Annotated in this window: 97 protein-coding genes and 3 pseudogenes (1 of these 100 only partly in view); 50 read left to right on the top strand and 50 right to left on the bottom strand. The window is 45.1% G+C overall.

The features are described 5' to 3' along the window. A protein-coding gene (locus AC3CKG_RS18290) for a helix-turn-helix transcriptional regulator (RefSeq protein ID WP_029223612.1) crosses the window boundary here: on the bottom strand, positions 1-727 show its 5' portion. The gene continues 113 nt to the left of window position 1, outside the view; 727 of the gene's 840 nt are visible here — the first part of the coding sequence; its start codon is at positions 725-727; its stop codon lies beyond the left edge, outside the window. Between the two features lie 378 nt (positions 728-1105). Between AC3CKG_RS18290 and AC3CKG_RS18295 the strand changes: the two genes are divergently transcribed. The 4 genes from AC3CKG_RS18295 to AC3CKG_RS18310 all read left to right on the top strand — a co-directional run bounded on the left by AC3CKG_RS18295 (position 1106) and on the right by AC3CKG_RS18310 (position 6484). Further along, positions 1106-3010, top strand: coding sequence for a fructose-specific PTS transporter subunit EIIC (locus tag AC3CKG_RS18295; RefSeq protein WP_372205001.1), 1905 nt, complete (start codon positions 1106-1108; stop codon positions 3008-3010). Positions 3011-3127: 117 nt separating this feature from the next. Then, positions 3128-4345, top strand: a complete 1218-nt coding sequence (manA, locus tag AC3CKG_RS18300; protein ID WP_488529731.1) for a mannose-6-phosphate isomerase, class I — start codon at positions 3128-3130, stop codon at positions 4343-4345. Between the two features lie 260 nt (positions 4346-4605). Next, positions 4606-5046 (top strand): PTS sugar transporter subunit IIA, encoded by a 441-nt coding sequence (locus AC3CKG_RS18305; RefSeq protein WP_488529732.1) that lies wholly within the window; start codon positions 4606-4608, stop codon positions 5044-5046. A 13-nt stretch (positions 5047-5059) separates the two neighbouring features. Then, entirely contained in the window at positions 5060-6484 is a 1425-nt protein-coding gene (locus AC3CKG_RS18310) for a PTS fructose transporter subunit IIBC (RefSeq protein WP_488529733.1), read from the top strand. 75 nt (positions 6485-6559) lie between these two features. Here the strand turns inward: AC3CKG_RS18310 and AC3CKG_RS18315 are convergent, their stop codons facing one another. Further along, positions 6560-7336, bottom strand: a complete 777-nt coding sequence (locus AC3CKG_RS18315; protein ID WP_017111487.1) for a transporter substrate-binding domain-containing protein — start codon at positions 7334-7336, stop codon at positions 6560-6562. 124 nt (positions 7337-7460) lie between these two features. Here AC3CKG_RS18315 and AC3CKG_RS18320 point away from each other — a divergent pair, with 124 nt between their 5' ends. Further along, the gene (locus AC3CKG_RS18320; protein ID WP_029223611.1) at positions 7461-8201 is read left to right on the top strand and encodes an amino acid ABC transporter permease; all 741 of its coding nucleotides are present in this window, start codon (positions 7461-7463) and stop codon (positions 8199-8201) included. Between the two features lie 145 nt (positions 8202-8346). Here the strand turns inward: AC3CKG_RS18320 and AC3CKG_RS18325 are convergent, their stop codons facing one another. From AC3CKG_RS18325 to AC3CKG_RS18365, 9 genes and pseudogenes are all read right to left on the bottom strand, one after another. After that, entirely contained in the window at positions 8347-9477 is a 1131-nt protein-coding gene (locus AC3CKG_RS18325; protein ID WP_488529734.1) for an ABC transporter ATP-binding protein, read from the bottom strand. Between the two features lie 57 nt (positions 9478-9534). Further along, positions 9535-10269, bottom strand: a complete 735-nt coding sequence (locus AC3CKG_RS18330) for an HAD family hydrolase (RefSeq protein ID WP_488529959.1) — start codon at positions 10267-10269, stop codon at positions 9535-9537. Then, positions 10259-11755: a CehA/McbA family metallohydrolase gene (locus AC3CKG_RS18335; protein WP_488529735.1), complete on the bottom strand. Its 1497-nt coding sequence runs from the start codon at positions 11753-11755 to the stop codon at positions 10259-10261. Before AC3CKG_RS18335 ends, AC3CKG_RS18330 begins: the two co-directional genes overlap by 11 nt. A gap of 103 nt (positions 11756-11858) precedes the next feature. Beyond that, entirely contained in the window at positions 11859-13139 is a 1281-nt protein-coding gene (locus AC3CKG_RS18340) for an extracellular solute-binding protein (protein WP_065105224.1), read from the bottom strand. A 7-nt stretch (positions 13140-13146) separates the two neighbouring features. Continuing rightward, positions 13147-14094 carry an ABC transporter permease subunit gene (locus tag AC3CKG_RS18345; RefSeq protein WP_372204987.1) on the bottom strand — a complete coding sequence of 316 codons (948 nt, stop codon included), beginning with the start codon at positions 14092-14094 and terminating at the stop codon, positions 13147-13149. Between the two features lie 23 nt (positions 14095-14117). After that, positions 14118-15002: a carbohydrate ABC transporter permease gene (locus AC3CKG_RS18350; protein ID WP_488529736.1), complete on the bottom strand. Its 885-nt coding sequence runs from the start codon at positions 15000-15002 to the stop codon at positions 14118-14120. Between the two features lie 102 nt (positions 15003-15104). Further along, positions 15105-15987: pseudogene (locus AC3CKG_RS18355) on the bottom strand (LysR substrate-binding domain-containing protein). 207 nt (positions 15988-16194) lie between these two features. Further along, positions 16195-16542, bottom strand: coding sequence for a hypothetical protein (locus AC3CKG_RS18360; RefSeq protein ID WP_215402861.1), 348 nt, complete (start codon positions 16540-16542; stop codon positions 16195-16197). Positions 16543-16869: 327 nt separating this feature from the next. Beyond that, positions 16870-18495, bottom strand: a complete 1626-nt coding sequence (locus AC3CKG_RS18365; RefSeq protein ID WP_488529737.1) for an ABC transporter substrate-binding protein — start codon at positions 18493-18495, stop codon at positions 16870-16872. Positions 18496-18644: 149 nt separating this feature from the next. Here AC3CKG_RS18365 and mpaA point away from each other — a divergent pair, with 149 nt between their 5' ends. Together mpaA and AC3CKG_RS18375 are read left to right on the top strand one after the other, a co-directional pair. Continuing rightward, a complete protein-coding gene (gene mpaA, locus AC3CKG_RS18370; RefSeq protein WP_488529738.1) occupies positions 18645-19346 on the top strand; it encodes a murein tripeptide amidase MpaA in 702 nt (233 codons plus the stop codon). A 172-nt stretch (positions 19347-19518) separates the two neighbouring features. After that, positions 19519-20838 carry an LAGLIDADG family homing endonuclease gene (locus AC3CKG_RS18375; RefSeq protein ID WP_488529739.1) on the top strand — a complete coding sequence of 440 codons (1320 nt, stop codon included), beginning with the start codon at positions 19519-19521 and terminating at the stop codon, positions 20836-20838. 142 nt (positions 20839-20980) lie between these two features. On the opposite strand, the gene AC3CKG_RS18380 is transcribed toward AC3CKG_RS18375, so the two are convergent. Together AC3CKG_RS18380 and AC3CKG_RS18385 are read right to left on the bottom strand one after the other, a co-directional pair. Then, positions 20981-21325, bottom strand: a complete 345-nt coding sequence (locus AC3CKG_RS18380; RefSeq protein WP_488529740.1) for a DMT family transporter — start codon at positions 21323-21325, stop codon at positions 20981-20983. A gap of 209 nt (positions 21326-21534) precedes the next feature. After that, a complete protein-coding gene (locus AC3CKG_RS18385; protein WP_488529741.1) occupies positions 21535-23706 on the bottom strand; it encodes a metallophosphoesterase in 2172 nt (723 codons plus the stop codon). A 510-nt stretch (positions 23707-24216) separates the two neighbouring features. On the opposite strand from AC3CKG_RS18385, the gene AC3CKG_RS18390 reads away from it, so the two are divergent. From AC3CKG_RS18390 to AC3CKG_RS18410, 5 genes are all read left to right on the top strand, one after another. Continuing rightward, a complete protein-coding gene (locus AC3CKG_RS18390; protein ID WP_017064961.1) occupies positions 24217-25365 on the top strand; it encodes an S-(hydroxymethyl)glutathione dehydrogenase/class III alcohol dehydrogenase in 1149 nt (382 codons plus the stop codon). A 157-nt stretch (positions 25366-25522) separates the two neighbouring features. Then, on the top strand, positions 25523-26362 hold the full coding sequence (fghA, locus tag AC3CKG_RS18395; RefSeq protein ID WP_102285554.1) for an S-formylglutathione hydrolase: 840 nt from the start codon (positions 25523-25525) through the stop codon (positions 26360-26362). Between the two features lie 161 nt (positions 26363-26523). Further along, the gene (locus AC3CKG_RS18400; protein WP_012601126.1) at positions 26524-26856 is read left to right on the top strand and encodes a DMT family transporter; all 333 of its coding nucleotides are present in this window, start codon (positions 26524-26526) and stop codon (positions 26854-26856) included. A 145-nt stretch (positions 26857-27001) separates the two neighbouring features. After that, positions 27002-27403, top strand: coding sequence for a hypothetical protein (locus AC3CKG_RS18405; RefSeq protein WP_102340444.1), 402 nt, complete (start codon positions 27002-27004; stop codon positions 27401-27403). A 235-nt stretch (positions 27404-27638) separates the two neighbouring features. Beyond that, on the top strand, positions 27639-28376 hold the full coding sequence (locus AC3CKG_RS18410) for an NUDIX hydrolase (RefSeq protein WP_488529742.1): 738 nt from the start codon (positions 27639-27641) through the stop codon (positions 28374-28376). A 142-nt stretch (positions 28377-28518) separates the two neighbouring features. Here the strand turns inward: AC3CKG_RS18410 and exaC are convergent, their stop codons facing one another. After that, a complete protein-coding gene (gene exaC, locus AC3CKG_RS18415) occupies positions 28519-30039 on the bottom strand; it encodes an acetaldehyde dehydrogenase ExaC (RefSeq protein WP_004732897.1) in 1521 nt (506 codons plus the stop codon). Between the two features lie 355 nt (positions 30040-30394). Here exaC and AC3CKG_RS18420 point away from each other — a divergent pair, with 355 nt between their 5' ends. Together AC3CKG_RS18420 and AC3CKG_RS18425 are read left to right on the top strand one after the other, a co-directional pair. Continuing rightward, positions 30395-32185, top strand: a complete 1791-nt coding sequence (locus tag AC3CKG_RS18420; RefSeq protein WP_488529743.1) for a sigma-54-dependent Fis family transcriptional regulator — start codon at positions 30395-30397, stop codon at positions 32183-32185. A gap of 402 nt (positions 32186-32587) precedes the next feature. Further along, on the top strand, positions 32588-34702 hold the full coding sequence (locus tag AC3CKG_RS18425; RefSeq protein ID WP_488529744.1) for a methyl-accepting chemotaxis protein: 2115 nt from the start codon (positions 32588-32590) through the stop codon (positions 34700-34702). A gap of 141 nt (positions 34703-34843) precedes the next feature. Here the strand turns inward: AC3CKG_RS18425 and AC3CKG_RS18430 are convergent, their stop codons facing one another. After that, the gene (locus tag AC3CKG_RS18430) at positions 34844-35695 is read right to left on the bottom strand and encodes a LysR family transcriptional regulator (RefSeq protein WP_488529745.1); all 852 of its coding nucleotides are present in this window, start codon (positions 35693-35695) and stop codon (positions 34844-34846) included. A 117-nt stretch (positions 35696-35812) separates the two neighbouring features. On the opposite strand from AC3CKG_RS18430, the gene AC3CKG_RS18435 reads away from it, so the two are divergent. Then, a complete protein-coding gene (locus AC3CKG_RS18435) occupies positions 35813-36460 on the top strand; it encodes a glutathione S-transferase family protein (protein WP_488529746.1) in 648 nt (215 codons plus the stop codon). Positions 36461-36537: 77 nt separating this feature from the next. On the opposite strand, the gene AC3CKG_RS18440 is transcribed toward AC3CKG_RS18435, so the two are convergent. Next, positions 36538-36771 carry a helix-turn-helix domain-containing protein gene (locus AC3CKG_RS18440; protein ID WP_488529747.1) on the bottom strand — a complete coding sequence of 78 codons (234 nt, stop codon included), beginning with the start codon at positions 36769-36771 and terminating at the stop codon, positions 36538-36540. A gap of 10 nt (positions 36772-36781) precedes the next feature. Further along, the gene (locus tag AC3CKG_RS18445) at positions 36782-37330 is read right to left on the bottom strand and encodes a DUF2975 domain-containing protein (RefSeq protein ID WP_017075204.1); all 549 of its coding nucleotides are present in this window, start codon (positions 37328-37330) and stop codon (positions 36782-36784) included. Between the two features lie 305 nt (positions 37331-37635). Between AC3CKG_RS18445 and AC3CKG_RS18450 the strand changes: the two genes are divergently transcribed. Then, positions 37636-39078 (top strand): AGE family epimerase/isomerase, encoded by a 1443-nt coding sequence (locus tag AC3CKG_RS18450; protein ID WP_488529748.1) that lies wholly within the window; start codon positions 37636-37638, stop codon positions 39076-39078. Between the two features lie 214 nt (positions 39079-39292). Here the strand turns inward: AC3CKG_RS18450 and AC3CKG_RS18455 are convergent, their stop codons facing one another. Then, the gene (locus AC3CKG_RS18455) at positions 39293-39700 is read right to left on the bottom strand and encodes a hypothetical protein (RefSeq protein ID WP_029223609.1); all 408 of its coding nucleotides are present in this window, start codon (positions 39698-39700) and stop codon (positions 39293-39295) included. Positions 39701-39893: 193 nt separating this feature from the next. Then, positions 39894-41225 (bottom strand): ferredoxin reductase family protein, encoded by a 1332-nt coding sequence (locus AC3CKG_RS18460; RefSeq protein WP_488529749.1) that lies wholly within the window; start codon positions 41223-41225, stop codon positions 39894-39896. Positions 41226-41401: 176 nt separating this feature from the next. Between AC3CKG_RS18460 and AC3CKG_RS18465 the strand changes: the two genes are divergently transcribed. From AC3CKG_RS18465 to AC3CKG_RS18475, 3 genes are all read left to right on the top strand, one after another. Then, positions 41402-42091 carry a flavin reductase family protein gene (locus AC3CKG_RS18465; RefSeq protein ID WP_065105280.1) on the top strand — a complete coding sequence of 230 codons (690 nt, stop codon included), beginning with the start codon at positions 41402-41404 and terminating at the stop codon, positions 42089-42091. A gap of 102 nt (positions 42092-42193) precedes the next feature. Further along, positions 42194-42985 carry a CLCA_X family protein gene (locus tag AC3CKG_RS18470; protein WP_108209380.1) on the top strand — a complete coding sequence of 264 codons (792 nt, stop codon included), beginning with the start codon at positions 42194-42196 and terminating at the stop codon, positions 42983-42985. A gap of 92 nt (positions 42986-43077) precedes the next feature. Continuing rightward, positions 43078-43401, top strand: a complete 324-nt coding sequence (locus tag AC3CKG_RS18475; RefSeq protein WP_281054096.1) for a DUF4144 domain-containing protein — start codon at positions 43078-43080, stop codon at positions 43399-43401. A gap of 110 nt (positions 43402-43511) precedes the next feature. On the opposite strand, the gene AC3CKG_RS18480 is transcribed toward AC3CKG_RS18475, so the two are convergent. After that, a complete protein-coding gene (locus AC3CKG_RS18480) occupies positions 43512-44840 on the bottom strand; it encodes an anaerobic C4-dicarboxylate transporter (RefSeq protein WP_004732879.1) in 1329 nt (442 codons plus the stop codon). A gap of 411 nt (positions 44841-45251) precedes the next feature. On the opposite strand from AC3CKG_RS18480, the gene AC3CKG_RS18485 reads away from it, so the two are divergent. The 10 genes from AC3CKG_RS18485 (at position 45252) to AC3CKG_RS18530 (ending at position 56775) form a co-directional block, all read left to right on the top strand. Next, complete coding sequence (locus AC3CKG_RS18485) at positions 45252-45911, top strand: HAD family hydrolase (RefSeq protein ID WP_281054095.1); 660 nt, start codon at positions 45252-45254, stop codon at positions 45909-45911. Positions 45912-46106: 195 nt separating this feature from the next. After that, positions 46107-46733 (top strand): HD domain-containing protein, encoded by a 627-nt coding sequence (locus AC3CKG_RS18490; RefSeq protein ID WP_428781105.1) that lies wholly within the window; start codon positions 46107-46109, stop codon positions 46731-46733. 42 nt (positions 46734-46775) lie between these two features. Then, complete coding sequence (locus tag AC3CKG_RS18495) at positions 46776-47273, top strand: GNAT family N-acetyltransferase (protein WP_488529750.1); 498 nt, start codon at positions 46776-46778, stop codon at positions 47271-47273. 88 nt (positions 47274-47361) lie between these two features. Beyond that, a complete protein-coding gene (locus AC3CKG_RS18500; protein WP_488529751.1) occupies positions 47362-48048 on the top strand; it encodes a DNA-3-methyladenine glycosylase I in 687 nt (228 codons plus the stop codon). Positions 48049-48243: 195 nt separating this feature from the next. Continuing rightward, on the top strand, positions 48244-48978 hold the full coding sequence (locus AC3CKG_RS18505) for a GntR family transcriptional regulator (RefSeq protein ID WP_065111848.1): 735 nt from the start codon (positions 48244-48246) through the stop codon (positions 48976-48978). Positions 48979-49432: 454 nt separating this feature from the next. Next, positions 49433-50878 (top strand): xanthine dehydrogenase small subunit, encoded by a 1446-nt coding sequence (xdhA, locus tag AC3CKG_RS18510; RefSeq protein ID WP_488529752.1) that lies wholly within the window; start codon positions 49433-49435, stop codon positions 50876-50878. Then, positions 50871-53276 (top strand): xanthine dehydrogenase molybdopterin binding subunit, encoded by a 2406-nt coding sequence (xdhB, locus tag AC3CKG_RS18515; protein WP_488529753.1) that lies wholly within the window; start codon positions 50871-50873, stop codon positions 53274-53276. Before xdhA ends, xdhB begins: the two co-directional genes overlap by 8 nt. Before the next feature lie 54 nt (positions 53277-53330). Beyond that, positions 53331-54212: a xanthine dehydrogenase accessory protein XdhC gene (xdhC, locus tag AC3CKG_RS18520; RefSeq protein ID WP_488529754.1), complete on the top strand. Its 882-nt coding sequence runs from the start codon at positions 53331-53333 to the stop codon at positions 54210-54212. A gap of 59 nt (positions 54213-54271) precedes the next feature. Beyond that, on the top strand, positions 54272-55606 hold the full coding sequence (gene guaD / locus AC3CKG_RS18525; protein WP_017111447.1) for a guanine deaminase: 1335 nt from the start codon (positions 54272-54274) through the stop codon (positions 55604-55606). A gap of 287 nt (positions 55607-55893) precedes the next feature. Then, positions 55894-56775 carry an AEC family transporter gene (locus AC3CKG_RS18530; protein ID WP_065111843.1) on the top strand — a complete coding sequence of 294 codons (882 nt, stop codon included), beginning with the start codon at positions 55894-55896 and terminating at the stop codon, positions 56773-56775. A gap of 111 nt (positions 56776-56886) precedes the next feature. On the opposite strand, the gene AC3CKG_RS18535 is transcribed toward AC3CKG_RS18530, so the two are convergent. The 9 genes from AC3CKG_RS18535 to AC3CKG_RS18575 all read right to left on the bottom strand — a co-directional run bounded on the left by AC3CKG_RS18535 (position 56887) and on the right by AC3CKG_RS18575 (position 63184). Next, positions 56887-57267 carry a carboxymuconolactone decarboxylase family protein gene (locus tag AC3CKG_RS18535; RefSeq protein ID WP_488529755.1) on the bottom strand — a complete coding sequence of 127 codons (381 nt, stop codon included), beginning with the start codon at positions 57265-57267 and terminating at the stop codon, positions 56887-56889. Between the two features lie 60 nt (positions 57268-57327). Further along, entirely contained in the window at positions 57328-57684 is a 357-nt protein-coding gene (locus AC3CKG_RS18540; protein ID WP_102383816.1) for a MerR family transcriptional regulator, read from the bottom strand. 36 nt (positions 57685-57720) lie between these two features. Next, positions 57721-58239, bottom strand: coding sequence for a hypothetical protein (locus tag AC3CKG_RS18545; protein WP_048669456.1), 519 nt, complete (start codon positions 58237-58239; stop codon positions 57721-57723). A 248-nt stretch (positions 58240-58487) separates the two neighbouring features. After that, on the bottom strand, positions 58488-58958 hold the full coding sequence (locus AC3CKG_RS18550) for a GNAT family N-acetyltransferase (RefSeq protein WP_102363765.1): 471 nt from the start codon (positions 58956-58958) through the stop codon (positions 58488-58490). Between the two features lie 50 nt (positions 58959-59008). Then, positions 59009-60244: an MFS transporter gene (locus AC3CKG_RS18555; RefSeq protein WP_488529756.1), complete on the bottom strand. Its 1236-nt coding sequence runs from the start codon at positions 60242-60244 to the stop codon at positions 59009-59011. A gap of 38 nt (positions 60245-60282) precedes the next feature. Further along, entirely contained in the window at positions 60283-61779 is a 1497-nt protein-coding gene (locus AC3CKG_RS18560) for an RDD family protein (RefSeq protein ID WP_488529757.1), read from the bottom strand. Positions 61780-61864: 85 nt separating this feature from the next. After that, a complete protein-coding gene (locus AC3CKG_RS18565; RefSeq protein ID WP_171330352.1) occupies positions 61865-62122 on the bottom strand; it encodes a hypothetical protein in 258 nt (85 codons plus the stop codon). A 332-nt stretch (positions 62123-62454) separates the two neighbouring features. Next, complete coding sequence (locus AC3CKG_RS18570) at positions 62455-62928, bottom strand: GrpB family protein (RefSeq protein WP_488529758.1); 474 nt, start codon at positions 62926-62928, stop codon at positions 62455-62457. Between the two features lie 16 nt (positions 62929-62944). Next, positions 62945-63184, bottom strand: a complete 240-nt coding sequence (locus tag AC3CKG_RS18575) for a hypothetical protein (protein WP_102463054.1) — start codon at positions 63182-63184, stop codon at positions 62945-62947. Positions 63185-63524: 340 nt separating this feature from the next. Between AC3CKG_RS18575 and AC3CKG_RS18580 the strand changes: the two genes are divergently transcribed. Further along, the gene (locus tag AC3CKG_RS18580; protein ID WP_488529759.1) at positions 63525-64589 is read left to right on the top strand and encodes an acyltransferase family protein; all 1065 of its coding nucleotides are present in this window, start codon (positions 63525-63527) and stop codon (positions 64587-64589) included. A gap of 179 nt (positions 64590-64768) precedes the next feature. Here the strand turns inward: AC3CKG_RS18580 and AC3CKG_RS18585 are convergent, their stop codons facing one another. From AC3CKG_RS18585 to puuE, 5 genes are all read right to left on the bottom strand, one after another. Beyond that, positions 64769-66088 carry a urate hydroxylase PuuD gene (locus tag AC3CKG_RS18585; RefSeq protein WP_488529760.1) on the bottom strand — a complete coding sequence of 440 codons (1320 nt, stop codon included), beginning with the start codon at positions 66086-66088 and terminating at the stop codon, positions 64769-64771. Positions 66089-66102: 14 nt separating this feature from the next. Beyond that, positions 66103-66663: an ureidoglycolate lyase gene (locus tag AC3CKG_RS18590; protein WP_076667206.1), complete on the bottom strand. Its 561-nt coding sequence runs from the start codon at positions 66661-66663 to the stop codon at positions 66103-66105. A gap of 14 nt (positions 66664-66677) precedes the next feature. Continuing rightward, positions 66678-67664: an allantoicase gene (gene alc, locus AC3CKG_RS18595; protein WP_076667208.1), complete on the bottom strand. Its 987-nt coding sequence runs from the start codon at positions 67662-67664 to the stop codon at positions 66678-66680. A 183-nt stretch (positions 67665-67847) separates the two neighbouring features. Beyond that, on the bottom strand, positions 67848-68363 hold the full coding sequence (gene uraD / locus AC3CKG_RS18600) for a 2-oxo-4-hydroxy-4-carboxy-5-ureidoimidazoline decarboxylase (RefSeq protein WP_017067791.1): 516 nt from the start codon (positions 68361-68363) through the stop codon (positions 67848-67850). Between the two features lie 22 nt (positions 68364-68385). Next, a complete protein-coding gene (gene puuE, locus AC3CKG_RS18605; RefSeq protein WP_061021342.1) occupies positions 68386-69324 on the bottom strand; it encodes an allantoinase PuuE in 939 nt (312 codons plus the stop codon). A gap of 398 nt (positions 69325-69722) precedes the next feature. Here puuE and uraH point away from each other — a divergent pair, with 398 nt between their 5' ends. The 6 genes from uraH to AC3CKG_RS18635 all read left to right on the top strand — a co-directional run bounded on the left by uraH (position 69723) and on the right by AC3CKG_RS18635 (position 79440). Beyond that, positions 69723-70076 (top strand): hydroxyisourate hydrolase, encoded by a 354-nt coding sequence (gene uraH / locus AC3CKG_RS18610; protein WP_004732855.1) that lies wholly within the window; start codon positions 69723-69725, stop codon positions 70074-70076. Between the two features lie 246 nt (positions 70077-70322). Beyond that, positions 70323-71666 carry an NCS2 family permease gene (locus tag AC3CKG_RS18615; RefSeq protein WP_017083062.1) on the top strand — a complete coding sequence of 448 codons (1344 nt, stop codon included), beginning with the start codon at positions 70323-70325 and terminating at the stop codon, positions 71664-71666. A gap of 219 nt (positions 71667-71885) precedes the next feature. Further along, a complete protein-coding gene (locus AC3CKG_RS18620) occupies positions 71886-73337 on the top strand; it encodes a nucleobase:cation symporter-2 family protein (RefSeq protein ID WP_488529761.1) in 1452 nt (483 codons plus the stop codon). A 159-nt stretch (positions 73338-73496) separates the two neighbouring features. Then, complete coding sequence (locus AC3CKG_RS18625; protein ID WP_065111832.1) at positions 73497-74861, top strand: 8-oxoguanine deaminase; 1365 nt, start codon at positions 73497-73499, stop codon at positions 74859-74861. Positions 74862-75605: 744 nt separating this feature from the next. Beyond that, the gene (locus AC3CKG_RS18630) at positions 75606-76844 is read left to right on the top strand and encodes an alpha-xenorhabdolysin family binary toxin subunit A (RefSeq protein ID WP_488529762.1); all 1239 of its coding nucleotides are present in this window, start codon (positions 75606-75608) and stop codon (positions 76842-76844) included. 199 nt (positions 76845-77043) lie between these two features. Then, positions 77044-79440 (top strand): hypothetical protein, encoded by a 2397-nt coding sequence (locus tag AC3CKG_RS18635; protein ID WP_065111830.1) that lies wholly within the window; start codon positions 77044-77046, stop codon positions 79438-79440. A 135-nt stretch (positions 79441-79575) separates the two neighbouring features. On the opposite strand, the gene AC3CKG_RS18640 is transcribed toward AC3CKG_RS18635, so the two are convergent. From AC3CKG_RS18640 to AC3CKG_RS18650, 3 genes are all read right to left on the bottom strand, one after another. Further along, positions 79576-81012 carry an amidohydrolase gene (locus AC3CKG_RS18640; RefSeq protein WP_488529763.1) on the bottom strand — a complete coding sequence of 479 codons (1437 nt, stop codon included), beginning with the start codon at positions 81010-81012 and terminating at the stop codon, positions 79576-79578. A gap of 194 nt (positions 81013-81206) precedes the next feature. Further along, positions 81207-84269, bottom strand: a complete 3063-nt coding sequence (locus AC3CKG_RS18645) for an efflux RND transporter permease subunit (protein ID WP_488529764.1) — start codon at positions 84267-84269, stop codon at positions 81207-81209. A gap of 2 nt (positions 84270-84271) precedes the next feature. Further along, a complete protein-coding gene (locus AC3CKG_RS18650; RefSeq protein ID WP_488529765.1) occupies positions 84272-85111 on the bottom strand; it encodes an efflux RND transporter periplasmic adaptor subunit in 840 nt (279 codons plus the stop codon). A gap of 193 nt (positions 85112-85304) precedes the next feature. On the opposite strand from AC3CKG_RS18650, the gene AC3CKG_RS18655 reads away from it, so the two are divergent. Further along, complete coding sequence (locus AC3CKG_RS18655; RefSeq protein WP_488529766.1) at positions 85305-86003, top strand: response regulator transcription factor; 699 nt, start codon at positions 85305-85307, stop codon at positions 86001-86003. Between the two features lie 56 nt (positions 86004-86059). Next, positions 86060-87310, top strand: coding sequence for a sensor histidine kinase (locus tag AC3CKG_RS18660; RefSeq protein WP_488529960.1), 1251 nt, complete (start codon positions 86060-86062; stop codon positions 87308-87310). A 96-nt stretch (positions 87311-87406) separates the two neighbouring features. Here AC3CKG_RS18660 and AC3CKG_RS18665 read toward each other — a convergent pair whose 3' ends face one another. The 5 genes from AC3CKG_RS18665 to gcl form a co-directional block, all read right to left on the bottom strand. After that, positions 87407-88024, bottom strand: a complete 618-nt coding sequence (locus AC3CKG_RS18665) for a TetR family transcriptional regulator C-terminal domain-containing protein (protein WP_372094623.1) — start codon at positions 88022-88024, stop codon at positions 87407-87409. 163 nt (positions 88025-88187) lie between these two features. Then, positions 88188-89498, bottom strand: a complete 1311-nt coding sequence (locus AC3CKG_RS18670) for a glycerate kinase type-2 family protein (RefSeq protein WP_488529767.1) — start codon at positions 89496-89498, stop codon at positions 88188-88190. A 187-nt stretch (positions 89499-89685) separates the two neighbouring features. Beyond that, a complete protein-coding gene (locus AC3CKG_RS18675) occupies positions 89686-90582 on the bottom strand; it encodes a 2-hydroxy-3-oxopropionate reductase (RefSeq protein ID WP_102556181.1) in 897 nt (298 codons plus the stop codon). A gap of 37 nt (positions 90583-90619) precedes the next feature. Continuing rightward, positions 90620-91396, bottom strand: a complete 777-nt coding sequence (gene hyi / locus AC3CKG_RS18680; RefSeq protein WP_488529768.1) for a hydroxypyruvate isomerase — start codon at positions 91394-91396, stop codon at positions 90620-90622. 116 nt (positions 91397-91512) lie between these two features. After that, positions 91513-93285, bottom strand: coding sequence for a glyoxylate carboligase (gene gcl, locus AC3CKG_RS18685; RefSeq protein ID WP_488529769.1), 1773 nt, complete (start codon positions 93283-93285; stop codon positions 91513-91515). Positions 93286-93598: 313 nt separating this feature from the next. Here gcl and aceB point away from each other — a divergent pair, with 313 nt between their 5' ends. Further along, positions 93599-95224, top strand: a complete 1626-nt coding sequence (gene aceB / locus AC3CKG_RS18690; protein ID WP_488529770.1) for a malate synthase A — start codon at positions 93599-93601, stop codon at positions 95222-95224. Between the two features lie 101 nt (positions 95225-95325). Further along, complete coding sequence (locus AC3CKG_RS18695; RefSeq protein WP_004732837.1) at positions 95326-95766, top strand: GlcG/HbpS family heme-binding protein; 441 nt, start codon at positions 95326-95328, stop codon at positions 95764-95766. 155 nt (positions 95767-95921) lie between these two features. Here the strand turns inward: AC3CKG_RS18695 and AC3CKG_RS18700 are convergent, their stop codons facing one another. Beyond that, positions 95922-96359, bottom strand: a complete 438-nt coding sequence (locus AC3CKG_RS18700) for a DoxX family protein (protein ID WP_076667234.1) — start codon at positions 96357-96359, stop codon at positions 95922-95924. 205 nt (positions 96360-96564) lie between these two features. Between AC3CKG_RS18700 and AC3CKG_RS18705 the strand changes: the two genes are divergently transcribed. Beyond that, entirely contained in the window at positions 96565-97470 is a 906-nt protein-coding gene (locus tag AC3CKG_RS18705) for a LysR family transcriptional regulator (protein WP_488529771.1), read from the top strand. A 28-nt stretch (positions 97471-97498) separates the two neighbouring features. Here the strand turns inward: AC3CKG_RS18705 and AC3CKG_RS18710 are convergent, their stop codons facing one another. Beyond that, a complete protein-coding gene (locus AC3CKG_RS18710; RefSeq protein ID WP_488529772.1) occupies positions 97499-97801 on the bottom strand; it encodes a hypothetical protein in 303 nt (100 codons plus the stop codon). A gap of 245 nt (positions 97802-98046) precedes the next feature. Beyond that, positions 98047-98529: a MarR family winged helix-turn-helix transcriptional regulator gene (locus tag AC3CKG_RS18715; protein WP_017054932.1), complete on the bottom strand. Its 483-nt coding sequence runs from the start codon at positions 98527-98529 to the stop codon at positions 98047-98049. A gap of 125 nt (positions 98530-98654) precedes the next feature. On the opposite strand from AC3CKG_RS18715, the gene AC3CKG_RS18720 reads away from it, so the two are divergent. After that, complete coding sequence (locus AC3CKG_RS18720) at positions 98655-99563, top strand: DMT family transporter (protein WP_099165882.1); 909 nt, start codon at positions 98655-98657, stop codon at positions 99561-99563. A gap of 208 nt (positions 99564-99771) precedes the next feature. Then, entirely contained in the window at positions 99772-101289 is a 1518-nt protein-coding gene (locus AC3CKG_RS18725) for a DUF1254 domain-containing protein (protein ID WP_102351843.1), read from the top strand. Between the two features lie 179 nt (positions 101290-101468). Here the strand turns inward: AC3CKG_RS18725 and AC3CKG_RS18730 are convergent, their stop codons facing one another. The 3 genes from AC3CKG_RS18730 to AC3CKG_RS18740 all read right to left on the bottom strand — a co-directional run bounded on the left by AC3CKG_RS18730 (position 101469) and on the right by AC3CKG_RS18740 (position 103332). Then, positions 101469-102377 carry a LysR substrate-binding domain-containing protein gene (locus tag AC3CKG_RS18730; protein ID WP_488529773.1) on the bottom strand — a complete coding sequence of 303 codons (909 nt, stop codon included), beginning with the start codon at positions 102375-102377 and terminating at the stop codon, positions 101469-101471. A 251-nt stretch (positions 102378-102628) separates the two neighbouring features. Beyond that, positions 102629-103024, bottom strand: coding sequence for a RidA family protein (locus AC3CKG_RS18735; RefSeq protein WP_081279881.1), 396 nt, complete (start codon positions 103022-103024; stop codon positions 102629-102631). Next, positions 103021-103332 (bottom strand): putative quinol monooxygenase, encoded by a 312-nt coding sequence (locus AC3CKG_RS18740; protein ID WP_102280308.1) that lies wholly within the window; start codon positions 103330-103332, stop codon positions 103021-103023. The genes AC3CKG_RS18735 and AC3CKG_RS18740 overlap by 4 nt, the downstream gene beginning before the upstream one ends. Positions 103333-103445: 113 nt before the next feature. On the opposite strand from AC3CKG_RS18740, the gene AC3CKG_RS18745 reads away from it, so the two are divergent. The 4 genes from AC3CKG_RS18745 (at position 103446) to AC3CKG_RS18760 (ending at position 108086) form a co-directional block, all read left to right on the top strand. Further along, entirely contained in the window at positions 103446-104348 is a 903-nt protein-coding gene (locus tag AC3CKG_RS18745; RefSeq protein ID WP_102351846.1) for a LysR family transcriptional regulator, read from the top strand. A gap of 265 nt (positions 104349-104613) precedes the next feature. Next, positions 104614-105531 (top strand): DMT family transporter, encoded by a 918-nt coding sequence (locus AC3CKG_RS18750; RefSeq protein WP_488529774.1) that lies wholly within the window; start codon positions 104614-104616, stop codon positions 105529-105531. Between the two features lie 246 nt (positions 105532-105777). Next, entirely contained in the window at positions 105778-106623 is an 846-nt protein-coding gene (locus AC3CKG_RS18755) for a helix-turn-helix domain-containing protein (protein ID WP_102351848.1), read from the top strand. An 86-nt stretch (positions 106624-106709) separates the two neighbouring features. After that, positions 106710-108086 (top strand): MATE family efflux transporter, encoded by a 1377-nt coding sequence (locus AC3CKG_RS18760; RefSeq protein ID WP_488529775.1) that lies wholly within the window; start codon positions 106710-106712, stop codon positions 108084-108086. A gap of 87 nt (positions 108087-108173) precedes the next feature. On the opposite strand, the pseudogene AC3CKG_RS18765 reads toward AC3CKG_RS18760, so the two are convergent. Both AC3CKG_RS18765 and AC3CKG_RS18770 read right to left on the bottom strand, forming a co-directional pair. After that, positions 108174-109013 (bottom strand): annotated as a pseudogene (locus tag AC3CKG_RS18765) (MFS transporter); the annotation flags it as partial. Between the two features lie 412 nt (positions 109014-109425). Next, positions 109426-109557, bottom strand: a pseudogene (locus AC3CKG_RS18770) (UvrD-helicase domain-containing protein); the annotation flags it as partial. Positions 109558-109911: 354 nt separating this feature from the next. On the opposite strand from AC3CKG_RS18770, the gene AC3CKG_RS18775 reads away from it, so the two are divergent. The 3 genes from AC3CKG_RS18775 (at position 109912) to AC3CKG_RS18785 (ending at position 115171) form a co-directional block, all read left to right on the top strand. Beyond that, positions 109912-111084 carry a hypothetical protein gene (locus AC3CKG_RS18775; RefSeq protein ID WP_372126850.1) on the top strand — a complete coding sequence of 391 codons (1173 nt, stop codon included), beginning with the start codon at positions 109912-109914 and terminating at the stop codon, positions 111082-111084. 128 nt (positions 111085-111212) lie between these two features. Beyond that, positions 111213-111809 (top strand): tyrosine-type recombinase/integrase, encoded by a 597-nt coding sequence (locus AC3CKG_RS18780; RefSeq protein ID WP_016800696.1) that lies wholly within the window; start codon positions 111213-111215, stop codon positions 111807-111809. Between the two features lie 1487 nt (positions 111810-113296). After that, entirely contained in the window at positions 113297-115171 is a 1875-nt protein-coding gene (locus tag AC3CKG_RS18785) for a PIN-like domain-containing protein (RefSeq protein WP_488529776.1), read from the top strand. Positions 115172-115343 lie beyond the last annotated feature (172 nt).

Raw genomic sequence — 115343 nt, forward strand, 5'->3', positions numbered from 1 at the left:
AGTTGTACTTCTTGAGCATGAACTTGGCTCGGTCGACACGAACTCGGGTAATGTATTCTGCTAGCGTCATGTGGCCTTGTTGACGGAACATTCGCGACAAGTGATTGGATGAAATGCTAAAGCGCGAGGCAATGCTGTCTCGGGTGATTTGGCGGTGGAAGTTCTCTTGAATGTAGATACAAATCCCCTGATACACATCCTGTACTCGGCTATGAGATTTTTCTACGGGCGCTTCCAGCATGGTTTTACTGTATTGCAGTAGAGCTTGCAGCAATAACTCATCCATCGGCTGCTTGTTACTCTCTCTCGCTAACGAACTTAGCGCCTCCAAAATGTTATCAATCGCAAACCCAGAACGAGTCTGAATACTGTGCTTTTGAATATCGTAAAAGCTCTCCTCGCCTTTGCGCTTACTCACCAAACTTAAACCCAACTGACGACGACCAAACAACATGCTCAGCACCGAACAGTCGGTGTCCCAATTAGGCTTATTCCAACAGTTCGGTGGGATGAAAATTGCGTCTCCGGCTTTGGCGATAACGTTGGTGATCTTGCGATCATGACTCTCCATTTCATTAATATACTCTCCGTCTAGTACCAACTCTAAACGGGGAAAGTTCACCTGATAACTACACGCTGAAGGTGTATGAAAATCTCCAGCAAACCAGATGTTATGAAACGGTTCTCGCTCATTTAATACAGACGAGATTAAGTCATGAAATATCATTATTCGAACTCTAGTGGGCAGCAATAAGGCTACGGGAATAGATATACCCCTTAGTGAAACATAGCGCTATTGAGCAAAATCACAATTTGAGATCTAGGTTACAAAAATCCAGTCACGGAAATAAATCTCCAGTACCGAAACTGACATAGCACGTTCCCACCATGATAAACAAATACGCTACACCCCTTATAAATAAAAGCCTCAACACATCTTAAACTCTGTCAACACCGCCCTAAAAACGACCACTCGACCGATCAAAATCACACTCCATTTATAACGCAACAATCATCCAGTAAATGCATTTTTTCTTCACTACAGAAGGTAAGCCGTAGATTCCAGAATACCCCTAACAAAATAAAAACAGAGTAGGGGTTCATTATGATCACGACATTGATCAATCAAGATTTGATTAAGCTTTCGCTTAGCGCTAATTCAAAAGAAGACGTATTTAAAGAGCTAATAGACGTGCTTTACGCACAAGGCAGAATCTCAGACAGAGCACAGTTTCTTGCCGACATTAAGGCTCGTGAAGAACAAGGTAATACCGGATTTGAAGAAGGTATTGCTCTGCCACATGCGAAAAGCGCTGCGGTGATCAAACCCGCGGTTGTTATCGGTGTCCATCAACAGGGTATCGAGTACGGCGCCGATGACGGTCAGCCATCAAAACTGTTCTTCATGATTGCCTCTCCTGATGGCGGTGATAATCACCATATCGAAGTACTAGCAGAGCTTTCTTCAAAACTGATTGAAGAAGGCTTTATCGAAAGCTTCATGAATGCTCAATCTGAACAAGAAGCATTAGATCTACTGCTTAGCAAACCTGAGCCTTCAGAAGCGGAAAACAACGTTGAGAAACAAGGCTTCATCATTGGTGTGACCGGCTGCCCAGCTGGCGTTGCACACACATATTTGGCCGCTGAAGCGCTAGAGAAAGGCGCGGCTGCTCTTGGCTACGACATCAAGGTCGAAACTAACGGTTCTATTGGTGTTAAAAACAGCCCGACTCAAGAAGAGATCGAACGTGCAGACGCGATTGTCGTGGCTTGTGACAAGCAAGTAGACATGGCTCGCTTTGCGGGAAAACGCGTCATCAGCACCAACGTAAAAGCACCAATCAAAGACGCGCAAGGCTTGATTAAGCAAGCGCTCAATGCACCGAGTTACCAAGCTGAACAAGCACCTACCAACCAATCTGTTGTAGAAAAAGCCTCACAAGCGCGTTCAGACCTTTATCGTTACTTGATGAATGGCGTATCACACATGATCCCATTCGTAGTCACTGGCGGCCTATTGATTGCCCTTGCACTGGCGATTGGCGGCGAGCCAAGTGAATCAGGCATGGCGATTCCTGCTGGCAGCATGTGGAACCAAATTCTAGAAGTCGGTGTGGTTGCGTTCACCCTGATGATCCCAATCTTGGCTGGCTACATTGCTTACGCGATTGCTGACCGCCCTGCCCTAACCCCTGGCCTTATCGGTGGTTGGATTGCTAACAACGGCTCTTTCTATGGCGCTGACGCGGGTACTGGCTTCATTGGCGCAATCATCGCAGGCCTATTAGTGGGTTACTTCGTTAAATGGATCACCTCGTTTAACTACCACAAATTCGTGCAACCGCTTGTGCCTATCATGATCGCTCCGATCACTGGCTCTTTGTTCATCGCAGGCCTGTTCATTTTTGTTATCGGCGCACCTATCGCTGGGCTGATGGATGCTCTTACTGCACTACTAACGAGCATGAGCACAGGCAACGTGGTTCTGCTTGGCATAGTCCTTGGTGGCATGGCCGGTTTCGATATGGGCGGCCCATTCAACAAGGTGGCGTTCCTATTCTCAGTCGGCATGATTGCCAGCGGTCAAACTCAATTCATGGGTGCAATGGCATGTGCAATTCCTGTCGCTCCACTGGGTATGGCTATCGCAACCAGACTTGGCCGTAAGTTCGACCTATTCGAATCTTCTGAAATTGAAGCGGGTAAAGCCGCTGGTGCGATGGGCTTGGTGGGCATCTCTGAAGGTGCGATTCCTTTCGCAGCTCAAGACCCTATGTCGGTTATCCCTGCCAACGTGCTTGGTTCAATGACTGCAGCGGTTATGGCGTTCTCATTTGGTATCACCAACAGCGTTGCGCACGGTGGTCCAGTTGTCGCTCTGCTTGGCGCAATGAACTACCCAATGCTGGCACTTCTGTGTATGGCATCTGGTGCGGGTGTGACGGCGGTTACATGTATCGCGCTTAAAAATCTACGCAAAGCCAAGCTAACGACAGCAGCGGCTTAAGCCATTTCAACTCCAATGGCTTGAGCCCTTCGACCCTACTGTTTTTAGTAACTAATACTTTTAGCAACGAGTAAGTCGATTACAGCTCAAGCCATGTTTCCCTTCATGGTGATTTCGATGTCTGATTTTTCTTTAGCGAACGACTCGTTCGTACAACGCTTTTTCTACCCTATGACCAACGTGATTCAAAACTACGCATGGGGTAGCCCTTCTTCGTTCAGCCAACTGTTTGGTATTGATAACCAATCTGGTGAGCCGCAAGCGGAGATCTGGATGGGGGCTCACCCTAATGGTTGTTCGATGGTGACTGATAACGGGCAACAGACCACATTATCGAGCTTGATTTCTAAGAACCTAAACCTATTTCTAAGTGAGAAAGTCGCGAGTCGCTTTGGCGAACTGCCGTATCTGTTCAAGGTGTTGGCGGCAGAGAAAGCACTGTCTGTTCAAGTTCACCCGAACAAGCAGCAAGCCGAGTCTGGCTATGCACTAGAAGAGCAACAAGGCATTCCGATGACCGCTGGCAACCGCAACTACAAGGATCCCAACCACAAGCCAGAACTGGTTTATGCCCTAACTGACTACACGGCGATGAACGGTTTTAGGTCAATCAGCGAGATCCTTGAGCACTTCCATTACCTTGATATTCCAGAGCTGCATTCGATGGTTAACGACCTCGCGGGCGATCAAACGCCTAATGGATTAGCGGTCTTCTTCGCGAGTTTATTGTCTTTGCAAGGTGAACAAAAAGGCATGGCGCTGACCATGTTGCTGGTAAAGGCGAAGCTTTCAGATACACCTGTATTTCAGTTGATTTCAGAACTGGAAGATCAATACCCGGGTGATGTCGGCTTGTTCGCTCCGCTGCTATTGAACGTGATCACCTTAAAGCCGGGGCAAGCCATGTATCTGGATGCCGAAACACCCCACGCTTACATAAAAGGGACAGGCTTAGAGATCATGGCGAACTCAGACAATGTGCTGCGTGCCGGGTTAACGCCTAAGTACATGGACGTGAACGAACTGGTTTCTTGTACTCGATTTAATGAAAAGCCTGCAGATAGGTTACTGCTCAGCCCGATTGAGCAAGGTGATGTGATGGAATACCAAATTCCAGTCGAGGATTTTAAATTCTCTATCGTGCAAAACTCACATCAAAGAAAGATCACAACCGAAGGTGCAGAAATCCTACTGCCACTCGATGAATCTATGGTGCTAACCCATCAATGTGGCGAAACCTGCGTGATAGAGAAAGGCCAGTCGGTATTCATTCCTGCTTATGCTGAGAGCTACAAACTGGACTGCGTTGGACGCGTAGCGCGTGCTTACAGCTAGCTCCCTTAGAACTCAGTACAAAGTCTTACTGCCCTGCTCATGCGGGGCATTTTTGTTTCTGAGGAGGTCAGCTCGGCGTGTCAAAAACCTAATCAAAAACGCCATCAAATATGACTCATCTCACACTGCATTAATGATGCAAATCACACTTAATTTTGCTGGATACAAATGTACAGTGAAGAGCTTTTATTTGCTATTTCGCGAATCGGGTTAATCCATTAATTTTAATTCAAGAACTTCAATAGTGAATGAGTTAATAAATGATCACACAGCTAACTAACGTCAACTTAATTAATAACAACCTTCAAGCGAATAATAAAAAAGAACTGTTTGAAGAATTGGCAGGAATGTTATTTGAGAACAACCGAATCAGTAATAAAGAAGCCTTCTTGGCAGACATCGAAATTCGTGAATCTCAAAGCATCACCTCAATGGACGGCATCGCTTACCCACACTCAAAAAGCAAGGCTGTCACTGAGCCGGCAATCGCTGTCGGTGTTAAGCGTGAAGGCATTGAGTATGGCGATGAAGACGGCATCAATCCAACCGTATTTTTTATGATCGCATCACCAGACAACGGTGCTGACCATCATATTTATGTACTACAAGAACTGTTTGGAAAATTCAGCGATGAATTTATTCAAGATATCCATAACGCAAAAGATAAACATCAAATCCTTAATATTTTAATTAATTCATAAGGCGTAGAAAATTATGAGCACCCTAGCAAACCAAGCTACGAATACCAGTAGCAATTCTAATAATAGAAATAGTAGTAGCGACTATAAAAAAATCCTAAGTACCATGAAAGGTCACCTGCTTTTTGGAACTTCACACATGCTACCTTTCATCGTAGCCGGTGGTGTTCTGTTGGCTTTAGCGGTCATGGCATCAGGCAAAGGTGCAGTTCCAGCCGACGGTTTGCTGGCAGACATCTCTAATATCGGTATCAAAGGCCTTGTTCTTTTCCCAATCATTCTTGGCGGCTTTATTGGTTACTCAATTGCAGACAAACCAGCACTTGCTCCTGCGATGATCTCTTCTGGCATCATGGCTGACATGGGCGGCGGCTTCCTTGGTTGTATCGTGGCAGGCTTTATCGCCGGTGGCGTGGTGTTCCAACTTAAGAAGATCCCGCTTTCTGCAAACATGACGGCGCTGGGTGCTTACTTCATCTACCCGCTTCTAGGTACGTTAATCTCTGCAGGTATCGTACTGTGGGGCATCGGTGAGCCAATCAAACTGTTCATGTCGTCTATGAACGAGTTCCTAGCTTCAATGGCTGGCGCATCTAAGATGGTTCTGGGCACAATCCTTGGTGGTATGACGGCGTTTGATATGGGCGGCCCTATCAACAAAGTAGCGACCCTATTTGCTCAAACTCAAGTAGACACGCAACCTTGGCTAATGGGCGGCGTAGGCATCGCGATTTGTACACCACCTCTAGGCATGGCACTGGCGACGTTCCTATTCAAAAACAAGTTCTCTAAACAAGAGCAAGAAGCAGGTAAAGCAGCGGCAATCATGGGTTCTATCGGTATCTCTGAAGGTGCTATCCCGTTCGCAGCAAACGACCCAATGCGCGTTCTTCCTTCAATCGTTGCTGGTGGTATCGTGGGTTGTGTATTCGGCTTTATGACAGACGTTCTACTACACGCACCGTGGGGCGGCCTAATCACTGCACCTGTATCAAGCAACATTCCAATGTACGTGGTCGGTATTGCGCTTGGCTCACTAACCACAGCGGTTATCGTTGGCTTCTGGAAACCAGTCGCAGTAGAAACGGAAGAAGACATGGTTGAAGCGCCAGTACAAGCTCAAACAGCACCTGTAGCAGGCGAAGGCGAGTACGACATCGTAGCCGTAACATGTTGCCCTTCAGGTGTTGCACACACCTTCATGGCAGCGAAAGCACTAGAGAAAGCAGGCTTAGCAGCAGGCCTTAAGATTAAGGTAGAAACTCAAGGTCAAAACGGTATTCAGAACCGCATCAGCGACCTAGATGTAGCGAACGCGAAGCTAGTTATCTTGGCTCACGATATTCAAGTGAAAGACGCTCACCGCTTTGCCAATGCGAATGTGATTGAGTGTTCAACCAAAGAAGCGATGAAGAAAGCCGCAACACTGGTCGTCGCATAACCCAACGTCAAGTTAGCTCCTAACTCTAGAGCCCTACCCCCTAAGGGCTCTATTTTTCTCTTCTCTATGAGCTCGTTACATGCTCTTCAATCCCCACTTCTCAGCGGTTTGCTTGAAGAAACCTTGCGTCTTTTTCAATTCAACCCAGTGGTTAATGTAGTTAATCCAAACCTGATCATCTTGTGGTAGTAGCATCGCAATTGGAGTTGGTTTACGTGGCTCTTTCACCGGAACTATCGCGAGTTGTTTAAACTTCTCTACTAAGGTTGCAGCCTCTACGTTTGAAGTCACGGAGACATCAGCGCGGCGAGCTAAAAGCTCTTGGAAATCCCGCGCCGGCGCTTCAATCACGATGTGTTGTGCCGATGGGAAGAAGTCCTTCACCATTTTTTCTTGTACTGTGCCGAGCGTGGCGGCAACTTTGATTTCTGCTTTGTCAAAGTCACTCCAATCAGAGAACTTCTCTATGTCTTTCTTTTGCACAACAGGGACAAAAGCCAGATAGAAATAGGGTTGGCTGTACCCAGCGACTTTGGCTCGAGACATGTTGAGCGATGCGCTGCCAGTCACGTCGTATTTGTTGGCTGTGATGCCATTCACCAAGGTTTTCCAGTCTGTTGCGACGTATTCCACTTTAACGCCTAGGTCCTTAGCCAACTCAGTCGTGACATCGATATCAAAGCCGCGGTAGCTATTGGTCGCTGGATCCTTCATTGTCATTGGGTTCCAATCCCCCGTTGTACCAACGCGAAGAACTCCGGCATCCAGTATCTCCTGCAAACGACTTTGTGCATGTGCAATTTGTGCAAAAGCAAGCAAGCACATTCCTAATGCAATTAAGCTTTTCTTCATTTTTTATTCCTTCAAAGAATGCTGATTTCTAAGTGATGAATGTAGATATTCTTCTTAATTATTAACCATTAAACAGATTTGGTTGTTAACATGGCAATAACAAATGGAGTTTTTGGGAGTAAATGTGAACTATCGTCACTTATCGCTAGTTTCTCTGCTGTTTCTGACAGGATGTTCAGACTACCAATGGGGATGGTATGTACTCGACCCGTCGACGGAGCAGGGGCGAACTAACATTCAGTTTTTGATAGCTGGTTTTAGCGAGACTATTCAGGTTTCGTTGCTAAGTATGTTTTTTGCTACGGCTCTGGGTCTATTGGTCGCCTTTCCAGCGCTTTCCAGTTCTCCAATACTCAAGGGGATTAATCGACTTTACGTAGAGGTGATGCGTTCTATCCCTGTATTGGTATTGCTATTGTGGGTGTATTACGGAATGCCGACATTACTCGATGTCTCTTTGAACCACTTCTGGGCAGGGGTAATCGCATTGACCATTGCCGAGAGCGCCTTTATGGCAGAAGTGTTCCGTGGGGGGATTCAAGCGATTAATCGTGGCCAACATGAAGCGGCCGAATCCTTGGGATTGACCTATTGGCAAAAAATGCGATTGGTTATCCTACCGCAGGCATTCCGTCAGATACTGCCGCCCTTGGGCAATCAGTTTGTTTATATCCTCAAAATGAGTTCGCTAGTGAGTGTGATTGGTTTGAGTGATTTAACAAGGCGAGCAAATGAGCTGGTGGTTAACGAATATTTACCTTTAGAGATCTATACGTTTCTGGTTTTGGAGTACCTTGTTCTTATTTTGGTCGTATCGCAAGCGGTTCGTTGGCTAGAAAAAAGGATTGCGATTCCGAGCCATTAAATGGTTCTAACCCTCAAGAGTGTTTAGCTATCTCCAACAAAAAAGCCTCGAGCACAAAACCGAGCTCCTGTTGATACTCCCCCTAAGAAAAATCCCCACTCATCTGAGCGGGGATTTCTTTATTTTGACTCTTCGACACATCGACTTATTCAGTCAATGCTTCTTCTGTCTCTAGGTCGAACAGATGGCACTGTGAGGTATTGAAATGAAGCATCGTCTCTTCGCCACTGTTTGCCGTGCGATCTGCATCAAAAGGCACGCGAGCCACCAGCTTATCAGCACCCAATTTGAAGTAGAGATACAGCTCGTTACCCATCGACTCAACCACATCAAGCCTGTGCGTTTGGGTATTCACTTCAGACAACGGCGCATCGTGATTAGCCAGTTGAATATGTTCTGGGCGAACACCAAACCACACCCACTCTCCCGATTTTTCACGAGCAATAGCCTGCTTATCTTGTGGCAGTGTCCAACGAGTACCACTTTCAGAGACCACGTTCATCACACCATCAACCTCATCCAGTCTCACCTTGAGAAGATTCATCGCTGGCGAACCAATAAAGCCCGCAACAAACTTGTTTGCTGGGTACTGATATAGATTCATCGGCGTGTCGACTTGCATGATCTCACCTTGATTCAACACACAGATACGGTCACCAAGAGTCATGGCTTCCACCTGATCGTGTGTCACGTAGATCATAGTGGCGTTCTGCCCTTCTTGCTTCAGGTTATTGTGCAGCTGCGCAATGCTGACTCGCGTTGAAACACGCAGTTTCGCATCCAAGTTAGACAAAGGCTCATCAAACAAGAACACATCTGGCTTACGAACCATCGCACGACCAAGAGCCACACGCTGCCTTTGACCACCAGACATTTCACCCGGCTTATTATTTAGCAGGTGTTCGATATCGAGAGTCTTGGCTGCATCTTCAATTCGCTCATTGATTTCATGCTTTGGCAGCTTCTGTTGCTTCAGACCAAAAGCCATGTTTTCGTACACCGACATGTGCGGATATAGCGCGTAGTTCTGAAACACCATCGAGATACCACGATCTTTAGGTGGCAATTCGTTTACACGCTTATCGCCAATGTAGACATCGCCTTCTGAGATATCTTCAAGGCCTGCGATCATGCGAAGTGTGGTGGATTTTGCGCAGCCAGACGGCCCAACAAACACCATAAACTCACCTTCGCGAATATTCAGATCGACACCATGCACGGCCTTAAAACCATTTGGGTAGGTTTTCTCTACCCCTCTCAGTGTGACTTCAGCCATAACCTGTCCTTAAATCAATTCGTTAAATACTATCTTTGCAATCTGTCGTGAAACGTTTTAGCCACGTTCTTGCAGTTGATTGAGCTCAAAATGAGCAACTGATGCGATAACCAGATCCGCCACTGGCTCTAACTCGCTGTGATGAGCTGTGCCCGTCAACACACCGACATTGCTTGCGCCTGCGTTACGGCCAAACTCCATATCCGAAACCGTGTCACCAAACATGATCACTTCATGTGGCTCAATACCGCACTTTTCACAGAACGCATTGAGTAGAGCTGGTGCGGGTTTAGGTTCGATATCGCCATCGGAGTAACCGACATAATCGAACATCTCGCTTAAACCCGATTGCTCTAGTGTGTAGATGGTTGAGTCTTTGGTATCCGCAGTCGCGATGCCTAAAATCATGCCCTGCTGTTTAAACACACCCAGCTTTTCAGCCACACCTGGTAGTGCTTCAATCCAGCTTGGGTTTTCTTCCACTTCGTCATTGAAAGCGGCTTTGGTCACCTTAGTGAACTCAGCGAGTGAGACATTAGGTCGCAGCATGTTGAACCACGCTGTCGCGGTATCTTCCACTGGGTTTGAGGCTAGTAGTCCATAGTTATCAACCACATCACCTTCAACACCGATGGCCAAGAGTAACTCAGCAGGTGTGACAGTTTGATTACCTTGGTGTTGGTCACTGTAAGATTTAACACGCTCACAAGCACCACGAGAAACGTTAAGCCACATCTTGTGGAACTCTAACAATGTGCCGTCTTTATCAAATAACATCGCCTTAAACTTCATCACGGCTCATTTGCTCCATTAGTTCTCCCCAAGTACGCACTAAGGGTTGGTTAAATTCTGGTTGTTTGCCGTCGAATACGGCGTTGATGCAGCCTTCAAACTCACGTTCGTCAGATACGGGTTCAGGGCTGTTGATTAGTACTGAAGAAAGCTCTCCGCGACGAATATCCACTCGGCACCAACGGTAGCCCTCATCAATATGGAGACTTTGCAGCTCATCATTCAGAGCGATTCGTTCGACAATCTCACCATCCACTACGCACTCAGCGTAGTAAGCGTTTTCTGCGTCAGAGACGGCAATTCGATATGTTAGTGGTTGGCCTTGAGAGTCGTTGCCCGGTAGCAAGTCACCTAAGTTGATATCAAACTTCAAGCCGCAACGTCGCTCTAAATACACTTGCCCATTACGCAAACCAGACAAGATCCCTTCGCCGTTCAAGCCATGGCTGTATACGAAAGTTGATGGGTCACCGTAGATAGAAGGCTCATCCGATTTAGGATTACGCTCATGAGGTTCAAGGTGTGAATCGCTGCCACCAATCGCGGTAATGCGCTGGCCACAATTCCACATTTCATTGAGAACCAATAACGCCTCTTCGGTCGCTTTCGGTGAAGTCGACCAAGTTGGGTCACAACACACTTCAAACGTAGACACTTGGCTGAGATCGACTTGATCGAAATGCCAGTGCCACGGCTTCATCATCGGGTGATTAATGCCAAGGGAACTGTGTCCACTTTTAGCTAAGTTCAATCCGGCTTCCATCGTCGCTTGGCTGCTATGTTCAACGTCTCTAAGGTCTAATGACTTAACCGGGCCATGCACATTGAAGTGCCCGAGATCGGTCGTGACCTCTAACGCTGGTAAAAACAAACATTGGTTTGATACAGGCAACTTAGGCTGACAGATGTTGTGCTCGGTAAAGAAGAAAAAATCGAGCCCTTGTGATTCAACAATCTCTTTAGCCGCGGCCAAGGTATTGTGACCATCAGAAAGCTGAGTATGGGCGTGTAAATCACCACGATACCAACGAGAATCAGAGCTCAGCATGTGGCTGTAATCAAACTCGATATCGTGATCCGTTGTGACTGTTGGGTTCAGTTCTAGCTCATTCTCAATTCCGTCAGTACCTAGCTCATTATAATGATTAACTAAGTCATCAGAGCAAAGCACATCGACTTGATACTGCATCGCACGCTCGGTGCGAAACTCACCTTCAAGGTTGTAAAGTTCCAAGAACCACTCGCCCGAAGGAATCGCGCCGTCAATCGCGCCTAGACCAGAGTTTTTCGGTTGAATAGTGAGTGACTTGTGCGCTTTTTCAAACAACACCTTGCCACGAAATTCTTGGTTGGCATCGTAGGCCGCTGCGTATAAGAATCCTTTTTTCACCGTCGTACCAGTAATGGTTACGCAGTGAGAACCTGCTGGCACATCAAAGGGGATACGTACTCTGCCAAACGGCAGCTCACCTTGAAATTGGGTCATTGTCTTCACCAAATTCGTCCTAATTGAAGGACTGGGTCAAAAGAGGCCCACCCGAATAGATGGGCCTTTATGTATGCAAAGATAGTTTTAACCACTTTACAGTTTAAGAACGATTCGCTCGGTCTAGTGCACGTTGTGCTTTCTTAGCTGCTTGTTTTAGCGCTTGGTCAGCTGGCACGTTTTGGATTTGAATCTGATCCGCTGCCACTTTCAGAGCGTCCATGATCTTACCGTTAGTAGGGTCTAGGAAGTCTTTGGTCGCCGTGTTCGCTTGCTTCAAAGGAATCAGAGCTTGCGGGTTATCTTTAGTGAACGCTTGGTATTCTGGTACTTCAGAAACGCTGTTACGCACTGGGATGTAACCCGTGAACATTGACCATGCCGCCGTGTTCTTCGCATTGGTGTAGAACTCAACGAACTCGAATGCACCTTTTGCTGCTGCTCCGTCTGTGCCTTTTGGCATCACGTAAACCAGCGCACCCGCTTGTGGCGCAGAAGGGTTTGCCCCCCAACCTGGCTGTGTGGTTGCCGAAAGCTTAGTGAAGTCCAAGTCACCTTGGTCACCCGATGAACCGGTGTAACCAAGCGCGTTGTCTTTCATCACATCATCAATGGTTTTGTACCAGTACTCCCAACCTTGACCACCGTAGTGAATACGCATAATTTGATCATCGTGGATCCACTTACGGAAGCTATCCCACACCTCAACCCATTCAGCCGAGTCGATGAGCACTGTTTTGCCGTCATCACTAATGATCTGCGCGCCGTTAGAGAAAGCAGCGTCAATCATGTTGTCTTGACCCCACATCGGCTCCCAGCCGTAAAAGGTCACGTTACCTTTCTCGTCACGCTGTGTAACTTTCTCTGCGACCTTAGCCACACCTTGCCATGTGTTTAGGTCTTGCTCTGTAAAGCCGTTATCTGCCAACACCTGCTTGTTGTAGTAGAACACTTGAGTTGTACCGTAAGCAGGTAGGCCGATGATGGTGCCATCGTCTGCGGTCACTTGGTCTTTAAACGCGCCAATGAAATCAGAGAAGTTGAACTCTTCATCCATGAACGGCGTTAAATCACGGCTCAAACCACGCCCGTGCATCGCTTCCGCACGCCCTGAATCTAACAGCACAAGTTCAGGTGCAGTTCTAGACGCTAGGCCTGCTTGCAGCTTCTGGTAGGTTTCCGTGTAGTTACCTTGCAACGCAGGCTTCACCACATACTCATCTTGGCTCGCGTTGAACTCTTCGATGAGCTTAGTCATCATTTGCTGTGGCTTAGTACCACCGGAATACCAAAAGTTAACTTCGGTTGCGGCAAGAACACTGCTAGAGAACATAGACGCGCTTGCTGCGCCAGCACACACTAGTGCGAGAGTTTTTAGTTTCATTTCCGTTTTACTCTTTTACGCCGTTATCGGCGATACCTGAAAGAATCGTCTTTTGACAAATGACGAATAGAATTAACAAAGGCAATACTGCAATGGTGCTCGCCGCCATGATTTGCGACCAGTTCAACCCATAGTTACCTTCGGCAATAAAGTAGTGACGAATCCCGGTCGCAATCAGGTTAAGATCCTGAGTGGTGATAACCAAGCTAGGCCACATGTAGCTGTTGTAATTGGTAATAAAAGTGATGAGGAACAGTGTTGCGACTGCTGCTCGGCATTGCGGTAAGATGATTGCCCATAAGATCTTGAGCTCACCTGCACCATCAATTCGTGCCGCTTCAATCAGCGACGGATGCACCTTGATAAACACTTGGCGTAGATAGAACACACCGAAAACCGACGCCGCGTTCGACGCCACCAATCCCATGTGTGAATCCAACAAACCCAGTTTTGCCAAGGTGATGTAAGACGGAATGTAAGTCACTGCACCCGGCAGCATGTAACAGCCCATCACGATGAAATAGAGCACCGTCTTCGAGCGAAATTTCAGCTGAGTCAGCGCATATGCAAACATCGCGGAATTCACAATCACCAACAAGGTAGTGAACAAAGCCACGCTAAAACTGTTGAAGATGTACAAGCCAAACGGCGCGCTGTGAAAGGTTTCGACAAAGGTTTCCCAACGAAATTGCTCTGGAATCAAGTCCAGCGGGTTAGCAAAGATCTCATCGTTGCTTTTCAGCGAACCAGACAGCATCCATAAGAACGGAAACACCATAATGGTTCCACAGGTCGCTAAGAAAAGGTGCTTCGCCAGTGCGATAAACGAACGGCGATCCACTGAGCTTTTCTTTGACGCAATCTCTGATTTGGTCGTTTTGGTTTGGGCTCTAACTTTAGCTTTCACTGCACTCTGATTTAATACTTGATTGGCATCCAATACTTGCGTGGTCATAATTCTGTCCTTTCAAAAATCGACTAGTAGTACACCCAGCGCTTGCCGATGTAGGTATTAATAAGTGCCAACAATCCAGTAATCAGGAATATCACTAACGATGTCGCGGCCGCGGGTCCCATTTCGTAACGTTCAAATGCTTGTTGGTAGAACAAGTACAACAAGGTACGTGTCTCACCGCCCGGCCCGCCCTGCGTTAAGATCTGGAACTGATCGAACGCCTGCATTGCCGTGATAATGTTGACCACCACCAAGAAAAATGTGGTGGGTGAAATCAGTGGTAGTGTTATCTTCAAAAAGCGCGTTAAGCTGCTGCAACCATCAATCAAAGAAGCTTCGTACAAAGACTCTGGAATCTTATTAAGCGCACTGATGTAAAACAGCATCGTCCAACCAATCGCCTGCCAAACCGTCACGATAATCACCGCAATCAAGGCTGTGTTTCCGTTCTCTAACCATGGAATCGCGCTAAACCCTGCCGACTCCAATAGATGATTAGCCAGGCCCGATTTGGTCTCGAATACCCAAGACCAAACAATCGACACCGCGACCGTTGGCGTGATCCAAGGGGAGAAGATCACCGCACGATAGAACTGGCTACCCTTGAAGTTTTTGTGCAGCAACATGGCAAACACAAGACCAAGAATGATGGTGGGAATCACCACACCAACCGAGAACCAAAACGTATTGAGCACCGCTTGAGTGAACTCGTAGTCCTCAACCATATACTCGTAATTTTCTAAACCGATAAACGAATAATCTGGCGAGATGTAATCCCAATCGGTGAAGCTGATGTAAATCGAATAACCAAATGGTACGAGCCAAAAAGTAAACAGTGGCACCAACAACGGTGCAGTAAATAGCAGTACCTTTAAGCGGTTTTTCATTGGTTCTGAGAAAGCACTCATGGTGACCTCGTCCTTATTTGTATGCGGTTAAACTAAGTGTTTTTTATGACAAGTTAGTAAGAGCGCCCTTCATTTTTTTTATGGCTACCCATAAGAAAATCTTTACTCCAGTTCACCGTCTTCCATCTGGTGATAGAGCCAATCGCAGAAGAAATTCACCTTGGCGCTGCGACTGTGTTTAGTAATCAGATAGTGGGCAGATTCGGCAGGCATCGAGGATTCGCTTGCTAGTACAAGATCTTCTTTCTTGAGTAATTCAGACACTGCGAGCGAACGCACTAGCAACATTCCAATGCCATGTTTAACCGCTTCTAAGGCATGCAGAGAGTTACTCACTTCGAGCAGAACCTTAGGTAATGTCATTTCGAATTGGTTGTGGCCAAGCCATTGCAGCCAGTTCTCGGTAACCTTTCACCTGAACCGTCGGCAGCGCAGCAAAGTCGGGCTTGCTGAGTAACTCTTGATGTTCGGATTTGAATTGAGGGCTGCAAACTAACTGCCAGTGTTCTTGAAACAGTCGCTCACAATGGGTGTCTTCGCTTTCGACTTTGCCGTTGGTCAGCTCGATATCGACATTCTGACAAGGGTTAGTTGATGGCCAGTCCACCAGCTGAATATCAAGCCTGATAAAAGGGTATTTTTTATAGAAGGCAGGCAGACGAGGTAACAGCCAGTTATGACAAAAGGTGTGGTTTACGCGCAGACTCAACACGTCGGTTTCTTTTTCCCCGAACAGGATTTGAGTCTGCAATTTTAGGTGAGCGAGTGAACCTGCCACAATTGGTTGGTAATGCTGAGCCGAAGAGGTCAACTTCACGCCTTTAGAGCTACGTTCAAACAGGGTGGTATCGAGAAAGGCTTCTAAACTTTTGAGCTGCTGACTCACCGCAGCTTGAGTGACACAAAGCTCTCGAGCAGCGGCGCCAATGGAACCAAGACGAGCAACAGCTTCGAACGCAACAAGGGCGCGTAGAGGGGGTAACATGGCTTCACCTGATTGAAATAAAAGTGAAAAATACTTCAATCAGGTTTCAGTTTTTTGCGGTTCCAGTTACAGATTAATGACGAAGGGACATTGATCAAATATTTATGATCAACGTCCCTTTTCTTCTATTTCATGTTTTTAGCGGTGTGTCGTCGCGTGAATCAAACGCAATTACTCAGTGATGTAGAGATCCTTAGAGTAGATTTACTATTTAACCTCAAGGGTATGATTATTTGTATGCCCTGCTGTACCTATAGCATCTACGGTACTAATGAAGCTTTCGAATCCAGATGGGGAATCCATATAGTCAAAATATTTCTGAGCTCCTAACTCAATAAACATCTTACAAGAGTCATTCTCCTCTATACCTCTAGCTTCTGCCTCTTCCATAATATGAGCTAAGGCTTCTGTATTTTTACTCGCATAAGCCACACCAAAAGCCTCACATAATTGACTATCTGTGATGCTCACAAGATCTTGAGGTATTTTAGGTTGAGGCACTGAAGAACAACCAAACAATGTTCCAAGCGTAACTAGCAATAAGGATTTTTTCACAACAACCTCAGTCAGTAGATATAGATTATATTGAATATTTTCGTGTAACTATGGGCTAGGAAGAATGCCATACAAAAACAAGCCAATCGGTTATACACAAAATAACCCTTAGTTATATACGATAATAATCAACCTCCTACTGTTAATTCATCTTCGTGCAACCTAAGGTTGTACATATTGAAATATTCACAGAGCTTAGTGTTACGTAATCAAACATTAATCCTATTAAAATAACGACGAAGGGACGTTGATCAGATATTTATGATCAACGTCCCTTTTCTCTATTTCATGTTTTTAGCGGTGTGTCGCTGCGTGAATCAAACGCAATTACTCTGTGATATAAAGATCCTTAGAATAGATGCGCCCTTCCACGTTGTTCTTCGCAAAGCCACCGACACTTGGTCGCACTAGGCGAGCCTGCATGTAGTAGTAGATTGGCGCGATAGGCATATCTTCAGCCAGTAACTGCTCGGCTTGGTCATAGAAGCCTTGGCGATCTTGTTCGCTGGTTGCGGCCAATGCACTGTCCATCGCAGAGTCGTACTTGTCGTTGTTGTAACGAGCAAAATTACCCGAAGACTCAGAGCGCAATAAGCTCAAGAAGGTAGATGCTTCATTGTAGTCACCACACCAAGACGCCCGCATCACATCAAAATCACCTTGGCGACGTGATACTAGGTAAGACTTCCATTCTTGATTTTCGAGTTCAACTTGCGCGCCTAGATTGCCTTTCAGCATTGACGCAATAGCCACTGCAATCGACTTGTTCGACTCACTGGTATTGTAGAGCAATTTGAAATCTAACGGGTTAGACTCATCGTAGCCCGCTTCTTTCAACAGCTCCTTCGCCTTTTGGTCACGCTCCTTTTGAGTCCATGAGCTGTATTCAGGCTGAGTGGCATCAAAGCCTGCCGTGTACTCATGAGCAAAAGTATAAGCCGGAAGGTTGCCCACCTGAGTGACACCATTGGTGATCACATCACGCATCATGGAATACGACACCGCTTTACGCACTCGCGCATCATCAAACGGAGGTCGCGTGGTATTAAACGCGTAGTAATAGGTACACAGCAAAGGCACCGCAGTAAACGCATCTTGGTATTTGATTTTAAGCTGCTGCGCCATGTGTGTCGGCACATCAGACGTGATATCGACCTCGCCCACCGCATAACGGTTAATCGAGGCATTCTGGTTCTCGAACGGAATGTAAGTCACTTCGGTTAAGTGCGTATCTGCGTTGTCCCAATATTTCGGGTTCTTCTTCAGTTCAATGCGCTCGTTAACCACCCACTCGTCCAGTACAAACGCGCCGTTACCGATAAATTGCTTAGGATCACTCCACGGCTTGTCGCTGTTTTCTAGCGTTGCCTTGTGAACTGGCATCATTGAGGTATGGCCCGTCATCGCCACAAAATAAGGCACTTTACTATCAAGCTCGAACTTCACCGTGTGTTTATCGACAGCAGAGATACCTAACTCTTCAACGGGCTTCTTGCCTTCGGCTACGTCTGCAATGTTGTTGATTTGAGTAAGTTTAAGATACCACACATTTGGCGAAGCGAGTTTCGGGTCAACCGCGCGTCTTATCGCATACACGAAATCATCGGCCGTCACCGGATCGCCATTCGACCATTTAGCATCTTTACGCAAATGGAATACAAACATCTGGTTGTCTTCGGTTTCCCAAGATTCCGCAACACCTGGAGTGATATTGCCATCGCGATCTTGAATCACTAAACCTTCAAATAGGTCGCGTAGAATGTGCATCTCAGGCAGGCCTTCTGCCTTCGCCGGATCGAGTGTCGCAGCTTCTGCATCATTAGCGCGCACCAAGTGTTGCTCTTTCGCCAGAGAAGTTCCGGCAGGCAATGTGTCAGCAACGGCAGTCACTGAGATAAAAGGGGTCAATAAAGATGAAATGATTAAAGCCGTTGAATGTTTCTTAAAATCCATGTTTTTTTGCTCTCCTAGCCTATCTTTGAAGCAAAGTAATAAAATTAACAATGCGACGGTTGACGAGTTTTGACGCTATGGTTTATTTAATAGAGGTCATCTAAATAGTAGTGACTATTTGATAGTACTTGATCAATCAGGAGATTAAGGTGAGTTTAATTCCAAGAACGGAAAGAGCTGCGTTTTCGATAAAGCCGCTGTCATATGGAAGGTCAGTATTGGCCGCACCTTTGCTCTATTTCCCCGCGCAAATAGAAAGCGAATCTCGCGGGCTGATTTTAGCCGGCACACACGGCGATGAAACCGCATCTATCGCAGGTTTGTCTTGCGCGCTAAGAAGCTTGCCTGCCGCCAACTTACGACACGATGTGATCTTATCGATGAACCCAGACGGCAACCAGTTAGGTACTCGTGCCAACGCCAATCAAGTTGATTTAAACCGCGCTTTTCCGACCCAAAACTGGAAAGAAAACGGCACCGTCTATCGCTGGAGTTCTCACACCCCAGTCAGAGATGTAAAAGTAAAAACGGGACAAGCCGACCAACTTGAACCTGAAGTGCAGTCACTCATCAACCTCATTGAGCAGCGCCAACCCAAATTCGTCATCTCGTTCCACGAACCTCTCGCTATGGTCGACGACCCAGCCCAATCGGAACTCGCTATTTGGCTAGGCAAACAGTTCAACCTACCACTCGTTGAAGATGTGGATTACGAAACCCCAGGTTCATTCGGCACTTGGTGCCAAGAAAGAAATCTACCGTGTATTACCGTGGAGCTACCACCTGTTTCTTCGGATCTGACTATCGAGAAATATTTGGATGCGTTTGTGGCGGTGTTGGGGTGTTTTTAAAATTCAATAACATAAGAATAAGTAAGCAAAGAACTAACAAGCCTGAAGAATAAGTTTTAATGCTTAATCAATTCGCTTAACTGCCTACTTAAACCATAATTTAATGGACTTTTTAAAGTTAAGCTGTTGAACTGACGACCAAAGAATCCTCTATCAGCTTTAAGTGAATACAATGGGTCGATTAACAGAAAAAGAAGAGCATGAATATCATAAAAAAACAGCTCTATTTATGTCCTCTTATCGAAAGTCTAGAGGTCAATATTCTTTTCGATCAAAAGAAATTTTGGAACTTGCTAGTATTAATGGCCTATCGAATAATAATACTGGAGGGAAAGTTTGTACCAAAGTATTATCAGCCTTATTAAAAAGACAGCACCCACGAGTCATTTCTGCCGAAGAATGGCGTCGAAAGCGTACCTTACGTTTTTATGACTATTTGTTAACTAAGAATATGACACCTAGGGACGCTAAAAAGTATCTTTCTGAGCGCTTCTCTACTCCTAATTGTCACGTAACAATATCTTCGATTACCAAGGTATTAAATAAGAATGGACGCGGAGTTTACTTTCCTAAGCTCAAAGCAATCGAAGCTACTTTAAATGCAAAAGAAGTATTTGATTCTGGTCAAACTATACACGAACTAATTAAAGCTACAGGTAGTACAGTTCAAGAGCTTAAAAAGCACATAAAAAGTGTTGATCCCAAACTTTTTAACAGAATGACAGATACTTGGTTTGATACTACTCGTACTGTGTATTTTCGCGACTTAGAAAAGCTCTCTATTGAAAACTGTCATCTATGGGGGCTAATTTGGGCTGATGGCTCAATTTCTGATAATTCCCACTGTGCTATCAGATTAATCATAAACGATAGAGAGTATTTAGAAGAAATTGCTAAATCGTTAGTTCTGAAAGGTAAGCCTCCAGGTGTCATCGAAATTGATCGCTCTAAGAGTCCAGGGTACTCAGAAACTAATCAAGTTGAAGTTAATATAACCAGCCAAAAGTTTTGTACTTTTTTACGTCGCATGGGCAAGTCAGCAAGTTCTTTAGTGACAGAGAACACTCTTCCTAAAGAGTTTGAAAACTGGCCGAAGCTTTGTCAATTTGCATTCTTACGGGGATTATTTGAAGGCGACGGTACTATTACTTTCAACAAAGGAAATAGTAATTACGAAATCGGTTATAGCGTTGATAGCATCATGGCGACTCAACTTAAAAGTTGGCTTGATAAAAACCTCAAGACCAATGTCCATATTCGTAATGATAAGTCTATAAAAAGAGCAACGGTCGCTACTACCCGATATGTCGTCGCTTTATCTTTATTGATGGAGCGAGCAACTAAAGTTAACTTAAAAAGAAAAACAGCTCGCATGAGGAATGCATACCATCATATATGTGGCAAATATAATTTACCTTATGATGGATTTGACCAAATACAAGAAGTTTCAGAGACTCAGTTCAACGAAATGATCTATGTATTAACAAACTAACTTAATCACATAAGTCGTGTTCCCATTGATTAGATTGAATACAACTGTGGTAAACCTTATTGCGATCCGACAATAAGAACATCGGCAAATAAATGGTCTGAGTTAGATAGGCAGTCAACCCAACACTGTAGATAAAAACAACTTAATGACTCACCGACGTCGAAAACAAGTTAATAATCACCACGCTAGATAGAATCAAAGCGATGCCAATTATCGAGAAAATATCGAGTTTTTGCCCGTAGACCAACCAAGACAGAGCTGCGACTAGCACTATCCCTGCCCCACACCAAATCGCATACGCCACACCTAAAGACATAGTTTGAACCGTGAGAGACAACAGATAGAAAGCAAAGCCATAACCAACTAGCACTGCGGCAGTCGCGGGCAAAGAAGTAAATTGCTGCGTTTTAGGCAATAGAGAAGTCGCGACAACTTCAAGCACAATGGCAAGTGACAGCATCACAGGAGGCGGGAGAGATAAAAGCATGTTTAAGTCCACAACAATAAAATACGGCGCTCAGAATATTGTAGTTTTATTTCCGATTCATGCTATTTTCAGCAAGTAATTATTATGATGCACCTTAAAAATTCTTAGGTGTAATTCTCGATTAAACCTACGCTTAGACAAAAAAAGAGCCCACTAATTCGTGGCTAGCAGACCCTTCATCAATCTAATCATCTAATCGGCAAAAGCGCTTAATTTTCAGACGTTGAGCCTCTTAGGATATCGCGCTTCACTTCACCTTTAAGATCGGTCAGGGTTTGCTGGTCGATATCAATCAAGAAGTGGTCACTTGCTTGGCCTGTTGCGAATTTTTCAAGAATCACGAACAAGCTACCGAAACGAGAGCGGAATACCTCTCCCACTGTATATTGGCCAAGATCACCTAGCTCTGAATCTACCGTGCCATCAAACTCGGCAAGCTCGCGGCTTAGCAGTTCGTATTGGCGCAGTTGTGTTTCACCGATGTCACGGAACGCCAGTTCGTCTGCATTACGTAGTCTGTAGAAATCCGTCGCTAATAGCTCACCGCTCCACTCTGCAAAGTCAGCTAAGCTTAACCCCTCAGTAGATGCCAAAACCTCAGCTTCTACTTTGGCAGCCTGCCAATCTTGTTGGAATTGCTCGTAGTCATCAACACCATTTTCAACGCAAGTTCCTACGTCATAGCCCAGTTCATTTGCTAGCTGGCAAACCGTAAAATTGGTTTCTAGCTGAGACATGATCATCATCTCTTCACCGTTCATGTGCATGATCATTTCACGCATTTCGATTGGCCAATCACTAGGAAGGAAACGCAGACGCGTTAATTCACGGATATGCCAGTCAGTCAGTTCGTAGTAGCTCTCTGAATCCAGAATATCTTTGTTCCAGATCTTAGCTTCTGCATCAGGATCTCCATTCGCAGCTTGAGTAAGGTATGCATGCTCTTCTTCGTAGTGACTAAACAGTTCGTTGTAACGTTCAACTTGATCGATAACCACAGTCTCGACCTCAATTTGGTTATCAGGGCGAATGTTCAGCAGCTTGTAAGCTGGGATGTAACCCGCTAACGATGGCGCTTGGATATTAAAGAGCGTGTGCTGAACACCATCGATATTGAAGCTTTTCTTACCAGTATCGTTAAAGTGCATGTGACCGCCAACGTGGATATTTAAGCCCGTTGCAGCCAATGCACGGCTGGTATTGTCATCCGGTTCACGAGCCAATTGATGGCTTCCTTCACCAAACAGATCTTCAATCTCTTCAGAAGCGCCGTTGTAGAAGTCAGTCATAGGGAAGTGCGAGAAAGAGACAAGCGTTTTATTCTGCTCTTTCGCTGCTTTTACAACATCAGAGATCCAATCGATCACGTGTTCTTTGTGAGTCAGCATCATGTTATAGCCTGCGCTGCTTGAACCATCAAACGTGTCGCCATCGACAGAGTTATCAGACGAGTTTTCTTTAGGGCGATAGACATTCGCGTCAATGGCCAATAACCACAGCCCTTTAACTGGCTCAACTAAGTAGCTAGTATCAGGCACTTCAGAACAACTTGTGTAGCCATTCTCTTTATAACTACCACCTGTGCCTTCATAACAGATCTCGTACATACGTTGGTCAAAAGCCGCTTCTTCTTTGGCTAAATCATAGCTGTAGTTAGCACGAGCTTGGTCACTACTGTAAGGCGTTTCAAAGTAGAGATAATCTCGCTGAGGATAGAAACCGTGAGTGCCTAAGATACCCATGATCTCTTCATAGCCCCATTCGCGAACTTCTTCAGTACAAATGGTTGCTAGGTTATCGCCGTCACCGGGAATGGTTGTCCACTCATCCTCATAGCCAACACACTCTTCCTTACCCCGACTATAAATACGTTGGTTCTTACCCCCTTCTCCCAAAAAGTCCGACTTACCCGCAGGGATAGTAAAAGGACGAACGGGATCGTGGTTGCCAGGCGCCGCAAAAAACTCAAGGCCGTACGTGTCACGATAGTGGTCAAAAATGCTCACTAATCCACGCATATGTACTGGCTGACCGTCGTCACTGAAGTCCCCCGGCAGTGCTACGTACTTCACACCGCGCTCAACCACATCATCAAGCGCTGCGATCATCGCAAAATAGTTTTCGTTGAATAGACGGGTAGAGTTCATCTGAGACTCCATCGTTCTGATCGTTGCATTCTTACCACTGATTGCATTCGGCAACCCTGCGAACGAGCCGTCCTGAAAATCACCGTAAACATCATGGAAATGGATATCAGGCATGAACGCCACTTGCACTGCGCTATCCATATTGCCGCTGTCATCACTTGGCGAACTTGAATTGCAACCGACCAAAGCTGTTGCTATCAAACCTGACAGTATGGTCAATGTACTCTTTTTCATTTTCTCTTCCCAAAAAGTTAGAACTCAAAATTTGGCGAGGAGATTAGGTGAGAAAAATGACACTATTGTTTCTGATATCTTACAAAACGTCGCATACAGAGTGCTTATGCGACATTGCTTCAATCCTTACAATTCAATTGGTTAGTAACGATCATGAGTATTGATGACTCTACCGTACGAATCAGTTATTAATATATAAGCCGCCATAAGACAACCACCCAAACATCAATGGTAGCTATGCATTCAGACTATTTGGATAAGTAGCCCTCCATCCAAAACCGACTCGATCCGAATAAAGTAATCACTGGGAAAACAGATCAGCTTTCTATACCAATTATTACACATACGTAATAATAATTTTCTATTTAAGGGGATTATCAAAACACGCACTCACACCTATACTAGCTCCAACAAAACGAGAGAGCGGAAACAATTAAGCTCAACTACGCTTAACGGGTTGAATTTAATTGCACGGTTATCCGCTGTACTGACATATATAGGAAACATCCAATGACAATCGAAATTAAACCTGGTCAAACTCATATCAAATCAAAAGCAATGGTTGCATGGGCAGCTGGCGAGCCACTAAAAATGGAAGAAGTTGATGTACAACTTCCTAAAGCTGGTGAGGTTCTAGTTCGCATCGTTGCTACTGGTGTTTGTCACACTGACGCATTCACATTATCAGGTGACGATCCAGAAGGTATCTTCCCTTCAATCCTTGGTCACGAAGGTGGCGGTATCGTTGAGATGATCGGTGAAGGCGTTACAAGTGTTGAGATTGGCGACCACGTTATCCCACTTTACACAGCTGAATGTGGCGAATGTAAATTCTGTAAATCTGGTAAAACTAACCTATGCCAAGCCGTTCGTGAAACGCAAGGTAAAGGCCTAATGCCAGACGGTACAAGCCGCTTCTCTATCAATGGCGAAACAATTTTCCATTACATGGGTTGCTCTACTTTCTCTGAGTACACAGTACTTCCAGAAATCTCTCTAGCGAAAGTAAGCAAAGAAGCCCCTCTTGAAGAAGTTTGTCTTCTAGGTTGTGGTGTAACTACGGGTATGGGCGCGGTACTTAACACAGCTAAAGTTGAAAAAGGCGACAACGTTGCTGTATTCGGCCTAGGCGGTATCGGTCTATCTGCAATCATTGGTGCTCGCATGGCTGGTGCTGACCGCATCATCGGTGTTGATATCAACGAGAGCAAATTCGAGCTAGCAAAACAGCTTGGCGCGACTGACTGCATCAACCCAACTAAATTCGACAAGCCAATCCAAGACGTTATCGTTGAGATGACAGACGGCGGTGTTGAGTACTCTTTCGAGTGTATCGGCAACGTAAACGTGATGCGTCAAGCACTTGAGTGCTGCCACAAAGGTTGGGGCGAATCGGTAATCATTGGTGTTGCGGGTGCAGGCCAAGAGATCGCAACTCGTCCATTCCAACTAGTGACTGGTCGTGTATGGCGTGGTTCTGCTTTCGGTGGTGTTAAAGGCCGCTCTGAGCTTCCAGAAATCGTTAATCGCTACATGGCGGGTGAGTTTGGTCTTCAAGAGTTCATCACTCACACTATGGGTCTGCAAGACGTAAACGAAGCATTCGACCTAATGCACAAAGGTGAATCTATCCGTACTGTTCTACACATGGATAAATAATTATCCTTGGTCTCGATACCTCGGTATCGAGACCACAGTTCTGACTTAAACATCAGAGCGAAACTGTCTTCACCACCTCCTGCCCGGTGGGTGGTGAAACTTTAAGTGATATAGACAAATTTACTCCCAAAACCATCAACCTAACGGAGCACAATAGATGACAATCGAAAACATTAGCCAAGCAAAGGTTGCTGGTGGTTGGCACAAACAATACACCCACTTTTCTGCAACGCTTGACTGCAACATGCGTTTTGCGATTTTCTTGCCACCTAACGCAAGCAAAGAAAACCCAGTTCCTGTTTTGTATTGGTTATCAGGCTTAACCTGTACCGATGAAAACTTCATGCAAAAAGCCGGCGCGTTCAAAGCTGCGGCTGAGCAAGGCATCGCTATTGTTGCCCCAGATACAAGCCCGCGTGGCGAAGGCGTTGCCGACAATGAAAGCTACGATCTCGGCCAAGGTGCAGGCTTCTATCTGAATGCCACTCAAGCACCATGGGACAGCCATTACCACATGTACGATTACGTGGTAACAGAGCTCCCAGCTTTGATTGAATCTTTCTTCCCAGTAACGTCTGTGAAATCCATTTCAGGTCACAGCATGGGCGGGCACGGTGCCCTAACGATTGGTATCAAAAACGAAGATAGCTACCGTTCTATCTCCGCATTCAGCCCAATCACCAACCCAATGCAATGCCCTTGGGGACAAAAAGCATTCAACCAATATCTAGGCTTAGATATTGAAGAGTGGAAGCACTACGATGCCTCTGAGCTTCTAAAAACCAAAGGCACCAAGCTGCCAATGTTGGTTGACCAAGGTGAAGCCGATAACTTCTTGATTGAGCAGCTTAAGCCTGAGCAATTAGTCGAAGCGGCTAAGGTAACCAATGCCGATTTAGAGCTACGTATGCAGCCAGGTTACGACCATAGCTACTTCTTCATCTCTAGCTTTATTGATGAGCACATTGAGTTCCACGCAGCTTACCTAAACAAGTAGTCACACCGATTTAGCCCACACCTTGCAAAAGCGTGAGGTGTGGGCTTTTTTGTGCCTGCTGTTTGGGCAAATACGCTGTGACTAAAGAGCTGCAACAACGATTAACACTTTCAAATACCCCGCTATACCAACAAAAAACAATACAACTAAAAGGTACGACTATGAGCTGGTTTTTCTTAATGATGGGCGTGATGGCGGAAGCACTTTCTCACGTAGCACTTAAAGCAACCGACGGTTTCAGTTTGTCTAAACCCATCCCTGCTCTATTAGTGATTTCAGGACATTTGGCGGCATTTCTATTTTTGAGCCAAGCCATGAAAGGGATGCCTGTAGGTGTGGTTCACTCTTTATGGGCGGGCTTGGCTATCGTAACCGTGAGCTTGATTTCTACGTTTGTTTACCGCCAGCACCTCGATACTATGGTGTGGGTTGGTATGTTATTTGTGGCAGCAGGTGTTGTGATGATCAACCTATCTCAAGGCCACTCGCACTAGTGTAGATGGTGACTTATTAACAGTGTGTCAATTCATTCAAACTTCCTAACAGACAGGTGTCGCCTTCACTTATTCATACTCTTACAATCAGCAAATCAAACCTGTTACCATAGCGCCTTCAACATCACCTATTTTGAAGGTTGCTATGAAAGCAATTAAGACTCTTTTCTTCCTGATGGTTTTACTGAGCGGTCTGTTTACCGCTTGGCTGTTTATCCCAATTCCCGCGACCATGGACAAGCAAACGCTCGATGTTCCATTAACGGAACCGTTCAAGCTTGTAGCGTACCGCAGCAACCCGAATGATGCGAGCAAGCCGCTGACTTACCACTACTATGTGATTTCAGATGTGGTTGGCGTGGACGACATGGACCCGTTTCTGATTACCACAGACCAATTCGTGAAACTTGGCGAATTCGACGAGAACACGTTCAATTTAACGGTTAACGGCAAAATCGAGAGCTACACCAACGATTTGTGGATCAAAAAATCTGACGGCAAGCTTCAGCACTGGTACGTGAGTATTGATGCAAACTATGTTCGTTAGCGTCGAACCCAAATAGACCCGATTTAAAACTGCGCTTTGGCTTCCAAGCGCAGTTTTTGTTTCTAGCGCAATTTTTGTTTCAAGCCGCCCGCCTTAAACTCTCCCTCACTTTTTACCCACCACTGCCGTGCTCTTAAAAACGCTACAAGCAGAGCAGGTTTTATAAGCCCTTAAGATGTTATAAGCTCCACCTATGCTCGACTCCCTATAAATCAAAAATAATAAAGGAACACCCGTGGAATTTACGCTCGACAAATTTAACGGCATCATCATCGACCCAGCAACAACCCCTCACGATGCTGACTCTTTCAATGCCGAACTCAGCGAGATCACCGAATTTTCAAAGCAGAATAACAAAGGCATCATTTGGGTTAGCTTGCCTATTTCACTCTCGCACCTTATTCCGGTGGCGACTGAACTTGGCTTTGTGTTTCACAACTGTCTAGAAGACGAAATTACGCTGATCCACAAATCCGAGATGGTAGAGTTTGTGCCTTTCATCCCGACCCACACCTTGGGTGCTGGCGCGTTGATCACCAACGAACACAACCAAGTGCTGATGATCAAAGAGCATGGTATGACTGGCTACAAATTACCGGGCGGCCATATTGAGTTGGGTGAAGGCATTGAAGAATCGGTAGTTCGAGAAACCTTGGAAGAGACAGGTATCGAGGCAACGTTCGTTTCTGTGGTTGGCATGGCGACGAGACACCCGTATCAGTTTGGCAAATCGAATCTCTACTTTATTTGTCACCTTATCGCTAAAACTCAAGAGATCGCGATTCAAGACACTGATGAAATTGCAGAAGCCAAATGGATTGATGTTGAAGAGTATATTAACAACCCCGACAGCTACCCGTTTAACCGCCAATTGGTCGGTTCTCTGATAGGAAAGCAAGGTTTGGAACTCACTCAGTTAGAAGGCAACTATGGCCCTGTCCACAAGCCAGAGATCTTCTTTTCGAAAAGCTAGAGCGATTCAGATATAAAAACGCCCAATTCGAATGAATCGGGCGTTTTGGTTTTACTTTTTGTTTTTCTTAATTAAGCCAACTGCGTTGTTAGTTATTCTTTGTACCCATGATTCATTCTCATACTTTTAGAACGAACCTGTATTAGAAGAAGCCCAACGGATTAGTATCGTAGCTGATCAACAGGTTCTTCGTATTTTGGTAGTGATCGAGCATCATCTTGTGTGTCTCACGGCCAATGCCCGATTTCTTGTAACCACCAAACGCGGCATGAGCTGGGTAAGCGTGGTAACAGTTCACCCAAATACGCCCCGCTTCGATGTTACGACCCATGCGATACGCTAGGTTTGCATCACGCGTCCACACGCCAGCACCTAAGCCATACTCGGTGTCATTGGCGATCTCTAACGCTTCCGCTTCATCTTTAAACGTCGTTACTGCGATAACAGGGCCAAAGATCTCTTCTTGGAATACACGCATCTTGTTGTGTCCTTCCAGCATGGTTGGCTGAATGTAGTAACCGTTGCCGAGATCATCTGGTTGCTGCGCGATTTCACCACCGGTTAGCACTTTCGCCCCTTCTTGACGACCGATTTCTAGGTAGCTCAAGATCTTATCGAACTGTTCTTTAGAAGCTTGTGCGCCCACCTGAGTATCGGTATCTAGCGGGTTACCTTGTTTAATAGTTTGAGCACGCTCGACCACCTTGGCGATGAACTTGTCATACACCGATTCATGGATCAACACACGTGATGGACAGGTACACACTTCACCTTGGTTGAAGAACGCAAGCAGCATGCCTTCGACACACTTATCAAGGTATTCGTCTTCATGGTTAAAGATATCTGGGAAGTAGATGTTTGGAGACTTACCGCCAAGCTCAACCGTTGATGGAATCAAACTTTCAGCCGCACATTTCAGGATATGATGGCCGACCTCTGTTGAACCAGTAAACGCCAGCTTCGCCAAACGATCGCTGGTTGCTAACGCTTGACCCGCTTCGCTACCAAAACCATTCACGATGTTGACCACGCCTGCAGGTAGAAGATCAGCGATCTTCTCCATCATCACCAAAATCGATGTCGGTGTTTGCTCGGCGGGTTTCATCACCACACAACAGCCCGCAGCCAGTGCGGGTGCCAATTTCCAAGCCGCCATTAAAATCGGGAAGTTCCAAGGAATGATCTGCCCCACCACACCAATAGGTTCTGGGAAATGATAACTTGCGGTGTTTGAATCTAGCTCTGCTGCGCTGCCTTCTTGCGCTCGAATACAACCCGCAAAGTAGCGGAAGTGATCGACAACCAAAGGAATGTCTGCTGCCAAAGTTTCACGCACAGGCTTGCCGTTTTCCCACGTCTCAGCGACTGCGATTTCTTCTAGGTTCGCTTCAATGCGGTCGGCAATTTTAAGCAGGATGTTCGAGCGCTCAGTCACGCTAGTCGCCGCCCAACTTGCACGAGCAGCATGCGCGGCATCGAGTGCCAAGCTGATATCCGCCTCGGTTGAGCGTGCCACTTGGCAATACACCTGACCATTCACTGGGGAAGTGTTATCAAAATACTCGCCGCTGACAGGCTTCACCCACTCGCCACCGATAAAGTTATCGTATTGCGCTTTAAAGTTAACCACTGCGTTATCACTACCCGGCTGTGCGTAAATCATAGTTAGATCCTTCTTAGATTTTTAGTCGTTGTTCATTCGTTATTGAGCTTATGTTGTCGAGCTAGCATGGCGGCTTCTCTTGAGAAGAGGTCTCGTGAGAAGAAAGCTCGTAAGAAGAGAGCCACCATGTTTATGCTTTCTGTTTAAAACACTGATACTTCGTGTTTTCTTCACAACAGTAACAACGCAAATCACACGCCAGAACTTCAAAACTTGTTGTTAATAAATTGTAAAACTATGATTACCAAACGTTTACAACCCAAAGTGAGTTGGCATTGAACGGACGTATGGAAACCACTCCAGTGTTCAACTGTTCCAAATTGGTACACCCTCACTGTTACGACATGGAACAGTCATGCACCTTCAACAAGCAAACACCTCAGATTGGCTTTCATCCTCTTGGCACCGCAGCACAGAAGCGGGTCTAAAACAGAGACGACTTCCCGAAGACATTCGCCTGCCACAATCGATTCTTAAACAGCGACGTCACCAATCTTCGAGCTTAATTCAAATAGTCGAACGTAATGCTCTACCTCTGTTTAATCAGATGTTTGCACGCACTGACAGTCGTTTGATTTTGACCGATATTGAAGGCGTCATTCTGGCGAGTTGGGGACAGGAGCGGTTTAAGGAGAAGCTGACGTCAATTGCACTCAGCTCTGGTGCGTGTTGGCAGGAACAACTTAAGGGCACCAACGCGATTGGCACAGCGATTGTTGAAGCGAAACCAGTATCCATCATTGGCGAACAACACTTCATCCACCAGCATCGATTTATCAGCTGTTCAGCAAGCCCAGTGTTCGATCATCAAGGGCAGATGGTTGGTGTGTTAGACATCACCAGTGAGCAGCAACAACACGACAGTTCCGTCCAATTACTGGTTCAAAATATGGTTCAGCTTGTTGAGAACCAGCTACTGAGTCACATCCCGCAAGGCACCACTCGTATTGACCTCGCGTGTGAGAAATCACTACTGCACAGTGGTTGGCAAGGGATAGTAATAGCCAATGAGGCTGGCGAGGTAGTAGCGCACAACCAGGTCGCCTCTCAACTGCTGGATCAAACCTCGATCGTTGGCGAATGCATAGATACCCTCTTCAATCGAACTTCATTAGATACACCTTTTGTGTTTGAGAAACAGCATCTCAAACAAACAACCACCAAACGCACGCGCTCCATTTCAGAATCGTGTGATCTGCACCATGGCGAACAACAAATTGAACACGCTTGGCAGCAAGCCAACAAGGTTATCGACAAAGGGATCAGTTTGTTGATCTTAGGAGAAACAGGGGTTGGTAAGGGCGAATTTGTTAAAGCATTACACAAACAGAGCCAGCGTAAATCGTCACCGTTAGTTGCGGTGAATTGTGGCGCGCTACCGAAAGATCTTATCGAATCAGAGCTGTTTGGTTACGCGCCGGGGGCTTTTACTGGCGCAAGCCATAAAGGTTTCCAAGGTAAGATCCGCCAAGCAGACAAGGGAATTCTGTTTCTCGATGAAATTGCCGACATGCCATTGGAGGCTCAATGTCGATTGCTGCATGTTCTGCAAGACAAATCCGTAGTGCCTGTTGGCTCAAATCAGAGCTACCAAGTCGATTGTCAGATCATCGCCGCGACGCATAAAAACCTAGAACAGTTAGTTGCAACCGGAGAGTTTCGACAAGATCTCTTTTACCGCCTAAACGGCTTGGCCTTTACTCTGCCAAGCTTGCAACACCGACAAGACAAGCACGCCTTAATCGAGCACATTCATCGTAAATACGCAGAAGACGAACAGACAATCTGCCCGCACTTAATGAGCTTACTGTGCGCCTATTCTTGGCCAGGCAATATTCGTGAGTTAGATAATTTACTTAAGGTCGCCGCCCTACTCGCGAGTGATGAAGCACAGCTCACCTTAGAGCACGTGCCTAGCCACCTTGCTCAACATCTCACGTCATTAGCGCAAGATGATCATCATAAGTTCATCACAACCAATGCCACCAAAGGTACAGCGAATTCCGATTTAAGAAGTACCGTTGAAGAAACCTTGTTGCAAACCTATCAAGCTAACCAAGGCAATATCAGTAAGACATCTCGAATACTGGGCATCAGCCGTAATACCATTTATCGAAAACTGAAAAGCTTAGGCATTCTTCAATAAAACATGAACCATGATTTGGCTGCTCTAATTGAGCATCCAAAGTAGAAACACACACTTTATAAGTGGACATACTGTGCTTCGGACTAAATTAAAGTGTGAGTAAAGTCACGTAATAAGTAATCCATATTCAGGGCACCCTCAAACTACAACCTCTTGATTTACCGACAAATAAATATCATTAATAAATTTAAAAGATCAATGAATACAAATAGCTAATGAAATACTAACGGCCATTTCCCTACCTTATAGAACCCACCTACAAGATATAAATCTGAGCACTATGCAATCCTATTTATAATTTTGATCACCCTATTCTTTTTGTGTTCATTATTTTGAATTTTCCATTCACTTATCTTGTTTAAAATCTCTGGGAAATTACCAATATTTGGCTATAGGGATCATATGTTTAACAGTATACGAACGCGAATTGCGGTGAGTGCAGGTGGAGCAATGGCTTTCACTCTGTTGATCGCAATGGGCATGACCACCAGCGCATTTACCGATGTGAACAAACAAGTCACTGAAAAAGTAAAGACGCAGCTGACAGACGCCACAACGACAGATTTGCAAAACACAGCCATTCAACAAGGTTTGAACATTGCTAACCAACTTGATCCTGTCCTAGCAAACCTTAAGCAAGCACGATCCATTATTGAGTTAAGTTCAGAAACCAACGCAAGCGCAGACCTTATCGTTAAACAGTTTACTGCCGCCTTGGAAGCACAAAACAAAGCTGTATTTGCTGGCTACATGGTGTGGGAGAACAAGACTTGGCCACAACAAACCGATCTGAATAACGAGATCAGCTTGGACACCGAATTAGGTTTTAACAGTCAGGGCTACCTTGCGCCTTTCTTCTCTCCAAATGATCAGAACAGCTTTGATGCCGTCGCAATGGAGAGCTTTAGCAATACCGAGCTAAACAGCAACGGTGAGCGCAAAGACGACTGGCACTTAATGCCATACCAAACCGGTAAGACATTTGTGATGGAACCCTATTTCTATCCAGTTCGCGGTAAGCAAGAGCTCATTACTACCATCAGCCAACCAATCAAACAAGACGGGAAAATCATTGGCTCAATTGGTTTTGATTTGTCTTTGTTTGAGCTTCAAAGCCAAAGCGAATTGCTTGCACGTAACTTGTTTGATGGCGAAGGAAAAATCCTTATCACATCATGGAAAGGCATAACGCTGGCTAACAGTCGTACTGGAAACATGGTGGGTAAAAGAGTCTCTTCTGAATTGGAATCAGAATGGTCGACAATTCAATCTATCGCTAAACGAGAAGGGGCTGGTCTTGTTAATTTCGGCGGCGATGAGTACGCAATTACCGCAATTAACACCAGTGATGCTCCTTGGGTAGTCATGGTATCCGTTCCCAGTAGTCACCTTACAAAAAGCGTCGACGATTACACGCAATGGAGTGATGCACAGAATTCAAAAGCACTTGAAAAAGGTGTGTGGGCGGGGATCATCGCAGCTCTTCTAGGCATAGCTTCAATGGCATTCATTGCCAATTCTCTGGGCAAAGTGCTGAACAATTTAGTGGATCGCTTTAAAGATGCAGCACAAGGCGAAGGTGACTTAACTTACCGTATTGAAGTGAAAGGAAAAGATGAAACTGCTCAGCTTGCACACTGGTTCAATACCTTCCTATCTCGTATGCAAGAGATGCTACTTACCGTGATGGTAACAGCCGACCAAGTAGATAAAAACGCAACAGAAGGTCAAGCTCGTGCTGAAGTTTCACGTGACCAGTTGAACTCTCAGGTTAACGAGGTGAACTCACTTGCGACCGCGATCAATGAAATGAGTGCAACTGCGCAAGAAGTGGCAAGTTCAGCGGTTCAAGCAGCCGCAGCCGCAAGCCAAGTACAAAGTAATAGTCTCAATGGCATGACACGCATGGACAATGCCGCCAGCGCTGTAGACAGCTTGGCTGTGCAGGTTAACGATGCGCAGCAACAAACACAGAACCTAGTCGATTCGAGCACCGCTATTCAAGGTATCTTGAGCGAGATTGGTGGTATTGCAGAACAAACAAACCTACTAGCGCTTAACGCTGCGATTGAGGCTGCACGTGCGGGTGAAGCAGGACGAGGCTTTGCTGTCGTGGCAGATGAAGTACGTAACCTCGCAAATCGCACTCAAGGCTCGACAGAAGAGATTCGCTCGATGCTGGCTCGCCTAGAGCAAGAGACCCAATCTATCGTGATATTGATGGAGCAAAGCCAGAAGCAAGCGAACGATACCAAAGGCGAAACTCAAGCTGCACACCTCGCCTTGTCTGAAATCAACCAAGCAATTGAAGTGATTAACGACATGAACAATCAGATTGCTTCGGCTGCTGAAGAGCAAAGCTCAGTGTCAGAAGAGATTAACCGCAATGTAGTGATCATCAATGACACCGCTGTGGAAGTGATGGACACCATGACATCATCAGTAGCAATCAGTAACGAACTGACCGTAAAAGCTGGAGATTTACACGGAGAATTGAGTAAGTTTAAGCTCTCTTAACGCACGTTCAGTCTTCCATAAAAATAAGGCCGAGAAACGCAATGTTCTCGGCCTCTTCATTTCTTAATTCCCGCTCAGCTTCAAACTCATCGATTACAGTTCATCTATTAGATTTTACGGAACCAAGCTCGCCTAACAAAGCTACTCAGAATCCAACTCCACAAGTTGATTAAGCACTTCTTTATCTAACACTGGGTGATGTTTGCTCGCTAGGATCAGCACAATATCCACCGAAGGCAGTGGCGGCATATCCTCAAGAATTTTCAAATCCGGAGTCACGCTGAGCTTACCCATTGCACCAATCGCTAAACCCGCTTTGACGATGGCTCGCTGCGCCGAAGCCGTATTACTGCACGCTAACAACTGATAAGGCGTAACTTGCTTAGTTAAACCATTCACTGCTGCAGCATGATATTTGCAGTCCGTTTGAAACAAGGCCAATGGAACAGGCTTGGAACCATCAAACGCATAATCAGGGCTACTAATCCAAACCCCAGTATCACTGGTGAGCCAATGTCCCTCTTCGCTGTCGGGCGCTCGAGTGACAATTGCGGCATCGAGTCGACCATCATCCAACCACTCTCTCAGCGTAATGCTGGGCAGGCTAAATATTTGGATTGAGCACGTAGGCTCTGCTTGCTGTAACAGGCGAATCACTTTCGGCAGAATGGTGTCGTTATAGTCTTCCGGACACCCTAACCTAAGTGGCTTTTTGTCTTCATAACGCTTTACTTGCTTTAGCGCGGTATTGTGGAGGGCGACCAACTGTTCGGCATGAGAACGTAGCGCTAAGCCCGCTTCAGTCAGTATTAAATTACGTCCTTCTTTCTGGAAAAGAGTCACGTTGAGTTCTTCTTCCAATTTGCGCATCTGCGCACTGAATGCCGATTGGGTGCGGTTGATCTGTTTCGCGGCACGCGTAAAGCTACTGGTTTCTACAAACGCGAGAAAGCCTCGCAACGCATCAATGTCCATATTAAAATCACCACCCATCGTTTTTATTAATGTATTGCATCAAAATTATCCGTTAGTGCCTCGCAATACAATCCCCTAAGCTCAAATGCATGCCCCTAGGCTCAATACATACCCACTAAACGCAAGGAAGCAACTATGCAGCTTTATATTGGAAACCAGAACTACTCAACTTGGTCACTGCGCGCATGGCTGATATTCGACAACTACAACCTCAACGCAGAAGTCATTAAGCTCAAGCTTTTCACCTCTGATTTCTATGACACTCTGGAGAAAGTGACACCAACGGCAAAGGTTCCAACCCTAGTTGATGGTAACGTTGCGGTGTGGGATTCATTGGCCATTCTCGAATACGTTAACGACGCCCACTTGAACGGTGCAGCGTGGCCCAACTCAGTGAACGAACGCGCCCATGCCCGAGCAATTTCCGCCGAGATGCACTCTGGATTTTTTGCCGTCAGAAATGAAATGCCGATGAACTGCCGCGCACAACGAAAGCTCACACTCAGTCAAGAAACACTAAAAGACATCGCTCGTATCGATGCAATTTGGTCAGCGCAAATGGAGCAACATCCAGAAGGCTGGTTGTTTGGTGATTGGTCGATTGCCGATGCGATGTTTGCACCTGTGGCATTACGCGTAGAAACCTATGGTATCCAACTGTCAGAGAAGGCATCACAGTATCAACAACGTGTGCTTAACAGCCCATCGATACAAAAATGGTTGGCAGAGGCAAGCTTAGAAACCGATGTGGTTGAAGAGGACGAGGCAGGCGAGTCTATATAAATAGTTAGCAATGAGTCTCGATAAGGGCATCGAGACTCGTTCAATATTAGATGATTAGAAAGCGATTTCCTTACCGGCTATTCTTCAGCAACGCTGCCTTGATGATCATTCGGTTCAAACTCCAAAATATCACCAGGTTGGCACTCTAAAACTTCACACAGCTTATCGAGTGTCGATAGCCTTACCGCTTTGGCTTTACCATTTTTTAATACTGATAAGTTGGCTTCAGTAATCCCAACTTCTTTTGCCAATGTCTTCAATCGCATTTTTCGTTTGGCCATCATAATGTCTAAATTAATGCGGATAGTCATGACAAGTCCTTTAAATGGTTTGGCTATGTTCGTCAGCCAGAATATAACCTTCTTTCATCACCCATGAGATGATCAAAATAATTATACCCAATATCAGTGTTAAAAAGTCCATACCAACAAAACTAATCTCAAAGATACGTTCACCTGGTGGATTATTGAACGACAGAATCACTGACATCAATGAACCATAGATAACTGAACCTAATACCCAATAAAACAGGCTATATCCGAGCTTCTGGTAAGACATTGCGTTTTCTAAAGAGAAGATTTCACCTCGCTCATAGTTACGGAATAAACGTATCAGAACCATCAGTGCGTACATAAGGATGCTCGACATCAATAAGCTTGTGAACGCAGCAACGATTCTTGTTGTCATAGTAAGCGGTAACATCGTGAAATACCCGATGTCGTAGGTAAGATAAAAAATGCCCGTCGCACTAATAAAGTCATAGGGAGTCTCAACTGTTAGCCAGAAGTAGCACACCATTATAGGGGTAAGTACAAAAAGGGATTGCAATAGCATACGTACACGTCGGCTTTGTTTTTGGATGTTGGACATACTTAGATTCCTGTTGAATTGACGAAGGGGATATTAAGATCAAAACAAATGATGATCAACAAAAAATTATCGATAAACGATAATTTTATATCGATTTAAGTTTAGTGACATAAGGCTAATCTAGTGCGTATTCTGTCAATAAATTGAGATAACAACCGCCGGGTTCTAAAGCTTCAACCCAATAATCCATTTTCATCAGACTTCCATTTACTTCCTAATAATTTGATCGATTGTGATCACCGAATCACAATGTGCAGATGTGATTGTTTATATTCAACGAAACTCAAATCATTAAGATAAACATCATGTTACGAGCAACGATCGCATTACTCAGCGTGGCCAGTTTCACTGTATCTGCCAATGTCACCCTTCCCTCCGGAGAAGACTGGATCAATCATGCCTCTGAAGGACTGGCACCTTACTGGCTAATGCCTAGTGCTCAGGGAGAACCGATAGGCAACTTCCCGACATTTCGTTGTGATGATGGCACCTTGCTCGATGTGTCTGATGTGTGTCCTGAATTAGACAGAGGCTGGATCATTCCCCACTTCGGCAAAGAATTTACGCGCATGAAATCACGTCAAACTTATGCCTATGGCGTGCTCTACCATCTTACCGGAGACAAACAGGCTTTAGCGCTTGCCAAACAAGGCGCCTACTACCTCATTGATCAACTAGAAGATAAGAAAAATGGTGGCTTTATTGGCTACACAAAAGAGGGCAAAGCTGGTCAGAATTGGCAGCAACGTACCTCTCAAGATCAAGCGTATGCACTAGTAGGCCTCGCAATGTATTACTACCTGACGCAAGACAAAAAGGTGGAAGAAGCTCTCATCGCCCAACAAGCGTTTATCTTTGATAAGTATCGACTTAGCGACAACAGTGGTCTTGCTTGGGTACTTACTGACGGTGAAGATGGAAAAGCCACACGACGTGAATTAGTCGCGCAACTTGATCAAATTAACGGTTACATGCTGTTAGTCGCCCCTTTGCTGAAAGAGCCCACCAAATCAAAATGGCTTGATGACCTAAATTGGCTAACACAAGCTATGATCGACCACTATCACTCTGAAGATGAACAACGCTACTACGGGGCTATTCACGATAAATCTGCGATGATGCCCAATGCCAATCACAATGATTTTGGACACACCATTAAAGCGTATTGGATGACTTATCTGACAGGCCAAACATTGGATAACTCTGAATGGAAAGAGTTTGGCATCAAAGGGATGAAGCACACCTTAGAGCAAGCTCAATACCAGAAAGAGTTCGTGAGCGTGTCCCAATATTTTGGCGAGGAACTTCAGAATGCGTGGAAAGGACAAGAGATTACAGGTTGGCAAAGCAGGCCAAACACGAATTGGGCATCATCATGGGAATGGGCAGAGCTCGATCAAGCAGCCATGACGGTATCGCTTGTCGATGGTTCAATGAAAGACGTCCTGCAATACACGCTACCGACCTTTCATGATGTGTGGGTAGATCATAAGTACGGTGGCGTAGGGCTTGAACCTAAACGCACTAAGGCTTTCCATTGGGGTAATGGCTATCATCAATTTGAACATGCGTTAATTGGTTATTTGTATGCTCAGCAAGTTGACGCTAAACCCGCGGTCTTGCATTACGCAAGGCCAACCAACAGCAAGATGCCAATGGAACCTTACTATTATCAAGGTGATGTGGTTAAGCTGGAGAGTCAAGTTGATGGAACGCAGAAGGTCAGCTTCAATAACATTCGACCTTAGCGTCTGATACTCACTCGTCGATACTTTTAGCAGAGGTTAACCGTTAAGACGGAAGATATGAGTGACTAGCCGTTAGCAAAGCCTGAGAAGAAAATATGCTTTTCAGGCTTTTGAAATACAGTCGAACGCATTTATTGGTAGGGTTTAAAATTGATATTTGAGCAATGGAACCCTATTGGGTCTCAGTTCAGAAAGCATAAGGCCTTGCGAAAAATCACTTCTTCTTGTTCTGCTCAACCAGCTTTTCATTCCACGCTACGTTGCCGTCTCGCTTGCTAACATCATACTCAGAACAAAACTGCGATATGGTCATGTTGTTGTCACCAGTTGCTAGCTTTAGCGCTAACTGCACTTGCTGGAGCTTGCTTTGCAGACGAAGGTTTTGGCCTGCCTTTGGGCTTTTTTCTTTGGCGAACTTTAAGGCGGCATGTTTACGCTCGGCAGCCCCCGCTCGGCGATCGGCTTCTGATAATAGATATTTTAGCTGCGCGACACTTTTCCCTTTTTTGAAAGCAGGTTCAAGCAGTTCGACACACTCATCAAATGATGGATTTATAACATACGGATCAATTTTGTGCGCTTGTTGGCGCATCCACTCTAACGCGAGCTTTTCATCTGACATTTTGCAATCTTTACCAATAAAACAGCCGTACATGGTATCGCTCAATAGCAAACCGCTGCAATAAAAAGTTGAGCAAGTTTTGCCTTTTTAACGAGTACTTGTAGTCAGGTATCAATAACGACAAATCGGACAGCGACTCCAGCCCCGCTACAAAGAGCCAAACTTGACGCTATTGATACCTCTTTCGGCCTTTTTAACGCATCACAAACAGCTCTTCGTGATAGTTCTGCTCAACATTAAACTTGCACGTATCCAGTTCTTTTTTAAGCGATATTGAGAACCGCTCTGGCCCGCAGAAATACAGCTCATAATCGTTTAAATCACCACACTGGTGAGCAATGCGTTCAGCGTTTAATCGAGGTGAGTGCAAGGTGTCTATCACGGTTAACTTCACACCAACCTCGTGTGCCAGGTGCCACAACTCATCGATTAATTGCTTATCAACACCACGAGTACAGTAAAACAGTTCGATACGGGGGTGATCTTGCTCTGTTTTGAGCGCTTCAAGCATAGCAAAGAAAGAAGCAATCCCGACACCACCCGCAATCCAAATTTGTGGCTTACTTAGGTCAAACTCAAGTCGCCCATAAGGCCCTTCCACCGTAACCGCATCGCCCGCATTTACTCGTTCATAAAGACCATTCGTAAAGTCACCCAATTCTTTAATCAAGAAGCGCAGTTCTGAGTCTTCGCTACCTGACACAATGGTAAACGGGTGTGGGTCTTCATTACCAAAACGCAAGTACGCAAACTGCCCTGCTTTATGGCCTCGCCAAGATGTACTTGGCTTTAACACTAACTCCATCACTTCAGCTTTTGGAAAATAGCGAGTGGAAGAAACAGCAGCAGAGTGACGATTACGACGCCCAACCAAACCCAACAAACTGTAAATCGCCGCGATAGATCCAATCAAAGCGAAGGCCACCGTTAGGTAATAAATAGGTTCGCCCCAATAGGCATGTTTGAGCAGTAATACCGAGTGAAAGGCGATCAACAGATACGCGACCGACATCAAGCGATGCGACAATTTAAACGGTTTGTATTTCACTGCCGCCCACAACGACGCCACCAGTAAAACGAGTAATAAGTAAAAACCCCATTCTCCAATGTTTTCAGCAAAACCATGTAGTCCATTGACCCACGCTTCCCAACCAGACAAAGTTCTTGCAGGGCCGGAACCGTCATGACGAACAGGTTTCGCCAACACACCTGACATCACTAGCCACTTAGGGATCTGGTACCACAACCAGTGCGTCACACCCAATGCAACGCCACCGATACCCAACCATTTGTGGACTCGATACGCTTTATCCATACCTTTGAGCCAATTCTCAACCATAGGTAAACGCATCGCCAAGATCATGGTGATGGACATTAACATCAGAGACAAAATACCCGAGTACTGAATCATGGCCGAGCGCCATTCAAATACGTTGCTTGAAGCGAAGAGTTGCGGTTCCATCGCAAACCAAAAGGCTGACATTGTGGCAATCATTGCCCAGATGATATTGCGGACTGTTTTCATTTTTTAACACTCATAAAGACGACATCATTACTTTAGCGTGCGTGATGTAAAGCGACGTCAACATGCGTAAATCTATGCAAAGGCACATACTCAATTGATCGATAGCGGATGCTTCTGCGTAAATATGGTTTGGCTAATGAACACGTTTGTCGATAACAATGGGAAGCAAAAAAGACATGAAGGACATGAACCTTTCAAGACAAGATATTCAAACAATGGATCAGCGAGAACGCGCTCGCTTAATCAACTCCTTATCAGGATTCAAAAGCGCCAACCTAATTGGTACGTGTGATAAACAAGGACTAGAAAACCTTGCTGTGGTGAGCTCTGTGGTTCATTTAGGGTCGAATCCACCTTTATTTGGCTTCATAGTTCGACCAGCAGAAAGTCGTCGCCATACATTAGAGAATATCCTAGAAACTCGACACTTCACCATCAACAGCATCGGTGCTGATTTTGTTCAGAAAGCGCATCAAACCTCGGCTCGTTATCCAAAGACGGCATCCGAATTCAAAGCCGTCGGCCTCACGGCTTACTATGACGACATGTTCCCCGCGCCATTTGTTTTAGAAAGCAGTCTCAAAATAGGGTTAGTTTTGAAAGAACAGATATCGATTGAGAGCAATCAAACGCAAATGTTGATTGGAGAGGTCATTACGATTCAAGCACCCAAACGTGCCGTGATGCCGGATGGCTACCTTGATTTAGAAGCGCTAGATTTAGTCACGATTTCAGGGTTAGACAGCTACCATGTCACTCAAAGGCTTCACCGCTTAAGTTATGCCAAGCCAGACAAATCTCTGTTTCCGCTGACTCGTGAAGGAAACCCAACATCATGGGAAGCTCGTGAGCTCAATTTAAGCTAATTTTGTTCGGTAATTTAGTCACAAAGGTGTTAACTTTCTCAGCTTAACTCAGTGCGCACACAACGATCTGAGCTACATCTACCGCCATTTCCAAGGACTCTTTTGAAGTTAACTCACTTTAAGTACAAGACTCGCAAAGGCCCAGATTATCGGCATGGCGATCAGGTGTCATTCATGGACATCAAACAGACCTTCGGTATGGGCAGCATTCGTGTGGGTGCTTGGGTGACGAAAGAAGAAAAAGAACTCGCTGCGAATCTGATATTCGACTCGTTAGCAGACTTGGCTTACATCCTGGCTTTGCCACCAGAAGCAATTGGCTTGCGTGGCACATTAGGCTTAGCGTTCGGCAGTGGCGGCAGAAAGGGTGTACAAGCACACTACGCGCCAAACCAAAGAGAATTAGCCCTCGCTAAAAACGCAGGGGCAGGTGCGTTAGCGCATGAGTTCTGGCATGCATTTGACCACTACATTGCCGAAAAAGCGTTTGAGATTGGTGATACCTCAGGCCCTCGCAAGCAAATCTTGTTCGCCAGTGACTGTTGGCTACACGATAGAAAGGTGCGACCTCATCCATTAAACGAGAGTTTGATGTCTGTATTCGATGCCACACTACTCAGTGACAACAACCTAGATAAACACGACTACGTTGCACGCAGTGTCATTGCAGACAAGGCAACGTCAGCTCGTTACTTCTCACTACCAACAGAAATGATGGCGCGAGCCTTTGAAGCTACGATTGAGTCCTGCTCAGATATCGAGAATTCTTACTTAGTCGATGGCACGACCAAACCGGATATGTTCCCTCTCTATCCAGACCTCAAGCACCGCAAAGAGATTTATCAAGCGCTTCAAGGTTATTTCGCGCCGTTGGGTCGATCTCTAAGTAAGTAACCTTCGAGTCGTTAGAGGTAAGAGATGATCCATCAGCGAAAAGTGTTTATAGTCCAGACATACACTTCAACATCCATGATTTAGAGGCAGTAATGATCAGTTGGCCATCTTTGGTAAAACTCGACGGTGATGATGAGCTTATTTACGTCGCATCCGAACCCGAATTTCAAGCAGAATGCTCAGATATGATCTTGGGCGAAGATGATTACCTCATCGATTCTGAAGGCGACAGCTATTCGCTTCAATCGAGTTCAAATCAACTGTCTCTAGCTAAACGAGCTGAGCAGTATTCAGTTGAAAACGTGACTAAGCTGATTCGAAATCACGAGTTCCAGAAAGCCGAAGTGTGCCTAATGAAAATCCACTTCCTGACTATCGAAGAAGCGATTCAGTCTTTGGCTTTTGAGCCACGTTAATATTGGTTTAGATTCGAAACCCAACTTCGAAACACAGTAGTGAATTAATACAGTACAAACAAAAACAGCGCCCAAATAGGCGCTGTTTTTCGTTTTACTTAGTTAACAGGTTAAGCGATAAAAATCTGAGCCAGTGCGTAGCCTAAACAACATGCACCGACCACACCGATTAAACCAACCGACATGAATGAGTGGTTGAAATACCACTTACCAATCTTGGTGGTACCAGAGACATCGAAGTTAACCGTAGCGATGTCTGATGGGTAGTTCGGGATGAAGAAGTAACCGTATACAGCTGGCATCAAGCCGATAAGCAGTGCTGGGTCTAATCCTAAGCCAAGGCCAACCGGTAGCATCATACGTGCAGTGGCGGCTTGAGAGTTCACGACAACCGATACAATGAATAGCGCTAGTGCAAACGTCCATGGGTAGTTAGTCACCATTTCCACGATGCCAGACTTGAACTGAGGCATTGCGTATTGGAAATAGGTATCCGACATCCAAGCGATACCGAAGATAGCAATCGCTGCCACCATACCTGATTTAAATACCACGCCATTTGGCACGTCACGTGGGTCGGTTTTGGTTGCAAGCAAGATGATACCGCCGAAACAGAGCATCATCATTTGGATGATCACCGACATCTTGATTGGCTTGTCGCCGTCTACGATGGTTCTGATCTCTGGCACCATCGCTACGATAACAATCACCACAATCGACAATAGGAAAATCAATACCGCATTACGAGCCGAAGTTGGCAGCACTTCATCCAAAGAGGTCGCTGTGGTGCTTTCGATGCGCTTTTTCCACTCAGGATCTTTTAGACGCGCTTGGTATTCAGGATCGTCGTTCAGTTCTTTACCACGTTTCAAGCTATACAGAGAAAGTAAAAGTGTGCCGAAAAGCGTTGCAGGAACCGTCACCATCAAAATCGAAAGCAGAGTAATAGAGTGTTGGATATCAGAAAGTTGTGCGAGGTAATAAACCACTGCTGCCGAGATTGGAGATGCAGTAATCGCCAGTTGAGAGGCAACAGACGCAGCCGCCATTGGGCGCTCAGGACGAATACCATTCTTCAACGCAACATCGCCGATGATTGGCATAATTGAGTAAACCGCGTGGCCAGTACCCAATAGGAATGTCATCGAGTAAGTCACGAACGGTGCTATCAAGGTGACGCGTTTCGGGTTCTTTCTCAGCACCCTTTCCGCAACTTGCAGCATGTATTTCAAGCCACCCGCCGCTTCGAGGATCGAGGCACAAGTAACAACAGCGAGGATGATCAGCATTACGGTGACAGGTGGAGACGTTGGTGGCATCTTGAAAACAAACACCTCGATAACCAAGCCAATCCCAGAAACAACACCTAAGCCGATACCGCCATACCGAGACCCGATATAAAGTACGACTAATAAAAATAGAAACTCAAAATACAACATAAGCAACCTTGCTAAAAATGTGGACTAATTCTATTTTGTCCGTAAGTTCCACCATTTACTTTTTGCTTGGTCACACTATGATTGCAGGCTTCCGCAAATTGTTTTTTATAAGATTATGGTCACGTTAACACGCCTGTAAGTTTATGAATTGTAATAATAAGCCAGACCCGAAACCTAGATTTGTTATGTATGATAACCATTCTTGTGTCTGTTAGAACGGTATGGCCTATAAAATATCAAGCTCATAACTGAACGATATCATTCCAAACTGAATCAATTAGATTACAGCTCATCCATAGGCATATTACTGAGCCAGTTCTGCATATTCTTACGCAACACTGACTCGCCTATCTCCAGACACTATGTCAAAATACTCGCCCTCACCACGACAACACAGAAAGAACCACGGATATGAATTTCCAAGCTGCTATTTTTGATATGGATGGACTGTTGCTCGACACCGAGCGACTTTGTATGCAGGTTTTTGAAGAAGCATGTCACGCGCAAGGTGTTCCGTTTTTGCAGGATGTTTACCTAGGCATCATTGGCTGTAACGCAAAAACCATCGAACAGATCTTTAGAAATGGCTACGGCGAAGGGTTAGATTACCCAGCATTGAACCATGAATGGCGCACTCGCTACAGTGCGATTGTTAAGCACCAGGCTATCCCAGTTAAAGATGGCGTGATTGAACTTCTTGAATGGCTGAAATCAAACGACATTCCAATCGCGGTTGCGACCTCAACTCAGCTTGATATCGCTAAAAAGAAGCTTGAGCTGGCTGGCCTAGATTCTTACTTCACCTCACTAAGCACAGGCTGCGAAGTGACCAATGGTAAACCTCACCCAGAGATCTACTTACTAGCGGCAGAACGCCTAGGTGTTGCCCCTGAAACCTGCCTAGCGTTTGAAGACTCAAACAACGGTATTCGCGCATCAATGGCAGCCAACATGATCAGCTTCCAAATCCCTGATTTAGTAGAGCCATGTGACGAAATAAAAGCGCTTGGTCACACGATTAGCCCTTCCCTGCATGATGTGTTAGCACAGCTTCAACAAGCTGCAGCTTAGGCTCTGATTACCGTTGATAACGCTTTAATCAACACAGAATAACCTTTCTATTAAGCCGACTCACAGAGTCGGTTTTTTTGTGGGTATTCCTTTTATAAAAGATAAAAACTCGCGCTTGAAACTGTTAAAGTCGATATGAAACGACACTGATCGATAAGCAACATTGATAACGTCTAAAAATGGAGAAAGGGACGCGTGATAGAAAAATTAGAAAGCCAACTGCTTGATTTTGCACAACAAGAAATGACACAAGATGCAGCGCACGACATCAGCCACATCAAACGCGTAGTCAAAACCGCCAAGGTTTTGTGTGCTCAAGAACAAGCTAAGCTTGAAGTCGTGCTGCCCGCCGCTTACCTTCATGATTGCTTCACCTTTCCGAAGAACCACCCAGACAGAGCCCAAAGCTCTCAAATGGCAGCAGACAAGGCGATCTCTTTCCTCAAATCTATCGAGTATCCTGCGCCCTACCTTGATGAGATCCATCATGCCATTGTTACTCACAGCTACAGCGCAAACATCACACCAGAAACCTTAGAAGCTCAGATCGTCCAAGATGCGGATCGCCTTGATTCGCTCGGAGCAATTGGCATCGCTCGCTGCTTGTATGTGGGTCAGAGCTTTAACGCCGAGCTGTATAACCACGAAGACCCGTTCGCTGAACATCGTGACTTAGATGACAAGCATTACAGCGTCGACCACTTCTACGTGAAGCTGTTTAAGCTAGCAGAAACCATGAATACAGAATCAGCCAAGTTAGAAGCCAACAAGCGCACCGATTACATGCGTGGCTTTCTTGAGCAGTTGGGCACGGAAGTTTAGCGGTTTAGAAAAAGAGACACGCGATAAGGAAGAGACAAGGATATGGAAATAAACCGCTTTAAAGCATCCGACGCCAACGAGATCGTCACTTGGTTCACATCACTCGAAGACTACGTACTATGGGGCGGACGAACCTTTGGTTGGCCGTTAGAAGCCGCCTCCATCATTGAACGTTCTCAAGAGCCCCATGTCGAGCTTTACACATTCTCCACATCTAGCACTAACTCGAATGCTAATGACTTGCTCGGTTTTATGGAGTTTCAGCGTATGTCAGACAGTGAGCTTCGCTTTTGCCGAGTCGCGATTCGCCCAAGCCAACGTGGTAAAGGGCTTGGGCAATCCATGATAGAAAGTGCATTAGAAGCGGCGAAAGAAATACCAGATGTCACCACCATCACCTTAGCGGTATTTAAGCAAAACCACGGCGCAAAACGCTGCTACGACAAAGCCGGCTTTCAAGTGGTAGACAAAGAGCCGAGCGTAAAAGAGTTCAATGGTAAAACATGGCCCTTGTATCAGATGGAATTAAAGCTCGGCTAGTTTGTTTTGATCAACAAACTGGTTTTAATTGCTAGATTCAACCCCATATCATTAAGCATTGGCTATACAGATGTAATTTGGAACCTTCATGACCCAAGAAAAATTCGACACCATTTATCAACGTGCCGCTCACCGCAAAGGCGGCTCAGCAGAGCTCGAAAAAATTGTTCGTGCGCCTCTTTCACAAGCCGAGTTATCACAAATCACCGACGACCGTTGGCTTGCAGCCTTTACCGAGAAGGTATTCCAGTGTGGTATTTCGTGGAATGTGGTGAGGAAGAAATGGCCGCAATTTGAAGAAGTGTTCTTTGAATTCAATATCGAAAAAATGCTGATGCTGCCGAATGAAATGTGGGAACAGAAAGCGCAAGACCCGCGCATTATTCGTCACCTTACTAAGGTGATGACCATCCCTGCCAATGCTACCATGATCCACAACGCCAAGCGTGAAGCCGATTCATTCTCGCAAATGGTTGCCGATTGGCCATCAGAACGCGTCACCGAACTTTGGGATTACCTGAAAAAACACGGCAAGCGATTAGGTGGTAATACTGGTGCCTACACTCTGCGCCAAATGGGTAAAGACACGTTCATCTTGTCATCAGATGTTGAAGCACACCTACGCAGCACAGACGTGGTTGATAGCGGTCGTAACACCAAGCGAGCACAACTGGCAGCGGGTAAAGCCTTCAACGAATGGCAGCAACAGTCAGGTCGCAGCTTGAGCGAAATCAGCCAAATTATTGCCTACAGCTGCGGTGATAATCGAGTTTAGTTGGATTAAAAATGGCTTAATGCTAAAGATTGCACACAGTTCCCTGCAAACAAAATGTTATAAGTCATTAACAAATAAGCGTGCATCGCACTTTCATCCGGTGGCATTGTATAGATAAGTGTATACAATATAGAGTAATACTCATGAATTATTCTCGACCAACCCAACTCGACTAAACAAAGGGTCCTTATCTCTATGACAGTTCTCAAAAACTCTGTCTCCAAAGGTGTAAAAACGAAAGTAACAGGCCAGACTCAAGACGATGTTGTTTACTGCCATATCTTCGACGCGATACTAGAACAAAGGCTGCCACCAGCCACCAAATTAAGCGAAGAAGCGTTAGCAGAAATCTTTAGCGTTAGCCGCACCATTATCCGCCGTGCCTTACTGCGTCTCTCTTTAGAACAAGTTGTGGTGATCCGTCCTAACCGAGGAGCCGTGATTGCTGCGCCAACGGTTGACGAAGCCAAACAGATCTTTAAAGCACGTGAAGTGATGGAAATTGCTATCACTGAGCTGGCGGTGAAAAACGCAACCAAAGCTCAAATAGAAGAATGCAGAAAATTAGTCGCGAAAGAGAACTGTGCTTTCGACCAAGGTGATTACGGCTCTGGCCTACGTTTGTCTGGTGAGTTCCACATCAAATTGGCTGAAATGGCAGAGAACACGCCACTGCTGGCTTTCCAACGCAGCTTGGTATCGCAAACTTCACTGCTGATCGCTCAGTACGAAACGGGCAACCACTCGAACTGTTCTCTAGACGAACACTCAGGCTTACTGGATGCGATAGAGTCAGGCAATGAACAACAAGCCGTAGAGTTGATGCAAGAACACCTAAGCCATATTCGTTCGAAGCTCAACCTAGACAGCAGCACAGCTTCTAGTGATCTGCATGTCGTGTTCTCAGATCTGCTCAAGAGTAAGTCATAGAAGATTCGACAAGCGATTAATAACCATCCGTTAATAACTTTTTGTTAACAAAACAGGAGAGAAGTAAGCCTCTGCGTTTACTTCTCTTTTTTATGCCCTCTCCCCTAAAAATAAAGACGACGATCGGCTCACATCCATCTAAAAATACTGTCTACTCTTGCCTCAACAGCGATCTTAGCCTCTACAGAATCACTTCTAACAGTGCCATGAATCTTGTCTTTATCTTGTATACATAGCTATCCATTCATTCACACCATAAAACTGTTCACACTCAATCCAAACCCTTATAAAACAGACGACTACGACCAAAATTAAATTGTATACAATTCACAGCAAGCCCTCCTTGTTGCATTTTTGTAAATAAATAGTTGACCACAGGGTCAGGATGGATAATTATTGACCTAGAAGTCAAAAAGAATACACATGGAAATATGTCGATTTACAAGGAGGTCTCTTGATTACTTTTTTGCTCAATCAGGAAATAAGACGTGAAGATAATCTGTCGCCAAATATGACAGTGCTCAACTACCTTCGTGCCAAAGTTAATAAAACGGGTACAAAAGAAGGTTGTGGGTCGGGTGACTGTGGTGCATGTACGGTAGTTCTGGGTGAAGTGGTTGATGGACAGCTGCAATACCGCTCGGTGAACTCTTGCCTGACGTTCGTTTCAGCGCTGCATGGCAAGCAACTGATCACAGTAGAAGATCTACAAAACCGAGATCGCTCTTTGCACCCCGTCCAGAAAGCGGTGGTGGATTTTCACGGTTCACAGTGTGGTTACTGCACGCCGGGCTTCATCATGTCGATGTTTGCCCTAGGCAAGAACAAACCCGATGCGAGCAAAGAAGACGTCATGGAATCACTGGCGGGTAACCTATGTCGCTGTACTGGTTACCGACCAATCGTTGATGCTGCGATGTCACTTTCAACAGACCAACCTTTGATCGACCAATTCGCTGAGCTTGAACGCATCACGATTAAGAAGCTAGAAGGTATTCAAGACACCGAAGCCAATTTACGCCTTGGTCACCTCACCGCTTTTTCCCCGAAAAGCACTGATGAGCTGGCCAAGCTTTTTCAAGCACATCCGAACGCTAAGCTGGTTGCTGGCGGCACGGATTTAGCACTGGAAGTCACACAATTCCATCGCGAGATTGAAACACTGATCAGCGTAAACCTTGTGGAAGACATGAAGGTATGCGAAGAAACCGACACCGATTTAATCATTGGTGCCAACCTGCCTATCAGTGACTCTTACGCACTACTGAAAAAACACTACCCAGATTTTGGTGAACTGCTACACCGCTTTGCATCACTGCAAGTGCGTAACCAAGGCACCATCGGCGGCAATGTAGCCAATGCCTCACCTATCGGTGATACCCCTCCTCTGCTGATTGCTTTGGACGCGAAAATCAAACTTCGTTGTGGCGACGAATCTCGCACCATGCCGATTCAAGATTACTTCATCAGCTACAAAGTGACGGCGCAGAAAGAGAGTGAATTCATTGAACAGATCATCATTCCTAAGCCAAGCAACGACAGTTTCCGAGCTTACAAACTATCTAAACGTTTAGACGATGACATCTCCGCGGTGTGTGGTGCGTTTGATATTCAAATCGAAGATGGCAAGGTTTCTTACGCTCGTATCGCTTTCGGCGGTATGGCTGCAACACCTAAGCGCGCGGCGCGTTGTGAAAATACGTTATTAGGCAAACCGTGGACAGACGCTAATATTAAGTTAGCGATGCAGGAACTGTATAACGACTTTGAGCCGCTATCTGATTTCCGTGCAAGCCAAGAATACCGTTCATTGTCGGCGGCCAACATGCTGCGTCGCTACTTCATTGAACGACAGAACAAAAACAACCAAATCGAAACAAGGGTAACGTCTTATGTCTAAATCAAATTCCTCTGTTCACAAGAGCAATGCGATGACCCACGAAGAGATGGTTACCATTGCAAAACAAGACCTTAAAACTGGCGTAGGTAAAAGCGTTAAACACGACAGTGCAGCCAAGCAAGTAACGGGCGAAGCGGTATACATTGACGACCGTCTAGAGTTCCCAAATCAGCTGCACGTATACGCACGCCTGAGCACTCAAGCACACGCGAACATCACCAAGATAGATTTATCACCGTGTTACGAATTCGAAGGCGTGGCGATTGCCATTCAAGCGAAAGACGTACCGGGTGAGCTAGATATCGGCGCCATCCTACCGGGTGACCCACTGCTTGCAGACGGAAAAGTGGAATACTACGGCCAACCTGTGATTGCCGTGGCTGCCAACGATTTAGAAACCGCACGTAAAGCCGCACAAGCTGCAATCATTGAATACGAAGAACTCCCTGCGATTCTTGATGTAAAAGAAGCACTAGAGAAAGAACACTTCGTGACAGAGAGCCACACTCAACAACGTGGTGACTCAAAAGCAGCACTGGCAAAAGCAAAACACGTGATCTCTGGCGATCTAGAGATCGGCGGCCAAGAGCACTTCTACCTAGAAACCCAAATCAGTAGCGTTATGCCAACCGAAGATGGCGGCATGATCGTTTACACCTCGACCCAAAACCCGACCGAAGTTCAAAAACTGGTTGCGGAAGTGATTGGCGTACCGATGCACAAAGTCGTGATTGATATGCGTCGTATGGGCGGTGGTTTCGGTGGTAAAGAGACTCAAGCGGCCTCTCCAGCATGTATGGCTGCGGTGATTGCCCACCTTACAGGCCGACCTACAAAAATGCGTTTGCTACGCAGTGAAGACATGCAGCAAACCGGTAAACGCCACCCGTTCTACAATCAATACACAGTCGGTTTTGACGACAATGGTGTGATTCAAGGTGCCGACATTACCGTTGCAGGTAACTGTGGTTACTCGCCAGACTTATCAAGTTCTATCGTCGACCGAGCGATGTTCCACTCAGACAACGCCTATTATCTAGGTGATGCAACTGTGGTTGGTCATCGATGCAAAACCAACACCGCATCGAACACCGCTTACCGTGGCTTTGGTGGCCCGCAAGGCATGATGACCATTGAACACATCATGGACGAGATTGCGCGTTACCTGAAAAAAGATCCTTTGGAAGTACGTAAAGCGAACTACTACGGCGAAGAAGGCCGTAACGTGACCCATTACTACCAAACCGTTGAAGACAACTTTTTACCTGAGATAACCGAACAGCTTGAACGCAGCAGTGACTACCACGCACGTCGTAAAGAAATCGCTGAGTTCAACAAGCAAAGCCCTATCTTGAAGAAAGGCCTTGCGATCACACCCGTGAAATTCGGCATCTCGTTTACTGCGACTTTCTTGAACCAAGCAGGTGCGCTCATCCATATCTACACCGATGGCAGTATTCATTTGAATCACGGTGGTACGGAAATGGGGCAAGGCTTGAACATCAAAGTGGCACAAATCGTTGCACAGGAGTTCCAAGTCGATGTCGAACGTATCCAGATCACCGCTACAAACACAGACAAAGTTCCGAACACATCACCAACCGCAGCCTCATCGGGCACCGACCTCAACGGTAAGGCCGCGCAAAACGCCGCAATGACCATTAAGCAGCGCCTGATCGACTTCGCTTCTTCGCACTTCAAAGTGTGGCCTGAAGAGGTGGTATTTAAGAACGGCATGGTGCAGATCCGCGATGAGATCATGACCTTCAACTCATTTGTTGAACTGGCTTGGTTTAACCAAATCTCGCTATCGAGCACTGGCTTCTACCGCACTCCGAAGATCTATTACGATCACGAGAAAGCGCGCGGTCGCCCATTCTACTACTACGCATACGGAGCATCTTGTTCAGAGGTTATCGTCGATACCTTAACCGGCGAGAACAAGATTCTGCGTGTCGATATTCTGCATGACGTGGGCGCTTCATTGAACCCAGCGATTGATATCGGCCAAGTTGAAGGTGGCTTTGTGCAAGGTGTCGGTTGGTTAACCACGGAAGAGTTGGTTTGGAACCAGCAAGGCCGCTTGATGACCAATGGCCCTGCAAGTTACAAAATTCCAGCGATAGCTGATATGCCAATTGATTTCAGAACGCACCTTTTAGAAAACCGCAACAACCCAGAAGACACCGTATTCAACTCGAAAGCCGTGGGTGAACCGCCTTTCATGTTGGGTATGTCGGTATGGAGCGCACTGAAAGACGCCATTAGCTATGTAGCCGTCGATGGCGCGATTCCTAAGCTCAACACACCTGCAACGCCAGAACGTATTCTGATGGCGATTCAGGAAGTCACTGAAACCGCTCCGACTTCGGTCGATGCTCAATCAGAAACGGCTTAGGACTCATATCGATCGATTAGCTTGGGAAGCATAAAAAGGGATTTAGGAGGACATATGTTTAAGGATAATTGGATTCACGAACTGGCAAAACTGGAAGAGAACTACGAGCCATGTGTAATGGTGACGGTGCTCGAAGACAGAGGTTCCGTTCCACGCGATGCGGGCACCAAAATGCTTATCACTCGTGACCGAATCATCGCTACGATTGGTGGTGGTCACCTTGAACATGTGGCCACTAAAATGGCTCGCGAAATGCTGATTGCCAGTGAAAAGTCACTCAAGGTGGAACGCTTCAACCTCGGTGCTCGCTTAGGCCAATGCTGTGGCGGAATGGCAACGTTAAGCTTTGAGCCGATTGGCACTCAGCAGAACCACCTCGTGTTGTTTGGCGCTGGCCACGTTGCCAAAGCGCTGCTGCACATTGTCGCAACCCTACCCTTCCGCGTGACTTGGATTGATGAGCGTGAAGAAGTATTCCCTGAAACATTGCCACACGGTGTGAAAAAGCTTGTCTCAGATGATCCGGTTGGCGAAGTGAAACACATGCCACCGAACAGCTATTACCTTGTGATGACCCACAACCACCAGCTTGATTTCGATTTAACCAAAGCCATCATCGACCGTGAAGACAGCCGTTACTTCGGCATGATTGGATCACTCACTAAGCGCAAGAAGTTCGACTTCCGCTTAGAGCAACGCGGCTATAGCCAAGAGCAAATCGAAACTATGCTTTGCCCGATTGGCATTAGTGCAGTGAATGGCAAACACCCTGCCGAAATTGCGGTGTCGGTTGCGGGTGAACTGATCGCACACTATCAAGGCCAAGCGCTTGAACAAAAGCGCCCAACCAAACAATATCGAAATCAGGATTTGACCGATCAACACAGTCAACCAAGCGACGTAGGCGAACCACCATTGGAAGAGAAGATCGCCTAATAAAAGTCGCAAAGCTTCAGTGGCCATAACGTCTCTGAAGTCATTAAAAGGAAGTAAACATGACAACGCAACGCAAAGCTTATCGCGCCAGTATTTTACACAGCGTAGCCGACCCAAAAGACGTCGGTATCGATGAGTCTTACGACTATTTTGAAGACGGTGTTTTAGTGGTTGAGAACGGCCATGTCGTCGACTTAGGCCATGCCGACGAAATATTGGCTCGCCAACCTAAAACACTCGAAGTAAAACAATACAAAGACAAGCTGATCACCTCTGGCTTTATTGATACGCACATCCACTACCCTCAGACAGGGATGATCGCGTCTTACGGTGAGCAGCTTCTTGATTGGTTAGAGAACTACACCTTCCCAGAAGAAAAGCGCTTCAAAAACCCAGTTTACGCACACAAAGTGGCGAAGCTATTCCTAGACGAATTGGCAAGCAACGGCACCACCACTGCACTCGTATTTGGCACGGTACACAAAGAGTCGGTTAACGTATTCTTTGAAGAAGCCGAGAAGCGTAACTTACGTATGATCGCGGGTAAGGTTCTGATGGATCGCAACGCGCCTGATTACCTCACCGACACACCAGAATCTGGCTATGCAGACTCAAAAGAGTTAATCGAAAAGTGGCACAAGCGTGGTCGTTTGCACTATGCCGTAACGCCTCGCTTCGCGCCAACCAGTACACCAGAACAACTTGCTACTGTAGGTAAACTGCTAGAAGAATACCCAGACGTGTACATGCACACTCACCTTTCAGAAAATGAAAAAGAGATCGAGTGGGTGAAATCGCTGTTCCCAGAGCGCGACAGTTACCTAGATGTATATGACCACTATGGTCTGCTGCACAAGCGCTCGGTATTCGCGCACGGCATTCACTTATCAGACTGCGAGTGTAAGCGCCTCGCGGATACCGATTCTGCCATCGCCTTCTGCCCAACTTCAAACCTATTTCTGGGTTCTGGCTTGTTCAAGTTACCGAAAATGGAAGAGCACGGTATTCGTGTCGGCATGGGTACCGATGTAGGCGCAGGCACCAGCTTTTCAATTCTGCAAACCATGAGCGAAGCCTACAAAATCATGCAGCTTCAACAAGAGAAACTGCACCCAGCCAAATCACTGTTCTTGGCAACTCTAGGCGGCGCACGCTCGCTGCATTTAGAAGACAAGATCGGTAACCTAGAAGTCGGTAAAGAAGCGGATTTCGTGGTGTTGGATCTACACGCTACACAGCTGATGCGCTTTAGAATGGAACAAGCTACCAAGCTTGAAGAGAAGCTGTTTGTATTAATGAGCTTGGGTGACGACAGAACCGTTAGCGAGACTTACATCTATGGCGAAAAAGCTTACGATGTGAACTTCAAAGATTACAAAAAGCTCGTTAGTTAGGCTTAAAACCGAGTAACAATCGCTAGACAACGACAGCCGTCGTTAATTAAAAATCCGTCCAGATTTATCTAGCCTTTAAAGACCAGTTGCTGATGCCACTGGTCTTTTTTGTGCTTCATTCAAAGAAATATAAATTAACCGCTCACAGACAACGATCTTCGGTGACGCCAAGTCATTATATTGATAGGTTAATGTTTATACATCTCGACTTCATACTTCACTTTAGCGTCTCTCTAAGACATTCGTTTCTCAGCTAAATGGAAGCACCCAATCTAGAAAGGAATTCTATGTTCGAACAGGTCGTCAGCATTCTGTTTCCCGTTTTTGCTTTAGCCAGTGCTGGCTTTGCGGTCGGTCGTTGGCTCAAGCCCGATTTCAAACCGATCAATCGCATCAACATGGATGTGTGTATCCCTGCGCTGGTGTTTGCATCGCTGACCACCATGCCTCTCGACACAGAACAACTGCCACTCATCACAGCTTCTTTGGTCGCGGTGTTGGTACCTGCTTTATTGATGATTCCAATCTGTAAAATCTTTAAGCTCAACTTCAAAGCTTGGGCTCCGCCACACATGTTTCGCAACAGTGGCAACCTCGCGATTCCTCTGTTCACGTATACCTTTGGCGAGAGCGCATTAGCCCCTGCTGTACTGCTGTTTGTGGTGTCGGCTTGCGTGCACATTAGTGTTGGCTTGGCGCTATTGAGCGACGGTAATCCGATTAAACAGATCCTCAAGATGCCGATATTCTTGGCCGCTGCATTGGCGATGACGTTGAACTTATCTGGCATTGCAGTGTGGAATCCAATCTATGAAGCGACATCGCTACTCGGCCAAGCTGCCGTGCCTATCATGCTGTTGTCGTTGGGCTCGCAAATGGTCAACTTGAGACTGAGCGGATTAAAAGTCGGCTTGTTGTGTACCGCTCAATCGCTGTTTACCGGAGCCATAGCCTTTACCATCATCTACTTCTTTATCCCACTGCCAACGCTGCATTTACAAATGATGGTGCTGTTCACCATGCTGCCACCCGCCGTGATGAACTACCTGTTTGCAGAACGCTTCAATGTCGAGCCGCCTAAAGTCGCGTCCATGGTGTTGTTCGGCAACTTCCTGAGTGTGGTCACCTTGCCTATTTTGTTGTCGTTCGCGCTGTCTATGTCGTCTTAAAGAACCGCGAACCTTCAGGTTTACGAGCTTTAAAACTCAGACAATCAATAAAAAAGGAGCGCAACTTAGTAAAGTTGACGCTCCCTTTTCAGACTATATTTTCTATTTACCTTAGGCTGTGTTTCTCTCCGCAAGCACCTCTTTAAATGCGAACATGCCATTTAGTGCCGAAGGGAATCCCGCATACACCGACATCTGCAGTATCACTTCTTTGATCTCCTCTTCGCTGCATCCTACATTGAGTGCCGCATTCAAATGCACCTTAAGCTGAGGGGCACAATTTCCGAGTGCGGTAAGGGCAGCGACGGTCGCGATCTCTCGTGATTTCAAATCCAAACCGGGACGCGAATAGATGTCACCAAAGGGATACTCGATAGTATATTTGGCAAGATCAGGGCAAATGTCTTGCAGGCTTTCGATAGTCTGTTTCCCTGCTTCTCCATCGATATAATTCAGTCTTTCTAAGCCAGTTTCAAAACGTGATTGATTCATGAGTCTGTTCCTGTATTTATAGTTCACAGGAACACCTTACAAGTTAGAGTCGACTCTAAGTCAACGGACTTTTCCATCTCGATACAAACTAATTTTTCGCTCTAGAGCCGCCAGATGCTTTTGTTGCTCTTCGATATGGGCTCGCAAATTCTGTTGATGTTGTTCGAGTAACACTTGGCGCTGCGAAACAGATTCTGGCCCTAACTCCCTTAGCTTTGCGTATTCTAAAATCTCATCCAGTGGCATTGCGGTGTCTTTCAGCCGCTTCACAAACTCAATCCAGGTAACGTCCTTCGATGTATAGACTCGATGGCCGCTACTGTTCCGCTGAACATTTTTCAACAAGCCGATTTTTTCATAGTAGCGAAGCGTATGGGCGGACAAACCCACCAACCGAGAGAACTCACTCACATTCATTACTTCACCTTTTCTGCTAGTTACTAGGAACTCAAGTTATGCGCACTTATCTAATTTGAGCTCTGCGGTCACTTTCGTCAAACGCAAAGCAATAGCGAAGCAAACTAAGTAAGGACTCACATACCAGAAGATGCTTTCTAATGGCTGCTTCACCTGCGCTTCTCTGGTTTTAATGTATTGGTTTTTCTGCTTCTCATACTGACTCAACATACCATCCACCCACACGGCATCACTTTCCACCAGCGACACGCTCGGCGCAGGAACCGTAAAATCCGATGCGTTGGGTAACAAGGTGAAATCAACATCTTTGAACGTAATCGCCGTATTCAAATACCACAAACACGCTTCATGGTGCTGAGCGTGATTATCCAAAGATGGTTGACCGGTGCAGGTATCACTTCTCAGCTTATCCAAAGAAAACTGCTGAACCGATTCTAAAATCGCCACCGCTCTGGTTTGTTCTGTTTCAACCCAATCACCCGCTACTTTCGCACGAATCTCAGACACTGCACCCAGCATCCCGATACCCGCCAGAAACGGCCATAAATAATCCATAAGTTTCCACTTGCGTCGGCTCAAGTTGAACCCACACCAAATCGGAAGATGAAAAAGGAGCGTTAGCCCAAGCGATAGAAAAACGAAATTCAAGGAGCTAGAGAGCATGAGTTCGCTATCAAAGAAGTTCTTCATAATGAGAGACTTGCCTGTATAACAAAGAGAAATTTGATACTAGGTTCGATGTTAGAAAAGAGTGTAAGGGGAAAGTAAAAACAGCACCAACAATTGGAGTTAGTGCTGTTTATTTAAGCAACCACCGGCTTTTCCATAGGGATGCAATCGAGGCTAATACCTCTAGGCGAGTGATAAGTGGAAAGTTCATCGCCAATAAAGCCACACGAACGATAAAACGTAGCGGCATTCAGGGTCGATTCTAACTTCATTAAGGGCAAGTTGTGTTGAATCGCGAGCTCCTCTAAGAACTGCAACATCTGCTTCGCTGCGCCTTTTCCCGCAAAGTCAGGGTCAACAAAAATAGCATCAACCATACCGGTTTCGATGTTGATCTTACCGCTGCCAATCACTCGACCATCAACTTCTGAAACGTGGAAGGTTTCAACTACATCACTGATGAATCCATCAGACATTCCACCCTGCGTCCATATTGACAGCTGTTCTTCTGAGTAATAAGCCGAGCACTTCTCGACAATGGCACGGCTTCGAATATCGAAAATATCCTGAGCATCAGACTCTGCCGCTTTTCTAATTGTAATCATAAGCCTACCTCTGGTGACTAAAAGATACTACTTGCTAGTAAATCGAATAACTACTCGGTGACTAACGCTGGAGATTGCTTCCCCTTAGCTGACATAAGATAAAAACCAACGGCACCAACCACTGAAATTAATATCACACTAAACCAAGTGAAAGTGTACCCATAATCATCGATAAAGTAGCCAATCACGATAAAACTAGGCATGACGAAAACCGTTCGCAAGGTAATGAGCACGCCTTGAATGCGTCCACGATGACTCGACGGGGAGTTGTTTGCTAAATATATGCCCTCTTTTGTCAAAAGAAGAACCTCGCCCGCAGATAGAAATAGCCAAGCAAAGAAATGAACAGGAATGTTGGGAAACAACATGACGAGCATATAACCAAAGGCAAACACAAAGCCTGCATAAGCAAGGCTTACGGTTTCAGCCTTACCTGACGTGAATTTCATTAAGATTGGCGTAATCAGCACCACTACAACACAAGCGTAAGTCATAAGTTGCCCGAAAATAATTGGACCTTGCTCTCCAAACACATGGCTCAAATACAGTGGGCTCGCCATTGTCATTTGATTTAGCGAATACCACAGTAATCCACATAGAAAAGTGAATAACAAAAGCCGTGGCCTTGATTTTAAAACTGACCAAACCGAACCAGAAACGGGCTGTTCCAGCCCACTCTCGCTGGTCGATCCCATACCAGGTTGCAACTTCACAAACGCAGCCACAATAAAAACACAAAAAAGAGCAGCAAAACCGTTACCGAAAAATATCCAGTCAGTGTGATTCCAGAACAAGTACCCGGCCATAACAGGACCAAGAGCTGAACCAAAGTTATAGGCTAGATAACTCAGTGAGATGACTGCATCACGATTCTGAGGGGTAGAAAGGTCGGCAACTAAAGCATTACTCGCGGGCAACGCTAAACCGCCAAAGAAATAGGCACAAAACAAAAACACAGGTACGACGACCGGAGCATCGGCAAAGAAACCACAAATAATCAATAATACAGCACACATAAACTCGCCAAACACCATGACCCGTTTATGTCCCAACCTATCCGCTAATCTCCCACCTAAAAAGCTCCCTAAAAGGTAAGAGCCCGTCACACCCATGGCAAGGGAACCTGCGACTGTTGCGGAATAACCCAACTTACCGGTTAACAGTAAGACTAAAAATGGAACAATAAAGTTACCCATCCCCAGAATCATTCTAGCCAGTGCTAAATAATAGATATTATTCGGTAAATACCTGTAAATAGAAATGGCTGAGAAAAGCTTATGAATCATGAAATGCCTAAAGTATGTAAGTGCTTAATTATGAATCTCTATTCGATAGTGCTGAAATCTAGGTTTCTAGGTACCGCAACACTAACAACCTGACTTCCCGCGATTAAGTCATGCAAGCAGCGTCTGTTTTTTCGTAAAGCAAATAGATAGTTTAGCAACGCAATAAATTGACCAATAACAGGAATATAAACAAAGATGTTCATAGGTAAAATTCGTTTGATCATTATGTCGAATAACCCTAGTTGCTTGCCATCCATATCGACAATCGCGATTTCCATTATATTTTTGCCTATAGTCTGCCCTTTCTTATGCAGCAAATAGCCATTCAACAAAAGGAACACGAACCAACCGTAAGCAGTGACTGCGATTAGCTCTGTTGTATCAGCTGTCCCTGTTTCAAATGTTTTGTGGAAATAATCGGTATAAAGATAAATTGGCATGACAATAGCCACAGCAATTAAGACGTCAATAAAAACGGCCCAAAAGCGTAGCCATCTAGACGCGAGTTTTACTTCAGGTATATTTTCAACTGTTGGGTTTTCTAATGATTCGTGCTCATTTTTTTCTAAATTGTTGGCCGACACACTAACAACTTGAGTGCCTGCGATTAAGTCATGCAAGCAACGTCTGTTTTTTCGGAAAATGAAAAGAGAGTCCAACATGGATATTAAATGGCCAGTGATAGGTATAATAGTAAAGGTAATCATAGGTATCATTCGTTTACCTACTATTTTATATAACCCTATAGGTTTACCTTCCATATCGACAATCGCAATTTCCATTAGATGTTTGCCAATCGTCTGTCCTTTCTTATTCAGTAAGTATCCGTGTACCAACAAAAACATCAGCCCTAAATAGGCATAGACAGCAGCGACTTCTCTAAAGTCTATCACCCCTGTATCGAGTGTTTTTTGGAAACAATCTGTATACATAAAGATTGGCGCAATGATGACAGCAGTAATTACACCATCAATAAAAAACGCTAAAAAACGAGGCCATCGAGATGCAGGGATAACTTCGGTTGTATTTACACCAATTTCAGGGTTGTCGCTATCTGAACTTTTCTTTGAAACAATGACAACTTGAGTGCCAGCGATTAAGTCATGTAAGCAGCGTTTGTCTTTGCGAAAAACAAACAGATAATCAAACGTTGATATAAATGGACCAATAAAAGGTATGTAAGCTACAGCCACCATAGGAATGATTCGTTTGCCCACTATGTTTGGCAAACCTATTTGTTTACCTTCCATATCGACAATCGCAAGATCCATTAGATTTTTACCAATTGTCTGCCCCTTCTTGTGAAGTAAGTACCCTTGGCACAAAAAGTAAAACACCCAACCGTAAACAGTCAGAGCAACTTGTTCTGTTAGCTCAATGGTTTCATTGGAAAGCAATTTATCGTACAAACCGCCATATAGGAAAACAGGAACAATAAAAATCGCATACACGAAAGCATCAATGATAGATGCCCATAAGCGAGACCATCGAGACGCGAGTACAATTGTAGGGGTGTTTACTATTACTTCAGACATGTCCTTTCCTAACGTCAAAGTACCTATAAATTAAAAAACGTCAGAAACTCGAAGCTCTGACGTCATCTTGAATTAGATTGAATCACTATATAGAAGGGCAGTTACCACTTTCAGCCATTGCGACTTTGCGTACTTCAGCTTTCCCTACTTCTTCATCGACTAACTCAACACCTGCACCACCGACAAAAGTATCTTCACGATAGATATAGATGCCTGTATTACCTTCTTTAGGAGCAGGGAACGTTTTCGCTTGATCAGAAACTGAAGAATCAACTGTTGGCACAGAAGCACAACCAGATAATGCGAGAAGAAGAGCAGAGCAAAGAAATACCTTATTTTTCATGTAATAACCTAGACTTTATAAAAATGCGAGAAACATAACATATGCAAATGGTTTGATTTTAAACTTACATGCAGATGTGTGAGCCAAGTTGCATAACGGGTGGTTAAAATTCAGAAAATTAGTTAAATAGAACTAAACCATTGTTCTGTATAAACTTAATCGCTTACATGCAACTTTAATCAAATGGTTAGAGGATCTATTTTTTGTAATCACCTCTAATGAACAGGAGACGTTACGAGGTGAAAGCCTTTAGATAGTGAGAACTAGAAAACGTACGTCTAGTGGTTTAACTAGGGTTTATAGATTGGAGACAAAGGGGGTAGGACTGCTGACTATTTCAGAGCCAACACATGCTCGATAAAAGTCGACTTCTTTTCGCGGTATTCATCTTGTGGCCAACCTTCACAAGACATTTTGAGGGTGTTGTATTGCTCCACTAATACCGGATTCGCACGTAGCTTGTCACGAAACCTTAGAAAGCATTCGAACTCAGAACCGTTAGCGACCACTTGCAACGCCACATCATCAGAAGATGTAGATTCCAACATACACAGTTCAGGCGTCCTTAACGTATCGAGTTTCTCTGTAAAGGCGAGTGTTGTGAGTCTCTCTATTACATCCTCAAGTTTGCCAAGATCAACACCTACGAAGATATCCAAATCGCCCTTAGACACAGCAAAAGGAATAGAAGATGCGCCTACATGCTCAACTCTCGCATTAGGGGTTAGCTTTTTGATCTCACGTTCGTATCGGCCAAACAGCTCGTTGCAAACCGCTTGATATTGCTCCGCGGGGTAAAATTTCATATATCCTCACTCCGAATCACAAACTATTGAACACACCAATTGCTAACAGAAGCAACACGATGCTAATAGCTCCGATATAAGAGATTCTGGTTCGCTCTTTTTCAGTTGGAATCAATGGGGGGAAGCGCCCTAATGTGAATACTTTACAAACTATCCAGCCAGCTCCGTAACCAATGAACTCAATCAAGAACGACTGAAACAGATACCTAAAGAATGAGCTCAATGCCCTAAAATACGCGACTATTAAGTCTTCCATTTTTTGTCCTAATAAAGTCAATTTAGAACAGAACGTGCCATGGGTAGAGATTCAGATCAAGTGACTTATACGGAACTATCTACGAAATAAGGACTGAAGTAAGACTTCATTCGACCCTCGATTGCGAGAGAAAGGAAAGAGACTCAATCGGAAATAAAACCTACGGTATGTCATCTATTTAAATTGATTCGCAATTTGAAAGTGAAAAATTGATTTAAAATATAAGATCGATATAACAACAAGATAGGTTCAATAAACAAATGGCACTCCCCTTGCTACCTATACAATGAAGGCCGAAACATTCGGAGGAAGACAACGAGCAACAAGGGGATATAATCACATGGAGAACAGAATTCCATCTCTAGACGGATTGCGTGCTGCATCTATATTGCTAGTCTGTTTGGGGCACTTGTGCGGTACCGTTAACTTTCCCCAGATCTTTATGCCACTCAATAGCTTGGGTAACTTCGGCGTAAAAGTATTTTTTGTGATTTCTGGATTCCTAATAACCACGCTATTGCTCAGTGAACTCAAGCTGACCAATAAGATCAACCTGCCTCAATTCTTCATCCGACGCATGTTCCGTTTATTCCCTGCTTTTTATTTCTACATTCTTTGTATCGCTATCGCAGAATACGCAGGCATCATCTCTTTACTACCGGGCGACCTATTCCACGCGGTCACCTACACGATGAATTATCACCACGAGCGCGAATGGTGGCTCAACCATACTTGGTCACTTGCGGTCGAAGAACAATTCTACCTACTGTGGCCGCTTTTACTCACCACATTGGGACGACAACACGCTAAGTCGTTGCTCCTATTAGCGGTTTTATTTGTCCCCTGTATTCGCTATTGGATGTGGTTTGAAGCTGGCAGCTCACCCTCTGCGATGACCCGAGAGTTTCAGGCAATTGCAGACGCACTAGCAATGGGCTGTGTTATTGCCTACATGAAAGAGGCAGGGTTCACACTCCCCAGTTACTTTGGTTCTAGGTGGTTCATAGTCGTGCCTGTGGCGATGATTTTAGTTCCCAGCGCACTCTATAAGCTCAGCCCCGCTTGGTTCTACGTGCTTGGTCAAACGTTAATCAATGTTTGTGCTGCACTTATGATTCTTCGCTATAGCCAGTTTAATCACGGTCTAAGCTTCACCATTTTAAATAGTAAACTTGCAGTGTGGTTAGGTGTATTAAGTTACTCGCTGTATCTGTGGCAAGAACCCTTCTTAAATTCTTGGACTCGCGAGTGGTATGCCACCTGGCCTATTAATATTGTTCTAGTATTGATATTTGCGCTCATTTCATATTTCTTAATTGAGCGGCCAGGGCTTAAATTAAGGAAGAAACTCGCAGCAAGACGTAAGAAGGCAAAACCGGTAAACGGACGTAAATCCAAGGTGTAATATCTAATCCTCTTTACTTTAACTATAGTTTCTCGAAGTACATATAAGATATCTAAAACAAAAAGCCCCGGTTATAGGAACCGGGGAAACAGGGTGGGATGAGTTTGGCGCGTGCCCGAAACCAAACTCTCCCCAAGCCTCACCTAAGACTCATGCTCTTAGGTAAAGGATTCACATCATTATTGAAGCGTAGCGCCTTGCTCTACCCAAGTGCCGATGAGTGCGCGTTCTTCATCAGTCATTTGAGTCATGTTACCAAGCGGCATCACCTTGGTTGTTACCGTTTGAGCAACAATCCTTGGGACGTTGGCTTTAATTTCTTCTGGGGTATCAAACATCACACCGGCTGGCGCAGCAGCAAAAGCAGCGTGGCTCGGGGTTGATGAATGACACACAGAACAGCGCTCTTGAATGACTTTGTTGATGGTTTCAAAGCTTACGCCTGCGCTAGCCGTTTGCATTGCGTGGTCTGCTGGTACAGCTTGAGAACTAGCCGTAGTTGAAGCTGTGCCGTTTTCAGCAAGCTCTTCTGTCGCCGATTCCGTCGCGCTGACTTGCACTTCTTGAACCACTGGCGCTTGTACAACCGGAGTCATCTGCTTTTTCGCATAAGGTGAGGTCACAAACGCAAGCGTGATCATACCCAATGCCGCTACAGGTACTGTCCATGCAAACTTCTGACTTCCGTGACGCGTGTTGAAGTAGTGACGCACCAAGATACTGAAGATCGCTAGCCCAGCAAGGATCAGCCAGTTGTATTCCGAGCCATAAGTGCTTGGGAAGTGGTTACTGATCATGATGAACAGCACTGGCAGTGTCATGTAGTTGTTGTGACGAGAACGCAGTAGACCTTTCGCTGGCAATGCAGGATCCGGTTCGCGCTTCTCTTCAATCGCTTTCACCAAGTTGCGCTGTGCAGGCATGATAACGCGGAATACGTTACCCACCATAATGGTACCAATAATCGCCCCTACGTGGATGTAAGCACCACGGCCACTGAACACTTGAGTTAGGCCATATGTTGCAGCGACTAGTAGTACAAACAGCACAACGCCAAGCAACATGGGGGTTTTACCTAATGGCGAGTCACACAGTAAGTCGTAGATAAACCAACCGGCAACGAATGAACCAATACCAATCGCGATTGCCGTTGTTGAATCAAGGCCAGAGCCCGGTGCAATCAGGTAGATTTCAGCGTTGAGGTAGTAAACCACACCCAGTAAACACACACCGGTGATCCACGTGAAATAAGCTTCCCATTTGAACCAGTGCAGGTGCTCTGGCATCTCTGGTGGCGCAAGTTTGTACTTCTCTAGGTGATAAATACCACCACCGTGAATCGCCCATAAGTCGCCTGAAAGGCCCGTTTTTGGGTTTACTCGGTTAAGGTTGTTCTCTAACCAAACAAAGTAAAATGATGCGCCTATCCACGCAACACCAACAATCATGTGAGCCCAGCGTATTGCTAAATTCAACCATTCTGTAATATGCGGATCCATAATAAACTCCTGTATCACAACGCTTTAGCTAAGCGTTGTTCTTCCTTATTGTCGTCCGTTGGCAAGTCGTCCAAATGCAATGCCACTCGGTCGCTGTCGAAATAAACTTCATCACAGTTATGCCCTTCGCCGCCTCTATCGACGATCAAGAACTGGTCTTGATCGGAGAGGGCGAGAACTGGGTGATGCCACACCCCTTTGTGATAGTTCACTCCTTGACGGCCGTTGCTCAAGAAAGCTCGGCTATTGGCTAATGTTGGATCGTCGCCTTTTGGCGCAACAACAATTAAATAGGGTTGACCAAGTAATGGAATGAATGCCTGAGAGCCAAGTGGATGACGCTCTAACATTTTGATGGTCAGTGGGTAGCTCAACGGTGTGGCTTGGAAGATGCTGATGATCGCTTCTCCGTCTTGGTCTTGCACATCCGTTGTCGCTAGCTTGTGGTAGCGACGTGTTGATCCACTGTTGATCATGAAGAAATCACTATTATCGGACTCGATAACATCGCCAAACTCTGCAAAAGCCTGCTTGGTTAACGGTTCGATGGATAAACGACGTATTCCATTACTCATACTCATTTCCTTACCTATTTCGCCTTCGTACCAAATAGACGCAAACGGCTGATACCACCATCTGGGAATATGTTTGCACGTACGTGGGTAATCGCACCAAGGTCGTTTACCTCAGAAATGAATTCGTGAATCTCGTGCGCTTGCAGCTTTTGTGCAGGCAACAGTTCACGCCAGAATAGGCTTTGTGTTTCTACTTGGTCGTCGGTACCGCCTTTCACGTAAGCCGCTTGAATTGAGCAGCTGTCTGGGTAGTTACCTTTGAAGTGGGCCGTATCCACTACGATACGTTCGATGTTGCCTGGGTGGCCTAGTGCCACGATAACCCAGTCGTTACCCGGTGTACGACGACGCGCGGTTTCCCAACCGTCACCCATGTTTTCACCGCGGCCAGGGCCTAAAATATTGGCTTTGTTGCCGTAGTGCTCGTCGCTACATGCTAGCGCTCGGCCACCGTGTTCAACCGATGCTAGGTCAACTTGTTGCTGAGAATCTATTGCTTCCCAATCCACACTTGGTCGGCCATAAACACGTAAGCGCGCGACACCGCCGTCTGGGTAGATGTTCAAACGTAGGTGCGTAAATACTTGGTCACTTTCGATTGCTTCAAGATGATGATGATCACCTTGTAGTGCCATTGAAGGCAGAATTTCTTGCCACTCTGTTGAATCAGTTGGCTCGCCTTGTGGTGAATAACACGCGTCAATTGATGCCGAAGGTGGGAAGTTACCTGTGAAGAATGAGGTATCAATATCAACGCCAGCAATGGTGCCAGCTAGGCCAAGGCGAACGACACAGTAGTCGTAACCTTCACCGCGTTTACGTCTGCTTTCCCAACCGTCCATCCACTTGCCGTTATCGTCGTATAAGTCGTCTTTCCACTCTGGCGCTGCGTGGCTGAGTAGACGGCTTTTATCGGCGAAAAAATCGTCTGTTGCGAAGATAGCTTCTGCGCCGAGTTTTTCGTCTGCAAGGTTTATGAATTGTTCAAATGTTTGGGTCATGTCCGTGTAATCCTATCCAATTAATCAAGTAATAATAAAATGAGAACTTAGTGGCTTATGCTTTATTCAATAAGGCTTTGATAAATAAGCCTTCGATAAATCAAGCTCTAATAAGCAGCGCTCTGATAAACAAAGCTCTTGGCTCACTAAGACTGGGCTGAGATAGCTGTTAACTCCGTTAACTTACATATCCCAGAGACGAAACATCGCGATCTTGTTGATCTCTTGAATCGCCGTAGCAAACTCAGTTTCACTATCATTTCCTAATCGCATCTCGAACGACTCAAGAATTTGGTAACGATTGGCTCCCTTCACCGCCATGATAAAAGGGAAATTGAAGCGACTTTTGTAGCTGTTGTTGTAAGAAGTGAATTTTTCAAATTCTTCGGCGTTGCACTGGTCGATGCCCGCCCCCGCTTGTTCTTTGGTCGACGACTCGGTGAGTTCGCCGTTTACTGCTGCTCGACCGGCTAAATCTGGGTGAGCATTGATCAAAGCCAACTGTTTGCCTTGGTCTGCACTTAACAAGGTCGATGCCATTTTCAGATGAAGATTCTCGATATGGTCGTCTTCGGCATTCAAACCTTGGTCATACACCACTTCTGCAACCCACGGGCTGTGCTCGTAAACATCAGCAAAGTGAGCGACAAAGGTATCGCGGTCCATGGTTGTTGGTTGGCATGATCGAAATTCAGTCACGTTAAGCCTCCTTGCTTCACTGCTACTTTTGCTGTTGATGAATAGCGTTATTTGGTTGATATGGATGATGTTGGTGCCAGTGGTTAGCGATATCGATTCGACGACATAACCACACGCTGTCGTGCTGTTTTACGTAGTCTAAGAAACGTCTTAATGCAGCAATACGACCGGGGCGACCAATCAGACGACAATGCAGCCCAACCGACATCATTTTCGGTGCGGTTTCGCCTTCCATATAAAGGGTGTCAAACGTGTCTTTTAGGTATTGGAAGAACTGTTCACCAGAGTTGAAGCCTTGCGCGGTTGAAAAACGCATGTCGTTCACATCGAGTGTGTAAGGGATCACCAGTTGTGGATGACCGGTTTCGGTATGCCAATAAGGCAGGTCATCGTCATAGGCATCCGAGTCGTAAAGAAAACCGCCCTCTTCTGCAACCAAGCGACGCGTATTTGGACCCGTTCGACCTGTGTACCAACCTTGTGGGCGTTGACCCGTCACTTGTTGGATGATCTCAATCGCTTTGGTCATGTGGTCGCGCTCTTCTGACTCATCAATGTATTGATAGTCGATCCAACGATAACCGTGGCTACAGATTTCGTGGCCCGCTTCGACCATAGCTTTAGCAACGTCTGGGTGACGCTCAATCGCCATTGCGACAGCAAATACGGTCAGTGGGATTTCATATTCATCGAACAAGCGAAGAACACGCCACACACCTACACGGCTACCATATTCATAAATGGATTCCATGCTGATGTGACGTTCGCCTTTGATCGGTTGTGCTGACGGGATCTCTGAGAGAAAGGCTTCAGACTCGTCGTCTCCATGTAACAAACAACGCTCACCGCCCTCTTCATAGTTCAATACAAAAGAAACCGCGACGCGCGCATTACCTGGCCATTGAGGGTTTGGAGGGTTAGCTCCGTAACCGATCAAATTTCTTGAATAATCCTTATTCATCCAAGTACTCCTAACATAAGTGGTTGGCTTAGCCGCTCTTTAAGTGAGTCACCAAATGGATTCTCGATAAACAAAGCAACCTTACCCCTGTACATTTATTGTATACAATTATTTATCTCAATGTAAAGATTTTGTTATTCAAGTTAAATTTACGCACACCATTCATTTAAAAACAACAACTTAACAAAACACAAGTTCACCAAAAAACGATAATCAAGATCTATAAAGTCAGAAAAAACGACACGATGGTTAACATTTTTCCAACAATTCGCTTTACTAATTGTGTACAGTTCGTACATAGTTAGTGATAACAAAGTGACCAGTTGCATTCTTTGCAAGGTCGAAGCAGACAGATAAACCACGGAACAGAGGAGCGCCAAAAGCGCTATTAAAGGACTATGGGAAGACTAACAACACACGTATTAGACACGACTCACGGCTTACCGGGTGCAGAGATCAAGGTAGAGCTTTATAAGGTCAATGAAGACTCAACAGAAAAGTTGGCGACGGTAATCACGAACTCCGATGGCCGAACCGATGCGCCTATTCTGGCAGGGAATGATTTCCGACCAGGGAAATATCAATTGGTGTTCTACGTTGCGGATTACTACAAAAGCAAAGGTGTGGAATTGGATGGTGTGCCTTTCCTAGACGATGTGGTTATTCGTTTCGGCTTAGATGATCCAGAAGCGCATTATCACGTTCCTCTTCTCGTCTCGCCTTACAGTTTCTCAACCTATCGGGGCAGTTAGTCCCGTGTCCTAGAACTTCGAACTAGGCTCAATCACCAAATCATAAACAAATTCACGTGTACACCCCAAAAGGTGTGCACTCACTAAACACGCTCATATAAAAATACTAACAACGTTAATAGTTAGAGAGTTGATGACTAAACAACAGATAACTAAAGAAATAGCGGCTAGGAAAAACCTTAAAACTTAATATTGAAATCTCGCTGTATTCAATAAATGGATCACAACATAAAAGGACTTGCTGACATGAGTGAGAGTAAAACAGAAATACTCAACCAAGATGCGAATAACGGATTTTTAGAGAAACTCTTTAAAATTAAGGCCCACGGAAGCAGCGTAAAAAATGAGTTAGTCGGTGGTGTCACCACCTTCGCTACCATGGCTTACATTATCTTCGTTAACCCACAAATAATGGCTGCTTCTGGCATGGATGCAGGCGCGGTATTCGTCGCAACCTGTATTGGTGCTGCGATCGGTTGTTTGTTAATGGGACTATTTGCGAACTGGCCTGTCGGCCTTGCACCGGGCATGGGCTTGAACGCCTTCTTCTCGTTCACGGTAGTAAGCGAAATGGGTTATAGCTGGGAGGTCGCACTGGGTGCAGTGTTTATCTCCGGTATCTTGTTCGTTGGGATGAGTTTCTACAAAGTCCGCCAATGGATCATTGAAAGTATCCCAGTGAGTCTGCGTTACTCCATGACTGCGGGTGTTGGTTTGTTCTTAGGCCTAATTGGTCTTAAAACAGCGGGCATCGTCGTCGAAAACCCAGCGACTTTGGTTTCTCTAGGTGACTTCACCAAACCAGAAGCGCTACTGGCCGCTATCGCTTTCCTTATCATCGCTGTTCTGAGTGAGCGCAAGGTTTTTGGTGCGGTTCTGATCGGCATTTTGAGTGTGACTCTTGTCGGTATGATGCTGGGTTTAGTGCATTACAACGGCTTCTTCGCGGCTCCACCAAGCTTAGCGCCTACGTTCCTAAAAATGGACATTATGGGCGCGCTTGATGTTTCAATGATCAGCGTTATCTTGGCTTTCCTTTTTGTAAACATGTTCGATACCGCGGGTACTTTGATGGGTGTGGCTGAGCGTGCAAACCTGACTAACCCTGAAACAGGCAAGATCGAAGGCCTAAGCAAAGCGCTTAAAGCCGACAGTATTTCAAGTGTGGCGGGTGCGTGTGTGGGTTGTCCGCCAGTAACCAGTTATGTAGAAAGTGCAGCGGGCGTTGCAGCAGGCGCACGAACTGGCCTATCAGCGATTGTGGTTGGTGTGTTGTTCTTAGCGGCAATTTTCCTATCTCCACTTGCAGGCATGATCCCCGCTTACGCAACCTCTGGCGCGTTGATTTATGTGGCGTTCGTGATGATGAGCAGCATGCAACACGTTGATTGGAAAGACTTCACCAACGGCGCACCCGCAGCTATTACTGCGTTAATGATGCCCCTGACATTCTCTATCGCGAATGGTATCGCACTGGGTTTCATTACCTACACCGTGTTGAAACTGGCGACAGGTAAAACAAAAGATGTATCAATTTCGATGTACTTCTTAGCCGCGATTTTTGTCGCGAAGCTAGTGTTCATCGGTTAATCACCAAACGTAACTATCGCTTGGCTTGTTCGCAGGCCAAGCAATCAATACACATGCTACCGACAACATTTTTAAGAAAAAGCTAATTGTGCTAATCAGCGGAGCGCAGACGCATTCCGCTCGGTTAGTGCACCTTTTTTATGACCCTACGCAGTTTGTAGAAGTCATTATTTGACCGCCAATCGTCTGTAAACGGAAACGCAGGCAGAGGAATATCAAATGAAACTTCTGTACACCCTAAATGAAAGACCGCCTCACGGCTTAACCCTTCTACTCGCATTGCAACACATGCTCGCCTCAATTGGTGGCATCGTTGCTGTTCCCCTTATTGTTGGTGCTTCAATTGGCCTGCCTAACACAGAGATCGTCTCGCTGATCAATGCGGCGCTATTGGCGTCAGGTATTGTGACTGTCGCTCAATGTCTTGGCTTTGGTCCTATTGGTATTCGACTGCCCGTTGTGATGGGGTCGAGCTTTGCCTTTTTGGGCGTCGCCATTTCAATCGGCAATGAAGGCGGTGTCGCCGCGATCATGGGCTCAGCGCTGATCGGCTCATTTGTAGTAATTGGTGCCAGCTTCTATATGGACAAGGTTCGGAAGCTGTTCCCAACCGTGGTAAGTGGTGTAGTGGTTACCCTAATAGGATTAACCATTTTACCGGTTGCCATGAATTGGGTCGGAGACTCCCCTGCCAACACGGAACAATTCGCCACACTACCAAAGCTGTTTCTAGCACTGATCTCTTTGGGGATTGTGGTTGGCGTATCGGTTTATTGTAAAGGCGCTGTTGCCGCTTCAGCCATCGTGATTGGTTTAGCGGGCGGCTACATTGTGGCGCTATCACTCGGCATGGTCGACCTTGAGCAAATCAGCTCTGCAGCTTGGATCGGTGGACCTGAGCCCTTCAAATATGGCTTTACCTTTTCTGCGAGTGCCATCATCAGTATGAGCTTGGTGTACATCGTAGTTATCGCTGAAGCAACAGGTGACTTCATGGCACTAGGCAACAACTGCCAAACCCAAGTCAGCGGTAAAGACTTAAAACGTGGTCTATTGGGCGATGGACTTGGTAGTACCTTATCTTCGATTTTAACGGCAATGCCATTAGCGTCGTTCAGCCAAAACGTCGGCATTGTAGGTATCACAGGTGTAGCAAGTCGCTATGTAGTGGCTGCAACCGGTGGTTTACTAATTTTAGGTGGTTTATTCCCGAAATTAGCCGCTATTGCCGTCACAATTCCGAAACCTGTTTTGGGTGGTGTGGGTTTCGTGATGTTCGGTATGATCGCTTACGCAGGTATCCGCATGTTGATCAAAGCCGCAGACACTAAGCGAAATGCCTTGGTAATCTGTGTCGGTTTGGCGTCTGGTTTGGCCGTCACTTTCGAACCAAGATTGCTGCAACACTTGCCACATGATTTGGCGAATTTCCTTCACTCTGGCATTACAACAGGCACCATCATGACGGTTCTGCTAAACCTTGTGTTGCCGAAATCTTCACGAGCAGAAGAGCAAGAAGCGTTGGCCGAGAGCCAAGCGCAAGTTGAGCTAGAAATGAAAGAACAGGCTGAAGAAGAACGACACTCAGACGAGCAATTAGAGATTCAACAAGCAAATACAGAAGCAGACGTTCAATCGGCTTCAGAAAACCCTGAGCCCAAAGCGAACTAACTGGTTCACTGACTAACGTAAAACCGATTTTCACAGAATCAGGGAATGATTAGAACATTGAACGTTTTAACGCCCCTGATTCGAATTTATCTATCAACAGCAAATACCAACAAAGACCCTCTTCCCTGAAAAGGCTGAGATGGCTAAGGACTACTATGAATGGAAACCATCTGGATTAAGAATCCTCTCGCAATCTACACTGGCTCACTAGCTGATGCAGAAGGCGGTATTGTCATTAAAGGTAATAAAATCATTGAGTTGGTTGGCAAACACAAAGAGCCAACCTTACCCGTAGATTACAGCGTCGACGCCTCTCGTCATGTTGTGACCCCGGGGCTTATCAATGCGCACCACCACTTCTATCAAACCCTAACGCGTGCCTACCCCGGCGCACTGAATAAAGAACTCTTCCATTGGCTACAAAGCCTCTACCCTGTTTGGGCCAATCTCGACTCGGAGATGATGAGCCTTGCTACAGAGTTAGCTCTGGTCGAGTTAATGATGTCGGGTTGTACCACAGCGTCAGACCATCATTACTTGCTGCCAAACGGACTAGAACACGCCATTGATTTACAAGTCGAGGCCGCAGAGAAATTAGGCGTAAGGGCGATATTCACTCGCGGTTCCATGAGCCTTGGGGAAGATGAAGGTGGGCTGCCTCCACGACACACCATTCAAACCGAACAGACCATCATTGATGACAGCCAACGCTTGATTCGTGACTACCACCAGCGTGATGAAGGCGCGATGATCCAAATCGCACTCGCGCCTTGTTCGCCGTTCTCGGTCACTACCGACCTGATGAAAGAGACCGCCAAGATCAGTGAGCGTGAAAACGTAATGATGCACACGCACTTATGTGAAACGCTCGATGAGGAGGACTTCTGTATCGAGAAGTTTGGCCTGCGCCCAGTTGATTACCTAGAAGATGTGGGTTGGCTGAATGAACGAACTTGGCTCGCTCATGGTATTCACTTCAATCCAGAAGAGATCAAGCGCTTGGGTAAAGCGGGAATTGGTATCAGCCACTGTCCGACGTCCAATATGATGCTGGCTTCTGGTATTTGTAAGAACAACGACCTCGAAGCCGCTGGCGTGAAAGTCGGCCTAGGTGTCGATGGTTCCGCTTCGAATGACGGCTCCAATATGATTGCTGAAGTGCGCATGGCGATGTATCTACAGCGCCTGCAATATGGCTCGGCAAACGTATCTCACTTCGACGCACTGCGCTGGGCAACATCAGGCTCCGCACGAGCGATGGGCAGAACCGACATTGGAACGCTAGAGGTCGGTAAACAAGCCGACATCGCGATGTTCAAACTCGATGATATTCGTTTCTCTGGTAGCCACGATCCACTGGCTGCATTACTACTTTGTGGTGCTCAACAAGCGGATAAGGTGATGGTAGCCGGAAAATGGCGAGTTAATGATGGTGCCGTTATTGGCGTAGACATGGAACAGTTGATGCACCGTCACCATGCTGCCGCGATGAAGCTCGGTAAGCTGGCGATGAATAACAACTAACTAAGATATTTGCCCGTCAAACACTGCAAGCCAAAGCGCGTGGCTTTGATGGGCAAACATCTCTAAGTATCCGAAACATTCGAAAACACGCGCAAACATGATTGCCTCTCAGTCTATGTATCAATCTATTTCCTAAAATAGTTCCAGCCTTAATAAACCAACAACATAATCCGCCAATAATTAAAGATAAACTAATTTAACGCCATCTAATATAAAGTTACCTAATAAAACATTCGCTAATAAAACCTTCAATTAATATAAATTCGCCCATACATTATTTGGCACAGATCAAATTTAAAACGTTCGTTCTATTTATATATTCATCAAATTAATCAACAGATTTAGTAATAATAGAAATAATGACAGTAATTATACTTCTATCACTTATCACCTTTATGAATAGAATAAAAACCTCTCGAGACCTTTTCGTGTCTAGCCTGACAAAAGAAACAAAACTAATGATTCAAATATCATTAGATTCAATAGATCAACAAACGATCAATATGAATCCAAATATGTGATCTAAATAGAACTTTTCATTATAAATCTGCTATAGATTGGCCAAATCTTATAAAAACAAAAAACACATTAAAGGGGTCGATTTTAAAAACCATAAGATAACTACAAGAATAACAATATAAAACTATTCAATAACCCTTCATAAATATTTAAAAATTACATCTAAATGGTAGGGGGATTATTGTCTTTGCAAAAAGCTAATAACAAATCTAACAGGGCTAAACAATGAAAAAAATAACTAAAACACTCGTACTATCTTCGATTTCAATTGGGCTACTTTCTTCTTTTGCTTTCACTTCTCAAGCAGCGCCAGTTCAAGTTAACCAAGCGTCAGCTGAACAAAACATACCTCAAGTCACCTACGATACGATAATCGGTGAGAATGGCGTCTTTATTGATTTAGATACCGACAACTTTATTCTCAAACAGCAAGAGTGGTATCAGATCCAAGCCTATGTAGAAGGTGCCTTGGCTCTACCCGTGACAGAAGCCAGTATGAAGTCGACTTTAAGTATTCCTAACGACATTCCTTTCTCTAATTTCCAAGCACTGGTCGAGCAATACTCAAATATTCACGATACTGCCTTTTATTGGAAAAAAGACCTTTACCCGAGCATTGTTGGCCTTTCATTGAGCTTGGCCAATTACGCACAAATCAAAGACTACATGCTCAACCCTTTGAGTGACGCCTTAAATGAAATGTTGGCCAAAGCTTTCTCGCCACTACCGGAAGATATTGAAGCGGTAGAACGCAACAGAAAAATGGCGATTGCTTACCTAAAAAGCTTGCAGAACTTTTCCATGAGATACCAACAAGAAGTGTCTGACGTTGGCGGCAATCTATTGGAATTCTCAGCCACACTGGACACGCAAAAATTACAGCTAGATGTGTTGGAAGGCACACACAACGGCTATTTAAGCGATGATGGTAGTGCACTTCAGCAACGAGTGAACGACATTAATGCGCGTATTACTCAACTCAACAAAGATTACACTCACTACGTTACGGTCGCCTCTACTGCAGTGACTTATGCATGGTTCCCTCTGGTTGCAGGACCAATCATGGGCGTCTATGGCGACAAAGCTGAAAAAGCACGTAAACTTCGTAACGAATTACAAAGCGAAGTAAAAGAACTTCAAGAACAGTTAACTTACACGCAAAAGATATATAACTCTTATCATCGCTCTTCAGAGAGTATCGAGATAATTTCTCAGCAAATTGAAAATGCGATTCCACATATTGATAAGCTGAAACTGAATTGGCAGAAAATGAATGCTGACTTCACTTCGTTACTCGTTGCACTAGAACAAGCTCAGGATAATGCAGATATCATGAAAGACGATGCCATGCTTGGTGCGATAGGCGCTCTTGCGAATACAACAGTTGCGGAAAGTAACTGGAGCAATATTAGTGAGAAAGCAAAAGCGTTCGCAAACAATGCATATATTCAAAAAATGGATTAGTCCTATATCTCTCGAAAAATAGCGCGACAGATAAATACGACGCTATATACAGAAACGCTATACACAGCAACGAAACTGCTAAAAATATAACAAGATAGCCAAATTACCTTCCGAATAAGAAGCCGCACCTTAAGCAAATTAAGGTGGCGGCTTCTGCTACCCAAAATTTGGTGACTACTAATTTCGACAGGACATAAATATGAGACTTCTACCTATTATTATTTCTCTTTCATTTTCTCCACAGGCTTTTTCTAGCGACTGGCTTGAACTGAACAATTTACCCAATTCAACCGAATACCCAACCTGGGTTCAATCTGCCTATTCCGATGTTGGCGTCTTATCGCGTTCAACATCCGATTTACACATCAACCTAAGTGACTGGATTGCTGAGCAGAACCTTTATGTTACTAAGCCTTCAAAAATCGTCGTTTTTGCAGATACGATTGAGGTTCCAGAGAACTTCAACTTGCTCGTAAATAATCAAAATATCCTGATTTTTGCACGTAAAATTGTTGGCCAAGGCACGCCGACATTTGTGCTCGGACAACAAGGCTCTGCTGCCTCAATTTCTGTGATTGCGGGCGAGATAGAAACACCGATTAATGTGCTCGCTTTCCAAAGCGATGGCAGCATTACGCGAGACGCTCTAACAGGGAAAATCGGTGATGGTGAATCCGTTGTCTTAGCAGGAGAGCACTACCGAAGAACCACCATCGACTCAAACATTACCGGACAAATGAAACTGGCTACCGAACCTTTTACAGACATTATTAATCGCTCTTTTGATATGGCAGCGAGCTTATACGACACGAACCCAGAGCTTAGCCTCGACCTCATCAACTGGATTGAGCAGAGCTTACGCTATTCAGGTTCAGTGGTGGAAGATGACCCTATTCTTTCGGATCTTTACCTGCAAACGGTCGCGTTCAAGCAGTTTATTAGCTTCAGTACCAAAGAGAGCCACTACGTCCCTTACCTCGACAAAGTGCTGTATCAAGATAAGTACGAGGCGTATCTGAAGGCGATGATCGCCTACCAAGCTCAATGGGACATTATTCAAGACAGAAACACCGTCATTGAAGACAAAATCGAAGCCGCTAAGTTAGCACTCGCTAACATCGAAGACGTTCTTCGCGCTCAGAGTTCGATCATCACACAAACTCAATCCAACATAGATAAGATAGGGGACAGCCTTACTGAGGTAGATAGCCAATACAAAGCACAAGAGTTAGTGACCCTTGATGCGAGAACGACTTATTTAGTTGGCGTAGAGAATTGGAAAACCCAACAACAACTCAATGCTGCGCTTGCGATATTCAAAGCAATCGCTGAGATTGGAAGTGCAGTGAGTGGCGTGTTCACAGGTAACCTTTCAGGCGTCAACGATCTAACCGAGCAATTAGCTAAAACCCCAGAAGCATTAGAGAAAGCGAAAAACCTCGTCACCAATATCAAGTCGGTCACGGGCATTATTGATAGCGTGACCAAAACGATTTCTGGTATTTCTCAGTTAACCGCAGATATTAAATCAACCATCAAGCTCCAGAAGATATCTGAAGCGATGGATGGTTTTAACTTCAACATCCCAACCATCAATGAAAGTAACCTGGCGTGGGATCTGATGATCACCGAGATCCGCAGCAACTTAAGATATGCTGATAGCTTAGGTATCAAAGGATCAAGACAATACTTACTCGAACTTGAAAAGCAGGTTCTGCTCGGTAAGGCAATTAACATCACGCAGCTTAACTTTGCTCAGGAGCAAGCAAAGCTGGTCGACTTGCTGTTAACCAATAACGTAACCATCAACCAACAGCAAAGGCTGAATGATGCTATTGAAGGTTATCAAGTAGATACCGACAGCTTCGATTCGATTGAACGTGAACTATCAAGAGTGTTGATGCACTTCAAACGCCCGATGTTCGTTGCTTTGTCTAACTATGTTCAGGCATACGAATACTGGGCATTGAAGCCAAGCGAAATCACACCTTCTCTGAATAAAAGTTACTTGGACTACCAGTTTGATTTAGCGTCCATCGAAAGTGAGTATGTGAATGCCCTGTCTTCTTTCCAACCCGCACCACAAGATTTCACCATCGATAACTACACCATTTCTAGCCCAGAGCAACTAGAGAGCTTTGCAACGACAGGACAACTCAACTTCTCTATTCCATTAGAGCAAGTCCAACTCTGTTCATTTGACCGCGTTAGGCTGTCCACGGTACGAGTATTCTTAGAAGGTGAAAACTTACCTTATGGCAAGCAACTCAACCTGCGAGTCTCCAGTTCAGGCAACTATGCCGATCGATATGAAAATCAAGATTACCAGTTCAGCTCAAACCCCGTGTCACGCGCGTTCTACTATCGCCTGGATGATCCAACCACCAACGACGTTAGCATCATCACCGATGGCGCTGTAGCGAATAAATTCGAATACGCCTACTTCCAACCCACTCCATTTACCTCATGGAATGTCACGCTCAACAACTTTGATAAAACCGAGCAAGCGAACAACCAGTACCTAAAAGATATCGAACAGATTCGCGTCGAATTCTTAGGCAGCGGTATTCCTAACGGCAACAGTTGCTCTAATTAGCTAAGTGCTATTTAGTTAACCGAAGCGTTGCTTTAATCAAAAGAACCGAGGTTAAGGGGATAAGCCAGCAACAAAAAGGCCGACATTACGTCGGCCTTGTTCATTCTTTTCGATTTTAAGAACTAGGTTTGCGTCCTAATCCATCAAGCTCTTCGACTTGATCGCCTTCTTAGAAAGTTCTTTGGCAAAGGTTTTAATATCAGCTTCAAATTCATCGACGCTTTGGCGGATTTCATCCAGTTGAACCGTCTGCATCACACGGTTTTCCATTATGATTTGACCATTAACAATGGTGGTGTCGATGTTGCTTGGGTTCGCTTGATAAACCAATGTCGCGTATGGGTCGTAGTTTGGCATCATGTTCGCCGATTGTGTCTCTACAATCACGATATCCGCTTTTTTACCGGCTTCAAGAGAACCGATTTGGTCTTCCATGTGTAGAGCTTTTGCGCCACCTAATGTCGCCATCTCAATCACTTGCTCAGGAATCATGATGGTACGGTCAGAATGCTTTAAACGTTGCATGTTTGCGGCGTAACTTAGGGTACGCATGATATCGACTTGGTTCGAGCTCATAGGGCCATCTGTGCCTAAACCAATTCGCATATCAGCACGGTACATATCCCACGCAGGTGCAATTCCCGTCGCGCCTTTAGCATTGGCCATTGGGTTATATGATATACCTGCATCGGCTTGTTTCAGTAACTTTTGGTCATTCTCTGACAGGTGGATACCGTGAGCAATCACTACGCGCTCGTCCAGCACACCAATTTCATCCATGTATTCAACTGGCGATGTCGCTTTGGTTTCATCTTTGATGCGCTTTTCTTCATTCGGGAATTCAGCAACGTGAATCAACACGGGTACATCGTATTGAGCCGACAGTTTATTGATTTCTTGTAGCTTATCTTTGCTCACGGTGTACACCGCGTGTGGTGCATAAGCGGGAGTGATTAACTCATCGTTTTTGTACTGCTCGATAAAACCTTTGGCATATTCAATTCCGCCATAAGGTTCTTTGGCATCGACCACAGGGAACTTAATCACCGTCTCGCCAAGCACTGCACGCAGGCCAACTTCTTTGGTCGCCTTGGCCATTTCATCCATGTGGTAATACATGTCGGCATAAGTAGTTACACCGCTTTGTGCCAATTCGATAGAGCCAAGCTTAGTCGCGTTGTAAATCAGTTCACGGCTTAGCTTTTCGGCTTCGAGTGGAAAGAAGTAAGCGAACAAGCGGTTCGAAATGCCCTCTTCGCCTAAGCCACGAAACGCAATCATAGGTAGGTGGTTGTGCGCGTTCACCATGCCCGGCATGACAATTCCATCTTGAGCATCAACCACCTTTTCAGCACGGTACTGAGTCATCAAGTCCTCATTGCCCACTGCGATGATCTGGTCGTCTTTTACCACTACCACACCATCTTCAATCACATCCATTTCAGAGTTGATTGTTAGAACCTGTCCATTGGTGATGATCAGATCGGCGTTGTATGTTTGCGTCGCGACCGTCGAACCACAGCCTGCCAGTAGAACTGCGCTGATGGTGCATGCCAAGCTTTTAAGCGTCATTGCTAAACCTATATGTTGTGCGTGTAATATTGTTAGAAGCTTCACTTTAGTGTTCTGAGCTATTCACCTCTAAGAACAATAAGTGCCGCTAATTTTTGCGACACTATAACCTGTTATTTAAATGAAATGGCATACCTAATCGAACCGATTTCAAGTTAAATGAGTTATTGCACAACGGGTCACAAAACCACGCTTCAGGAGTCCTTAGCGTTTAACGTGTTCTCGACATGCAAACCGTCCTTAGTTCTCGAAACCGAGCCTTTAGAAAAGAACAACGCATACATTGCAGGGATCACCAACAGTACGACTGGCAACGAGAACAGCAGACCATAGCCCAGCGTAAGCGACATTGGCCCCATAAACACGTCCGTTCCGCCTAACCCATAAGCAAGAGGAAGCAAACCAGCCACCGTGGTCAGTGATGTCATCACAATCGGACGCAGACGACTGACCGCAGCTTGAGTCACGGCATCAATCGCATTCAAACCTTCGATTCTTAACTCGTTGATTCGATTAATCAGCACCAAGGAATTATTGACCACAACCCCCGTCATCCCAAGTACGCCAATCAATCCAAACAAAGACATCGGCTGCATGTGAACCACAAGCGCCATTAGTGAAGCCATAATCGCGAACGGGATAACCGCCATAATGAGCAGTGGTTGCAATAATGAATTGAACATCACCGCCAATACAAAGTAGATCGCTACCATTGCAGCAGGGAACACAACCATAAAGCCACTCATGGTTTCGTTAGTGCTTTCCGCTTCGCCGCCAACGCTAATGGTCACGCTTGATGGGTATTGACCGGTAAGCGCTGTGATTAGCTCATCAGATAATGCGACAGGGCTAATGCTCTCGTCAGACAAAGCGGCAGACACCGTCACTTCTCGCTCACCGTTGTAATGCTTAATAAGGCGAGGGATTTCTATCTGTTCAACCGTTGCTAATCGACTCAGTGGTACTTGCTGTCCGTCTGTCGTGTAGATTTTGGTGGTTTTCAGTTTCTCTATATCGCGGAACTGCTCGTCCAATACCACACGGATATCGACTTCTTGATCACCAAGCCAAGTAGAGGTCACGCTATTACCATCAAACCCGACACGCAGCGCATTCGATAAATCACTCACGGTTAGGTTGTATTTCGCCAACCAGTGATACTGAGGCACAATGTTCAACTGAGGATCTTTTAATGCCTCACTGTGATTAATACTGGTCACGCCTTGGTAGTCTTCTAACCAAGCCATCACCAAATCAACGGTTTGATTACGTTCACTCTCTGTTCCACCCAGCACACGGACTTCGACTGGGTCACCTGGAGGCGGACCACCAGCATCAATCGAGAACTTAATGAACATGTCATCAGACAGCGCTGCCAACTCTTCATTGAGCGCCGTGATAATCTGTTCGGCTGAACGGGTGCGTTGGTCAAAGTTCGTTAGGTTGATGATGCCTTGCGATACCGGTGACGAGTAAATCAACTCATAACTAACTAGCTCCGTTTCTGGCAAAGATTCTATCGCTTGTTCGATAGACTGATGGGCGTCTCGCACTTTAGATAATGGAGTCCCCGCCTTTACTTCGGTGTAAACCTCAATGTATTTACCCGCTTCTGTTGGGAAGATATCCACTTTCAACGAAGACACTAAATAGCCAGATACCGCGAACCCAACGATGGCTAATGCGATCACCGATTTTTTGTAGTTCAGAGCCAGATTCAGCAGAGAGCAGTAACGGTTTGAGATCCATTCAAATCGATCCTTTTCTTGTGTCTTTGAGTTGCTCTCTTTCGCCGATGACAAATGCGCTGGCAGCGTCAAGGTACATTCAATGAATGAGAACACGAGCGCAGCAATAACGGTAATTGGAATCACCGCAACCGCCTTACCCATGGTGCCTGGGATAAACATCATCGGGATAAACACCAAAGCCGTTGTCACTAGGCTAGCCATCAATGGCTTGATCACCTTTAAAGTACCCGACACCGCAGCATCGACGCCTTTTTTACCCGCTTCCTTCTCTTGAAAAATACTCTCGGCAATGATCACTGAATCATCAACGATAATACCGATCACCAACAGCAATGCTGCCAATGTGATGCTGTCTAAGTTCAGCCCCATGATTGGCAGAACCATCATCACACCGAAAACACAAAACGGAATCGAAACCGATACCCAGAAAGCGACACGACGTTGCAGGATCATGCTCAGAATCAGTAAAACTAGCACCAAACCGATCGCACCATTGGTTGCCACAATTGAGAATTTCTCCCCCATGTCTTTGCCAAGATCGAGGCTGGTCTGAAAAATAAACTGGTCGCCAATACGCTCACTTTCTCTGTCTAACAAAGCTTTAATACTGTCGATGGTGGTAATGACATCCGCGCTACCGCTATTTGTGATTGAGAAAACCACCGCTGGTTTCCCGCTCAGAACGGGGTCTTCGGTTGCTCGTGCGAAGGTATCAATCACCGTTGCTACATCTGACACGCGAACGACTTGGCCAGAATCCAGCGCCTTAATCACAATGTTAGACACATCACTGGTCGACGCCACTTTAGTCATGGTGACGATCTTCTGCTCTTGGCTCCATGACTCTACAAAACCACCCGATTGCGATAGGTTGTGTTGCTCTATTGCAGTGCTGACATCATTGAACGCAACTTGATAGCGGCGTGCTTTTTCAGGATCAACTTCAACCCAAAACTCACGTTCGTTAAAACCAGAAAGCTTGATAGAACCTACGCCTCCAAGGTTGTTGATTCTCTTTTCTAGCTGATACGCGTAGTGCTGTAATGAAGCGGGATCGGGGTTGCTGTCTGATAAACTCACGCCAAAATGGTACACATCCAACGAAGAGGTTTTTTGTTGAGTCACAACCGGTGGCGAGTCTATATCTTTCGGCAGGTTACCGACTCGGTCGACGGCTTGCTGAATATCTCGTAAGATCACCGCAGCGTCTTCACCAGGTAGATATTCGACCTCAATAAAAGAACGTCCTTCTGAAGATTCTGACGAAAAATAGGCAATACCATCCACAGAACGAAGCTCTTTCTCTATAGGGTTGGTTATGTTGAGTTCAATGTCTTGGGCTGTTGCGCCGGGATAACTGGTTTCGATTTCCGCGGTGTCCATCGCAACATCTGGGTACTCTTGCAAGTTGAGTTGCATTAACGACATAGCGCCCGTTAGCAACACCATGACCGTGATGATACGAGCCAAAAACTGACGATTGGCGAAGTATGCTAAAAAGTTCATCTCTACTGCCCTTTACCTTGGTTCGAGTTCGATATTGCTTGATTCGATGCTGTTTGAGCGGGTGTCATATTTTTCACCGCAAGATCTGTCGAGGCGTACACCGACATACCCGGCTTAAATTGATGCCCTTGGTTAGTAATCTCGACCAATACTGGGTAGGTTAAATTTTGCATCTCGACACCAATGCGCTGTACGCTCGCTTCCATTTTTATCTCTGGGTTGGTTTCAGACCACACCACCACGTCTTGGCCAACAGTAAAGTGCTTTAAGTCATACTCACTCGCCATGAATGACAAGGTGACTTTATCGATGTTGACCACTTCATAGAGCAAATCGCCTTCACTCACCCAAGCACCCGATTGCGCCGGTTTGTTAGAGATGTAGCCCGAGATAAGAGATTCAATTTGCGTGTTTTCGAGATCGACTTGAGATTGTTGATAGTCAATTTGAGCGACAGAAACCGCCGCTTTGGCACTGAGAAACTCGGCACGTGCTGTATCTAACTCTCCCATTGAGAGGCTGTTTTTTTTGATGAGTGCTTTATAGCGGTTATAGGTTGCTTTTCGTAGCGCAAGATCAGCCTCTGCAAGCGCAAGATTTGCCTTGGCTTTATTAACACTAAACTTAAAATCATCGGCTTTAATCTGAGCAAGGATTTGCTTTCGGTTTACAGCATCCCCCACTTCAAGATTATTCATCTCAACAACACCGGGCACCTCTGCCACAACACTGTGTTTGTTTAAGCCTTGAACGTGGCCGATTAGCTCGGTTGCTTGAGCTAGTGATACTTGAGTCGTTGAGACACCGAGAAGTGCTGCCAGCGCGATAATTTTAGTTTTCATAATTCAACCCTCACCTATTGATGTGAACTATTGTTGAACTGGCTTTGTCGAATTAAAGTCGAAGTCGATTCGATATTAAAAAAGAATTTGATGAAGTTTCATTTTTTTGATCAACGCTATCCATTAGACATAAATTCGACATAATTTTAGGTAGGCTACATTTTTGATTGGAGCAGATCTTTAGGTGGAACAGATGCTTGAACGCAGTCGTATTTTGGTTGTTGAAGACAATATCGAACTACAAGGCATTATTGCCGACTTCTTAGAGGTTAAAGAGGCAATCGCAGACTTCGCTTCCGATGGCGAGCAAGGCTTTGAACTCGCCATGCACAATGATTTCGATGCGATTGTCCTAGATGTCATGCTGCCCAAGCTCGACGGTATGCAAGTGGCGACCAAATTACGACGCAATGGCGTAACGACACCGATATTGATGCTAACAGCTTTAAATGGCCAAGAAGATCTACTGAACAGCTTCGATTCCGGCGCGGATGACTTTGTCACTAAGCCGTTTAAGTTTCCAGAACTGGAAGCTCGTCTTTACGCGCTTATCAAACGCCATAAAGGCTTGGTTGCTCAAAAGATTTTAAGCTATGGCAAGGTCACGATTGATGAGAAATCGCACACAGCGTCAAGAGACAAACAAACCCTAACCCTGACACCTATCTTGTTTCAGATTCTAAGAGAATTAGTGAAAGCCCAAGGCGGCGTCGTATCTCGTGAAAGCTTGATATACATGCTGTGGGGCGATGATATTCCAGACAAAGATGTACTCCGCTGCCATATCTACCTGCTGCGAAACGTACTCGATAAACCATTCGACTTTCCAATGTTGAAGACAATTCCTAAGCATGGGTTTCAGTTGATATTGTCTGCTAGTGAGCCTCAATAAGTATGAAAATTCGAACCAAACTAGGCAACTCAATCGAAGATGTCAGAATCCGTACCATGCGCACCTTTTCTGTCATCGCTCTGGTCTCTTCATGCGTTGTGTTTTTTGTATTCTCACTTCGTCTAGTTTGGCAGGAAGAAGCTCAAATAGAGAATCACCTGAAATCATTCAAAGGGGTAGCAGAGCAATTCTACAAACGTCTTTCTCCCGATGGCAGCCTAAAGCTATCGGAGAACGTAACGGTTTACTATGGTGAAGAGGACTTTTCCGACCAACTCAAAAAGATTCCACCCATGGCATTGGATACCGTGGTTCGCCAACGTTTTGAAATAAGGCTCTCTGAAGAACACATTCTTATACCCGGTGTAGTCGTCTATCACTTTGCCTTCGAAGACCAGAACAAAACTATCCCTGCTTACATCGCCATCAGCTCTTTTGATATGGATCTGTGGGACGACAGTTGGGGCGTATTGATGGCAATCTCGACCCTACTGATGCTCGGGTTGATCATTGTGCTACGGATTACCCTCAAGCGAGTGTTTGACCAGCTTATGGCACCCATTGGAGAACTCAGTACGCAGCTCAGCAAGCATGAGTCTGATAACTTCCATGTTCCGACTCACACTGTTGATGAGTTGCAGATGCTTACTTCACACCTAAACAGCTACTCCAAGATGAAAGACCGACTTGCCAAGCAAGAAATGATGTTTGCGAAATATGCCAGTCACGAATTAAAAACACCGATAGCGATTGTTCTTGGCGCTGCCGAATTGCAAGCTATGAAGCCTAACGACCCAGCATTCCAAACCAAGCAACGCGAGCGCATTCTTAGGGCGGCCAATGGCATGAGTTCCACCGTCGAGGTGTTATTGAACATTGTGAAACAAGAGAACTCTTCAACTGAGAAAACTCTCACCGTTATCGACAATGCCACTCTCGATTTATCGAAGTACAACAAGATGTTAGCTTCTGGCGTTACGTTAGAGCTAAACGTTGAACCAAACACCACGCTCAACATGCCGTTGCCACTGGTGAATATGGTGTTGAAGAACTACATTGAAAACGCAATCCGATTTACCACGCAAGGTGAGATAACGGTGACCATCAACTCCAACACGATTTCGGTTACTGATACTGGCACAGGGTTAAGTGATGATACTAAAACTGAACACGGCCTTGGCCTAATCATCGTAAAACGCATCGGAGACAGTTATGGCTGGACATCAACTCTAACTGATAACGCGCATTCAGACTCGACAACAAAAACTTGTGGCTGCACTGCGACCTTTGCTCGAAACGATGTATAAAAACGGCGTCTATTCAAAAGCGACTCTTACAATAAACAGCGTATACAAAAAAAGGACATCGAGTGATGTCCTTTTTTAATGAATCTAGGGAATGAACTATTCCACCTTTCCTTTTACACCACACCCTTTAATCACTAGCTGGGTGATGAACTCAGCGGCATCTTCATAGTCTCTGTCATCGAGCTGATCTTTCTGCATTACGCTGCAAATCTGCCAGCCAAAATCGGCGTAGGTTTGGGTGGCTGCCCAGATGGTAAACATTAGGTGGTGTGCGGGAACGTCATCCATTAAGCCTTGTGCTGACCACGTTGAGAACTTATCAAGAATCATCTGGGATTGCTTATACAGCTCATCACCGATCTCTTTCGGCAGCACTTTCGCGCCCGACATCACTTCATTGGCAAATACTTTAGAGGCATGTGGATGGTCGCGAGAAATAATCAGTTTGGTTTGAATATATTGAGACAAGGCTTCAACAGGATCGCTCAGCTCTTCAATCGGACGAGATGCTTCTAGCAAGGGCTGAGTGACGGTTTCAAGCACAGCGTTGTAGAGCTTATCTTTAGAGCTGAAATAATAGAATACGTTAGGTTTGGGAATGTCGGCCGCTTTTGCGATGTCAGCCATTTTTGTTGCGGCATAACCATGAGTGGCGAATTGTTCACACGCGACTTCGATGATTAAATCTTGATTCTTTTGTCTGATCCTAGACATATTGCATCCTTTACAGCTCGTTACTAAAATCATAGTAATCAACGTGCTTCATTAGTCCAGAAGATAATCTCAGAACTCAAGGTCACCGCATTGATAACAATAAAATGGCCGCTCTATTTGTTAAGAAGCGACCATTCCATACCGTGTTTTTGAACTGTTCAAGTTAAAGAATCAATATTGCGCGAAAGTCATTCACATTGGTCAGCGTCGGCCCCGTGGTAAGAAGCACATCGACTTGCTTGAAGAAATCGTAGCTGTTGTTGGCATCGAGGTAGTCTTGCGCTTTAAGCGACAAGCTCGAACCTTGTTGCCATGTTTGTGGGGTAATCCACGCGCCCGCATTGTCTTCCACCCCATCAATCCCGTCGGTATCAGCAGCCAATGCAAATATGTTGTCTTGGCCTTTAAGCTCATTATACAAGCTCAATAAGAACTCACAGTTACGCCCACCACGACCATTGCCTTTAACGGTTACTGTGGTTTCGCCACCAGAAAGTATCACGCAAGGCGTCGCAAATGGGTGCTTGTGATTGGCCACTTGCTTAGCCAGCGCAGCGTGAACCTTGGCGACATCTCGCGCTTCTCCCTCTATACAATCACTCAACACATAAGCCGGAATGCCCAAACCTTCAGCTTCTGCAGCAGCGGATTCCAATGCCGACATCGGGGTGGCGATAATATGGTGCTCTGCATTTTTCCAACAGACGTCATCTGGCTTAACGGTTTCTGACTCTGGATTATTTAACCATTCAAATGCCGAACGTGGTGTTTCTATTTGGTAACGTTCTAAAATTGCCATCGCATCAAAACGCGTGGTGGTGTCGGATACGGTTGGGCCAGAGGCAATCACACTAATGTCATCGCCCGGCACATCTGAAATCGCCAGTGACACTACCCTTGCAGGATACGCCGCTTTAGCGAGTCGACCGCCTTTTATCGAAGATAGATGTTTGCGAACACAATTCATCTCATCAATGGCGGCGCCTGATTTAAGCAACGCCTTATTGATTTGTTGCTTCTCTGCCAAGCTGATGTCGCCACCGGGCAGACTTAACAAAGCGGAACCACCACCCGACAGTAGGCAAATCACCGTGTCGTCGGCACTCAAGCCACTCACCAATTGCAGCATACGTTGGCTCACTTCTAAGCCCATCGCATCTGGCACGGGGTGCGCCGCTTCAATCACTTCGATATGTTCGCAAGGGGCGGTGTGTTCATAACGAGTCACCACCAAGCCTTCAAGGTCACGCAACGCAAGGTCTTGTTGTTTCTTTACCTGCCAAACCGCTTCAAGCTCTGCTGCCATTGATGCGGCCGCTTTTCCTGCCCCTATCACCACAGTACGCCCGGCTTGATTAGCAGAGCGATAAAAAATGTCTTGAGGAAGAAAAGGTTCGATGTGATTTTTGGGTAGCGCCTGATTAACAGCACTTGAGAAAAGGGTTTGCAGAAACTGTTTAGCATCAATGTCCATCAGCCACTCCTTAGTTGACGGAGAAAAAAAGAACCCCAATACAAGGCCAAAGGGTGCCTGCTAAGATCAAGTTGGAAAGGAACAACTTCAACCTCTGCCTCGTATCAGGAACGCGTATAAAAGGAGACGAAACTACGCGATTTATAAACAAACTGTTGGGCTACGAATCGATAGCAGCCCTAATTAATTAACGAATCGAGTGGTCAGAACGTTTCTCAATCGCTTGGATAAGCGCAGAGTGGTCCCAACCTTCACCGCCCATTTCGGCACACTCGCCAAACAGCTCTTGTGCATTTGCCGTGTTCGGTAGTGCGACACCTAATTCTTGTGCGCCCGTTAGCGCTAAGTTCAGGTCTTTCTGGTGAAGCGAGATTCTAAAGCCAGGATCAAATGTGCCTTCAACCATGCGCTCGCCGTGTACTTCCAATATCTTAGAGTTGGCAAAGCCACCTAATAGCGCCTGACGTACGCGTGCTGGATCAGCGCCTGCTTTCGAAGCAAATACTAACGCCTCAGACACGGCTTCGATATTCAGCGCCACAATGATTTGGTTTGCGACCTTACAAGTTTGACCTGCGCCGTTATCACCCACTAGCGTGATGTTCTTACCCATGATTTCGAATAGAGGACGGGCTTTATCAAAGGCGTCTTGCTCACCGCCCACCATGATAGTCAGCGCTGCATTGATTGCGCCCACTTCACCACCTGAAACCGGAGCATCAAGGTATGACGCCCCGCCTTCGTTGATTCGCGCTGCGATTGCTTTGGTCGCGATTGGCGAGATCGAACTCATGTCGATAACCAGTTTCCCCGTTGCGCCACCCGCCGTTAGGCCTTTCTCGACGCCGTTGTCACCAAACAGGACATCTTCAACTTGTGGTGTATTCGGCACCATTAAGATAACGATATCTGCTGCTTCAGCCGCTTCCGCTGGTGAATGACAGACCGTTGCGCCCGCTGCCACAAGGTCGGCAGGTGCTGCATTAAAGTGATCCGACAGAATCAAATCGTGACCTGCTTTTTGAAGGTTACTCGCCATAGGTTTACCCATGATGCCAGTTCCGATAAATGCAATTTTAGACATGTTGTTCTCCTTAACGTTTGAGAGTTACCAGACGCAATTAACGGTACTGGTGTAGCCAACCAAGGCCTTCTGTCGTCGTTGTTTTTGGCTTATATTCGCAGCCAACCCAGCCTTGATAGCCAAGCTCATCAAGATAATTGAGCACAAATGGGTAATTGATTTCTCCGGTACCCGGTTCGTGTCGGCCTGGATTATCCGCCAGTTGCACGTGTGCGATTTGGCCAATGTTTTGTTGCATGGTCGGCGTAAGATCGCCTTCCATAATTTGCATGTGATAAATATCGTATTGGATAGAAAGGTTATCGCTCCCTACCTCTTTGATGATCGCTTTGGCTTGCTCAGTCGTGTTCAAGAAGAAGCCCGGAATATCACGGGTATTGATTGCTTCTATCACTAAGCTAATGCCTTCTGCTGCTAGCGCGTTCGCCGCGTAATGCAGGTTAATCACAAACGCCGATTGCGCATCTTGTTGGGTCACACCTTGCGGAACAATCCCGGCCAAGCAATTCACTTGAGTACAACCGAGCGCTTTTGCGTAAGCGATGGCTTTAGGTACACCCGCTTGAAACTCTTCAACTCTTGCTGGGTCTACCGCGATACCACGGTCGCCAGCCTCCCAATCACCCGCGGGCAAATTAAATAGCACTTGCTTTAGGTTATTAGCGTCGAGCTTTGCTTTGATCGCCTGAGCATCAAAGGCGTAAGGGAAAAGGTATTCCACACCTTGAAAGCCCGCTTCTGCGGCGGCCTCAAAGCGATCCATAAAATCAACTTCCGTGAATAACATTGACAAGTTTGCTGCAAATTTTGCCATGACTCTGTCCTTATTCTTTATCTGTAAAAATCTGGTTGTTTGTAGTAAAGCCTCGCTCTATTGGAGACTTTCCGTAGAGCTAAACCTCAGCTCTACGGATACACATTACTTAATGATTACTTGTACGCCAGCGCCGTTGGAGCATCGCCGCGGCTTTCGGCAAGTGGCTCAAATTCGTTGATGGCGTTGATCTCTACGCCCATCGCAATATTAGTCACTCGCTCAAGAATTAGCTCAACAACAACCAGCACTTTATGCTTATTCATCAACTCTTTGGCTTGTTCAAACGCAGCGGCAATTTGCTCTGGTTCACGAACTCGAATCGCTTTACAGCCTAAACCCTCAACAACCGCTACATGGTCAACACCGTAGCCTTCAAGCTCTGGCGCATTCTGGTTATCAAATGCCAGTTGTACACAATAATCGATATCAAATTGGCGCTGAGCTTGGCGAATCAAGCCTAGATACGAGTTGTTCACCAACACATGAATGTATGGCAGATTGAATTGAGCACCTACTGCCAGCTCTTCGATCATAAATTGGAAATCGTAATCACCAGAGATAGCAACGATATCGCGATTTGGATCAGCCGCTCGTACGCCTAATGCGGCTGGTGTTGTCCAACCTAGTGGGCCAGCTTGACCACAGTTGATCCAGTTACGCGGCTTATAAACATGCAGGAACTGAGCGGCAGCGATTTGCGACAAACCAATGGTGCTCACATAACAAGTGTCACGACCAAATGCCTTGTTCATCTCTTCATAAACACGCATAGGCTTCATTGGCGCTTCATCGAAATTGGTTTTACGCAGCATGGTCGATTTGCGTTCCTGACACTCACTTGCCCAAGCATTTCGGTTTGGTAGCTTGCCAGCGTCACGCCACTCTTGCGCCACTTCAACCATTAGCTCTAGCGCAGCTTTCGCATCAGAGACTATGCCTAAATCTGGGCAGAACACGCGGCCGATTTGAGTTGGTTCAATGTCCACATGTACAAACTTACGACCTTCGGTGTAAACATCCACGGACCCGGTATGACGGTTGGCCCAACGGTTACCGACACCAAACACGAAGTCAGAGTTGAGCATGGTTTCGTTACCGTAACGGTGAGAAGTCTGTAGCCCCACCATACCCGCCATTAAATCATGATCATCTGGGATAGAGCCCCAGCCCATCAAGGTTGGGATCACTGGCACACCGGTGATTTCGGCGAACTGTTGTAGCAATTCAGATGCGCCAGCGTTAATCACGCCACCACCAGATACAATCAGCGGTTTTTCCGATTGAGACATCATAGTTAATGCTTTCTCAACCTGCGCGCGAGTTGCTTGCGGTTTGTAAGGCTCTAGTGGTTCATAGGTATCGATATCAAACTCAATCTCAGCCAGTTGAACATCAATCGGTAGATCAATCAGAATTGGCCCCGGGCGACCCGAACGCATCAAATGAAAGGCTTTTTGGAATGCGCGTGGCACTTGTGCAGGTTCCAGCACCGTGGTTGCCCACTTAGTGACTGGCTTAGCGATAGATTCAATGTCGACCGCTTGAAAATCTTCTTTATGAAGACGAGCACGGGGCGCTTGGCCTGTGATGCATAGAATTGGGATCGAATCTGCAGACGCCGAATAAAGCCCCGTGATCATGTCCGTTCCCGCAGGGCCAGAGGTACCAATACACACACCGATATTGTCTTGATTGGTACGTGTGTACCCTTCAGCCATATGAGATGCACCCTCTACGTGGCGAGCTAAGACGTGGTCGATTCCTCCGAGCTTTTTCATAGCCGCATACATAGGGTTTATTGCTGCGCCGGGAACACCAAATGCGATGTCTACACCTTCACGTTTAAGCACTTCTACCGCTGCTTCAATCGCTTTCATAATTGCCATTCGAACCTCCAGTTCAGATTGTATACAATTAAACTAACTTTTGTGTACTATGAACCATCCTCGCTATTTATCAACCCAAGAATGAAACAATTTTGTTACATAACCCCGTCCCATTAAGTACGCACTCACCCTGAAAAGCTTACAATTCATTGCTTTACATAAAATATCTTTACGTAAAAATAAATTACAAAAAGATCAAATGATAAATAAATGTTAAATACCGTTTGCTTGTTTACAATTTCTACAATATAAATATCCTTAAAAAGAGCATTTTGTATACAAAATGACATCGTATTGTTTAAAGGAGACAACAATGATGAATGACGTAAAAGAGAGAGAAGAAGTACAATGTATGCAGGTACTTGGGAAGATGGACAACTCCGAGTACAAAGAGATCTTGTCTAAAGATGCATTAAAATTCTTAGAAGCTCTCGTCAATAAGTTTGGAGATCGCCGTCATGCCCTGCTAAGTGACCGCGACGTAAAACAAGCTCAATATGACGAGGGTGAGTTACCCAACTTTAGAAAAGACACCATTTCCATTCGCCAGAATAAAGAGTGGAAAGTGGCGACACCGCCACCAGAGCTACTGGATCGCCGAGTAGAGATCACCGGACCTATCGAAAGAAAGATGGTGATCAACGCGCTAAACTCAGGCGCGAAAGTCTTCATGTGCTGCTTTGAAGATGCGTCTTCTCCTACTTGGGCAAATATGGTCGAAGGGCAAATCAACCTTAGAGACGCCAACCTTGGCACCATTAGCTATTTCGATGAGAAGAAGCAGAAGCGTTACCAATTAAACGACGATTCTGCACTGCTGATCGCACGCCCACGAGGGATCCACCTTCCTGAGCAATCTATCCAATTCAACAATCAGCCTATCGGCGGTTGCTTGATGGACTTCGCCTTGTACTTTTTCCACAACTATCAATCACGTGCACAACAAGGCTTAGGCGTTTACTACTACATTCCAAAGCTAGAAAGCATGGAAGAAGCACAATGGTGGGACGATATTTTCAGCTTCACCGAAAACTATTTCCATGTACCCAAAGGCACCATTCGCGCGACAGTATTGATCGAAACGCTACCAGCCGTATTCCAAATGGAAGAGATCTTGTACGCCATGCGTGATCACATCGTTGCGATGAACTGTGGCCGTTGGGATTACATCTTCAGCTATATCAAAACGCTGAAGAACCATAAAGACCGCATCCTGCCAGATCGTCATGGAATCGGCATGGATCAAGAATTCCTTAACGCCTACAGCCAACTGTTGGTACGCACTTGTCACGCTCGCGGCGCACTGGCGATGGGTGGTATGTCTGCCTTTATTCCAGCAAAAGATCCGCAAGAAATGGCGCGTGTAACCGCCAAGGTTATCGAAGACAAACAGAGAGAATCTCAAAATGGACACGATGGCACATGGGTCGCGCACCCGGCACTGGTTGATTTGGCAATGTCGATCTTTGATAAGCACCTCGATGGCAAAGTAAACCAAATGGATTTCCAAAGCCCAGAGCATGTGATCAATGCAGACTCGTTGCTAAAACCTTGTGAGGGCTGTCGCGACGAAGCAGGAGTACGTAAGAATATACGCATCGCGCTGTATTACATCGAAGCTTGGATTCAAGGCTACGGCTGTGTGCCTATTTACGGCCTTATGGAAGATGCCGCCACCGCTGAGATCTCGAGAGCTAATATTTGGCAGTGGATCCACCACGGTGTCACGCTTGATGACGGCCAAACCTTTACCAAATCACTATTCCACTCTTGGCTTTACCAAGAGCTAGACACGATAAAACATGAAGTCGGAGACTCGCGCTATACAGCAGGTCGATTTGAAGAGACAGCCGATCTTTTCTATCAACTTTCTACAGCCGATGAGTTCGCTGCCTTCCTAACTTTACCCAGCTATGGGCTATTACAAGAGTCCAGTTAGGACTCTTGTACCGAGCTGAATCAGTCGATGATATTCACAACAAGAGTAATGATTGGCTGACTTAGCTTGGTACACGGCCCCTTGAAAAACTAGGAGATAACATGGGAAGTTTGACTCTACAACAAGCGTTAACCATCATTGATGGCACCTTACAAGCGGGAAACAAGATCCACACAGAACCTTTGACGGTCGCCGTCTTAGACAGCGGTGGCAAGCTGATTTCTCTGCAACGTCAAGACGGCTCTAGCATGATGCGACCAGACATCGCGATTGCTAAAGCGTGGGGGGCACTCGCACTGGGTTGTTCCTCTAGAAAACTCGCCCAAGATGCTGACAACCGACCAGCATTCATCTCCGCCGTAAACGTGCTGGCACACGGAAACATGGTGCCAGTTCCAGGGGGGCTACTGATTCGAGACAAGGATAAAACGGTATTGGGTGCAATTGGGGTCAGCGGTGACATCTCAGACATCGACGAGAGCTGCGCCATTAATGGTATTGGCTGCGCAGAGCTGTTCAGTGATGAGATGCTGCAAGCTTAATCCGTCACTTAGCACCGTATTCAAAACAAACCATACTGAAACATTACTTTAAATTCTGATTCAGAAACAAAAAACCGAAGCCTTAAGCTTCGGTTTTTTTATTCATAAGTTGCACCAACAACACTAACGAATAAGGTGTGGTTAGACAAAGAACGCTAACGTACAAGAACCATTAAGCGCGTCCATTTAGTCCCTTGCTTAAACTTATTAGACAGCCAGTAATCAACACTAAACGATCCCGCACCAAGTACCGCTAACGCCAGATATCCACCAGCAACTGAGACATTTTTGTAGAAATGAATCATTTGACCCGACGAACTTGGGTCGAAGTGAAACATAACACCGGAAACCAAAGAGAAAAACGCAATCGACAACGCAGTAAAGCGAGTCATAAATCCAGCTAGAATCGCAAGTCCGCCACCGAGTTCAAGCAAGATAACCAAAGGCAACAAGTGAGCGCTGACTCCTTGAGAAGCCATGTACCCCGCCGTTCCTTCATAGCTAAATAGCTTCCCCCAACCCGCTTGAATAAACAAGTAAGCCAATAAAATACGCGCGAAAAAAGTCAGTGTGTCGTTCAATCGGGTGTTCATAATTCTAAGCCTTAATAAGTTTCATTGCCGATAGGTTATTCGACTTAGCATTAAGATGATAACGAGAAAAATAGAACAACTTGTTTGAAATTTTAGTAGACATACTCGCATACAAATTACTGACTAATTCCGAAGATTGAACAGCCTCAATGCTGTTACCATTGCCTGAAATTCATTGAACACTTGCCCCACTTTTATTGATTTTATGAAGACTCTGAAGAAAACACTGCCGCTCGACACCTTACAAATATTGGATGTTCTACAACGTGAAGGGACTTACTCATCAGCCTCTGTGCATCTCAATCGATCCGTTTCTGCATTGAGTTATCAGATTCAAAAGTTGGAAGACGAACTCGGCATCTTGATCTTAGATCGATCAGGACACAGAGCCGTGTTTACTCAGGTAGGAGAAATGTTGGTGGAAAATGGTCGCCAGTTGCTAGCGGGATCCGATGAACTGATAAACCAGATACAACGTTTCTCCAGTGGTTGGGAAAGCGAACTGTTTGTTTCCTATGATGGCATTATCGGACAAGACATTGCGTTGTCATTAATCGCTGATATGGCAACAGAATGCGGCACGCAACTGTATGTTCAAGAGGATATTTTGTCGGGAGGCTGGGAGGCATTAATCTCAGGAAAAGCAGATATTCTGATCTCATCGATGCCCAATATCGAGCTACCAAATACCGTGAACAGTAAAACTATCGGCAGTGTAGAAATGATCTGGGTGGCTGCGAAAAATGCCTCCATCTTAAACGAGCCAAATCCGCTCAGTGAATCCACACGACGTGAACACACGATCATCGCAGTGGCCGATACCGCTAAGTCTGCGCCTAAAATTACCAAAAACATCTTACTGAACCAAAAAACCAGTACGGTCAGTTCAATGAGCAGTAAGTTGGCGGCAATTCAACGTAACCTCGGTATCGGTACTCTACCCAAGCAATTAATCACATCCGAGTTAGAAGTTGGAAGTCTAGTGGAAATTGGCCACGCAAGAACCGTTGATATCGTACTGGCGTGGCAAATCGGCAACATGGAAAAAGCCAAAACACTCGCTTTGAAAAAGTTAGAAAAGTGCTGGAGAGCATCGGCTCAAACTCACTAGTTCGATTCTATTCATGCACTCCTAAAATCTATTTATCTCGTCCAATGAATCGACTTTGTTGGACACTCTCGCCTTGAGGTGTGGTTGCTTCAAACCGGTATACCCTCGGGATATTTCCCTTATAGAAAAAGGCTTGCCCTCTGTCTGATGTTTCTGTCACTTGTTGCCCGCGAATATTGGTGGTGACCTGCGCATTAGGGAAGCGTTCTCCATCTTGATAAACGGTGACGACGACGCCATTGGTTTGTTCGTTGATCGACATTTTCAACTCTGCATGGGATGCAAATGACGTTGCAAGTAGTGCTGCGCTAAGGGCTATTTTAAGTTTCATTTTAGTGATCTCTGTATCGTGGGAATACGAGAAATATACGGATGGGAACTCTCTATTGATAACGGGAAGTCTTAAATAGGATGTCCTAAAATATTGAATTACATCAATGGAACTTGTTCGGTTTTCTGGCTCAGTTCTGGTCCCAAATTAACCGAGACTAAGTCGCGCGACACCAAATAGAAGACACAAAAAAACCGAAGCTCATCACTTCGGTTTTCAAATCAGTTTGAGTTAACTCACGTCGATTACTCGTACGCACTCAACCATGTTTTCAGAAGTTGGTTGGTGTTTTTCTTCTGGCTCGCAGACAGAGATTTAACCAGCTTTTTCTGCATTTCAACATGCTCAGTCATCATTTGGTCAATCAGAATAAGACCATCTTTGGTTAACTGAACACTCACGCTGCGTCTGTCTTCTTTGCTGTGCTCACGACTGATCAGCCCTTTAGCTTCCAATTTATCAAGGCGATTGGTCATCGCGCCTGATGTTAGCATCATCGACCCAATCAATTCTGATGGCGTGAGTCGGTAAGGCTTTCCAGAACGTCGCAACGTAGCCAGCACATCAAACTCACCGAGTTTCATGTCGTATTTTTTATGAAGCTCGGCAACTTGAGTCTCCATATACTTGGCAATACGCATAATCCGGCCCATCATTGCCATAGGCTCAGTTTCTAGCTCAGGCTTTTCCTTTGCCCATTGCTCTACTACGCGGTCGATAGCATCCATTTGCAATCTCGCTCCGTTATTAGTCTTGATTACTTCAAACTAGTTTAACATAAAGATACTTTACAACCACATGATCTAAGTATACAGTTCACACAATTAGTTATCTTAACGTAAAGATATTTCATATGAACATATTACTCGCGATGATCCCCGCGTTCTTTTGGGGAACAACTTATGCAGTGACGCAGTTTACTCTTCAGGAATGGCCTCCTCTGCTACTTGGTGCTTTACGCGCCTTGCCTGCTGGCTTATTGCTGCTTGCAGTAAAACCTAGCCTGCCAAAAAAAGGCGAGTGGCAGATCATTTTCACCTTAGGTCTGATTAACATCGCAACCTTCTTTGGCCTGATCTTTGTGATGGCACTAACGCTGCCTTCGGCGATTTCAGGTGTGGGTATGATCTCCGTACCTGTGTTCGCGATGATCTTCCACTGGGTGGTTAAGAAACAGCGTCCGCACTTGATTCAAGCCTTGTCTGGTATTGGCTTAATCACCTTAGCGTGGATACTGTTCGACCCAAGTCAGATCGCCTTGAGCCCAATCGGTTTAGGTGCAATGTTTGCTGCAATCATGTGTATCGTCATCGGCAGCAGTCTGACTAAGTCTCTCGGTAACCGCATGCATTGGTGGAAGGTGTTAACGTGGCAGCTGATTCTGGGTGGTACGATTTTGTCTGTCGCTTCAAGCGTTCATGCGTTCATCGACCCGCAACCTTATGTTAACGCTGTCACTCATTTCGATACTCGTAATGCGATGGGTCTATTGTGGGTGATTGGGCTAAACACTGCGCTAGGTTACGGCATGTATGTGTGGTTGCTACAACGTATGTCAGTAGTTGATTTTACTTTTGGCGGTATCGCTAACCCTGTTGCGGGCATCGTGACAGGCATGGTGTTAATGGGCGAATCGTTTACTCCCACTCAATACTCATTAATGACAGGCATGATCGTAATGTCGTTGCTACCGCAACTTATCCTCGCAGTAAGACAAACCAAAACGGTCAAACCCGTTACGCAAAGCAAAGTGCAGCAATAAGCTCGCACCGTAATAACCGAACTCAACAAGCCCGCCCAGTGCGGGTTTTGTTTTATCTGACCAATCTAAAGCCTATTTTGGCAACCTACTTAGTAACTACACCTTAAGCCTTCGATTCAAAGCTCATTTTTGAGCCTGCAACGTATCAGATATGTTTTTTCAACTAACATAAAGTAAGCGCATCGAAACAAAACTTAAAGGTGACACCATGATTACATCGAAGTTGAAAGCACTTGTGTTAGCGAGCAGTATCTTCATATCACACCAAGTACTTGCTACGGAAAACTACAATACTGAGATTCCTCCAAGCATCATGACTCCAGATACCGTGCAAACCAGCATCGGTGAATTGAATTTTAAAGATGGTGCACCAACGGCGGAAACCGCACAAAAGCTTTATGACAACCTCGATACACTTCGCTCAACAGAGGTGTTTCTCAACGCGATTCCTATGGCATCTGTAGAAGCGCTGCGCCTTGGGCACGTTGAATTAGGTTCAAAGTCATCAAATCAAGTCGTTGTGTTCGATAAACTGATGGATTCCAACCCACTATTCTTAACGGGCAATACCGATACCGTTTATGCCTCTGTCTTCCTCGATTTAGAGAAAGATGGACCAACAGTCATTGAGGTTCCTGAAGGCATGGGCCCAACGACCGTTAATGATGCATTCTTTCGCTTTGTCACCGACTTAGGCATTGTCGGACCCGATAAAGGCAAAGGCGGTAAATACCTAATTCTGCCTCCTGGCTATGAAGGTGAAGTGCCGGAAGGCTACTTTGTTTCGCAGTCCACCAGCTACACTAACTGGTTTATTGCTCGCGGCTTCTTGAAAGACGGTAAAACCGATGCGGCGATGAAAGCCTACAAAGAGAAACTAAAAATCTACCCGTTAGCGAAGAAAGATGATCAACCAAAAATGGAGTTCATCTCAGGTAGTGGCAAACCGTTCAATACCATTCATGCGAACGACGAGCATTTCTACAAAGAGATAAAAACGGTATTGGATAAAGAGCCAATCTCGTTTATCGACCCAGAACTGCGCGGCTTACTATCGAGCATTGGTATTCAAAAGAACAAGCCTTTTGCTCCTGACGAACGCATGCAGAAGCTGATGAAAGATGGGGTAGCGATTGGCAACGCAACGGCTAGATCTCTGTACTTCCAACCACGAGATGAAAAAGCCTACATCTATGATGATCGCCTATGGAAAACTGCATTTATTGGTAAAGATTACCAATGGTTAGTCGACAAAGGTGAAGGTGGACGCAACCTAGATGCTCGAACTTATTTCTTCTATGTTGCAACAGTAAACACACCTGCGATGGCACTTAAGCTTATCGACAAAGGTTCACAATACGCGCTGATTGATCAGGCGAAAGACGGTGAGTATTTCGATGGTAGCCAAAACTACAAAGTGAATATTCCTGCGAATGTTCCTGCGAAAAACTTCTGGTCCGTGGTGGCTTACGACACGCAAACTCGCTCAGAGCTGCAAACGAGCCAACCATTGCCAAGTAAGAATAACCAGCGTGATGACTTTGTCGAAAACAAAGATGGTTCAGTCGATTTGTACTTTGGCCCGAAACCACCAAAAGGAAAAGAAGCAAACTGGATTGAAACCGTACCGGGTAAAGGCTGGTTTGCGATTCTGAGATTATATGGACCACAAGAAGCATGGTATGACAAAACATGGAAACCAGGAGATGTGGAACACGTTGAGTAATCTACTTCGCTCTCAAATAATCTATTTCCCGTAAACTAAAAAACGCGCCTTCATTAGGCGCGTTTTTTGATTCTCTTTAATTGGTTTTCTATCTGACTCTTAGTTGATAGTTGATAGTTGATAAGTTTTTAACGCTCAGCTACCAAAAGATACAATATCGATTCACCTTTCCAGTTCAATTAAATCGCCTTTAAGCAAGTCGACAACAGTCCTTCAATACGTTTAACAACCGGGTGTTGGTAGCAAGCACGATGGTATTGAATCCCCACATCAAAGAAGATTTCCTCACCTTGGAACACTACGGGGATTTTAGTAAGCCCACTAAGTATCGATGCATCATTCATATTGAATCCAATAAACACATATTGGCTCACTTGAGCACACTCTAATGCTGAAAATACCGAAGCAACAGTAAGCTTTTGTTCTAGCTTGATACCAGTCCGTTTTCGTAGACGCTCATAGTAAGAGTTGCCATCTAGAGTCCCCATCGATACACGAACCGTATCAAAGTTCTCTAGTTGAGTGAGGTCTATGTTTTTATTGTCAGCGAGTGGATGTGAGTCCGCCACATAAGCAAACAGGGCAAGCGACCCCACTTTCCGTTCTACAAGATTATCATTAAGATCATTCGGGTATCCTGATATTCCAACAGCAAGAGTGCCTGCTTGGGGATACTCAACCCCTTCTAACGACCAGTCCATCATGGATATTTTAGGATGGTAGTCTGTGTTGGATAACCCTTTAAGCAGCGGTACCGTCAATAGAGTGCTAAGAGGATTGGCAGCATGGAACACATACTCGATATTGGCATCCGTTCCCTCAAACGACTGAGAGATTTGCTGCGCTTGCTCTAACTGCTCAAGTGGCTCTTTCACCACCAGCATCAACTGAGTGGTAAACAAAGTCGGAGCATAATTTCCCTTTGTCGCAATAAACAATTCATTGGCAAACAAATCACGGCAATCGGCTAAATGTCGGTTGAACGTCGCACGGCTAATATCTAAGGTATGACAAACCTTAGCCTGAGATTGCTGATCATAAAGCAGGTCCAAAAAGCGATATAAGTTTAAGTCGATGGTGTTCTTCAAACATCCTCCTAGTACCACGCTCTGCGTATTCAATCAGTATGGCGCTGAACAAAGTAAACTTTCAATACTCAATGCTATAACTTTGCTGCCAGTAGCATTTTTCACGCAAGTGTTCTCCAAATGAAAATGTCAGCACGCTAAGGAATATGTCGCACATTGGTCATGATGAGCCCCTTTATGGTCTAATCGAATAAAGGGGCTTTTTCTCCATGTCATGATATTTCGTATCAATTGAGCACACGGTTAGCTACTTAAATCAATTTTGCTGCTTCGGCTTCAATTTCAACTTTCCATCGCTCATCAAAGAGTCCCTGAACAAACAGTAATGTTGTTGGAAGCCCGCCAACATCGAAAGGCAATCGCTGCTTTGCGGCTTGATAGTCAGACATATCATTCCGATCAACCAAATAGAGCCTTACACTGATTAGATCTTCCACATCCATTTGGTTTGCCTGAAGCACTCCTCTCAAATTTGTCCAAGCCAATACAATCTGCTCTTCCGCACTTTCAGCCACCATACCTTCATTATCTATCCCTAGTTGCCCAGCAATGTGCAACCGCATTGAACCAGCGGGGATCAACGCACATTGATGATAATTAGCGGCTGGAGCTGGAACGGTAGAAGGGCTCCATATTTTATTCATCATTCCACCTCAGGTGTAGTGACGATTTTAGACATGACGGTGATAGCTGGCATATCCGTAAGCATCGCGCCTAAACGGTCAAAATCACCGATGTTTTTGCGCCAAGCAATGTATTCATTGAAATGAGCCGTACTTTCCCATTCTTCGAATAAAACCAAGGAATTTTCAGACAAATCTTTTTGATAAAGCTCCGCAGATAAGTTGCCGTTAAAAGTACAAGTATCTGGCAATATTTCGTTAAAAAACTCAACGATTTCTGCCGTTTTATCTTCAGTATGGCTCAAGGTAAATTGCACTAAAATAGTCATCATTCTCTCCATTATCTTATTTTTGTAAGGTACGAGGAGAATCTTACTTGTTTGTTAAAATAGATAAATACCGTAGAATTTCAAACATAGTTCGATTTAGTGAGACAATAACCACCATGAAAAACGAATTACATCGCATGCAAGTATTCGCCCAAATTGTAGAATCGGGCTCCATAACGAAAGCGGCTGATAAGCTAGGCCTCTCAAAATCTGTTGTTAGTCATCATTTACAAGGGCTTGAGCAACACCTTGGTGTGAAATTAATCACTCGAACAACACGTCGCCAATCCTTAACCGACGCTGGACAACGTTTTTATCAACGATGCTTGGAAATGCGAAAATTAATGTCGCTTGCGGAAGAAGAAGTGCGCGAGTCCTGTTCTGATTTTGCTGGCACTATCACCATCACTTCTCCACACACACTAATGACAAACCTTGTTGGCCCAGCAATGTGCGAATTTATGAAGAGCCACCCTCGTATAGAGCCTCAACTATTGGCCAGCGACATGCGCTTAAATCTTATCGACAAATACATAGACCTATCGGTCACAGTTGGAGATCTTCCTGATTCAACATCTCGAGCCATCAAGCTCGGAGATCTTCAGCAAGTTTTATGTTGCCATCCTGATTACCTGACCAAGGCACAAATTCAGTTGCCCATCACATCAAGTGATCTTGCCGAATACGACTACATTGCCAATCAATGGGAAGGTATCAACAGTCAACGAAGCTTTGAAACCCATAGAGGCAAAGTAAATACCTACCAATTCAGAGCAAACAGAGTTGGAGATAGTGTCCCAACCATACGAATGATGGCTTTATCGGGGTTAGGGATTGCCTGTTTACCTAAACAAGCAATTGAAGAAGACTTGAGAAAAGGGACATTGGTAAATACCTTACCTAAAGATCAGGTTCTTGAAGCCCCTTTCTATATCGTACACAACTATGGATTACAGGTGCCAACCAGAATTCGAGCCTTTATTGAACACCTAAAAAAACACGCTGAATCTTATTCTTAATCTCTTTCAACCACATAATCATAATCCGCTGAACTGACGATTTATCGTTCTGCATTAGACCTTACAAAGAATAATGCCTTTAACAAAACTCATTTTCATGGAAAAATTTTATACGTAAAGATTATATTATAGATTTAATTTCCACAAAAACCTTCAATTAGAGACAAAAAGACAAAATTTTTCTCCGACTACCTACTTATACTGTGCCACGTCATTAAGGCGCTACAAGCCTATGATTTAAAATAATTATTAAAGAGTAGTCACCATGAATTCGAAGTCGCTAACTATCTTGCTTTTTGTCTCTGTTTGCTTAATTTGGGGAACCACTTGGTTCGCTATGGAAGTGGCATTGCATTCTATCCCACCTATTTTTGCCACTGCTTTACGCTTTCTACTCGCAGCACCTCTGCTTGCGGTATTAGCGAAAGTCTTTAAACAACCTTTGCTATTTCCGAAGGGTAAGCGTCAATGGCTGCTCATTGTCGCGCTGATGTACTTCGCTATTCCGTTTACTTTAATGATCTACGGTGAGCAATACATCTCTTCTGGTTTGGCATCGATCATTTTCGCGAACATGCCGGTTGCTGTCATGCTGATGTCTGGCTTATTCCTAGGCCTGCGCTTGGCGAAGCATCAAATCTTCGGCTTGATCACCGCGGTTGTCAGCCTATGTTTAATCCTTGGCACCGAAATGCAAATGGGTGGCGATGACTACCTGATTGGCACGATTTGTTTAGGCCTTGCTGTTGCCATTCATGCAGTGATGTATGTGCTGGTTCAAAAGCACTGCAAAGGGATTGAAGTTCTAACCTACAACGCCGTACCAAGTTTGATTGCTGCTCTATTCTTATTCGCCGTTTCAGCGATGGGTGAAAACGTGAATGTTGAGTCTTTCACTTGGGATTCAATCTCAGCCGTGGTTTACCTAGGCTTTGTAGCAAGTGTTGGCGGCATTGTGGCTTACTTTAAATTAGGTCAGGTTTCGACACCGTTCCAAGCGTCTATCTGCTTCCTCATCTTCCCAGTTGTTGCTCTACTGATCTCTTGCTACGTCAATGGTGAAGTTCTATCTGAACAGTCTCTGCTTATGATGATCCCTCTGCTTTGTGGCATCTTGCTAACCAAGGCACCGAAGAGCATCTTCAAACTGCGTTCTTCGCTAAAAACGGCAAGCTGCAACTAAGCGCTATTTAGCTGATATATTAATTCACCCTAGAAACTCGCAATGAGCTTCTAGGGTTTTGCTTAGAGAACGAATTGCACTCGCAATGTTGATCACATACTCCTTTCCACTCCCCCAGTTTGTTTCACCACTATCACGGCTCACCAAGTGAATGACTTAACCGTCGCTATCGACTACATTAGAACCAGCTAGAACAGTCGGCTATTGCCTTCCCTGCAAAGCGCAGGTCTTCAGCATAGGAATACCATGAGAACTCCCATTAAACACGTTCGCCTAATCAAAGGTCAGCCTTGTCGTGCGACTGAGCTGTCTAAAAATGATGACGACGCGTTCTTAGAACCACACAGGCATGAGTATTGGGAGTTGGTGTGGTGCGTGGATAATCTGGGTAGCCAAAGTATTGATTTCGTCGACTACGACAACAAAGTCGGACGTATTTTTACCATTGCTCCCGGCCAGGTTCACCGTTCTGAACTAGTGGGAGAAAATGCTCGTTTACTGGTATTTACTCCTGGCTTTGTCAAAACCAATCATCGCAACACACAGCTGGTCGATACCGTTTTTGCAATGCATCAAAGTCGTCCTCCCTATTTGGACTGCAACGAAGAAGGCAACCGCTACCTGCTGCCTATTTTCACCATGATCAAAGAAGAGTGTGATCGAGAGGACAACGACTGGGATTTAGTAGAATCTCTCGTTAATAGTTTTTTGCGCTACATACTACGCTTCGCAACCCAGTCCTCATTGAAAGGCGAAGTGCGCGACAGCCGAGTAAACAAGGTTGTTGACTTGATTGAACAACATTACACAACGCACAAACATTGCGAGTTTTATGCGCAAGCACTGTCGATAACTAACAAGCGCATCAACGAAATAGTCAAAGCGGAACGAGGTAAAACGGTCACTCAGTTAATCCATGATCGAACCATCTTGGAAGCGAACCGAGAATTGATCTTTTCGACCAAGACAATTAAAACCATCGCCTTTGAACTCGGCTTCGAAGACCCCGCTTATTTCAGTCGTTTTTATCGTGGGCAGATGAAAGAGTCTCCTGCAGAGTTTCGAGCTCGATGTGCAGATAGTGCAACATAACACGCAGATAATCCCTTTTTAGAATCCAATTAAGTTCGGATAATTCTCCCTCTTTATTTCATCCAATTTGTTGGGAGCTTTCTGGAATGGGCATCAACCTCAAAACCGATCCGATCTCAAAATCCTTTTATCAATACCTTTGGCCCGCACTAACGGGCATGGTGATCAAGTCTCTTTTTATCATGGGAGATGCTTGGTTCGTCGGACGCGGTGTTGGCCCTGATGGGCTTGGTGCTATCGCTCTAACCATCCCTGCTTTCTCAATATTTACCGCTATCGCGATGATGGTAGGTATTGGCGGTGCGGCTCTTATGTCTATTGAAGTCGGTAAAGGAAATACAACGTCGGGTCAAACCCTTTTTAGCCAATCAATGCTCAGTACCGCTGTGCTTAGCACCATTTCAGTCAGCATCGCTCTGTATTTTCTAAACGACATGATTGCATTAATGGGCGCTTCTGGTTACATGGCTGAACTGACTCACGATTACCTGTCTGTGATGCTGCCATTCTTTGTGTTGTACTCATTAGCTTGGGTCATGTCGTGCTTTGTTCGGAACGATACCAACCCAAAACTGGCGACTTACGCGATGTCGATAGGTGCTGTCGTTAACCTAGTTTTGGACTACTTCTTCGTCTTAGAATTTGGCTGGGGCATGAAAGGGGCAGCCTACGGTACGGCAATCGCACAAGGTGTTATCGCTTGTATTCTATTAAGCCACTTTGTACGTAAACAAGGCACCTTGGAACTGAGCTTAAAAGGGATTGGTTTGGGCAAACTGCCAAGCATCCTAAAAATAGGTACGCCGACATTCTTCATTGAAGTAACCGCAGCGATGACAATCTTATTGTTTAACTACGTGTTGCTGCATCAGTTTGGTGAGAATCATATTATCGCCTATGGCTTAACAGCAAACATCGGGGTATTCGCCCTGTTTGTGATGGTCGGAATCGCTCAAGCCTGCCAGCCAATCATCAGCTTTAATCATGGTGCCAACCAGCCAAGTCGTATCGAAGCGATTTTTCGCTTAGGTTTAAAAAGTGCAATTGGCAGCGGTTTAGTGTTTATGGTTATTGTGTACCTGTTTGCTCCTCAAATCGCAGCCCTCTATTTGGGTGAATCAAGTGATTTGATTGCACTGTCATCAACCGCATTGACGTTCTTCTTCTTTGCTGTGCCGCTGATGGGCATCAACTTAGTGATCGCCAACCTATTTCAGGCAACAGCTAAACCTAAACAAGCAACACTAATATCCCTTGGGCGCGGCTTTGTGTTTGTCGCCTTGGGCATCATGATTTTGCCAAAGCTATTCCCAGAACAAGGAATTTGGGCGAGTATCCTGTTCGCGGAAACCGTAACAGCCATATTCAGCCTGAGCATGTTACGCAGCTACAAGAAACGTTTTTCAGGCTCATTAGAAAAGCAGGTGGCACAGGACATAGGACATAATCCGTTTAGAGCATAACGCTTCTTGATCATCAAACAGCGCATACAAAAAAGCTCCAATATCGCTATTGGAGCTTTTTGTTTATCTCATCAAATTGAAAACAACTTAGCGCCAGCTAAACATCCGGACTTCGTTACCCTCTTCAGGCTTCTTAGGAATGTTTAAAGACAGCGCCAGAGAAACCACTGCCATTGCTGCACCAATGTAAAAAACTGTCGCAGGGGAAGACAACCAAATCACACCAAACGCGACTGGAATAACAACCGCTGCAATATGGTTGATGGTGAAAGAGACACCCGCGGTTGAAGCCATATCAGCAGGGTCTGCTATTTTCTGGAAGTAGGTTTTGATCGCCAATGCCAACGCAAAGAACAGATGATCGACAACATACAGCGCGGCTGCCCACTCCGCCGTTTGTACTAAAGCATACCCAACGAACACACCAATCAAACCAACATACTCAAAAATCAGCGCCTTCCGCTCACCCACCACACCAATAAATTTACCAATGCGTTTTGCGAACAAGAAGTTAAATAAGTAGTTGATTAAGAACAATAGCGTTATGTCAGCGGCTGAGTAACCGAACTTCTCTACCATCAAGAAGCCTGCGAACACCGTGAAGATTTGTCTTCTTGCGCCACTCATAAACGTTAGCGCGTAGTAGAGCCAGTAACGCTTCCTCAACACCAGTTTTTTATTTTGCTGGGTCTTGGTTTGAAATTCAGGAAAACCAAAGGTCATCACCAATACTAAAATGAAACCGATGCCCCCAGTGATGCCATAAACCCATGCAAAATCAAGCTTGAGCTGTTCTAGCATAACCCAAATTGAGCCATAAGTGATTAACGAGGCCAACGCGCCAACAGAGATCATCTTACCTAACATCTCTGGCGCTTCTTCTTTACTCAGCCATTGCAGTGACAAAGACTGCTTCAGCGTTTCAAAATCACAATATGGATAGCACTTTCACTTAAAATTGAGCGAGTGAGTGAGTGCAATGTGCCGTATTGCCGCCGCTGCACCCATAGAGCTATGCAGAACAAGCTTTACACAAAATGTAACTATCGTAAAGGTTGCTCAAATTACAGTTGAATAGGAGTCAAAATATGCGTTTCGTAAAGGTTAGTGGCTTTGCTGACGTCAACGATAAGTCGAAAAGATCTACAAGATAACGGTTACGCTTGTGCGAGTTACTTAGTTGGCAAGTTACGGCTTTAAAACCTTCTCTGCTACCAACGATATGGCAATCACTCTCTGCTCTTGTGATTGCCGTATACAACCACACTCTATCAACTATTTGTTCTTTTTTGGTGCGATATGGGAAGGAAAACTCACTTAGGGTCTATTAGTGGCAAATGTTAACTAAATAACCTGCTTTTCCGACCACAACTCTTGTTTTTCCTGTACCTGCTCCAGCGAGTAGAAGGTTATTGTCGTTATCAGTCACACAAGCAATTCTCTACTTGTTTGTAAGAGGGTTCGATTCAACTGTCGGAAGGCAATATATTTTGCTCGATTCCAATAAGCTTGTCACATAACCTCTGCTAGTGCACTCGGCAGAGGTTATGTGAACCGACTATAGCAAACACGTCTTTGCCCCATTTCTTTTCAGCGTGAAAGTTCACTCACAATCTGTGATTGTACGTTTTCCTTACCTGTAGTTATCCGAGGGAGTGTCGAAGTAAGCTTTTTAAAAATCATGCGTCATTTTGCAATCTAACACCCAACACCTCTCATTAACCTATTGATTATCAATTGAACTGTGATTGGGAAGGCTGCATGATAGGAGTATTAAAAAGCGGCTAAAAGCCGTATAAAAAGCGTTATACCCTCCGGAGGAAAAATGGACTTTAATGAATCAAATAATCCTAGCGTAGATAGGTTGGTTACTATGTACGATACATTAAAAAGTCTAGGGATATTACCTACAGAGCTTGAACGAGATGCGTCTGTATTGTCTGTGATCAAAAGTTTTAATTCATTATTTAAAGATCAGGCTTGGGTGCTAAATAATTACTTACCGCTAGCGTGTTGCGAAGAGGCTGTGATGTTAGCTCTGAGCGAAAAGTTTTCTCAAGCTGAGGATGTATTGATTAAAGGGGTTGATGAGGGACTTTCCCTTTTTATGCAACATTTATCAACGGCTAAAGAATTTGAAAAACGTTCAAATATTCTGAGCAATGCAAAAGAACTGCAGTTGCAGAAAAATTATGGTGCAGTTGTCCCTCTCTTGTTAATCGCTATTGATGGTATCTCCAATGATATTAGCAATCTTGGGCTATTCGCCCAAGAATCGAACATAGGCGTGTGGGATTCTATATGTCAATATGATGATGCTTTTACGTATTTACAAAAAAACTTTCTGACCAAAAGTCGAACAAAAACAAATTTCGATGAAATATTCGTTCCTTTCAGGAATGGAATCTTACATGGCAGAGATGTGAATTATGCCAATGCGAGTGTGTCAGCTAAATGTTGGAATATATTGTTTGTATTACGTACTTGGTACCGTGATAAAAAAGATGAGTCTTACAAAAGGCGTAAGCTCGATGCTGAGCAACATGTTTCGAAAGAAAATGAAGAGTTGACGAACTACTTACAGAAGTTTGATAAGCGTGAGAATGATCTTTTATTTATTGAAAGAACAGGCGCATCAGAAGTCGCCAATACTTTTTTTGACAGTTGGCAGCAAAAACAATGGGGTAAGATAGTTCCCCATATGTACCATCTAGTGGGGAAGCACCGAGGTAAATCAGCGAAAGAAGTCAAAGAAACATTCGATAATTTTGAGTTGCTTGAATTTAAGTGTTTAGGGGGACGCTGTGATACACCTAGTAGTGTGGTTTTAGATGTATATGTGGCTATTTCTGTGAGAGCGGAAAGAGAGGAGCATCAGATTGAACTTTGGTTAAACTATTCATCTGACGATCTTCTACCTTTACCTATAAATCATCCTGATGGTAGTTGGGGTATCCTACAAAATTCACTGTCAAAAATACTGTTTGGACGGGTATAACAAACGTTTAAGGTTTCAAGATACTTTTTCTAATCCAAATCTCGCACGTTAGAACCCATACTCTAACGTGCTTTTGTCCAAAATCCTTCCAACTACAATCGTGATGACCAATCAAAAAGGAGGTCATCATGGTGGTTTTCAACAAAACGAAGCGTAGTGGCGTCAAAAAACCTTTTCGGCTTGAGGAAATTTGGCGGATCAGAACCAGATTAGAAATTGAAAATAATTTGATGCAACTTGCGTTGCTCAACTTAGCAATTGATAGCAAGCTTAGAGCGAGTGACTTACTCGCTCTCAGAATTTGCGATGTATCTTCGCAAGATAGGATATTTAATCGCGTTAAGCATATCCAACGAAAAACAGACATTGAAGTTCAATTTGAGATAACGTCAAGAACTCAACAAAGCCTAATGAAATGGATTTTGATTGCTTCACTAAGCAGCCGAGATTTTCTTTTTCCAAGCCAAAGACGTGAGCATAAAGCTATAAGCTATTCGTACTATCGCTCTCTAGTTAGGAAATGGGCGTCAAACCTTGGATTAGATCCGAACCTGTATGGCACTCATTCGATGAGACGAACGAAAGCGACACTGGTCTATGCAAAAACTAAAAATATTCGAGCAGTGCAGCTTTTACTGGGACATACAAAGGTAGACAACACGATCCGCTACCTTGGTGTTGAATTAGAAGATGCATTGCTACTTTCAGAAGGCACTGATTGTTAGTCGAAATGAACCCTATTTAATAGGGTTCACATTGTCATCGACAAAGTTATGTCCGAAACCTTCATAGGATGAATTTTTACACGTGGCACTTACTAACTCAAAAGTGCCCGTGCGACCTGAAGTCGTATGAAGCGTTGTTCACCACGATAAGAGTGAACCTCCTGTATCACCAGGTGACCCTAGGATCCTGAATAAAGTAGCGGATCCGACAATGTAACGAAACTCGGTCGTTAGGCTGAGTGGGAACAGAATCGCGAGAAGACGTTCCTCCTGATAACCACAAATCGGGTAAGTGCTAGGGCGTCAGTATGATGAACATATGTGAATCCATATAAGGTGCGTTATGTGATGAAGCAGCGGAAGTGGTTAATACGCTGTGGCCAAAATGGCAATGAGAGTCGGAAAGGAGTTGGGCAGTGCCCTTTCGTGATTGTTGTACTCTTCGCACTAGAGTGGGCATCTAACCTGACATTTTACGCGACATACGGAACAGGGTAAGCCTGTATCACTCCTCCTTGGAGGAAAGCTGTCTGCGAAGGCAGCCGATAGTGGTGCAGGTAGAGGATGCTGGAGAAAGCTAACGCTGTATTGTAATGATGCAGATACAGACTGATGTCTGACACGAAAGTGAGCCCACTTCCAGCGGGTCTCCCGTTGCAAGATGATTTGAGGAACTTTATTAAAGGAGAAACGCAAATGATGACTTTATTTAAGGTTAGTGCCTCTCCTTGCCACTATCAATCGTTATCCTTTAACTGTTTGATAGTAAGTATTGAAGCCTCAAATGTGCATTGCAAAATCTGCCTTAATGGCAGGTGGGTAACGTAGTATGCCTTAGTGGAGGCTTGAGCCCAGTGCAGTGAAAGTTGCACGCTGGGTTCTAAGGAGAGCGGCACTCGGTAACGGGTGTCGCCTATCCGACCCAAACGTGTCAGCACCAACCCTACCCAGATTTGATAGTGCTATTTTTGAAATACTTGAACTAATGGCAGGCAAAAGGCAAAACCTGACCTTTCACTCCTCTAAAACCTACAAAGTAATACGGGGCAAAATTATCATAAAAGAAAACATATTATGGTTGGTCTTGTCTGAGGAACTCTATAAGTAGTTCAGTACCTAATTCTGCTTTGTGCTGTTTGTTGCTTTTATCTAAGGGGGGTGTACTGGGAAGCCACAGGGTGTAATTATTCTTTATTGCTACGTAGCGCCATGGGTAGATGGCAGATATCTAACGTCAAAATGGTTAGAACCGCTTCCTCAGATCTGTCTGCTACAATTTGGCTTAGTTACTCATAATCGTTTTTCTTCTACTCTTGAGCTGGGCATATTTAATGTATCATTACGAATGAGAATGCTGGGTGGCTAATGTTTTTACAGAACTTACTAGGAAACACAAAAATCAGAAGCATAAACCCCAAAACTACTAGTATCTTATTTAATAACAATGAGTTAGCATGGTGCATCTTGTTTTACATGTGGATTTTTAAATGCGATTAGGTCATCACAGTTTTAATAAAACCATCGATGAGTATCACAAAGAGATAGCTGATGAAATCTCAAACGAAAAAACTCTAATTCTTATCGACACAAATATTCTATCTTATCTATTTAAACTTCACGCAAATGCACGAAACGAGTTCTTTACGTGGGCTAAATCTGTTATTACGCAAAAGCGTTTATTTATCCCTGAATGGGCTGCTAATGAGTATTTAAACCGGGTTACAACTAACAGGTTAAATGATTACAGTCACAAAAGCGTTAATCCAAAAACAGCAAAAAAAGCCTATGATGCACTTTATGAGATGGCTTCATTATTCGTAGATGATAAGTTGTTGAAGGAGTCTGGGCACACTGAAGACCGAGAAAAATATTTAGAAGATTTTAAGAAGACTATCGAGTCTTTAGATAAATACACAAAACCGTTTAATGCACAGTTTAATACCGGTAATGTACACAATGAAATCGTAGAACACTTTTCGGATTCAGTCTTAAAGTCGGACATTGCAAGCATATGTGCAAGAGCCTCAGATGAAGGAGATGCTCGGTATGAACATCGCTTACCTCCAGGGTTTAAAGATAGCCACAAAGGTGAAAACCGCTTCGGTGATCTCATTATTTGGTTTGAGATTCTTGAAAAATCCAAAGAACCCAATACCGACTTCGACTCGGTTCTTTTTTTAACAAACGATGAAAAGTCAGACTGGGTATATGCTCCTAGAGAAATAGTGAAGTCTATTGGCGGTGAGCGGAAAAATATACCAAATAAAAATCCTCAGATTCGAATTGCTGACCCAAGACTTGTATCTGAGTTTGAACAAAATACAGGACATTCAAAATTAATCATTTGTAACCTAGCAACATTAATTGAAAGTCTTTCGAAGAATGGAGATTCTAAAAAATTCAAGAATATTGCTGGTGCTATTCAGATAAACATACAAGAATCTACCTTCGAACCTAATGATGTACCAGACAGTGACCCTGATAAACCAGAAGGCGGTCTTGATACTGCAGAAGGCGGCCTTGATACTCCAGAAGGCGACCTTGATATTCCAGAAGATGCTCTTGACGTACCAGAGGATTCTGCAGAGCCGGTGTATTCTTGTGAATACGATATAGAAGCCCTACATGATCGTGATTACCAAACTGATGCACCTGGTATAATCAACGAAATAATTCAAGATCTAAAGAGTTACAACTGGTATACACAAAATCCGGCAATTTTACGAATTAGCTCTCTTGTCGGCGACCAAGTCACGCCATCTTCTTACTTTGTTTTAGGTAGAAATATCTATCAAGCTGCGTGTGGCAATTCGGTTAAAGCGATGGAATACATTTCATCATTATCCAGTCGATTAGATAAGTTTAACAACGAAAACGCCAATCACATTCTTTCTGGAATGCTGTTTGAGATCTATTTCGATTCACAAGGGAATTACCGAATTGACAGCAAGTTTGAGTCTGCCGATAAGGTCTTAAGTTTAGTCGTCAATGATAAGTACCAGAACGCAAAGGAATTTATTAGAACTAAGCTAGAAGAGGAAAATCGAGTTCAGCCATTTTATCTTCCAGGTGATATCGAGAAGATGACTCTTAGTATCAGCTTTGTAGACGGCGATTCTGTAGGTGAAAGCCTTATTACTTCAATAAAACTAGACAATATTGAACTGGTGAAGGATGCAGTAAAACCTGTATTTCATTGGGGGTATAGCAACGCAATAGAACTTAAACAAGATGTTGCTGAAAATTTTGCAATACCACTATGGATATTAAAACTCGCAACAGACGTAGAGTGGCCAACTGGCAGTATCGATATTGCACAAGGTAAAAAACTAGCATCTATTGAAGATCTTATGGGTAGTTAGGTTTGAATAACTCAAGGCCAAGAAAATTCTTGGCCTTTTGTATGTATAAAAATCATAAGTTAGTTAGCTCACTACTTCCAAAACGAATGAGTTAAAGAGAGCGCACTGTGATAACAAGCTAATTGAGCGGGGGTTGCCTTACAAAAAGTTATTCATAGATGGTTAATTTAGC

Source organism: Vibrio sp. QJM3NY_15, assembly GCF_057785995.1.

Coding starts and splice junctions, on each gene's coding strand:
- guaD (WP_017111447.1), top strand. CDS start 54,272: ATGACAACGCAACGCAAAGCTTATCGCGCCAGTATTTTACACAGCGTA.
- aceB (WP_488529770.1), top strand. CDS start 93,599: ATGATGAATGACGTAAAAGAGAGAGAAGAAGTACAATGTATGCAGGTA.
- AC3CKG_RS18725 (WP_102351843.1), top strand. CDS start 99,772: ATGATTACATCGAAGTTGAAAGCACTTGTGTTAGCGAGCAGTATCTTC.
- AC3CKG_RS18455 (WP_029223609.1), bottom strand. CDS start 39,700: ATGTCAGATGAAAAGCTCGCGTTAGAGTGGATGCGCCAACAAGCGCAC.
- AC3CKG_RS18635 (WP_065111830.1), top strand. CDS start 77,044: ATGAGACTTCTACCTATTATTATTTCTCTTTCATTTTCTCCACAGGCT.
- xdhC (WP_488529754.1), top strand. CDS start 53,331: ATGTTTAAGGATAATTGGATTCACGAACTGGCAAAACTGGAAGAGAAC.
- fghA (WP_102285554.1), top strand. CDS start 25,523: ATGACAATCGAAAACATTAGCCAAGCAAAGGTTGCTGGTGGTTGGCAC.
- AC3CKG_RS18545 (WP_048669456.1), bottom strand. CDS start 58,239: ATGGATTATTTATGGCCGTTTCTGGCGGGTATCGGGATGCTGGGTGCA.
- AC3CKG_RS18760 (WP_488529775.1), top strand. CDS start 106,710: ATGGGCATCAACCTCAAAACCGATCCGATCTCAAAATCCTTTTATCAA.
- AC3CKG_RS18705 (WP_488529771.1), top strand. CDS start 96,565: ATGAAGACTCTGAAGAAAACACTGCCGCTCGACACCTTACAAATATTG.
- AC3CKG_RS18655 (WP_488529766.1), top strand. CDS start 85,305: ATGCTTGAACGCAGTCGTATTTTGGTTGTTGAAGACAATATCGAACTA.
- AC3CKG_RS18580 (WP_488529759.1), top strand. CDS start 63,525: ATGGAGAACAGAATTCCATCTCTAGACGGATTGCGTGCTGCATCTATA.
- AC3CKG_RS18560 (WP_488529757.1), bottom strand. CDS start 61,779: ATGTCTGAAGTAATAGTAAACACCCCTACAATTGTACTCGCGTCTCGA.
- xdhB (WP_488529753.1), top strand. CDS start 50,871: ATGTCTAAATCAAATTCCTCTGTTCACAAGAGCAATGCGATGACCCAC.
- AC3CKG_RS18775 (WP_372126850.1), top strand. CDS start 109,912: ATGGACTTTAATGAATCAAATAATCCTAGCGTAGATAGGTTGGTTACT.
- AC3CKG_RS18715 (WP_017054932.1), bottom strand. CDS start 98,529: ATGGATGCTATCGACCGCGTAGTAGAGCAATGGGCAAAGGAAAAGCCT.
- alc (WP_076667208.1), bottom strand. CDS start 67,664: ATGACCCAAACATTTGAACAATTCATAAACCTTGCAGACGAAAAACTC.
- AC3CKG_RS18585 (WP_488529760.1), bottom strand. CDS start 66,088: ATGGATCCGCATATTACAGAATGGTTGAATTTAGCAATACGCTGGGCT.
- AC3CKG_RS18380 (WP_488529740.1), bottom strand. CDS start 21,325: ATGCTTTTATCTCTCCCGCCTCCTGTGATGCTGTCACTTGCCATTGTG.
- AC3CKG_RS18450 (WP_488529748.1), top strand. CDS start 37,636: ATGTTACGAGCAACGATCGCATTACTCAGCGTGGCCAGTTTCACTGTA.
- exaC (WP_004732897.1), bottom strand. CDS start 30,039: ATGATTTACGCACAGCCGGGTAGTGATAACGCAGTGGTTAACTTTAAA.
- AC3CKG_RS18750 (WP_488529774.1), top strand. CDS start 104,614: ATGAATTCGAAGTCGCTAACTATCTTGCTTTTTGTCTCTGTTTGCTTA.
- AC3CKG_RS18745 (WP_102351846.1), top strand. CDS start 103,446: ATGAAAAACGAATTACATCGCATGCAAGTATTCGCCCAAATTGTAGAA.
- AC3CKG_RS18695 (WP_004732837.1), top strand. CDS start 95,326: ATGGGAAGTTTGACTCTACAACAAGCGTTAACCATCATTGATGGCACC.
- AC3CKG_RS18505 (WP_065111848.1), top strand. CDS start 48,244: ATGACAGTTCTCAAAAACTCTGTCTCCAAAGGTGTAAAAACGAAAGTA.
- AC3CKG_RS18340 (WP_065105224.1), bottom strand. CDS start 13,139: ATGAAACTAAAAACTCTCGCACTAGTGTGTGCTGGCGCAGCAAGCGCG.
- AC3CKG_RS18625 (WP_065111832.1), top strand. CDS start 73,497: ATGGAAACCATCTGGATTAAGAATCCTCTCGCAATCTACACTGGCTCA.
- AC3CKG_RS18740 (WP_102280308.1), bottom strand. CDS start 103,332: ATGATGACTATTTTAGTGCAATTTACCTTGAGCCATACTGAAGATAAA.
- AC3CKG_RS18430 (WP_488529745.1), bottom strand. CDS start 35,695: ATGGGTGGTGATTTTAATATGGACATTGATGCGTTGCGAGGCTTTCTC.
- AC3CKG_RS18445 (WP_017075204.1), bottom strand. CDS start 37,330: ATGTCCAACATCCAAAAACAAAGCCGACGTGTACGTATGCTATTGCAA.
- AC3CKG_RS18500 (WP_488529751.1), top strand. CDS start 47,362: ATGACCCAAGAAAAATTCGACACCATTTATCAACGTGCCGCTCACCGC.
- AC3CKG_RS18405 (WP_102340444.1), top strand. CDS start 27,002: ATGAAAGCAATTAAGACTCTTTTCTTCCTGATGGTTTTACTGAGCGGT.
- AC3CKG_RS18665 (WP_372094623.1), bottom strand. CDS start 88,024: ATGTCTAGGATCAGACAAAAGAATCAAGATTTAATCATCGAAGTCGCG.
- AC3CKG_RS18305 (WP_488529732.1), top strand. CDS start 4,606: ATGATCACACAGCTAACTAACGTCAACTTAATTAATAACAACCTTCAA.
- AC3CKG_RS18480 (WP_004732879.1), bottom strand. CDS start 44,840: ATGTTGTATTTTGAGTTTCTATTTTTATTAGTCGTACTTTATATCGGG.
- AC3CKG_RS18630 (WP_488529762.1), top strand. CDS start 75,606: ATGAAAAAAATAACTAAAACACTCGTACTATCTTCGATTTCAATTGGG.
- AC3CKG_RS18335 (WP_488529735.1), bottom strand. CDS start 11,755: ATGACCCAATTTCAAGGTGAGCTGCCGTTTGGCAGAGTACGTATCCCC.
- AC3CKG_RS18365 (WP_488529737.1), bottom strand. CDS start 18,495: ATGGATTTTAAGAAACATTCAACGGCTTTAATCATTTCATCTTTATTG.
- AC3CKG_RS18325 (WP_488529734.1), bottom strand. CDS start 9,477: ATGGCTGAAGTCACACTGAGAGGGGTAGAGAAAACCTACCCAAATGGT.
- AC3CKG_RS18785 (WP_488529776.1), top strand. CDS start 113,297: ATGCGATTAGGTCATCACAGTTTTAATAAAACCATCGATGAGTATCAC.
- AC3CKG_RS18675 (WP_102556181.1), bottom strand. CDS start 90,582: ATGTCTAAAATTGCATTTATCGGAACTGGCATCATGGGTAAACCTATG.
- hyi (WP_488529768.1), bottom strand. CDS start 91,396: ATGGCAAAATTTGCAGCAAACTTGTCAATGTTATTCACGGAAGTTGAT.
- AC3CKG_RS18735 (WP_081279881.1), bottom strand. CDS start 103,024: ATGATGAATAAAATATGGAGCCCTTCTACCGTTCCAGCTCCAGCCGCT.
- AC3CKG_RS18330 (WP_488529959.1), bottom strand. CDS start 10,269: ATGAAGTTTAAGGCGATGTTATTTGATAAAGACGGCACATTGTTAGAG.
- AC3CKG_RS18475 (WP_281054096.1), top strand. CDS start 43,078: ATGATCAGTTGGCCATCTTTGGTAAAACTCGACGGTGATGATGAGCTT.
- AC3CKG_RS18645 (WP_488529764.1), bottom strand. CDS start 84,269: ATGAACTTTTTAGCATACTTCGCCAATCGTCAGTTTTTGGCTCGTATC.
- AC3CKG_RS18465 (WP_065105280.1), top strand. CDS start 41,402: ATGAAGGACATGAACCTTTCAAGACAAGATATTCAAACAATGGATCAG.
- AC3CKG_RS18590 (WP_076667206.1), bottom strand. CDS start 66,663: ATGAGTAATGGAATACGTCGTTTATCCATCGAACCGTTAACCAAGCAG.
- AC3CKG_RS18435 (WP_488529746.1), top strand. CDS start 35,813: ATGCAGCTTTATATTGGAAACCAGAACTACTCAACTTGGTCACTGCGC.
- AC3CKG_RS18315 (WP_017111487.1), bottom strand. CDS start 7,336: ATGAAGAAAAGCTTAATTGCATTAGGAATGTGCTTGCTTGCTTTTGCA.
- AC3CKG_RS18550 (WP_102363765.1), bottom strand. CDS start 58,958: ATGATTACAATTAGAAAAGCGGCAGAGTCTGATGCTCAGGATATTTTC.
- AC3CKG_RS18640 (WP_488529763.1), bottom strand. CDS start 81,012: ATGACGCTTAAAAGCTTGGCATGCACCATCAGCGCAGTTCTACTGGCA.
- manA (WP_488529731.1), top strand. CDS start 3,128: ATGTCTGATTTTTCTTTAGCGAACGACTCGTTCGTACAACGCTTTTTC.
- AC3CKG_RS18530 (WP_065111843.1), top strand. CDS start 55,894: ATGTTCGAACAGGTCGTCAGCATTCTGTTTCCCGTTTTTGCTTTAGCC.
- AC3CKG_RS18570 (WP_488529758.1), bottom strand. CDS start 62,928: ATGAAATTTTACCCCGCGGAGCAATATCAAGCGGTTTGCAACGAGCTG.
- AC3CKG_RS18700 (WP_076667234.1), bottom strand. CDS start 96,359: ATGAACACCCGATTGAACGACACACTGACTTTTTTCGCGCGTATTTTA.
- AC3CKG_RS18485 (WP_281054095.1), top strand. CDS start 45,252: ATGAATTTCCAAGCTGCTATTTTTGATATGGATGGACTGTTGCTCGAC.
- AC3CKG_RS18440 (WP_488529747.1), bottom strand. CDS start 36,771: ATGACTATCCGCATTAATTTAGACATTATGATGGCCAAACGAAAAATG.
- AC3CKG_RS18420 (WP_488529743.1), top strand. CDS start 30,395: ATGCACCTTCAACAAGCAAACACCTCAGATTGGCTTTCATCCTCTTGG.
- AC3CKG_RS18650 (WP_488529765.1), bottom strand. CDS start 85,111: ATGAAAACTAAAATTATCGCGCTGGCAGCACTTCTCGGTGTCTCAACG.
- AC3CKG_RS18375 (WP_488529739.1), top strand. CDS start 19,519: ATGGGTCGATTAACAGAAAAAGAAGAGCATGAATATCATAAAAAAACA.
- gcl (WP_488529769.1), bottom strand. CDS start 93,285: ATGGCAATTATGAAAGCGATTGAAGCAGCGGTAGAAGTGCTTAAACGT.
- puuE (WP_061021342.1), bottom strand. CDS start 69,324: ATGAATAAGGATTATTCAAGAAATTTGATCGGTTACGGAGCTAACCCT.
- AC3CKG_RS18755 (WP_102351848.1), top strand. CDS start 105,778: ATGAGAACTCCCATTAAACACGTTCGCCTAATCAAAGGTCAGCCTTGT.
- AC3CKG_RS18345 (WP_372204987.1), bottom strand. CDS start 14,094: ATGACCACGCAAGTATTGGATGCCAATCAAGTATTAAATCAGAGTGCA.
- AC3CKG_RS18555 (WP_488529756.1), bottom strand. CDS start 60,244: ATGATTCATAAGCTTTTCTCAGCCATTTCTATTTACAGGTATTTACCG.
- AC3CKG_RS18780 (WP_016800696.1), top strand. CDS start 111,213: ATGGTGGTTTTCAACAAAACGAAGCGTAGTGGCGTCAAAAAACCTTTT.
- AC3CKG_RS18350 (WP_488529736.1), bottom strand. CDS start 15,002: ATGAGTGCTTTCTCAGAACCAATGAAAAACCGCTTAAAGGTACTGCTA.
- AC3CKG_RS18390 (WP_017064961.1), top strand. CDS start 24,217: ATGACAATCGAAATTAAACCTGGTCAAACTCATATCAAATCAAAAGCA.
- AC3CKG_RS18310 (WP_488529733.1), top strand. CDS start 5,060: ATGAGCACCCTAGCAAACCAAGCTACGAATACCAGTAGCAATTCTAAT.
- AC3CKG_RS18495 (WP_488529750.1), top strand. CDS start 46,776: ATGGAAATAAACCGCTTTAAAGCATCCGACGCCAACGAGATCGTCACT.
- AC3CKG_RS18710 (WP_488529772.1), bottom strand. CDS start 97,801: ATGAAACTTAAAATAGCCCTTAGCGCAGCACTACTTGCAACGTCATTT.
- AC3CKG_RS18295 (WP_372205001.1), top strand. CDS start 1,106: ATGATCACGACATTGATCAATCAAGATTTGATTAAGCTTTCGCTTAGC.
- AC3CKG_RS18615 (WP_017083062.1), top strand. CDS start 70,323: ATGAGTGAGAGTAAAACAGAAATACTCAACCAAGATGCGAATAACGGA.
- AC3CKG_RS18400 (WP_012601126.1), top strand. CDS start 26,524: ATGAGCTGGTTTTTCTTAATGATGGGCGTGATGGCGGAAGCACTTTCT.
- AC3CKG_RS18565 (WP_171330352.1), bottom strand. CDS start 62,122: ATGAAAAATAAGGTATTTCTTTGCTCTGCTCTTCTTCTCGCATTATCT.
- AC3CKG_RS18540 (WP_102383816.1), bottom strand. CDS start 57,684: ATGAATGTGAGTGAGTTCTCTCGGTTGGTGGGTTTGTCCGCCCATACG.
- AC3CKG_RS18620 (WP_488529761.1), top strand. CDS start 71,886: ATGAAACTTCTGTACACCCTAAATGAAAGACCGCCTCACGGCTTAACC.
- AC3CKG_RS18660 (WP_488529960.1), top strand. CDS start 86,060: ATGCGCACCTTTTCTGTCATCGCTCTGGTCTCTTCATGCGTTGTGTTT.
- AC3CKG_RS18670 (WP_488529767.1), bottom strand. CDS start 89,498: ATGGACATTGATGCTAAACAGTTTCTGCAAACCCTTTTCTCAAGTGCT.
- AC3CKG_RS18575 (WP_102463054.1), bottom strand. CDS start 63,184: ATGGAAGACTTAATAGTCGCGTATTTTAGGGCATTGAGCTCATTCTTT.
- AC3CKG_RS18720 (WP_099165882.1), top strand. CDS start 98,655: ATGAACATATTACTCGCGATGATCCCCGCGTTCTTTTGGGGAACAACT.
- AC3CKG_RS18460 (WP_488529749.1), bottom strand. CDS start 41,225: ATGAAAACAGTCCGCAATATCATCTGGGCAATGATTGCCACAATGTCA.
- AC3CKG_RS18385 (WP_488529741.1), bottom strand. CDS start 23,706: ATGAAAAAGAGTACATTGACCATACTGTCAGGTTTGATAGCAACAGCT.
- uraH (WP_004732855.1), top strand. CDS start 69,723: ATGGGAAGACTAACAACACACGTATTAGACACGACTCACGGCTTACCG.
- AC3CKG_RS18535 (WP_488529755.1), bottom strand. CDS start 57,267: ATGAATCAATCACGTTTTGAAACTGGCTTAGAAAGACTGAATTATATC.
- AC3CKG_RS18425 (WP_488529744.1), top strand. CDS start 32,588: ATGTTTAACAGTATACGAACGCGAATTGCGGTGAGTGCAGGTGGAGCA.